The organism is Pedobacter sp. GW456-11-11-14-TSB4, assembly GCF_059424425.1.
In genome coordinates this window covers 57,672-173,014 of sequence record NZ_JBWKZK010000002.1, presented here as the reverse complement: position 1 = coordinate 173,014, position 115,343 = coordinate 57,672, and the positions used below count along the sequence as shown (strand labels likewise).

Below are 115,343 nucleotides of genomic sequence, written 5' to 3'. Positions count from 1 at the left end.
TCGTTTAAAATATGAGCTTGCCAACCTTGTAATGGCAAATGTATCAAATCTTTTAGAGAAGTTGAAGGCTGTTTTACCTTTACTTTGCTGTAGGCCTGAGCTGTAGATACATGAACAGGTGGTTTTACCAAAACTAAATAGTAGTTCGATAAATCAAGATGAAGATCTTCAAACTCATCGCCTTTGGCAAATGCGTAAGTCGGTTTATTTTTAATAAAAAACGCACAATCTGCACCTAATGGCCTAACATATGCTTCCATTTGTTCATCACTTAATCCCAAATTAAACTTCTGATTAACCAATTTAACCAAAAAAGCTGCGTCTGAGCTACCTCCGCCTAAACCTGCACCAACCGGAATATTTTTTAACAAAATGATATGTTGATGAGGTAAATTAAAATCAGCTTGTAATATTTTAAAAGCTTTTAAACAGATATTATCAATCGCATCGCCAGGAATATTTATCCCTTTTGTTACCATCGATGTTTCATTGGCATCAATTAACTCAACTACATCATGTATCTTGATCGGATAAAAAACCGTTTGCAAATTGTGGTAACCATCTGCTCGTTTTTCAGTAAGGAACAGACCTAAATTTATTTTAGCGTTTGCAAAAGTTAACATCTTTTGAGTTTAGATTATTTATTGACGATTTTAGATTGTCAAAGATACGAAGAAAGTAGAATCTTTAAAGACACTTCGAAATCGTAAATCTAAAATCGTAAATCGTAAATCAGGATAACCGATAAGTATAATGACCAATAATTTTCCAATCAAAAAGTACATCCTCTATTACTTGTCCTGCGCCAATGTTATGCACAACTAAATATCGTTTGCCATCGGGCGATTTTTTATTTACTACTAAACCAATGTGTGAAATACCACCACTTAAATTCCAGCAAACAATGTCACCTGGCTTGTAATCCGCTGCATTTTTCGTCATCTGTTTTACAGTACCTTTTCGTTTAAAGAAAACCATTAAATTATAAACTCTCCTGTGGTCAATATTTCTATCGGTTGTTTTTCTGCCCCAATTTTTTGGATATAACTTAAAATTTGGTTTCATATCTTCATGCACTTCTTTTTGCAAATCGATGTTAAAAGCATTTCGATAAGCTCTAATCACTACATCAGTACAAACACCTTTCCCGGCAGGCACATCGCCATTTGGATAAGGAATACTGAAGTAAGCAGGGTCATAAACCACTTTCAGTTTGGTTAATGCAATTGCAGCATCAGACAATTTTAAGGCTTTTGGTGATTGTCCAAAACTCAGAATAGTTAAGAATAACAATAAGCAGAGTACGACAAGCTTTTTATGCATATTTAGTTTTAATAATCAAGTGAATTTTACTTAAATGATATCCTTTTTTATATTAGAAAGATTTCATCGAACTTGAAGACTACTATTTTAATCAAATGCAATATATTAATTTATTAATGATCTTTTATTTTGCTTCACCATTCATAAACGTAACCTGAAAATATATGAAACGCAGAAACTTTATTCAATCAACTACAGTTCTTTTAGCAGGTTCTGGTTTATCTTCATTTGCTCCGCTTAACTTATTCGCCAATAACATAGTTGATAAAATTCGCTTTGGTGTGATTGGCGTAAACGGCATGGGCTGGTCTAATTTAAACGCTTTACTAAAAGATCCACGAGCAGAATGTTTAGCATTGTGTGATGTTGACCAAAATGTATTGAAGAAAAGAACTGAAGAATTGGCAAGGCGCAACGTTAATGTAATTGCAGTTACCAATTATCAAGAACTATTAACTAACAAAAATATAGATGCAATTGTAATTGGCACACCAGACCATTGGCATTGTAAAATTATGATTGATGCCCTAGCTGCAGGCAAAGATGTTTATGTAGAAAAACCTGCTGGAAATTCTATACATGAGTGTAACTTAATGGTCGCTGCTCAAAAAAAGTATAATAAAGTTGTACAGGTTGGCCAATGGCAAAGAAGTCAAAAACATTTTGCAGATGCGATGGACTATGTTCATTCTGGCAAATTAGGCAATGTACGTTTGGTAAAAGCTTGGGCATACCAAGGATGGATGAAAGCCACTCCAATTGTACCAGACAGTGCAGTACCTGAAGGTGTAGATTACAAAGCATGGCTTGGACCAGCAGTTAGCCGACCTTTTAATAGAAATCGTTTTCATTTTAATTTTAGATGGTATTGGGATTATGCTGGTGGTTTAATGACAGATTGGGGTGTACATATGATTGATTTTGCCATGCTTGGCATGAAAGCTGAAACGCCAATTAGTATTGTTGCATCTGGAGGAAAATTTGCAAACCCTGATGATGCATCTGAAACACCAGATACTTTGACAGCAATTTATCAGTTTAAAGATTTTAATTTGCAGTGGGAACATGCAACGGGAATTAATGGAGGGCCTTACAGTAGAGATCACGGCGTGGCTTTTATCGGAAACAATGGAACTTTGATTGTAAACAGACGAGGCTGGGAAGTTATACCCGAAAGAGAAAGTGGAAAAGATAAAATTGACCGCGTAGAATTTCAAAAATCTGTTGATAATGGTTTGGAAAAACACGCTGCTAACTTTTTAGATGTGGTACAATCAAGAAAACTTGAAAACCTAAATGCATCAATTGAAGTTGGATCACACATCGCAAAAATTTGCCAAATGGGAAACATTGCTTACAGGCTTGGTAAAAAAATATATTGGGATGCAGAAAAAAACAAATTTACTGATAGCGAGGCTAACAAACATCTTGCGGCTGAATATCATAATGGCTACAAAATACCAAGCATTTAATTCTTTTTAACAGAGTTGATATTTCTGGTTGGTTAGCAAAATCCAGATTGTGGAAAAACCAAATACCTAAAGACTGTTTAAATTTATAGTTTTGCATTAGAACATTTAAGCATCGCCATTGGCGGATTTGTGATATGAAACAATATTTAGATTTAATGCAACATGTGCTAGATCATGGCGCTCAAAAGCACGATAGAACTGGTACAGGAACAATTAGTGTATTTGGCTACCAGATGAGGTTTAATTTGGCTGAAGGTTTCCCTATGGTTACCACTAAAAAATTGCACCTAAAATCTATCATACACGAGCTCATTTGGTTTTTAAGTGGCGATACAAACATCAAATATTTAAAAGAAAATGGCGTACGTATTTGGGATGAATGGGCTGATGAAAATGGAGATTTAGGTCCCGTTTATGGCTCACAATGGCGTAGTTGGCCAAAACCAAATGGCGAATCTATTGATCAGATCACCCAAATCATCAATACCATTAAGAGCAATCCAGATTCGAGAAGAATCATTGTTTCTGCATGGAACGTTGCTGAGGTTGAAAATATGGCTTTGCCTCCATGTCACGCATTTTTTCAGTTTTACGTAGCCGATGGAAAATTAAGCTGTCAATTATACCAGCGTAGTGCGGATATATTTTTAGGTGTACCTTTTAATATTGCATCTTATGCGCTTTTAACAATGATGGTAGCTCAAGTATGCGGTTTAGAATATGGGGATTTTGTGCATACGCTTGGCGATGCGCATTTGTACAATAACCACATCGAACAAGCAAACTTACAATTGAGCAGAGATACCAGACCTCTACCCACTATGAAAATTAACCCTGAAGTAAAAGATATATTTGACTTTAAATTTGAAGATTTTACTTTAGAGAATTACGATCCGCATCCACATATTAAGGGGATAGTGGCGGTGTAGTGAGAGTCGTCATTGCGAGGTACGAAGCAATATCCTTCTATAAAAAGCTTTAAGATTACTCCGTAAATCGCAATGACGCAATGTGCCTTTTAGAACTAATGAACTAATGAACCAAATATCCATCGTAGTAGCCGTATCAGAAAACAATGCCATTGGTAAGAACAATCAATTACTTTGGCATTTACCGGCAGATTTAAAGCATTTTAAAGAAATCACCTCGGGCAATACCATCATTATGGGTCGCAAAACCTACGACTCGATCGGTAGACCATTACCCAACAGAAGAAACATTGTAATTACCAGATCTACTGAACTCCAAATACCAAACGTAGAAGTTGTAAATACATTAGAAGCAGCATTATCGCTTTGCCAAAATGAAAATGAAGTTTTTATAATTGGTGGTGCGGAGATCTATAAATACGCACTTCCTCTCGCCAATAAGATTTATTTAACTACCGTTCATCAAACCTACGAAGCGGATGTCTTTTTTCCTGAGTTAAATAGAGAAGAATGGAAAGAGATTAACAAAGAATATCATCCTGCAGATGAAAAAAATAGTGTAGCTTACACTTTTTCTACGTTGGAACGCATATAATTCAACTTCCTTAATAAAAGTAAAATAACAAGTCCTATTATTTAAAAAAATAATTAGATTTGCCGACTTGTTTAAAAACAGCAAATAAGAAATAATACATAACAAAAAATGCAAGGTAAAGGTTTTATTAAATTTATGGCAATACTTTTAGGTATTGTCTGTCTGTATTCGTTATCATTTAATTTGGTTACGTATAACGTAGAAAAAGACGCGAAAGCGTTTGCCAAAGGCGATGCCGTTAAAGAAAAAGCTTACTTAGATTCGATGGCTAATGAGCCTGTTTATCCACTATTAGGCTTAACATACCAACAAGTAAAAGGTAAAGAAATTAACCTTGGACTAGATTTAAAAGGTGGTATGAACGTTACTATGGAGATTTCTTTAGCTGAGCTAACTAAATCTTTAGCTAACAATACAGCCGATGCTACTTTTAACCAGGCATTGCAAAATGCTCAAGTGCAAATGAATGCTGGTGGTAAAGATTACATCTCATTATTTGTTAGTGAATACGAAAAACTTGCACCTAACGGAAAATTAGCTGATTTTTTCGCTAATCAAGACAACACTGCTTTGTTAAAAGCCAATGCAAGCAATGCAGAGGTAAAAAGCTATTTGTCTAAAGAAGCTACAAGTGCTATTGATCGTTCTTTTGTAATCTTACGTAGTCGTATCGATGGTTTCGGTATGGTTAGTCCGAACATGCAAAAACAAGAAGGTTCTAACAGAATTTTCATCGAAATGCCAGGTGTACAAGATAAAGAACGTGTTCGTAAATTATTACAAGGTTCTGCAGAATTACAATTTTGGCAAGTTTACCAAAACGAAGAAGTTGTTGGTATTTTAGAAAACATTAATAAAACCTTAGCCGTAACTGTAAAAGATACTGTTGCTACAACTGCAACTGTTGCCGCAGATACTACAAAGGCTGCTGGTGGCAAATTAGCTGATATTGTTAAAGGCAATAAAACAAAAGATACTTCATCTACTGCTTTAGCTGCAGAAGCTGCTAAGAAAAATCCTCTATATGCTGTTTTAAGTATCCCTACTTACCAAGCAGAAAATGGCCAACAAGCTTTACGCCCAGGACCAGTTGTTGGTTGGGTGTTACAAAAAGATACAGCTAAAGTAAATGCTTACTTCGCCAGACCAGATGTAAAATCATTAATTCCGGGTACGCTTAAATTTATGTGGAGTGTTAAACCGATGGATAAATCAAAGGTTTTTGAACTTTACGCAATCAAAGTAACTTCTTTAGATGGCAAACCAGATTTAGGTGGCGAATCAGTAGCTAATGCTCGTAACACATTTGATCAGAACAACAACCCAGAAGTTACCATGTACATGACTTCTGAAGGTGCTACCAAATGGAAAAAAGTAACTGCTGATGCATCTGCTGATCCAAACAATAAAAAAGCGATTGCAATTGTATTAGATAATTCAGTTTACTCAGCTCCTACAGTACAAAACGAAATTCCTAATGGTGTTTCTTCAATTTCAGGAAGCTTTACTCCAGAAGACACAAAAGATTTAGCAAATATTTTAAAAGCAGGTAAGTTACCAGCTCCAGCAAAAATCGTTTCAGATTATGTAGTCGGTCCTTCATTAGGTCAACAAGCAATTGATAGTGGTTTAGCATCATTTGTTATTGCATTTGCTGTTATTTTAGCGTTTATGGCGCTTTACTATAACAAAGCAGGTTGGGTTGCTAATATTGCATTGGTAATAAACTTATTCTTTATCATGGGTGTATTAGCAGCATTTGGTGCTGTATTAACATTACCTGGTATTGCTGGTATCGTGTTAACCATTGGTTTATCCGTTGATGCGAACATTCTGATATTTGAGCGTGTTCGAGAGGAGCTTGCCTTGGGTAAAAATACGGCAACTGCTATTAAAGAAGGTTTTAAACATGCAATGTCGTCTATCATCGACTCAAACGTAACGCTATTTATTTTAGGTGGTATTTTAGCAGTGTTTGGTACCGGACCAGTACGTGGTTTCGCTGTAACACTTTGTGTGGGTGTAATTACATCGTTCTTTGCAGCTGTATTAATTTCTAGAGTAATTTTCGAATCAATGTTAAGTAGAAAAGCTAACATCTCTTTCGATAATAGTGTAACTAGAAATGCATTTAAAAATATTGCTTTCAACTTTGTTGGTCGTAGAAAATTATATTACATGATTTCTGCAGCAATTATTGTTTTAGGTGTAATTTTTTATATCAAAAATGATGGTTTACACTTAGGTGTTGATTTTAAAGGCGGAAGAACTTACATGGTTACTTTCGATAAGCAAATGAATACTGCAGAAGTTGCAGAAAAATTATCTGCTAATTTTGAAGGTGAAGAGGCTTTAGTTAAAACTGCTGGAACAGACAATGCTTTAAAAATAACTACTCCTTGGCAAATTAACGATCCTAATGCAGATAAAACTGTTGAAACAGCTTTAAGAAAAGGCTTAGGTGAATTAGGTGCTAAATATGAGATTGAAAGTTCTCAAAAAGTAACGCCAACTATTGCAAATGATATTATTTACGGAGCATATGGAGCAATTTTGTTCTCTTGTTTGGTAATGTTTATCTATATTTTGGTTCGTTTCCGTAAATGGCAATATGGTTTAGGTGCGGTTATCGCATTATTCCATGATGTGGCGTTGGTGTTATCATTCTATACTATTTTAGATGGTGTTTTACCTTTCCCATTAGAAATTGGACAAGATTTTATTGCAGCTATTTTAACGGTAATGGGTTACACCATGACAGAAACAGTTGTTGTATTTGACCGTATCCGTGAGCGTTTGGCAGAAAAAGGAAAAGAAGATGTTTATGGTGCAGAACGCGATACTTTAATCAACTTCGCATTGAACAGTACTTTAAGTCGTACAATTTTAACTTCATTAACAGTATTCTTCGTACTAATTGTAATTTTCATTTTCGGTGGAGATAGCATTAGAGGATTTATTTTCGCCTTATTAATCGGACGTATCATTGGTACATATTCTTCATTGTGTATCTCTACTCCAATTGTAATCGATTTATCTAAAAACGAAGCAAATAAAAAAGCTTAGTTAATTTAAACGATATCAAAAATTTAAGGGTTTCGATTTTTCGGAACCCTTTTTTTTGTGGCCTCACCCCGTGAAAGGTTAGGGCTTGCATGCTGTCTGTCAAGCCCCTCTCCTCAAAGAGAGGGAAACGAAGGAACTAAGTTTAACTACTAACTTTAAAAGGGTGAGGTGTAAAATAATGTCAGCATTTCATCGGATACTCCTGCCCCGCTTTCCTTACTGCCATGAAAAATGGCATTCATCCAATCGGGTTTAAACAACAAAGCAAGCATTTCATATCAGCTTCTTGCCCCTCATGTTAAGCTAATCATACGTACAAAAATCTCTTGGTGTTCTTTGTGCCTTTGTGGTTAAATGCTCTTATTCTTATACCTTTTGCCAGAACTAAAGCCCCAAAAGAACTACTGCCTTTGTAATATAAACCCGATTAAAAAGCGGGGCTGAAAAAGCCAAAAGCACTGACATAGTTTTTCAAAAAAAAATTAAACTTCTGCTTTATCATTACATCAATTGGTTTTACATTTATTCAATTTATAACTTGCTATATTTGACAAACTATTTGATAGGCTGAATAGTTTATTTACTATGGAAAACAAAAGACAAAGAATTGTAATTGTTGGCGGTGGTTTTGGCGGGATAGAATTGGCAAAAAAATTAAGAAATAAAGAGGTTGATGTAACTATCCTCGACAAACATAATTATCATACGTTTCAACCATTATTGTATCAAGTTGCAACTGGGGGTTTAGAAGCAGACTCGATTGCTTTTCCCATCAGAAAAATTTTTAAAGGGCAAAAAAACCTGACTTTTAGGGTTACGGAGGTTAAAAAAGTTATTCCAGAGCAAAATAAACTAATTACAACCATCGGTGAAATTGAATACGATCATTTGGTAATTGCCACAGGATCTACAAGTAACTTTTTCGGGCAAGATGAAATTCAGCAAAATGCCATGCCAATGAAGTCTATACCCGAGGCTTTAAATTTAAGAAGTTTAATTCTGCAGAATTTAGAGCAATCGTTAATTACCACAGACCCAACCACCAAAGCAGAATTGTTAAATTTTGTAGTTGTAGGCGGTGGCCCAACAGGTGTAGAAACTGCCGGTGCTTTGGCCGAGTTGAAGCGCCATGTGTTAAAAAATGATTATTCGGAAATAGACATTGATCAAGTAAATATTTATCTAATTGAAGGCTCTCCAGAGTTATTAGGACCAATGTCGCCACAAGCGCAACAAAAATCTCAACAGTTTTTAGAAGAAATGGGCGTTTTGGTTTATACCAATGCAAGGGTTAAAAGTTACAATGGCAAAACGATTGAACTACTTGATGGCAGAAATATTTCTTCGGCAACTGTAATTTGGAGTGCGGGTGTTAAAGGGGTAGTATTAGATGGTTTAAATCCAGAATGTACGGTTAGAGGCAATCGTTTAAAAGTAGATCAAATTAATAAAGTAGAGTGCTATCAAAATATTTACGCAGTTGGAGATGTTGCGGCGATGATTACAGAAGAAACTCCAAACGGACATCCAGGTGTAGCACCAGCTGCCATACAACAAGGAACACTATTAGCTAAAAATCTGCTAAACATTATTGAGGGTAAACCAACAGAGAACTTTAAATACTTTGATAAAGGATCTATGGCCACAGTTGGAAGAAATAGAGCTGTGGTTGATATCGGCAAAATCCGTTTTCAGGGTATTTTTGCATGGTTTACCTGGATGTTTGTGCATTTAATGACTTTAGTAGGCTTTAGAAACAAGTTAATTGTATTTGTAAATTGGGTATGGAGTTATTTTAGTTATGATAGAGGCACCAGATTAATTATCAGACCATTTATTAAAGGCGAAAAATGGAAAGCGATTAATAATTTGCAGTCTGAAAGTGTAGCTAGCCCGGAAGTTGGAAAGACGGAAAGTTCTATAGTTCATTAGTCATTTGGTCTTTGGTTCATTAGTTCATTAGTTCATTGGTCGCTAGTTTAGGAACATAAACTAAGTCTCACATCTCATATCTAACTTCTCAAATCTTATATCTTAAAAATGAAACTCATAGAATGTCCACGTGATGCCATGCAAGGTTTGCATGATTTTATTTCAACGGATTTAAAAGCAGAATACATTAACTTGCTATTACAAGTTGGTTTTGACACGATTGATTTTGGCAGTTTTGTATCTCCAAAAGCTATTCCGCAACTGCGAGATACAAAAGAAGTTTTAGCGAAATTAGATATAAGTAATACAAGCACTAGACTACTAGCCATTGTAGCTAATTTAAGAGGCGTAGAAGAAGCTGTGAAGCATAAAGAGATCAATTACCTTGGTTTTCCGTTTTCAATCTCAGAAACATTTCAGCAACGCAATACAAATTCGAGTATCTCTCAATCTTTAACCACTGTTGAAGAAATGCTGAACTTATGCGATCAACATCAAAAAACAGCGGTGGTTTATTTATCAATGGGATTTGGTAACCCGTATGGAGATGAATGGAATATAGAGATCGTAGAAAAATGGGCTGATGAATTGGTAAACAGAGGCGTGAAAATTCTCTCGTTAGCCGATACAACAGGTGTATCAACTCCCGAGAAGATCAAAACCATTTTACCTGTGCTAATTGCAAAATTTAAGCAAACTGAAATTGGCATACATTTACATAGCACACCTTCTACTCGTTTAGAAAAAATTGAGGCTGCTTACGAGGCTGGTTGCAAACGCTTTGACAGCGCTTTAAAAGGTTTTGGCGGTTGCCCAATGGCCACTGACGATCTGACTGGAAATATGGCTACAGAAGATTTGATTGCATTTTTGCAGGCCAAAGGCGAAGATTTAAATTTGAATATGAATAAATGGAATGAGGCAATGGCATTGTCTGCTAAAGTTTTTGCTGGCAATTGATTTAACCACAGATTGACACTGATAAACACAGATTTTAGTTGATGCGGATGAGAGTTTTTAAAATTACGCTAGCAATTATTTTATTATTAATCGCGTTATTTTGTTTTGCATTTTATGGCGCAGGTAATCGTGGTCATTTTATGTTTAGACCACATATGCTAGAAGATTGGTTAATTTGGGGTACCTGTTTAGTATGCTTTGTTTTGGGAGTTTTAATACTATATAATCAGCTAAAATCTTAATTCCTAACTCTACTTTAGCTTCAATTAGTCCAACTAGAGATTGACACAGCTAAACACAGATTTCTATTCCCTCTTATCTGTGTTCATCCTTTTAATCTGTGGTTAAGTTTTAAGCCCCTTAAACCTTCTTCACCATTTTAAAATGCTGTATACCCGCCTCCTCAAATTGCTCCCCTTCGGCAACAAAACCGAATTTTGCATATAAGCCCATAGCATCTAGTTGTGCATTCAAATAAATATAATGCGCATCAGAAGGTAAATCAGCTAAAACGGTGGCAATCATTGCTCTGCCTACCCCACAACCCCTAAACTCTTTCAGTACCGCAAAACGTTCTAGCTTATATCCGGCATCGGTTTTGCGCCAGCGACATGCACCACATGGTTGATGGTCTGATAAAGCTAGAAAGTGATGCGAAACATCTTCATTCTCATACTCAAGCTCTGGCGGACAACCCTGTTCATCAACAAAAACAATTTTGCGTATAGCAAAAACCTTTTCTAATTCTTCTTTAGTGAGTGCCTTGTGTACCAATAGTGCGTCCATGATTTTTATGTTTTTTATAGGGTTTAGTAGATTTTGTTTTTTCTAAATTTAGTTCTTTTGCCGCATCTATAGAGTGCGAATAATGAATATCTGTTTCCTTTTTTGCCAAGCGAGACAAAGTAACATAAAATTTGTGTAGCTGGTCTAACTCCTCTTCGGTTAAATCTTCAATATCAACCATTCTATTACTTGCATGGTCATGTGCAGCAATCAATTCGTTTAACTTTAATTGAATGGCTTTGCCGTCTTTATTTTGTGCTTTTTGAATTAAAAATACCATCAAAAATGTAATTATCGTTGTACCTGTATTGATAACCAATTGCCAAGTTTCTGAGTAATTAAACAGTGGCCCTGTAACCGCCCATAAAAACACAATTGCGGCAGCGCCAATAAATGCTGGAGAGCTTCCGGTAAATTTAGTAGCAGCGTTGGCAAATCTTTCAAATAAACCCATATTTTTTTGCTTTGTTTCCATAAATCACAAAATTTTAACTAATAGCTAATTTCTGCAATTAAAACGTCAATAATCATATTATCAATTAAAATAAATAAAGATTTTTTGCAGCGCAAGGCAATTGCTATTCAATAAATCCGTTCCCGTGTTTCGCTCTTACACTTCGCTGCGTAGCAAAAGCTACTTGCTGCAGGGTAAACGCTTCACCCGGGGCTAAAAACTAAGCAAATGCTCTTCGGGCAGGTTGCTACCGGACTATCAAACCTTGGCGATATTCTTTATGCAAGCAACACCCCAAAATTTCGCAAACAGTTGCTACCTAATATTGCAAACCCTGAAATAAATCCGTGGTAACGAAACAAAAAAAGCGCCCTGAATTTCAGAGCGCTTTATAATTTATATTAATTGTTCGTTACAATTTATCGTTTGCGTTAATGCAATTCAAATCTTCAAAAGCACCTGTTAAACGCTTAACAAACTCTTCTTCGCCTTTACGTAACCAAACACGTGGATCATAATATTTCTTATTTGGTTTATCATCGCCATCTGGATTACCAATTTGACCTTGCAAGAAAGCTTCATTAGTTTTGTAATAATCCAAAATTCCTTGCCAAAATGCCCATTGCATATCGGTATCGATGTTCATTTTAATTGCACCGTAAGAAATAGCTTCTCTAATTTCTTCTTGCGATGAACCAGAACCACCATGGAAAACAAAATTAATTGGTTTCTCTGCAGTTAAGGCATATTTTTCTTTAATAAAATCTTGAGAATTTTTTAAGATGATTGGTTGCAATTTAACATTACCTGGTTTGTAAACACCATGTACATTACCAAAAGCTGCAGCAATAGTAAAACGGTCGCTAACTTTACTTAACTCATCATAAGCATAAGCAACTTCACTTGGCTGCGTGTATAATTTAGAACTATCTACATCAGTATTATCTACACCATCTTCCTCTCCACCAGTTACGCCCAATTCAATTTCAATAGTCATGCCCATTTTGTCCATGCGTTTAAAATATTCTACGCAAACTTCCATGTTCTCTTCTAAAGATTCTTCAGAAAGATCTAACATGTGCGATGAAAACAATGGTTTACCAGTTTCTGCGAAGAATTTTTCACCATGTGTTAACAATCCATCAATCCATGGCAATAACTTTTTTGCAGCATGGTCTGTGTGTAAAACCACAGCCACACCGTAATGCTCTGCTAATAAATGAACATGTTTAGCTGCAGAAACTGCACCTAAAACGCAAGCATTTAAATTATCGTTATTTAAAGTTTTACCTGCGTAAAACTGTGCTCCGCCGTTAGAAAGTTGAATCATAACAGGAGAATTTACTGCTCTTGCAGTTTCCATTACCGCATTTATGGTGTTGGTTCCTGTAACATTTACCGCTGGTAATGCAAATTGATGTTTTTTAGCCTGCTCAAATAATTCTTGAACGGCTGCTCCGTAAATTACGCCTTTATAGCCTTTTAAACTCATTTCTATTTAAATTTGATATTTCGAAGTTATAAAAAAAATCGACAAAAACATCATTTTTTACCTAAGTGTATTTTTTACAATAACCTATAGCTAAAGTTGTGCTTTTTGTTAAACACTTAGAGAAAAACACGTACTATAGTTTAAAAAAAATTCGTTTCTTTGTACTCGCAATTTTAAAACATAACATGAGTTGGTTTAAGAGAGAAAAAAAAGGTATTAGTACCACAACAGAAGAAAAGAAAGAAGCACCAGATGGTTTGTGGAACAAGTGTCCTAATTGTAAAAAGGCCTTGCACAGTGCAGATTTAACTGAAAACAAATATGTTTGTCAGTACTGCGATTACCATTTAAGAATAGGTTCTAAAGAATATTTTCAAGTTCTTTTCGACAATAACGAGTATACCGAATTGTTTGCCAACCTTACTTCTGGCGATCCATTACAATTTAACGATAACAAACCTTACACCGAGCGTATTGTAGAAAGTCAGGCTAAAACTGGCTTAAAAGATGCAATTAGAGCTGCTCACGGTAAAGTAGATGGACAGGAATTGATGGTTGCTTGTATGGATTTTGCTTTTATTGGAGGGTCTATGGGATCTGTTGTAGGAGAAAAAATTGCTCGCTCTATTGATTACAGCATTAAAAACAAAGTGCCATTTTTAATGATTTCTAAATCTGGTGGTGCTCGTATGATGGAAGCTGCATTTTCATTAATGCAAATGGCCAAAACATCGGCTAAATTGGCTTTATTGGCGCAGGCTAAAATCCCTTATATTTCTTTATTAACTGACCCTACTACTGGTGGTGTTACTGCATCATACGCTATGTTAGGCGATATTAATATTGCAGAACCAGGAGCTTTAATCGGCTTTGCTGGCCCACGTGTAATTAAAGAAACCATTAAAAAAGATTTACCAAAAGGTTTCCAAACTTCTGAGTTTGTGTTAGAACATGGCTTTTTAGATTTTATTGTTGATAGAAGACAGATGAAAGCTAAATTGGCGAGTTTCTTAAAGATGATGAAGAATTAGAATAGTCCGGAAGTCGGAAAAGTCTGAAAGACGGAAAATAAATGGTAAAAAAGCAGGATTTGATGTACTACGGAATGTTAATCTTGCTTTTTTTGTTAATAGAATTTTAGATACCTAAAAAGAAATTTAAGCTTGTTAGTGTTAACTTTCTAGTATCATAAACATCGAATTTTTTAAATTCAAAACTCTATCTTAGGGTATTAAAATCAATCCCTATGAAAAAAATATTCTTTTCACTTGCCTGCCTAACGCTCCTATCTAGTTTTACTTTAAAATTTTTAGAAAAGCCAAAAGTGGTGGGAGTATGGCAGCCATCGCACCAAACAGATACTGGCAAAGATTTTAGCGAAGCTGCAGTTTGCAATGGTATTGTAGAAGCTGCAATCGCTGCAAGCCCAAAACTAAAAGAATTTAAAGTTTGGAGCTTAAATGAGCCAAATCTGCATCATCCAAATGTTGGCAGTAATACGGTTGTAGAACATACATCGGCTATTATAGATGGTAAAATATCTGGCTATGCCTATGAATTAAAAAACGCCAATAAAAAGAAACCAGATGTTTTTATTTCTGTACACAATAATGGAGGCACAAAGCGACATGCCATTTGGGGTTTTATACATGATGGTGATGAATACGAAGCAGAGAATAGAGCTTTAGCGGCAAGGTTAGTTGCGGCAATAAGTGCAGTTACTGATTTAGAAAACCGAGGTGTACAATTAGATAGCTCAACCGGCAGAAACGATTATATATGCAAAGCTACTGGCAAAAGAGCTTTCTATAGTTTAGATGAGCATGTAAATACAGCTAAATATCGTGTACTTTTAGAAGTAGGTGATAATGGTGTGAGTAAAGAATTTTTAGAAAATCCAGCAAATCAGCAAAAAATGGGTAATGCTATTAAAGCAGAGTTAGCAAAATGGTTAGCGGAGAAAAACCTAATTTAAATTTGTGTATTACAATATTTTAAAGCTGAAGGTTTATCAAAAATTAAAAGCTTAACAGGGTGTAACCTAATTCTATTTGCTGAGGTCTAACTTATAAACCCAAACAAAAAATGAAAAATTTAATCCTATTTATCTTTTGCACAGCTTTATTTTTTACGGCAAAGGCCCAAAGTACAAATCCGAATTATGATGCTGAATTGGCTAAGACTTTAGGCGCTGATGATTATGGCATGAAACAATATATTTTGGTAATGCTTAAAACTGGCTCAAATACAACATCTACCAAAACAGAATATGATGATGCTTTTGCCGGACACATGGCGAATATGGGCAAATTGGTTAAAGAGAATAAGTTAATTGTGGCAGGGCCGATGGGTAAAAACGATAAAAACTATAGAGGAATTTTTATTTTAAATGTGAAAACCATTGATGAGGCAAAAGAAATTTTAGCAACCGACCCTGCAGTTAAAGCTAAATTATTAGATGCAGATTTATTCAATTGGTACGGATCTGCTGCCCTATCTGAATATTTAAAAGCTAGCGACAAAGTTCGCAAGCTAAAGTTTTAAGCTTAGCGTAATTTTTATAATTTAGCTTTTAATTGAAGTTAAATTATGGATATCAATACCCTAAAAATCATCCAAACACTTATACATTACGGTTTACACTTCGTTTTTCCGTTACTAATAGCGTATTTATTTTTTAAGGAAGATTGGAAAAAAACCTATTTGATTTTGCTCTGCACGATGCTGGTAGATTTAGATCATTTATTGGCAACCCCAATATTTGAAGCCGGGAGATGCAGCATCGGTTTTCATCCTTTGCACAGTTATTATGCTATAGCAGTTTACTTTTTATTATTACTGCAGAAGAATAAGGTGATTAGAATTATAGCCATTGGCTTGCTATTTCATATGTTTACTGACTACCAAGATTGCCGTTGGAATATATTTATCTCAGATTATGGCAGATAAATTATTTCGTTTTGTACAGTAAATTTGTTTCATAGCCCTGATTGGAATGATATCCTTTTTAGCGCTTATCCGGAGCCAAAGCGAAGGATAGCTAAAAAGATAGAATGGAAAGCAGGACTGACATTTATAGTTGTACTGCATTAGCGCTTCTAAAAAACTAATGAACCATTGAAATATAACTACTCTTCTTTCTGCTGAAATTTATAAAACAGATAACCCAGAAAAGGCAAGATTAAAAAACTCCCTAAAACTAAAGCCCATCCTAATGCTTGCACTGTTTTGAAAGGTGCAATGGTTTCATAAAGTGAAAGCGCAGATCCATTTTTTAATCGGATAAAATTTGGAAAGTGCGCATAACTAATGGCAACCAAAATCATGGTGACTTGAAAACCGGCTAAAATTCTTAAAATTTTTGTTTTGCCTTTTAGCAAGAGGTACCATAATAAAACAAGCGAAAGACTGGCTAAAATTACGGCTGTTAAACCAATTTCATTTTGAAATACCCACGTGTACAAGGGTACATCTTCAAGGTAGGCAGCTGTAAAAACCATGGCACCAAAAATTACCGCAGCCACATTCATGAACTCTGCTTTTTTGATGAAACGCTTTTGGTCCACGACTTCTTGGCTCTCTCCTATTAAGTAAATTGCCGCTAAAAAACCACAAAGTGCTACAGTAAACAGTCCTACAGCAATAGAAAACCAATTTAACCAGCCAAATACATAAGCATCTGCAAAATTATTGGCATCGCTATCTATTTTACCAGAAATTACACTACCTGCAATAATGCCCAAAAACAAGGGTGTAATAAAGCTCGAGTAGATAAAAATTTTGTTGTAAACATCTTGCATTTGGTCTTTAACGGCATCGTAATGCCTAAAAACAAAGGCTGTACCTCTTGCTATAATGCCAATTAGCATAATGGCCAACGGAATATGCAAATAAACCGACATGGTGGTGTATACTTTTGGAAAAGCAACGAACAAAATTACTACGGCAATAATGAGCCACATGTGGTTAGCTTCCCAAACCGGACCAATGGCTTGGCTCATTGTTTTACGGGTTTTACTTCGGTTTTTTCGAGAGGTAAACAATTCGATAATTCCGGCACCAAAATCTGCCCCGCCCAATAAAAAGTACAGCAAAATGGATGCACATAGGAAGATGATAATTACATAACCCATATTATTTAACTTTTAGTGAAGGTGAAACCTGAGGCTGACTGTATAATTGAGGTACCATTTTAATTTGTCGATAGAGCAAGAAAACAACAATGACATTGAGCGATGCATAAATTGCGGTAAACAAATAGAATGACCATGCGATACCTGGCATTGGTGTTACGGCATCTCTAGTTTTCATAATCCCGTAAATAATCCAAGGCTGCCTACCAACTTCTGTTACTACCCAGCCCGCTTCTAAAGCGATGTACCCAAGTGGAATAGAAATAACAAAAAGTTTGAGCAACCAACGTCTATCTAAAATTGATTTTTTGCGCAAAAGGAGTACAAAATAACCTAACGATATTAACATGAGCAACGTGCCAATACCAACCATAATTTGAAAAGCGTAATGAGTTATTGCCACCGGTGGTTGTTCATCTACAGGTATTTGATCTAACCCTTTAACCTCTGCTTTAAAATCTCCATGCGCTAAAAAGCTTAAAGCACCCGGAATTTCTATAACATGTGTTACCTTTTTATTTTTCTCATCTACAATTCCTCCAACCAATAATGGAGCAGGCTTTTGGGTTGTGTATAAAGCCTCCATTGCAGCTAATTTTGCAGGTTGCCTTTGTGCTACATCTTTTGCAGATAAATCTCCACTTAGGGGTTGCAATACCGCACAAATGGTAGCAAATATGGCTGCAATTTTGAAAGCTTTGTAATGAAAATCTGGATTTTGTTTGCGCAAAATCATTAAAGCGTGTACACCAGCAACAGCAAAACCCGTGGCAGTAAAAGCAGCCAAACACATATGCAAAGCTTGTGTAAACCATGCTTTGTTAAACATGGCCGCAATTGGGTCTATGTTTAAATATTTACCATCAACAAAATCAAACCCAGCTGGGCTGTTCATCCACGCATTTGCGGCTACAACTAAAATACCCGAAGCTAAACCACTTACACCAACTACTACGCCAGTAAACCAATGAAACCATTTGTTCAATTTATTCCACCCGTAAAGGAAGAACCCAAGTGCAATAGCCTCTATAAAGAAAGCTGTTCCCTCTAATGAAAACGGCATCCCAAATATGGGGCCAGCATGTTCCATAAATTTTGGCCAAAGTAAGCCCAACTCAAAAGATAACATTGTACCAGAAACCGCACCTGTAGCAAAAAATATGGCTACTCCTTTGCTCCAAGCCTTGGTAATGTTTTTATATACTTCATTATTGGTTTGCAACCATTTATAATGCGATACTGCCATAAAAAACGGCATTACCATACCAATACAAGCGTAAATAATGTGAAAGCCCAGAGAAAGGGCCATTTGCGAACGGGCGGCTAAAAAATCATCCATAGCAATAGCGATTTGAATTGAACAAATATACCCTATAGAATTTGGGAAATAATTAACCGTTAGTTAAATAGAAGAATTATTTTTAATATGGAACGTTTATAAATTGAAATAAAGTTTGGGAGAATAATTGAGCGTTTCATCTATCGTTTAGTGTCTCAACTACAAGAAAAACATATAAAGTAATAAATAAATATCGAGCCTACTTTCAATTCCATAGACAAGTCAGTCAACTTCTTTTGATTAGATCTCCTTAGCGCCTATCGGTTTGTCTCCCACCGACCGAAAAAATATATTTTAATTACATTTCCTTAGCGCCTATCGGTCGGTGTCTCACCGACCGAAAAAATATAAAGCGATAAGATTTTGATTATATATAACTACCTTGTGTTAGCATCCCTGCAAATTTCAACATTATGCACATTTTCCATAAAAGACAGGGACAGATGGATTTCTACAATTCATACTTCTATACAGATACCATCTGTAATTTCGCTCATCTCTTAGTTGATGACAAATTGAAAACGATAATTATTAACTCTTTACAATGTTTAGTAAAACAACAACTAGTAGAAATTAATGCGTATGTTATTATGACTAATCATATTCATTTAATATGGAATATTTTAAAACAAAATGGCAAGGAAAATCCTGCAACAAGCTTTACAAAATTCACAGCTCATCAATTCAGAAAATACCTTCTTGCAAATAATAATACACTATTAAAAGATTATTACTCTGAAAAAATGGATAGAACTTATCAATTTTGGAAAAGAGACCCTTTGGCAATACCTTTAAGTACAGAGGAAATTTTATTGCAAAAAATAGATTATATACACAATAATCCAACTTTAGAAAAGTGGGGATTATGTAAGTATCCAGAAGAGTATAGATGGAGTAGTGCAATCTTTTACAAGACTGGTATGGATGAATTTGGAATATTAAGAGATTATAGAGATTAGAACTCTTAGTTAATAAAAAATTATAGAAATAGTTTCGGTCGGTGAGACACCGACCGATAGGCAAGAGATTATAGAGATTAGAACTTTCTTAGTTGATAAAAATAATAGAAATAGTTTCGGTCGGTGAGACACCGACCGATAGGCGAAATTGAACGCTCGTCTCCAAACACTTACTAACCTACGGTTAACTCTGTATATGCTGCAGTTAAACTTCTAACGATACCATCACCTTTCCATTCGGGTGCACCAGGTATTGTTGTTGCTTTTAAAATATCTTCTTTTGTTTTACCTGCTTTAATTTCTGCACCAACAAAAGCGAGCAAACTTTCAAGATAATTTTTAAATGCTTTTACGTTTTCTTTGTCGCCAACTACTTTCTCAGGATCTAAACTGTGGCCAGTAACTACAATTGTATCTTTATCAAATTGATTGTAAATTTTATCCAAAGCGGTAATCCAGTTGCCTATATGCGCACCATTGGCCTGATCTATGTAAGGAAACCTACGGTTAAACACCAGATCGCCTACATGTACCACATTTGCGTTTTCGAAATGGTAAACCACATCGCCATTGGTATGACCAGAGCCATAGTAATAAGCGCTAATTTTCTCTTTACCAACTGGCGCTTTCCAACCCTTTCCAAAAGTTACATCCGGCAGCAATTGCTGAGCTAAATTATTTGCTTTTTCGGCTGCTAACTTTTGGTTTACAAGAGAGTTTTCATGCGCAACCACATGCTCCGCTAAGCCTTTAAAAGCAATGTTACCACCCGTATGATCGCCATGATGGTGAGTATTTAATAAATATTTAAAAGGTTTATCTCCTAATTTCTTCAATTCTTCAATTACATGCGTTGCCGACGCCGGAAATTGAGAATCAACCGCCACGTAACCATTAGTACTATTTAGCCAAGCAATCGTTCCTCCTTGTTCTAAAAATACACCAACACCATTCCTCAATTCTTTAAACTGATAAGCCCTTAATGGATTTGCAAAAGCATCTCCTTTGTAAAAAGCCAAAACCGCTGCAGCCAATGCAGAATTCTGAATAAATTTTCTTCTTTGCATATTTTTAAATAAAAAAACCACGATGAATGTCGTGGTTTAAATATAATTAATTTACAGTTAAAATCCTGTGCCTGGTGTGGTACCTGGTTCGTGGCTACCTCCTAATGCATTATTAGTACGAGCATGTTTTTTCTCGAAATTACTTGTCGGATTTGAAGATTTACTTTTTTCGATGTTTTTCTCCGTACGTGTAGTATCACTATCAGGATTTACAGCATCAATTAAATCAGCTTTAACTTCTCTATTATTCTCTTCTTGATTTTCTTTGTGATTTTCCATAACATTTAGTTTTGATGTACTTAAATAACAATACAATAACTATTTTGTTTTTTGATAGGAAAAGCAAATGTTGTGCAGCGAACAAACAGCAGCCCCGCCAATGCTGCAATTCTTTTTACCCCTAAATCCCCTAAAGGGGACTTAATAAAAAGAATTTTCGCGTATGTCGGGTTTATTTTACGCAGGTTTTTGCATCTATTTAGGTTTGCTCCTAGCCATTGCCAAGAACTACAAACTTTGTAATATAAACCTTATTGTAGCGTAAATACTTTTTGTTGTTGAGTGCGAAGCCGAAACAAAATACAAAAAGATTGAAGCGAAAAGAAGGGCTGCAGTTTAAAATGAAAAACTGCCCATGTTTTACCAATAAAAAAGTCTCAACAAAAATGCTGAGACTATTATATGACCAAACGAGATTAATAATTATTTGTAATAATAACTACGCAAGTGCATTTTGCTTTACTACCATTTTCACTTTCTCTAAAACATAGTCTAAATCTTCTTTTGTGGTGTATTTACTAAAAGAAAAACGCACCGATGGACGATTTGGATCTGCTTTAATGCCATTTAAAACATGTGAGCCAATGTTTGAGCCAGATGAACAAGCACTGCCACCAGAGGCGCAAATACCGTTAATATCTAAGTTAAACAACAACATATCTGCCATATCCATTTCTGGAAACGACACATTTAAAACAGTATATAAACTTTTGTTTTCTTCAGTTTCGCCGTTAAAAGCAATACCGGGTATTTCGGCTATTAACTGCTCTTTTAAATAATTTTTTAAGCCTTGAATATGATTTTGGTGCTCTTGCATTTCTGCATAAGCGATTTCTAATGCTTTGGCCAAGCCCACAATACCATATACATTTTCGGTACCGCCACGCATGTTACGTTCTTGCGCACCGCCGTAAATCATTGGTGGTATTTTAATATTACTGTTAACATATAAAAAGCCTACACCTTTTGGCCCATGAAGTTTATGCGCCGCACAAACAATAAAATGCGCTTTTAGCTTACGCACATCATGCGGATAATGACCCATGGTTTGAACTGTATCTGCGTGATAAATTGCATTGTATTTTTCACAAATATCGCCAACTTTTTCCATATCTGTTAGCGTACCCAACTCATTGTTGGCATGCATTAGTGAAACAAATGTACGATCGTTGTTTTGCAACAGTTCTTCTAAATGGTTGTAATCAATATTTCCTTTTTCATCAATATTAACAAAACTCAATTTATCTATCACGCCATCTTTTAACAACATTGCTAAAGTATGCTCAACCGCGTGGTGTTCTATTTTAGATGTAATTGCATGTTTAATTCCGTAAGCAGAAATACCACAACGTATGGCAGTATTATCAGCCTCAGTACCACCAGATGTGAAGAAAATTTCTGATGGAGATGCGTTTAACAAACCAGAAACAGTCTTTCTTGCTTTTTCTACCAAAGTTCTCACCTCTCTACCTAAAGCGTGTATTGCAGACGGATTGCCGTAAAAATTCTGCATTACGTTAGTCATTTCGGCAATCACATTTGGATCTAAAGGTGTTGTGGCTGCATTATCTAAATAAACTCTTTTCATATTTTTATGATTACACTGATGTAAAAGATTACACAGATTGCGAAAATCGTATTAATTAAGTTGAAGTATTTCTTTAATGTCTGAAATGATTTTTTTAGCTAAATTTTCAGCTATAGTTTCATTTTCAGCTTCGCTATAAATACGTATGATTGGCTCGGTATTCGATTTGCGTAAGTGAACCCACTCATTTGCAAAATCAATTTTTAAACCGTCGATGGTGCTAGTTTTCTCATTTTTATATTTCTCTTGAACTTTAATTAACAACGCATCAATATCCATTTCTGGGGTAAGCGTAATTTTGTTTTTGGAGATATGATAAGCAGGATAAGTACTTCTTAATCTAGAAATTGTAATACCTTCTTTTGCCAAATGAGTTAAAAACAAGGCAATGCCAACTAAAGCATCTCTTCCGTAATGTAACTCTGGGTAAATGATACCACCATTACCCTCGCCACCAATAATAGCATTGGTTGCTTTCATTTGGTTTACAACATTTACCTCTCCTACTGCTGCAGCATTATACTCGCCACCTGCTTTTTCGGTTACATCTCTTAATGCTCGTGTTGATGAAAGATTAGAAACTGCGTTGCCTGGATTATTTTTTAGAATATAATCAGCCACAGCTACTAAAGTATACTCTTCGCCAAACATAGTTCCATCTTCATTAACAAAACAAAGTCTATCAACATCTGGATCAACAACAATACCTAAATCTGCTCTTTTGGCTTGTACCACTTTAGCAATTTCAGTTAAGTTTTCTGGCAACGGTTCTGGATTGTGTGGAAACTCTCCATTTGGCTCACAATACAATTCATACACAGTATTCACACCCAATGCTTTTAATAAGGCAGGCACAAAAATACCGCCTGTAGAGTTTACGCAATCAATAGCAATTTTAAAATTTGCTTTTTTAATGGCTTCAACATCAACCAAAGGCAAGGCTAAAATTGCATCAATATGTTTTTGTAAATAAGTATCATTTGCAACAACTTTTCCTAAATCATTTACATCAGCAAAAGCGAACTCAGCATTTTCTGCAATTTCTAAAACTTCTTTACCATCAGCATCGCTAATAAACTCGCCTTTTTCATTTAAAAGTTTCAAAGCGTTCCATTGTTTAGGGTTATGACTAGCAGTTAAAATAATACCACCACCTGCATTTTCCATCGGCACAGCAATTTCAACAGTTGGTGTAGTAGATAAACCTAAATCTATCACTTCTATGCCTAAACCTTGTAAGGTGCCGATCACTAAATTATTCACCATTTCTCCCGAAATACGGGCATCACGACCAAGAACAATTTTTTTATTTTGTGTTTTATTTACAACCCAAGAGCCATATGCTGCTGTAAATTTTACAATATCAATTGGGGTTAAACCATCGCCAGCTTTTCCGCCAATGGTACCTCTAATTCCGGAAATAGATTTTATTAATGTCAAGTTTTATAAATTTTCTCAAAAATAAGAAATTTTTAAGAATGGAATGCATTAATTGCTACAGCGCTAGATAATTTTAATCATATTTTAAAACTCTAAAAATTAATTTTATAGCTCTTGAACTTCAATTTGCTATATTTGTTGCTCACAAAAAGTTAACATATTAGCAGTATGCAGCGAAAATGGTTTCAGTATTGGTTTAACTCTCCTTATTACCATATCCTTTACAGTCAGCGTAACGATGAAGAGGCAGAGTTGTTGATAGATAACCTATCTGCATATTTACACCCAAAAAGTGATAGTAAAATTTTAGATATTGCTTGTGGCAGAGGCAGACATTCAATTTATTTGAACAAAAAAGGCTACGATGTTACCGGTATAGATCTTTCTGAGCAAAACATTAAATATGCACAGCAGTTTGAGCAAAAGAACTTGCACTTTTATGTGCATGATATGCGAAAACTAGGCTATATCAATTATTACGATATTGCCTTAAACTTATTTACCAGTTTTGGTTATTTTGAAACTGAGAAAGATCATGTTAATGCCTTAAAATCTTTTAGGAAAAGTTTAAAAGCAGATGGAACCTTGGTAATTGATTATTTTAATACTCAAAAAATAATTAAAAATCTAACTAACCAAGAAACAAAAACTATTGATGGCATTGAGTTTCATTTGCACAAATTTGTTTCTGAAGGAAAAATCATCAAACACATTAATTTCGAGCATCGTTTAAAAGCTTATGCGTTTGAAGAACGTGTGCAAGCTTTCTTTTTAGCAGATTTTGAAAGAATGCTGACTAAAAGCGGATTAACAATTACCGAGACATTTGGCAACTATAACTTAGATGCTTTTGATGAAATCAAATCTGACCGTTTAATATTGGTTTGTAAAAAAGCGTAATGGCAGATATTCAGCAATTTGATGTAGAATTGTTTATTCGCATTCATCGCGGTTTAAGTAATGGATTTTTCGATTGGCTTATGCCTTTACTCAGAAACCGTTTCTTTTGGTCGCCGCTATATTTATTTATAGTAGTTTTTTGTATCAAAAACTACAAAAAGCAAGGCTACTATATGATTGCAATGATTTTAGCCACATTTGCCATTGGCGATTTTATTGCATCTCGTTTAATTAAACCATTTATTGGGCGAATAAGACCTTGTAATAATTTTAATTTAGCTGATGAAATTATCAGGCGTGTACCATGCGGAAGTGGTTTTAGTTTTCCATCATCACATGCTACCAATCATTTTGCTATTGCCGTGTTTTTAATTTGCCTTTTTTATAAACAGTGGAAACCAATTTTACCTTTGGCTTTATTTTGGGCATTTAGCATTAGCTTTGCGCAGATATATGTTGGTGTGCATTACCCAATAGATACAATGTTTGGCGCCTTATTAGGCACCTGCATTGGTTTTTTTACTTTTTTCCTTTACACCAAAATTAAACCTGCCATCTAATGGAAATTTGGAAGTTTCTTGTTTTATTCTTTTGCGCTTTTTTTGGAGGGTTATCTATCTTTTTGGTAAAAAACGATAAATCGCAACTGTTAAAACTTATTCTATCGTTTAGTGGTGCATATTTATTTGCCATAACAGTTTTACACCTTATACCAGATGCTTACAGCGGCACGGATAAAAAAGAAATTGGCATTTTTATTTTGATTGGCTTTTTGTTGCAAGTATTTTTAGAGCAGTTTTCTGAAGGTGTAGAACATGGTCACATCCACAAGCATCATCATAGCCATAGTTTTCCATGGGGTATTATGGCTAGTTTGTGCCTACACGCATTTTTAGAAGGAATGCCATTGGCTAAAGATCAAAACAATGAATTAATTTTTGGTATTTCACTCCACCATATTCCTGCGGCATTTGCATTGGCAAGCATTTTAGTTCAAAACCATATCAAAGCAAACAAGGTAATACTTTACATTATCATTTTTGCAATAATGGCACCTGCTGGATACTATTTTAGCTTAAGTTTAAGCAATGGAAGTATTACAGGTATGGAGCAATACTTTAATAAAGTTATGGGCATTGTAATTGGTATATTTCTACATATCTCTACCACTATCCTCTTCGAATCAAGTGCAGATCATAAAATTAACAAACGTAAAATGGTTGCTGTCCTTTTAGGTATTGGAGTTGCTTTAATTGGCTTTTATGCAGCTGGGCACAGCCATTAATTTAGCCCCTCATTTTATCTAATAAAATATTCAATTGTTCTGCTTCTTGCTGTGTTAAATTTGGTGCAATAAATGAAGAAAAATCAATTTCCTTATCCATTTTTTTCAGCAATGCCAATCCTTTATCAGCTATTATAATATCTACAGCACGTTTATCGTAATTATTTATAGATTTTTCTACATAACCTTTCTGTATCAAACGATCTACAATACGCGAAGTATCGCTCATTTTATCCAAAATTCTATTTTTAATTAAATTTACGGTTGCCGGACTAGGATACTGACCTCTTAAAATGCGTAAAACATTATATTGTTGCTGCGTAATATCAAAAGGAGATAATGCTTCCTTTACGTTTTGTGTACTCCAGTGATAAGTGAATATTACATTGACTAATGCTTGCTGAAAAATATTTTCAAATTTCGCTGCTCTTACTTCTTTCTGTAGTTGAACCATTCGTTTTTTCTTGCTTTATAGATGATTTTGGGTATTGTTGATTATCGGTTTTCCCAAAATTCCACGGACAGTGCAAACACTTGTTCTTACAGCAGCTACCTCTTTTTAAGTGGTATGCGGCTTTAAACACCATTAGACCCTGTTCATTGAAATAATAATCAACACCCTCTACCATTAGTTGAGCAATTTAACTACCAGTTTAAGTTTAAAATAAGATTGTAATTGTGTACCATTTCCATGTGTTGTCCAAACTTCTGTTGGCTTTACATTTTCTATAGTTTTTATGATTGCTTTCCAATCAACATGATCAGAAATATACAATTGAATTTGATTGTTTTGTTGTAACTTCTTCCACCCTGTGGCAAAAACCCTTACCACATTTACGGCTCTGTAATAACTGTTAAAAACCATTGGTGGCACGATATATATCATGTCGGTTTGGTTGTTTTTCATCACCTTTCTATCATAAACTTCGTATTTGCCTAAATTTACCCCAAGTTGTTCGTAAATTTTAACAAAAGGAACAATACTATGATGCAACAGTATACGTTTAGTTGGGCAATGTTGATTAATCATGCTAATTAAACGCTGACTTTTACCTAATGCGTATGCGCCAATCATGATATTGCTACTAACTTCATTGAGCTTTTCAATTTCTTTAACAGCATCAGGATGTTCTGTTTCTGGATCAGCAAAAGTAGTTTCAGTAATCAGCACATCAGCTTCGGTAAATTCAATGGGTTCACAGGTGCTATCTTGCTCTAACTTATAATCACCCGTGTAAAGATATTTTACTCCTTTATAATATAATAAAATCATGGCAGATCCCAACATATGTCCTGCCGGGATAAAAGAGATTTCTATCCCATTTAAAATGAAGATTTGATGATATGCTTTGATGAAAAATTCGCCTGCAGCAAACTTTTTATATCGATGTTTCATAAAAACAGAGGTTGCCTCTGTACAATAAACACGCTGATTATTTCCTATTGCATGATCACCATGTGCATGAGATATTACCGCATCGATAACTGGCTCTTTCGGATCGAGGTAAAAGTTACCAATTTCACAGAAAAGTCCAACTTTAGTTTGAACGATAAAATTTGGAATAATCTCTTTAGAATTTGTCATAAGCTTGGTTGAGCTTTCTAATCCGATTGTTATCGATTTAAAAATTGCTGATGTAAAGTTAAAACCTGCTCAATAACAGATTTTTGTTCGGTATTTTCTATAAAATAATCAGCCATAGCCATTTTTTGATCATCGCTAAATTGTTTATCCATTCTAGCTAAAACCTGAGATTCACTTACCTTATCGCGTTGCATAACCCTAGCTAATTTTACTTCTAAAGGCGATGTTACCAGAATATTGATATCACACATTTGATATGAACCACTTTCAAACAATAAAGCAGCTTCTTTTAAAGTATAAGGTACTGATGTTGCAATTTGATTTTCCCAAGTTTCGAAAGCTCTAAAAACCGCTGGATGAACTAATGTATTTAACTTTGCTAATTCGTCAGCATTATTAAAAACAATAGCTGCAATATGTTTATTATTTAAAGTACCATCATTAAAATAACTTTCAGATCCAAAAGTGTTTTTTACACCTTTAATTAAAACTGGGTCGGCAATCATGATTTCTTTTGCAACTGTGTCTGCATAAAAAACAGGAATTCCTAAAGTTTCAAAAACCTTACAAACGGTTGTTTTTCCACTCCCAATACCACCAGTTATTCCTATTTTCAGCATTATTTTTCGATGATAAAGTTAATTTTTTCAGGAAAAACCTTTACCAATTTGCAATAATTAGGAAAGCGATTAATTTGTACCGTAAGTTTATTGTGTTTTAATTTTTTCCACTCATTGATATCAACAACGGCTTCTATAAAATCTTCATTTACCTCTTGGTAGCTTGATAATGATACTAAAAATGTAACCTGAACTTTTTTAGGATAGAGTTTGATATCATAATAGTCGATGTTATTTATAATTTTTAGAGGCACCTCAACGGTTTTCTCGGTAAATTCATCAACTGGTATAACCACCCCCACACTACTTGGATAAATACTAATGTTATTGCTGTAATTTTCTCTAATTGCAATCCTGGTATTTGTAGTTTGTTGTAAATCAGAAAGTTTTAAGGTATCTGTAGCCCATTCATCTATTTTAGTTAGCTCTTCTTGCGGACCAGATATATTTACATAAGCAGGTTTTAGTATTACAGGATTAGAAATACCGTATTGATTTGCAAATGTTAGCTGCGAAGTAAGCTTTATCGGTACACGCTTATTGGTACGTTTGCTAAAATCAAAATATAAGGTATCTGGTTTTATGGATATAATTTTTTGAGAAGTTTCTAACTGTTTGTTTACTTGATCTATTTGCTCAGAAAATAACACAAAGTTTTTACGATTTAACTTCTCTAAACTTACCGTGATAGATTGTGGATTGATCCTCAGCTTCGAAAAAAGCAACTGCCAACCTGTACCTTCAACAGTTAAGTCTACAACATCTGGCTGCAAGGGTTTAAAAGCTTTATTTTGAGGCTCATCTTTATAAATCAACTCTGTTTTGGCAGTGTATTTATATTTGCCGTTAAGCGCCATAAATAACCAAGCTGCCAATGCACCAAAAAAGCAAAGGGTAAATACCAAGAAACGTTTACGTTCTACTTTTGTTAATTTTATAAAGGGCATAAGGTAAAATTACAAAAAAAAGCCACTCTCCCGAAATTACTGAAGAGTGGCCTATATTTTAGCTAATGAATTTAAGCTTTTGGAGTTGCAGGAGCTACTGCAGCTTTGGTAGCATCTAAAGATATAGCAGATTTATCAAAACGGATTTTAGTTCCACCTTCTACTTCAATTAAAAATGTAGTATCATTTGCACCTACAATTTTACCATGTATACCAGCAGTTGTAATTACTTTATCTCCAATACCTAATTCTGCAACAAGTTTTTTATGCTCTTTTGCCTTTTTAACTTGAGGTCTGATCATAAAGAAATAGAAAACGACCATAATCGCTCCCATCATAATTAATGTATTGTAATCAAAACCTTTTGCCTGTAATAATAATGTTGTAGTCATTTATGTTTTTTGTTAAAAATTAAACCCCCAACCTAAAGGGGTGTTGGAATGTTAAATTGATTAAATTTGTTATTTTCTTTCCTTTTGTGAAAGCTATAATGAGACTATTTTTTCTCTTTGATTTCTCCCACTAAGTGTAATTTTTCTGGCGTTGGGTTAGCGTTAGAAACCAAAGTAACTTGTTTATCTTGCATGCCCATCTTACCAGTACTATCAAAAACCACTTTAATTATACCACTTTCACCTGGTTTAACTGGCTTTTTTGGAAAATCTGGAACAGTACAACCACAAGTTGCTGTTGCATCTGTAATAATTAATGGAGATTTACCTGTATTGGTAAACTTAAATTCATAAGTTACTTTTTCACCCTGTTCAATTACTCCAAAATCATAAATTTCTTTATCAAATTTCACTACAGGAGCATTTTCTGACAATTCTGTAGGAGCAGCTTCTTCAGCTTTTTCCACCAATTTATCTGCTTTACTTTGGTTACAAGCTGTTAATACAGCTGCTGCAAATAATATAAAAATTAATTTCCTCATGTTATTCGTCTATTAATCCTCTACCTAATTTTTTAATACTGTTTGATCTTTTTAAATCGTTTAAAATTTTATCTAAGATACCATTTATAAATGTATTACTTTTCGGTGTACTGTAATCTTTTGATAGTTCTAAATACTCATTAATGGTTACCTTAACAGGAATTGATGGAAAATTCATCATTTCGCAAATTGCCATTTTCATCAAAATGGTATCCATTAAAGCAATACGCTCAGCTTCCCAATTTTTAGTTCTTTCGCCAATTAAATCCTGATAAGCACTATCATTTTTTAAAGTATAGGCAAACAAATCTTTCACAAAGCGACTATCTTCTGTCCAATCGGCGCTAATTGGTGTTAATTTGTTTTTAAAGGGATCATCAGAGGTAAAGTTCTTTAATGTTTTGGCAATCATGCCTTGCATCACTTCCCTATCAACTGGCCAATTGATAAATTTATCTTCAAATGCCTGAAGGATGTTTAAATTTTTAAGCAAAACCTTACGGAAGATAAACTTGATAATTTCTTTAGAACTTTCTAAATCCTCATTTTCTTCTGCTAAGTAAGCAGCGTATTCTTTCGTTTCTTTTAGTTTGATAAAAATCGATTTTACCAATTCTGGATCTGAATGCCAGTTTACCTGATATTTATTAACTAAAGCCGAGTACTCTGGATTAAGTTTTAATACCTCAATAAATTTATTGTGCAGTAATTTCTGATTTGGATTTAAATCTTCGGCAGTTGGCAAATGTTTGTTTGCTCTTTCAATGGCATCATTTGCCGTGTATTCCGTAACATCTACCAATAAGGCAAGCATCCGAATGTACATTTCGTAAACACTATCAATACTTTGCATTAAAGTTTTTTGACTGCTTACGCTATCTTTTTTTTCTGTCATGTGCCATGCATAAATATTTTGCAAAGCTTTAATTCTGAGGTGCCTTCTGTTTAACATGAATGTAAGAACGAGTGGTAAATTTTACCTTTATAGTTTATTAATATGATGATTTGATTTTCTTAATGTCGCTAATTCTTTTTTCTGCAATACGACTAGCTGCTAAATTTGTTGGTATATTTTCTGTTTTTGATAATTTTATTACTTCGCGAGTTGCCTCGTAAATATTTTCTGTTAATTGCATGGTACGTTTTTTACCAAAACCGGTTAATTCAGAGTAACAATTGATTAATCCACCTGCGTTGATTAAATAATCTGGTGCGTATAAAATGCCTTTATCTAACAACAACTGTCCATGTACTTGCTCATCTGCCAATTGGTTATTTGCAGAACCAGCAATAATAGAGAACTTCATGTTTTTGATGGTTTTATCATTTAATGTAGCTCCTAAAGCGCATGGCGCATAAATATCGGCACCAATGGTAAAAATTTTATCGGCACTTATTGGCTTTGCCTTGTATTTACGAGCAACCTCATGTAAACGTTCTTCGTTTATATCGCTTACATAAACCTCAACGTTTTCTTGTCTTAGCAACTCGACCAAGTTTTCACCAACATTACCAATTCCTTGCACAACTACTGATTTTCCAGCTAGCATATCTGTACCAAAAGCTTCTTTTACACAGGCTTTAATCCCTAAAAACACACCTTTTGCAGTTACAGGAGCAGGGTTGCCACCTCCACCAATAGATTCAGGAACACCAGTAACATATTGAGTTTCCATGCGGATGTACTCCATATCACGCGTGGTGGTACCCATGTCTTCTGCAGTTATAAACTCGCCATTAAGATTTTTAATGAAACGTCCATAACTACGCATTAAGGCTTCAGTTTTGATTTTTCTAGAGTCGCCAATGATTACAGCTTTACCACCACCTAAATTTAAGCCGGTTATGGCAGCTTTGTAAGTCATTGCTTTTGATAAACGCAACACATCTTCTAAAGCTTCGGTCTCAGAATTGTAGTTAAACATGCGTGTACCGCCCAAAGCCGGACCTAATGTGGTATCATGAATGGCAATAATCGCTTTTAATCCGGTATCGGGATCATTACAAAAAACCACTTTTTTGTGGCCATTTGCACTTAATTGGTCTAAAACAGAAGTTACTACAGAACTATTACCAGACATACCAAATTGTTGAATTGATAGCGCAAAATTAAGATAAAAAAACCATTATTTGAATTGTTTTTGTGCGATAAATAAAAAAAAGAAACTCTTTTGGCTAACTTTACCGAACATGAAGCATCTATTTTTTTTAAACAAATACTTCTATAAATATAAATGGCGAATTATACCTGGGCTAATTTTTGTAATTATCTCTATTATTTTCCAAATCTTACAAGCTCCAGTTGTTGGGCATGCCTTTAATTTGATCACTGAAAATATTACGATCTATCAACTTTTTGATGGTTTTGATAGGCAAGAAGTTATTTACAACATCTTTAGCACCAACCTTTTCTTTTTTGGCGCTTTAATTTTAGTCATTTACATGATTAGAGGTTTGTTTTTGTTTTTTATGAGGCAAACTATTATTCTTATGTCTCGCCATATTGAGTTCGATTTGAAGAATGAAATTTATGCCCATTACCAAAAATTAAGCCTAGGCTTTTTTCGTCGCAACAATACTGGGGATTTAATGAACAGGGCAACTGAAGATGTAAACAGAGTAAGAATGTATGTTGGTCCGGCAATTATGTACACCACCAATACCACCATTTTATTTTTTACTGCCATATTTTTTATGTTTTCGGTAAATGTAAAATTGGCTTTTTATGCTTTGCTACCATTACCCATTTTAGTAGTTATAGTTTATTATGTAAATACGTTAATCAATCAAAAAAGTGAGAAAATCCAAGAGCAATTATCTCGATTATCGAGTTTTGTACAAGAGCGGTTTTCGGGTATTAGGGTAATCAAATCTTATGTTAGAGAAGCTCAAACACAAGAAGTTTTTGAAGAAGAAAGTAATTCGTACAAAAAAAACTCGATGAGTTTAGTAAAAGTACAAGCGCTTTTTTATCCAGCTATGCTGTTATTGGTTGGCGTAAGTACCATATTAACCATCTACATTGGTGGCGAACAAGTTATTGCCGGTACAATTACAGCAGGTAATATTGCAGAATTCATCATTTACATCAATTTGCTCACTTTTCCGGTAACGATGCTAGGTTGGGTTACTACGTTAATACAAAGAGCTGCTGCTTCGCAAAAAAGGATCAATGAATTTTTAAAACTGCAACCAGATATTACATCTAACAATGTTGAAAAACCATCGATAAATGGCAATATTAGTTTTAAAAATGTGAGTTTCACTTATCCAGATACCGGGATTGAAGCCTTAAAAAACGTAAGCTTTGAAATTGAAAAAGGGCAATTTTTAGCTGTAATTGGCAGAACAGGCTCGGGTAAATCTACTTTGGCTAACTTAATTATGCGGATGTACGACACCGACTCTGGTAAAATTGAAATAGATGGTAAGGAGTTGCGCCATATTAACCTAAACAATTACCGTAATCAGATTGGTTTTGTACCGCAAGAAGTTTTCCTTTTTTCTGATACGATAAAAAATAACATCGCCTTTGGCTTAAGCGAAATTAGCGAAGGACAAGTAGAAGATGCAGCAAAAAATGCCGCCGTTTACCATAATATTATAGATTTTGACCAAAAGTTTGAAACTATGCTTGGTGAGAGAGGTATTACTTTATCTGGCGGACAAAAACAGCGTGTATCTATCGCAAGAGCCTTGATTAAAGAACCTAAAATTTTAATTTTCGACGATTGCCTATCGGCAGTTGATACCAAAACCGAGGAAGAAATTTTAGGAAATTTAGGTAAAATAATGAAAGGCAAAACGAGTATTTTAATTGCGCACCGAATATCAACCATTAAAAATGCCGATAAAATTCTGGTTTTAGACCGTGGCGAAATTATTGAGCAAGGCACACATTATGAATTACTTGAAAAAGGTGGCGCTTATACCGAAATGTACAACAACCAATTGTTAGAAGAAGAAAATCTAGAAAATTAGGCTTTGTTGGATAACGAAAATATTTAAACTAAAATGAAAAGATAGCAATATCTATTTTGAATTAATAATTATTGCTTTATATTTACCCCAACCTTAAACTTATACTACGACATAACAATGGGAGATTTTGACAACAAAGAGAGAGAAGAAGTTTTTAGTAAGAAAGTAAGAGCTGGTAAGCGTACTTATTTTTTTGATGTAAAAGCAACACGTTCAGGCGATTACTACTTAACCCTAACAGAAAGCAAGAAAAGATTAGAAGATGGCGTGTTTGTAAAACACAAAATCTTTTTATACAAAGAAGATTTCGAAAAGTTTACCGAAGGCTTAACTGAGACAGTAGAATATATTAAATCTCATCAAGAAGTGGTAGAAAAGCGTTATGAATATTCTGAAAACGCAGAATATACGCCAAAATCAAACAACGATGATTTTTCTTTTTAAGAATTAAACATAAAAAACTCCTGATGAAAATTAGGAGTTTTTTTAAGCCCAATATTTTAACCCGCGGCTTTGCCCATTAATGTCGCTATAATCATTAAAGCATATAAGCCCAAATAAATAATGGTAATAATTCCCCAGTATTTAAAGAGCGACTTTAATTTGCTCATTGCTTCATCTAAACTTGCCTGATCACCATATAAAACTCCAATTTTAGCTTTTGTAGCATATTTAAACATCAATAAACTTGGGTAAAATATCGCAAACGCCAAAATTAAAAACATAACTGTAAAAACTACACCGGCTGCTGCTCCCATTGTATTTGCCATAGCTAACAATTGCGGGTTACTATTCATAGCAGCACCAATGGTAAACGCACTCAAAATAGTGATGCCTGCAAATGCAAAACCTACAATAGCCAAAAAGCTGGCCCATTTTGCAATTTCATAAATGTAGCTCCTCATTTCTTCGGTAACTACCAATTTAACCTCAGGCTGTGCGATGTCAATCAATTCTTTTTCTTCCATATTAGGCTTTTGCTTGTCAACTCGGTAAATATAATCATAATTAATAGCACACATATATAATTTACTATGTAAAGGGCTTAAAAATTAATATCTTTGCGACCTTTGAAGAGTTGGGAGTTGTGAGTTGAAAAATAAATAAAAGATTAAATCGAAAGTAAAATCTTTTAAATCATTAATAAAATCGTAAATAAAAATATAAATGGCATTACAATGTGGTATAGTTGGCTTACCAAATGTTGGTAAATCAACCTTATTTAACTGTTTATCTAACGCAAAGGCACAAGCTGCAAACTTTCCTTTTTGTACTATAGAACCAAATATTGGTGTTATTACAGTACCAGATGATCGTTTAACAAAACTTGCTGAACTAGTTAAACCTAATAAAGTACAACCAAATACAATAGAAATTGTAGATATAGCCGGTTTAGTAAAAGGTGCATCTAAAGGCGAAGGTTTAGGCAACCAATTTTTAGGAAACATTAGAGCAACAAGCGCAATTATACACGTTTTACGTTGCTTTGATGACGGAAATGTAATCCATGTTGATGGTTCAGTTGATCCAATTCGCGACCGTGAAATAATTGATACTGAATTACAATTAAAAGATTTAGATACAGTAACCAAACGTATCCAGAAGGTTGAAAAAATGGCGAAAACAGATAAAGAAGCCAAAAGAACTTTTGATATTCTTTCTGTTTTTAAGGCACATTTAGAAACTGGTAAATCTATTCGCACAGCAAACGTAGAAAAAGATGATTTCGATTTTATCGAGGATTTAGGTTTACTTACTCAAAAACCTGTAATGTATGTTTGTAATGTTGATGAGGCTTCGGTAATTAATGGCAATAAATACGTTGATTTAGTTAAGGCAAGCGTGGCTGATGAAAATGCAGAGGTATTAGTAATTTCTGCTAAAATTGAATCGGAAATTGCCGAATTGGAAAGTTATGAAGAGCGCCAAGAGTTTTTGGCAGATTTAGGTTTAACCGAATCTGGTGTAAATAAATTAATTAGAGCTGCTTACCGTTTGTTAGATTTATATACTTACTTTACCGCTGGTGTACAAGAAGTTAGAGCTTGGACAATTACCAAAGGTTTTACCGCACCACAAGCTGCTGGTGTTATCCATACCGATTTTGAGAAAGGGTTTATACGTGCAGAAGTGATCAAATATAATGATTTTATAACCCTAGGTTCTGAAGCTGCTTGTAAAGAAGCTGGTAAACTTGGCGTAGAGGGTAAAACTTATGTGGTTGAAGATGGTGATATTATGCACTTTAGATTTAACGTTTAACCCCTCAATCCCATAAAGGGGACTTTAAGTCATTGCAAAAAATTAAAGCTGCTTCGTTTAGAGGTAGCTTTTTTTATGATTTGAAAAGCAGCGACAGAAGCTTTTTTTGAGGTTAGACGGGCTCTACGCTTCAATATTTTTTGTACACTTCGACTACGCTCAGTGTGACACAAAAAATGATTTGCGCTGCTATCCCGTTTATAAAACAGCTGTTTGTAATTCTATTAACAGTTGCAATACGTATACACCCAAATAGGAGCATAATTTTTTCATTCTTAAACCCGATGGTAACGAAAATACTTTTTTGCTTCTGCCATAGAAGTCATCCGATGAATATTTGCAGTCCGGTTATATTCATCTGATGACTAACATAAACCACAAAAAAGATTGGAGTATACAGCGGGACTGAATTAACCTAAGCATTACTGAAACTGCTTTTCTAAAAATTGACTAAGCATTAAGAGATTTCTCCTCACGAAAAGTTCGTTCGAAATGACGAAGCGCTTACTAAAGCAAAACGCCTTTTAAAAACAACATGGCAAATGAAAAATAAATTAGCAAACCAGTAACATCTACTAATGTTGCTACAAAAGGCGTAGATGAAGCTGCCGGATCGGCACCTAATTTTTTGAGCAAGAGCGGCAACATAGAGCCCATTAAAGTGCCCCAAAGTACCACTCCTACAAGCGAGCAGCCAACCACCAAACCAATTAAAATGTAATGTGTACTAAAAGATGGCATTACCAAATGCCAAACTAAAATAACGCTAAAACTTAGCAAGCAGAGTGTGGTGCCGAGAAAAATGCCTGAGAAAATTTCGCGTTTCAAAACATTCCACCAGTCTTTTATGGTTACTTCTCCTAAAGCCATCGCCTGTATAATTAGCGTTGCAGCTTGAGAGCCACTATTACCGCCACTCGAAATAATTAGCGGGATAAATGTAGCCAATATTACCACTTTTGCTATCTCATGCTCGAAATTAGACATGGCTGCAATGGTTAATAACTCACCAAAAAACAGTACAATTAACCAAACTACCCGTTTTTTGTACAGTTCAAAAACGGGCACATCTAGGTAAGGCTCATCTAAAGCCTGCGTACCACCCATTTTTTGTATATCCTCAGAATATTCTTCGTGAGCTATCCATAAAATATCATCAATGGTAACAATGCCGAGTAAAACATTTTGATCATCAATAACCGGCAAAGCAACCCGATTATTCATTTTAAACACATTAATTGCTTCTTCTTGTGGATCATTTACTTTTAAAGAGATTAACCTATTGTCTGTTAATTCGCCAATTTTAACATCTGGATCAGCCAATAAAATTTCTCTAATCCTTATATCATCCAACAAAACTCCTTCTTTATCAACCACATAAACAACGTCAATGGTTTCAGAATTTTTGCCATACCTACGTATGTGAGATAACACACGGCTCACCGTCCAATCTATTTTTACGGCTATAAAATCTGGTGTCATCATACGGCCAACACTATCTTCCTTATAACCTAAAAGGTGTAGAGCTTCTATCCTATCGTTGTCTGGCAGTAAAACCAATAGCTTTTTTACCGCATCGCCTTTAAGCTCACCCAACAATGCCGTTCTATCATCTGGTGGTAATTGCCTAACAATTTCGGTTAACTTGTTACTTTGCAGTTTTTTAATGATCCGCTCTTGGGTAGGGAAATCGAGAATACGAAAAACATTTACCGCTCTTTTAATAGAAAGCGTTTCGATAAATTTTACTGCATATTGTGGCAATTCATCAATTAAATGTTCTACATCAGAAATATTTAATTCATTTAAGTACGCTTTTAACTGCTTATCACTATCGTTTTCCAACAATTCCAAAACCTCATCTACAAGCAGTTCTTCCATAAGCTTAAATAATTAAATTTAGTATTTACATCGTTTTGCAAAAGTGGCTTTTTCTTTTTAAAAAGCCAATTAAAACATGCATTGTTTTAAAAAGAGAGAAATAAAGAAATAGTTATTCGATTATCAAATTTGATGAATTTATGTACTTTAGCTTGTATCAACTGCTATTTAGCTATATTTGCAAACTGCTCCCGTAGTTCAATGGATAGAATTATGGTTTCCGGTACCATCGATATGAGTTCGAATCTCGTCGGGAGCACTAAAATTTCATTAGTCTGCAACAATCTCTTAAATGCAGTTTTTTAAGTTAAGAAACTATTGTTGCAATAATTACGTTAATTTATTTTAGCATAAGCTGATAATTGATATTTAAACCAATCATGCCTGTTTCTTACATAGCTCCAATTCCTGAAAATGAAATGGATAGAATATTAAATCTATATGAATTTGATATTGACTATTCTAACCTTGAAAGTACATTTAAAGACCTTGCTCACTTAGCTGCCAAAATATCTGGTACCGATATCTCTTTGGTTAATTTGATTGATAGTTATACTCAATGGTCTATTACAAACTTTGGTTTACCTGTAGATCAAATGGCTAGAGAAGATAGCATTTGCCAATACACAATATTAGAAAATGAGCATTTTGAGGTTCAAGATTTATCTAAGGATATTCGCTTTAATTCAAAATCTTATGTAGATAATCCGCTTAATTTAAGATATTATTTTGGCGTTCCTTTGAAAACCAATTCTGGGCATAACATCGGTTCGCTTTGCGTTTTAGATAAAAATTTAAAAAGACTATCTCCAGAAAAGATAGAAATGTTGAAGATTATTGCGAATGAAATTATTACAAGATTAAGTACAATTAAGGTGGTTCAAGATCTAAAAAATAAGATTAGATCTGACAAAGAAACTAATAAAAAAGTAGCGCATGACATAAGAGGCCCAATTGCTGGTATTATTGGCTTAAGTGAAATATTAAAAGATCAGGCAGCAGAAAACAAGCTTAATGATATTTTAGATTTGGTAAACTTAATACACAGAAGTGGAAGATCTGTTTTAGATTTGGCAGACGAAATTTTATCAGAAAAAAGAATTAGCAAACCTAACAATGAAGATGATTTTAATTTATTGATCTTAAAAGAAAAACTGCTTAAACTTTATACTCCGCAAGCAAAGGTAAAAGATATCAACTTTGTTGTAAACATAAACGAACAGCAAAAATCTATTCCATGTGCTAAAAATAAGGTATTGCAAATAGTGGGCAATTTAATATCTAATGCATTGAAATTTACCAATCAAAATGGTGATGTTATTGTAAATTTAGATTTAACACAAATTGATGATAAATTAAATTTAAACATTCTAGTAACTGATACTGGAACTGGCATTAGCGATGAAACCATCGCCAATATCTTAACTGGCTCTACAAATTCTAGTGTGGGCACTGAGGGAGAAAAAGGCTACGGATTTGGTTTAAAAATGATTAAACATTTAATTAATGGATTAAACGGTAAAATGGAAATTACTTCAATAGAAGGCCAAGGGACAACCTTTGAAGTAAATATACCGCAAGCTTAGTTCATTAAAAAAGTAGATTAAGCTTTATTTAATTTTGGTAAAGGTTTATCACCTATCGATTTTTTAAGTTTTGCCCATTGCTCATCATAAAAATCACACGACATGTAGTTAACCCCTACACGTAATGCTTTTAAACCGCTAACGCCTTGTAGTTCTTCTAACTCTAGGGTTTCTAAATCATCTAATAAAAATCCTTGATCTTGAAGGTACTTGATGTACTCTCTATATTCGTTTGCCTCGTAATTGTTAAAATAAACCAGCGCAATTTTACCAGGTTGAGTTAAACGTTGGTCGGTACCGCTAACCAATACTTTATCAATTCGTTTTTTCACAACTTCATATCTAATATTATAAGCCCCTTCAACATCAAATCTACGTTCATCGTTTCTAAAGCTAATATCTATCGGATTAGAGTGGATAAAAATCAACTGTGTTGTAAGTAAAGGACGAGGCATTTGACTTACCAACCCATTGGTTAAACGAGCAACTTCTACCATAGCAGTTAGTTGCCATAAGCGAATATTTTTTAAATATAACAAGTCGAATGGCACATCTGGTGCGATGTCTTGTCCTATGTAAATATCATATTCTACACCATCGGTTCTAAACTTAGCAAAATAACAAGGATAAGTTTGTTGCAAGGTTTGTTGCGCATCTTCTAAATATTCACTTACCGAAGTATTTATAAATTGCATAGAAGTTTCAAGAGTTCTCCTATTTTCGTAAGCTATGCCAACTTCAGAGTTGATTTGATTAAAATATTTAGAAATTACATCACTAGTTAGCGGATTACCTTTTTCGATATGCCTAAGCATTGGATAAACTTCTAACTCTAAAAACTCATTCAATTGTGCCTCTTCGCTAGAATTGATAAAATCATCAACTCGCTTTACCCAATCTTTGCAGTTAAACAAAATTTTATCTAATAAATCTAACCTAATGATGGTTCTTAAGTTTTCTAACGTTTCGCAAAGCAAAGCCAGCAATACTTTTAGGTCTTCTTGCAAGGCATAATTTCGCTCTACGGTAGAACTTTTTATATCTATCGCTCCAAATAATGGGTACAATCCTTTAAATGTAACCGTATCAATTTCATGTGTTTTCTTTTTGTTTTTGCTTTTCTTCAGGTAATCCCAAACTACTTGGTTAAATTTCCATTGTACTGATGGCTGTAAAGCAGTAAACTTATCTTTTAAAACACTATCCATTTTAGCGTTAAAATCTTCAATTCTATATTGCAATAATTGCCCTAACAATGGCAAAGCCGAATGAAATCTCGATAATAATTTATCATCAACGATTAATTTTTGCTCAGAATAAATTTCCATTATCCCAGCTAACTGGTTGTTATAAAAGATAGGTAGAAATGAATAAGACTCTACTCCATTTTTTCTTAAAATATCTAAGAATGGAAAGTTATCGATCTTCTCATCTGTTAAATTGTTAAAAAATACAGGACGAGGATTTTCTATGTATTCATTTACTAGATTAAAGAATGTTTCTTCCTCAATATTGTATTTTTTAGCAGAGTCTATTAAGATACTTTGAGAATGATGATCATTATCAAAAACAAATTTATTGTTTACCATTAAAAAAGGTAGCAGACCAAATTCGATATGCCCGTTACCCGCTAAAGTTTTTAAAGCTTGAATAACATGTTGATAGGCTTCGGCTTCGTAGGTATGGTTAACTAATGCATCTCTAATACCATCTAAAGCATGTTGTAAGGTTACATCTGTAAGTGTAATTACACAAAAACCATCGAACTTAAATTTGTGCAAAGGCAAAAGTTCTTGCAAAAGCTCAATTTCTTTGCCTTCTTGCATTTGGGTTGCAACCAATTCAAAGTTTAATTCTGGCAGCTCTCCATCAAATTGTATATCAACAAATTGAGTATCAGGAATAATATTATAATAGCTCGTTAAATGCGTTTCGGGATTTGTGTAAGCATATAAAATTTCGTTATTCGAAATTGTAGTATAATTATAAAACCTACGCAAAATCATTTTATAAATAAACTGAATCTGCTTTTTCTCTTTAGAATCTTCTAATAAGGTATTTTTATTTTTTTCTTCTTTGTGTACGCCAAAAAACTCATGAAAACTATCGGTGCTAAAAAAGATAAATTCAGGAACTGGTGTGCTCATCGCCCAAAACAGCTCTTTTTCATTTGCCATTAAAGGCGTTAAAATGGTAAAGATGAGTTCTAATGTATCTTTATATTTGGCAAGATCATCAACATTGATGTCGTTTTTAAGGGCATCCTCTCGTTCTATTTTTTCTAATAAAAAACGGTAAAACTCTGCCTTTAAGGTTTGTTCAGTTTCTAACCTACCTTTTAAATAAGCAATTAATGGCCTAAAGGAAAGTGTATACTCTACCTGACAATTGAAACATTCTCCCTCGTTAATCTTTACAACACTTGCGTTCATTTTTTTACAATATCAATATCTAAAACTCATAGATACGTATGGATACCAACCTTCTACAGAGTGTCCCATAACAAACCTAAAAACAGTTAAGGAAGCTGGTGCAAAATATATACCACCTCCTACTCCATGGTGCCATTTATCAGATTTTTCGTTGCTATTCCAAACTCTACCAACATCATAAAAACCCATTAAACCCACCTGACCAGGAAGCACATAGCTCACAAAGTCTCCTAATTTTGCTCTAAGTTCTACATTATTATAGAAACTATGTTGCCCTGCAAAGCGAAATTGACGATAACCTAACAAATTTCCTTGTCCGCCTAGAAATTGATTTTGATAAAACGCAGGTTTACCTACCGTTATTCCACCACCAAAACGATCAGCTAATACAAAATTAGCTCTTCCATCTAAGTTTTTATATAACGATATACTTCCGGTAAATTGGCCAAATGAGTTTGCAAATTCGCTTAACCCTGCAGTTGCAGTCCATTTAAAATCTACGTAGGAGCCTAAAGTTGGCAACAAATCATTGTCTCTAGTGTTGTTGATGAAGTTTACCACCACACCGCCAAAAAGTTTACCTCTGGTAATTGTTAAACTGTCAAACGAATTTAATGCTGGCAAATTTGTAGTTATCCTACCTATGTTGTCATCATTGTCAAAATTGTAGAGTTGAAATTGTGTACCAACGCTAAATGTAGATTTTGATCTACGCCATCTTAATGATGATTCAAATTGATAAATATTAAACCTTGCTCTGTAATATCTAATTGGTTGATCATTTGGCGTTTCGTTACCAACCCCAAAAAAGTTTTGAGTGTTGTCTGGCGCATTAACATCTGCTTTTAAAATTAAATCTGCTTTACCAATTAATTTTAACCAATCGCCTTTGTAATTAAACCTAAAGGCTGATGATGAAAACGAATGTAGAAATGAAAAATATTGAGAATTACCGTACGGCGATTTTCTAAAACCGGGATTGGTAATTTTGTAATTTAATCCGGCTAAAAGACCATCATCTCGGTTTAAGCCAAAACTCAGATTTAAAGATGATCTGCCATACATATCTTTATTGTAAAAAGATACGTTAGAAGTGTCTGTCGACATCTTTTTGCGCAACATTCCTTCATCCTCACCTTCAAACTTAGAATTACCATTTTTTCTTCCATACAACTGTATTGGTCGAGAGACATTAGGCAAATCATAATATTTTTTTCCACTACCAGCTATAATTCTAAGCTTGATGTTTGATGTTTTGTTGTCAATGAAAACACTATCATTTCCATCTTTCGTATATAAACGAATTTCTTTGGTTATAGCCGGATCAAAATTTCTACTAAATGTTTCTTCTTTAATATTACCTTCTTTAGAAATCTTATTGATTTGAACTTTTAAATGCTGTCCAGCAGAATCCGTAATCAATACTCGCTCATGTTTGTCGCTTGCTTGAATATCAACAACTCTGTTAAAGAAATGATAAAAGTCGTTCATTAACTTAGGTAATGATGCTCTTCTTTCTTTTAATCGAGCCAAAAATTGATCATGTCTTAATGTATAATTAGGCTCTGGAAGATTTTTCAAAGCTTTTTCAAAAACCTCATCAGTCATTTTATCACAAAAAGCTTTTACATCTGCGTCCCATTCTTTTTCGGTATACTGAGATAGCAATCTGCTATTCATTGCTCTACCTTCCCATAAATACCAATCTATATTTTTAATTTCTCTTTCGTAGCCTTGCATCATTGGCAAAAGAGATGAACTTTGAGTAAAACGCTGAATTTTACCATCCGAGCTAAAAAATACCTGATCTCGATCTCTTGGAACTGCTAAATATTTTTTACCTTTTTCAGTTTTCTCTGGCATCCATCTCCATTGGTCTTCATGTCTATCCCAATCACCAATCATTACATCTAATGCTCTTGCACGCAAATACATACCAGCATCGTAAGTATTGTCGTTATCCTCATCTAACTTTTTAAGCATTTTAGTGGTGTTATCCGAATCGCCTATAGGTTCTCTTTCTTCTAACAAGCAAAGCGTATTGGCAAAAATACCACTATAATCACCTAAATTAACATCGGGCGATACCCAACCAATAATTGGAGTTGTATGAGGAACATTAGCAGCTTTGGCCAATGTTGGCACCACTAATGCGCCAAATGGGTGCTGTGCAGACATGTTATCTTTTAAAATATCTTTAGCAAAAGTTTCTCTTAAACCTTGCGGCAACAAAACTTCAGGATATTTCTCAACACTCCTTAAAACCCATTCCTTGCCATCTTTATCTTCGAGCCTTAAAGATTTAGACTGATTACCACCACCTAACTGAGTTGGCTTTAAACCTCCTTTTATTTTAGATAACCTAAGCACCGGAACTTTAGTGTCCATTGCATAATCTTTTCGGTAATTTTCGCCAAATAAGTAGCGGTGAAACTTACCTACGCTGTCATAAGATGGATGAATTTTAATCGTTATGCTGTCTGCCAAAATTGGCTTCATATCGTTTTTAACAATCGGAGCCAGCTCTCTGTACTTTTGCGTATAAGAGTAAACTTTAGTAATTCCAGTATCTGCAAAAACATAATAATCATATTTCATATCATTATTAAGCAATTGATCTGCAATAACATAACCTTGTCTCATATCATTGAAAAGCGACCCCTTCCCTTTTTTATTTGGATTCATTTTGGCACCAGAACCACTAACTATTTGAAGTTGTGCGCCTTTTATAAGTTGTAAGCCATGCTCGTGACCAGCTGCATAAATTACATTAGGTTTATCTCCAAAAACCTTGTTTACCTGCGTCATCATATCTTTATAAGCTGGATGATTTAAATCTTCTGGACTTAATAAAGTTGAACGCAAAAGCGGATAAACTGAACCTATAACTGGCAAAGGGATGTATAGATTTTTATTTAGTGATGCTAATGGAAAAAGGTGATTTCTCCAAGTGAAATATCCTCCATGTGAACCATAACTTTGAAAGGGATGGTGCGAAGCTAGGATGATAATCTTGTCTTTGTTTTGCTCCATCAAGTCTTCCATTCTCGAAATCACTTCATCTTTTGTTTGGCAATCACAATCTGCCTCGGGATTAGCCTTATTGTAAGGGAATAACCACCATTCGCTATCGTAAGCGATGAGTGTTAATTTATCTGAAAGCTTTATTGCCACAGGATCTGGGCAGCCATTGGAAGGGATTAATTTTAACAAGGGATCGTTAAAAGATGCTAAATAATCGCCTTGAGCTTTAATTTTAGCCAAACCATTTGGCCCAGATTTGTCCCAATCGTGGTTACCTGGTACAAAATATACCGCTGAGCCAGCATCCCTCATTGGCTTAAACTGCGATTGTAGAATTTTACTGGTTTCATCAAAGTTGCCATAACCAGGTATGGCCATACCTACCGGATAAATATTGTCGCCAAGATAAACAGTGGTTGTTTTGCCTTTTATTACATGCTTTGCGGCATTTTTTAAAGCAGAAAATTGTCCATCGTTCATTTCTCCGGCATCGCCGATTAAAATTACACGAGCTTTTACATCCTTGTCTTGTGCAAAAACAAAAAAGGTAGAAAACATTAAAATAAAAGCAAAAAGTAGCTTTTTTAACATAGGGATATTGATTAAAATTATTTAGTCTTTTGGTAATCGAACCTTAAAACATTGCCACTGGTGGTCTCACTTCCTTCATTAGAAATGTATAAATTACCAGCACTATCAAAAGCAATACCTTCTGGTTGGTTAAATTCGTTTGAACTTAAATGGTAAGCACCTTTTATTTTAAATTTCGCGTCAGCAATAATTAAAGATTTATTAACCGAAGACACGATAAACCATTCTTTTGTAATTGGATGAATGGCCAACGCAGAAGGGTTAAAAGCACCTTTCTTTTTTCCTGTAAGCTGATCTAATGAACTTGCATCCACAACAAAGTTACCCGCGGCTTTGAAAGATCCATTTGGCTGGAAATCAAAAATATAGCCCGAAGCATTTTTTGTGTCCTTATCAACTTTGCAAGCTTTACACAAAACATATAATTTATTGTTAGTTTCATCTGCAAACATCCCTTCATACTCACCTTTTGGCAATAATTTTTCAAATGCTTTTACATTAGTAGTTTCTGTATTTTTGGTTTCGGCCAGTGGAAACGAATACAAGGAACCATTACTTTTTAGTAAAATTGCCCAATCATTTACAATAGCTACATCTTCATAATCACCTTTTTTACCAAACTTAGTTGCTGTTTCATCTTTAGAGCCCAACGGTAATTTAAACAACTTACCATCTTCATCTTGTTGTGCATAAATAAAATCATTTTTACCTTTATTGAAGGCAATGCCTGAAACCTCTTGTAAAATATCTGGCATGTTGTATTTTATTGGTTTTGCCAAATCATATCCTGGCGGATTAGTTTCTCCTCTGTCTTTTTTCTCTACACATGAGATATTTAAAATACAAAGAGATAAAATAATTAACCCAAAAAATATTAATTTATGCGTATCAGTTTTTTTCATTTCTATTTTCATACTTCTCTCCTTTTAAAAATTGGTAAATTTCATACTGAGATTGTAGAGATTTACCTTTTGTTACTATCGATATATTTTGCATCTGATCGTTAACAAATACTGCTTTAGCATTATCTGCTAATTGAATTTGTAGCATTTCCTTAATCTGATACTTGATATTTGTAGCTAATACTGGGAAACAGACTTCTATTCTTCGGTAAATATTTCTATTCATCCAATCTGCAGAACCCATAAAAATTTCTTCGTTGCCAGCATTGTTAAACACAAAAATCCTACCATGCTCTAAATAACGGTCAACAATTCTTCTCACGGAAATGTTTTCGCTACTATTTTTAACCCCTGGCATCAACCTACAAATCCCTCTAATGATCAATTCTATTTTAACACCTGCGTTAGAGGCTTCGTAAAGCTTAGCGATTAATACTTTTTCTTCGAGATTATTTAATTTGATAATGATAGAAGCTGGCTTACCATTTTTTGCATGCTCCATTTCTCTATCAATTAAATCGATAAAGCGTTGTTGCAAATTAAATTGAGCAACCAAAAGATATTGAAAATTGATAAGGTTTGGATTGCTCGGTTTTACCCTTTTCGCCAAAAACATAAATAACAGTTCCATTTCGCGTAGCATTTCTTGGTGGGCTGTCATTAAAACATGGTCTGTATAAAAATTGGCGGTTGTTTCGTTGAAATTACCTGTAGAGAACAGGCCTGTATAAATTGTTCTCAAACCCGCTTTACGTTTTACAAGGGCTATTTTAGCATGAACCTTTAAAGCCGTAACACTGTAAATAATATCAACCCCAGCTTCCTTCATTTTATTGGCCCATCTAATGTTGTTAGCTTCATCAAAACGAGCTTTTAACTCTACCAAAACAAAAACTTTTTTGCCGTTTTTAGCAGCGCTGATGAGTGCATTTACAATTCTTGAATCACTGGCTACGCGATAAAGCGTGATGTAAATTTCTTGTACATCTTCATCAATTGCGGCTTCGTTAAAAAACCTTAAAACGCTATCGTAAGATTGGTATGGTGGATTAATTAGTATATCATTTTTAATGATTTGCTGATATAATGATTCGCCCTTGGTATATGGTGGGTAATTTATTTTAGGCCATTTATCATTTGACAGTTCTGGTATATCAATTGGAAAAGATGCCAAATCTTTTAAATTATGATAACCACCGCCAGCAACCAAATTAGCATTTTGCAGGTTTAATTTATCTTGCAATAATTGTAGTGTTTCTTCTGGTATACCTGGCTGGTATAAAAATCTGGTAGCTAAACCAAAATCTCGTTTGCTTAATTGTTTTTCTATCTGTTTGGCTAAATCGCCCGCATATTCATCTTTTAAATCAATTTCGGCAGTACGCGTAATTTTAAAACTGTAACATCCTTTAATTTCAGCATTTTTAAAGATGAGATTAAGATTGTTTTTGATAATATCATCCAAAAACAACACAAATTTTTCAGCACCATGTGTAAGCTGATAAAAACGAGGCAGATTATTTGTCGGAATATTTAAAATTATGGTTTCTAAAACATCATCCCTAACCAAGTTTACCACAAAATACAGCTCATTGTTTTTAGGAAAAAAAGATGATTTTGAAACAGATAAGTTAACTGGCTGCAAAAATGCCATTACTTGGTTTACAAAATAAATGCTTGTTTCCTGCTCAAGCGATTTTGGTATTTTAACTCCATAAACAAAGTTGATGTGGTTTTCTAGCAACTGAGGCTTTATGATCTCTGCCAAAATTCTACCATATTCACTTTGCTGCTCGTGGATTATTCCATTTGCATTGTCTAATAAATCCTCCTCAATTTTAATGTGATTTTTTTTCTTTCTGCTCAGTTTAGCCAAAGCCAATAAAACAGGCATCCGAACTCGGTAAAATTCATCGAGGTTTGAAGAGTAAATAGAAAGAAATTTAATCTTCTCCAATAAAGGAACATCAGCTTTGCTAGCCTCGTTTAATACGCGACCATTAAAAGATAGCCAACTTAAATCTCTATCAAAAAAAGTATTTTTTGCAACAGTTTCTTCCATTTTTACGACAGCTTACCGTAAGCAATATATGAGGTTACATAAGCCAAAACCGCAGCAATTAAGCCAAACATGAAGATGTTATACGCAATTCTGATAAGTTTATATTTTCTGCCTAAAACTACACCTTGAGAATAAACATCTGTAATTAAGGTGCCATACAAAAACTCTTGATCATTCATTACCCTAATCATTCCCTTGCTGTAATCACTCAATGCCATTTTATAAAAATTACCAAAAAACAGAAGGTTAACTTTTTTTCTTTCGATATCATTTTGTGTAAAAACACCATCTGGAATTGATGGTCTGGTTGCCAAAATAGAGAAGATGATACACGATAAACTAACCATCAACAAAATGAATGTAGGGATAATTAAAAATGCGTTATCTTCTAATCTTCTTAAAACCAAACTCACTATTAACGATAAAATAATTGAATTAACCGTAATTAAAAGCTGAGCTTTGTTATCTGCCATATCACTCAAACGCTGGTTATTGGTAGATGTAATCCTGAACATGGTTTCAATACCTTTATCTGGCCTTTGTTTGTCTTTTTTGTTTAAAAGTTTAGGCTCGGCGTTGTCTTGTTTTTTATCTACAACTAAAGCTTCTACCGATTCTTCCTCTGTATCTTTAGTTTTGCTTTTTAGCTTTTCTAAGTTTTTTAATTTTTGATCATTCAATAAAAGGTTGCAGTAATCAGTATGGTATTCATGATTTTCTAAAAACTCAATATCCTTTCTTCTCCATTCTTTTTTATTGATATTGATATCATAAAGCAATTCTACTTCTTTATGCATTAATTTTCCTTTTTTCCTGAAATCTTCAGTTCCTAGGTGAAATAAATCACCATCACATAAAATTCGTTCTAACTGATTGGTGGGCAATTGTGGCATTTTTGTAGAAATAATCACCTGCATAACCGCATCTCTAATATCAGCCTTTACATCAATAGTTTTCAGGAATTCTATCGCTAAATCAGCACTTTTTTGTTCATGGTTATTCGGATCTTCAAAATATCCTGTATCATGAAACCAAGCGCCTGCTACAACAATAAAAAAATCTTTATCATTTAACTGATAATGATTTGCAATTTGAATGGTTGCATTAACCACGTCTTCTGTATGCTCTAAATTATGGTAAACCAAATTTGCATTATGATGTGAGGCAAAATATGCCAGAACATGACTTTTTACTTCTTCTAATAATTGTTTATAATTCATTTTCGCTGTGCATTAGCCATTAAGAGCCATTTCTGAGTAATTTTATCGATTACGAAAGATAAGCAATTTTACTGATGGGCAAATCAAAAACGAAGTATTGTAGAAATTGTTTTAACCTTAACGAATTGAATTTAAAACAGGATTAAACTATCTTTGTTTTACTATTAAAAAACAGCTAAAAACCATGTCTATATCCAACCAAAAATTTCAATTTATCCCTTTTATTATTTGTTTAATTATCCCTCTTTCAATTGGTGCTTTAGGTGGTTTTTTTACTATGGAAGCTGTAAAAACTTGGTATACTACACTAAACAAGCCGAGCTTTAACCCGCCAAATTACTTATTCGGCCCAGTTTGGTCTACCTTATATGCAATTATGGGTATTGCCTCTTATTTGGTATGGAAAAGAAGAAAAACAGCCAATAACTATACCTTGGCTGCAAGCGTGTATTTTATACAATTGGTATTAAATTTAATGTGGTCGTTTATCTTTTTTTACCAACAACAAATTGGCTTGGCCTTAATTGAAATCATTATTTTACTCGTTGCAATTATTGCAAATAGCATCCTGTTTTACAAAATAAATAAAGTTGCGGGCTTGCTTTACATACCTTACATAATGTGGGTTAGCTTCGCTACAGTTTTAACTTATTCTATTTATATGTTAAACTAATTAAAAGAAAAACGATAAATTTATAGGGTGATGCATCCTATTAAATTACTTATCCTTTTCCTTTTTGCTTTTGTGCTAAATGTAAATGCTCAAAAAGTGGGCTTGGTTTTAAGTGGTGGTGGGGCAAAAGGATTAGCACACATTGGCACGCTTAAAGCTTTAGAAGAAAATAATATCCCTATAGATTATATTACCGGCACAAGCATGGGCGGCATTGTTGGTGCCATGTATGCCGCAGGTTATTCTCCTAAACAGATAGAACAAATTGCTTTAAGTTCAGATTTTCAGGATTGGGTTAGCGGAAAATATAAAAGTGATTATAGCTTCTATTTTCAAAAAAATGCTGCTAATGCCTCAATTTTAACAGCAAAACTTTCTATTGATACGAGTTTAAGGTTAAATGTTAGACAAAATCTAGTAAACGATATCCCGCTTAACTTTGCCTTGCTAGAACTTTTTTCGCAAGCATCAGCTATTTCTAAAGATAATTTTGATAACCTTTTTGTGCCTTACCGTTGCATGGTTTCTGATGTGCTTTCGCAGAAAAGCATGGTGATGAAGAATGGGAGTTTAGCAGAAGCCGTTAGAGGTACAATGACGGTTCCATTGGTTTATCGACCTATAAAATTAGAAAATAAGTACGTTTTTGATGGTGGTTTGTACAATAACTTTCCGGCAGATGTAATGAAAAATGAGTTTAAACCAGATTTTATTATCGGAGCAAACGTATCATCAAAAACATTTAATGAATACCCAAAAAACGATGATAAACTTATGAATAGATTTTTGGTTTACATGTTTTTATCTAAATCAGACTCTACATTAGTTGGCGAAAATGGAGTTTATATTCAACCAGATTTAACTAATTATAATGTAACCAACTTCGCTCCAGTTGCTGAGCTTATTAAAAAAGGTTACGATGCTACCATGGCCGATATGGAAAAGATTAAACAGTCTGTAAAAAGAAGAATTACGCCACAGCAGCTTTTAACCAAAAGAAATGATTTTAATAACAGAAAGCCAGATTTAGTTTTTAGCAATGTCACTGTTTCTGGTGTAAATTCTCAACAAAAGAAATATATTGAGCGTTTGTTTAAAAGTGACAAGTCTACTTTCGATTTAAATGACATTAAAACCGGCTATTACAAATTAGTAGCCGATGAAACTTTTGAAACAGTTTATCCAAAAATCGCTTATCAAGCGCAAACAGACAGCTATAATTTCGAAATTGTGGCTCAACCTAAAAAGAGTTTTAAGATAGATTTTGGCGGCAACATCTCATCAAGGCCAATTAGCAATGTTTATTTAGGTTTACAATACAATTACCTCAACAAAAAGGCCTATACTTTTGGGGCAAACTTTTACTCTGGTCGTTTTTACGAATCTGCTCAATTAAGCGGCAGAATAGATTATCCCTCTGGTTTACCCTTATTTTTAGCTGCAGAAATCACCTATAACCATTGGAATTACTATAATAACAGTCAAATTTTTATAGAAAATCCTAAACCAGTTTATATTGAGCAAGGTGACAGAAAAATCGACATTAAATTCGGAATGCCTTTAAACAGAAACGCCAGGCTAACATTAAGCACTGCATTTATCAACAATAACGATAGCTATAGTCCAACAAATACTTTTAGCGTAGGCGATGTACTAGACAGAACTGTATTTAATGGCTTAAGAACTAGCTTGTTTTTCGAGCAAAATTCATTAAACAGAAAACAGTATGCAAGTAGAGGTCACAGTTCGTTACTAAGTGTAAATTTTTCTACTGGCAAAGAAAACTATACAGCTGGCAATATTTTCAGATCGGTATCTACCGCAGATAACCAGTTAGCCATATTCAGAAAGTTTAGAGAATGGGCTCATTTAAAAATAAGCGATGAGAGATATTTTTATCATACTAAAAACTATACTTTGGGTTATTTAGCCGAAGTAGTAGTTTCAAACCAACCTCTATTTAATAATTATTATGCTACGCTTTTGGCAGCGCCAGCATTTTACCCTTTAAATGATAGCAAATCTTTATTTTTAGAAAACTTTAGGGCAAGCAGTTATGCAGCTGGTGGTATAAAAAATGTCTTTAACTTAAAACATAATTTCGATTTAAGGGTTGAAGCCTATGCGTTTATACCTTACAAAGGTTTTGAACAAAATGGATTACAAGGTGTAAATTATGCAAAAGCCTTTAGCAAATGGCATTATGCAGGTACAGCGGGCTTGGTTTATCACACTCCTGTAGGCCCAATAAGTTTTAGCTATAATTTATACGATGACCCAATAAAAAGGAACGGAGTTTTACTACATTTAGGATATTTAATTTACAACAAGCGTTCAATAGAATAATGAAAAACATCATCATCATATTTTTAATATTATTTTCGGTTAAGGCCAATGCCCAAAGCTCAGAAATTAATAACTTTTTGGTTAAAGAGAGTTTATTAAAGAACAGTAAATTGGCTGTTATTGCTGCAGATAGTTTAGAAAGTCCACTAGAGCATATCAACGGCACTTACACTTTTATAATTAGCGGATTTTCACAAGAGTTAACTTTTTCGCAAGGTGTAGCAATCTTACCTCAGCAGGTAGATAAATCAACATTTGTTTACATAAAACACCAAAATGACAAGGGTACACACAGCAAACTGATTTATGTTTACAAAAAAGAAGGCGATTTAAATCCGTTTACAATTAGCAGAATGTTTTTGATTATTGTGCCCTTACTTATTGTGGTGTTGGTATTTGCCTTTAAAAAGTTTATTTATTTCGCAGTCATCCTATTCGTAATTTTGTTGATTTTTAGCTACAGCAACGGCTTAAATATCTCTACCTTTTTCGAAACTACTTTTGATTATTTAAAGAACTTAATTTAAATATAGTTCATTGGTTCAATGGTTTATTGCTATCATTAGTACCACTAGTTATAAAGAGACTTAGCTATTTTCTTTCAGTAAAACAATGGCAGTTTTTCATGGCAATAGTGGTCCCGCCAAACGTTACAATCCCCGATGAAGAATCGGGGTATTTCCACTTTTGTCGGGTTTATATAACAAAGGCAGCTTTCCAAAAATTCGTAAATAACTAGAAATCAGTTTAAAAAGATTAGTAGCTCGTTACTACAAAAGATGTTCGACAGCAATATTATTTTGTAAAACTTTAAGTCAATAAGATAGTAAGCGAACTTAAAGAAACTACCACATTGGCACACCCGAAAAAGCTTAACTTTTAGATATGCGTATTAAAAAATCTAAAATCGTAAATCTAAAATCGTAAATTAAAAAGGCATTCCAATACCAAAATTGTACTGCATAAAGCGATATCTATCCGGACTATGGGTTGCTTCATAATTAGCTTTAAAAGCTTTTGTACCGCTAAAAAACTTACTAATAACCCATTGTTCTGAAGGTTCAAATTGTGGATCTTTTACCTTAAGCCCTAAATCGAACCTAAATACAAAAAACTGAACGTCAAATCTAAAGCCTAAACCTGTACCAATCGCAATTTGTTGCCCTAATCTTTTAAAATCAAAATAGGTCTCCGGACGCGGGTTATTTGGCGAAATGTTCCAAACATTACCCATATCTACAAAAGTTGCGCCTTTAAGTTTACCTCCAAAAAGTTTATTTACCAATGTAAAACGGTATTCCAAGTTGGTTTCAATTCGCATTTGCCCTAATTGATCAATACCGAAAGTTGCATTCCTTTCTTCTGGAGTTGGTATAATATCCCTATTGTAATTTCCAGGACCTAAAGTTCTGGCTTGCCAAGCTCTAACACCACTTGAACCACCTGCATAAAATAACTTCTCAAACGGAACTGCTGTAGAATTACCATAGGCATAACCCACGCCAGTATTTAATCTAGCTACCAATTGAGATTCAGTACCTAACTTTTTATACCATCTTAAATCAACTTCTGGTCTAATGTATTGGTTAAATGGCAAACCTAAAATTGTTCCAAATTCTCCCGCTGCCGGATTTTTTTTACCTGAAAACGTATTACTTGCTAATTGCAATAAGTTACCCGCCAAATCTATATTTCCTCTAAAGTAAACGAAACTTCTATTTTCATTCAGCTTATTAGCATTTAAAGTATAAGCGTATTTCATACCTAAGGTAAAATCCTTTCTTGCTAATAAAATAACGTTGTATAAATTGTTCAGTAGAATTTCTCCGTTAGCTGTATCATTGGTATCAATTAAAACGCTACCAAAACGGTACTCGATATTTAATGGCGTAAATGAATGAAGTTTAGATTTTGTTTCTACCCAATCATAACTTACATAGTTTATAAAAACTCTACGTATGGTAATATCTTTTTGCAAAGCATATAAAAAACTCGAAGAAAAAGTAGTACTTGGCATCCCGTTTTTGCCCATCAACGGGATATTAAATGGAACCATTAAACGTGGTATAGTTAAGCCAGCACTTACCGAAAAATCTTGCTGAAAAATATCTGAAAATATTCTACCATTTACATTACGGGCTTGAATACCTCCTTTTACTTGAAACTGAAAACGTTCTGCTCCACGTAAAAAATTATTATCTGTATAGGTATTACTTAAGTTGATGCCTACCGTACCTTCATTGAACGGAATTTCACCTTCTATCCTGTTGCTTCTTCTTTTCTGAGGAATTAAGGTAATAATAGGTAAAACTTTTTGACTGCTATCTGCTGCTTTAACATAATCAATTTTTACATTTTTAAAAACGTTAAGCTCATACAACCTATCGTAAGTTAATTTTTCCTTTCTAATGTCATACACTTCACCTTCCCTTAAAAAATCATACCTCACTATCGGATTTCTCCTAAAGCGAGTAGACATATCCATAAAAGTTACTCCTCTAAAACTTCTAAAATTACTTTTAAGACTATCTAAATTTAAGTTTTCCGGAAAACCATCAGAATTAGGAGCAATCACAATATTAGATTCACCTATGGTATAAACTTTATGCACTAAGCTGCTATCTAACGGATTATCAATAACCAACTTAACGCTCACCTTACTGTTGTTTTGGTTTGAATCTGGTTCATATCTAACGTAAGGGCGTTCGAAATCTTTATAACCATTTTCACGCATCACTTGATAAATCTGCTCACGCTCGTAAACCAACGAATCCTCATCGTATTGCATCCCAACATTTAGATGTGTAAAGACGGCCTTTTTGTTTAGATATAGTGCTTTAACAGTACTATCAGGTATTTGGTAGCTAATTTTATTGACCATGAAGGCTGGTCCTGGGTCAGCTATAAATTTAAGTTTAGCTTTTTTATCTGCAACTGTAATTTCAGATTTAACTTTCGCCTTAAAAAAACCTTTACTTTTTAAGTATTTCTCAATCTGATTTCGAGAAATTTCTACCAAAGTACTATCTAATATTGGCGGTGGCGAGCCTAAAGGTTTAATGTTGCTGGTTTTATATTTTCCATCTTTAGTGTTAAAAACATTGTAAATAGCAACGTTTATCCCTAAACCTTCTGATGGGCGAATATCTTTCTGAACGTAATTGTAAGCCTGCTCTTCAAAAGATTTATCAATACTATCAATTTCTACCTTTTTAACTATAGCTTGGTAATCTTCTATATATTTTGTTGAAGCGCATCCTGCTAAGAAAACAATAATAAATAGTAATATTGCAATAAATTGTACCTGTTGCCTATCGTAATACTTGTATGCTTTCAAAATCTCAAATCAGTTATATAAAATCTCTTCATTTAAAGAAGTTTCGCAAAGAAAGTGGAATATTTATTACTGAAGGTATAAAATCTATAACAGAATTCATAAACTCGAGCTATCAAATACACAGTATATATTACTCTGCTTCTCACCTTTCATTTTTGCCAAAAAACACTGCAAATATAAAGTTATTTGAAGTAAACAACGCTGAATTGGAGAAGATTAGTACATTACAAAATCCACAAGGCATTTTAGCGTTAATTCATATCCCAAGCCAACAAAAAATAGACCCTAAAAGTTTTCAAAATAGTTTTTCTCTTGTATTAGATAATGTGCAAGATCCAGGTAATTTGGGCACCATTATACGTACCGCTGATTGGTTTGGCATAAAAAATATCATTTGTAGCCAAAACACTGTTGAGGCTTACAATCCAAAAACTGTTCAATCTACCATGGGTTCATTAGCTCGAACAAATATTTTTTATACTGATCTCGAAGATTTTTTGAGCCAAACCACACTTCCAATTTTTGGCGCATTATTAAATGGCCAAAACATTTACAAAACAAATTGGGGTAATGAGGGGTTAATTTTATTAGGTAATGAGGGTCATGGCATTGCCGATGAACTTATTAAAAAGATTACCACGCCAGTAACTATACCCAATTTTGGCAACGCAGAGTCACTCAATGTAGCTGTATCTGCAGCCATATTTTGTAGTGAGTTAAAAAGAAATGACAAATAAATTGAAATAAAAAACATTCTCCTTTGCATACTAACATATAATTGTTATTTTTGCAACCTTGAATTTAAAAGGTCGAGTGGCCGAGAGGCTTAGGCTCAGCTCTGCAAAAGCTGCTACAGCGGTTCGAATCCGCTCTCGACCTCACATTTATTATTAAAAAAGAAATAAAGCTCATTATCATGGCAGTTACAAGATTAAAAAGAAAAGATAGATACAACAAGAACGTTTCACGTTTAGAGGTTAAAACTTTAAAATTAGCTACTAACCTTGAGTTGGGTAGCCGTTCTAAACAATCTAAAACAGATCAATTGGCTAAAAACAACGCAATTTTAACACAATTGTCGGCCGCTTTATAAGCTAGTTCTTTCTTAAAAACTTTTAAAAGCATCTCAAATTAATTTTTGGGATGCTTTTTTATGCGCCAAACTTTGCTAAAAGTAAAAAGCTATATTTACATCGTATACTAAAGTCATTCCTACGATGAAAAAAATCTTATCCTTTGCGTTTTTAATTTTAGCTTTTACTGCAACGTCTGCTCAAAAGTTCAATCCTGCTAAATTAGACAGTCTTTTCAATAACCTATCTGCCAATAACAAATACATGGGTAGTGTTGCTGTTATGCAAAATGGTAAAACAATTTATGCAAAGGCAATTGGCAAAGCCGATGTCGAAACTGGCAAAGATGCCAATACCGACTCGAAATACAGAATTGGTTCTATCTCTAAAACTTTTACAGCAACGCTGATTTTTAAAGCTATTGAAGAAAATAAACTAACACTTGATCAAAGCATCAGTAAATTCTTCCCTAATGTAAAAAACGCAAATAAAATTACTGTTGCCAACTTGTTGAACCACAGAAGTGGAATTTTCAATTTCACAAATGACCCAAATTATTTGAAATGGAATACCACTCCAAAAAGCAGAGCCGAATTAATTGATATGATTAGTGCGAGTGCGAGTGTTTTTGCACCAGATAGCAAAGCTGAATACAGTAATTCTAATTACATTTTACTCAGTATTATTTTAGAAAAAATTTATAAAAAAACTTATCCGGAGATATTAAAAGAAAAGATAATTAATCCGCTTAAATTTAAAAACACCTATTACGGAGCTAAAATTAATCTAGCAAATAACGAAGTTAACTCTTATGCTTTTACCGGCATTTGGCTTAAACAACCAGAAACTGATATGTCTATCCCTCTGGGCGCTGGAGCAATAGTTTCAAATCCATCAGATTTAAATACATTTATTGCTGTTTTATTAACTGGTAAAATTGTTTCGCTTCAAAGCCTCGAAAAAATGAAATCCATTAAAGACAATTACGGAATGGGCTTAACAAGTGTTCCATTCTATGACAAAACAGGGTTTGGCCACGGAGGCGCAATAGATGGTTTTACTTCCATGTTATATTATTTTCCAGCAGATCAACTTGCTATAGCCATCACCTCGAATGGAAATAATTACGATAATAACCAAATTCTCATCGCACTCCTAAGTACATATTATAGTAAACCTTTTGATATTCCATCTTTTAGTGAAATTACAGTTAATGCCGAAGATTTAGATCAATATTTAGGGACTTATGGAGCAGCTAATTTCCCAATGAAAATTGCTATTACCAAAAAAGAAAACGTACTTATTGCACAAGCAACTAGTCAAGGACCTTTAGTGTTAAAAGCCACCGCAAAAAACACTTTCGAATTTATAGCTGCCGGAATTGTTTTGGAGTTTAATCCAACAACTAAACAAATGATATTAAAACAAGGCGGAGGAAAGTATCTCTTTACCAGAGAATAAACTCCTTTTAAAGTTTAAATATAAACTCTTATCATTTCTAGGTGTTAAATAAATAACGGTTATGTTTTGTACAAAACATATATGATTAACCCATTATCTAATAAAACATGAAAACAGAAAAAGTAATAGTTGAAAGAACTTTTAACGCAACGGCTGATCAAGTTTGGGCTGCGATAACAGATGTAAACGAAATGAAAAACTGGTATTTTCAATTAGAGGAGTTTGAACCTAAAGTTGGTTTCAAATTTGATTTTATGGGCGGACCAGAAAACGGCAAACAGTATTTACACTTTTGTGAAGTTACAGAAGTTATTGACGGAAAGAAGTTGGCTTATACTTGGAGATATGATAATTACCCAGGCAATTCTCTAGTTTGCTGGGAATTGATAGATAAAGGCGAGGAAACCCTACTAAGAATAACCCACTCTGGCTTAGAAACTTTTGAAGGTGTTGGCGCAGAATTTGAAAAAGAAAGTTTTAATGAAGGTTGGAATTACTTTTTACACACTGCCTTAAAAGGTTATTTAGAAACTAACGATTAGTTAATACTACTCCATAAACCACGTTTTATAATGCAATGTGGCTTATGGAGTATTTTCTGACAGTTTAGGTTGATCTAGCCCTAAACTTGTCGCAAATAGCACTTATAAATTTAAATTTCATTTGTTAAATTTGAGTTTAGTCATTACATATGGTCAGCTCAAATAATATCGATGAATACATAGCTGGTTTCCCGATAGAAACACAGCATATTTTAACGCAAATTCGAAATGCCATCAGAAATGCTGCTCCACAAGCAGAAGAATGCATCAGCTATGCTATGCCGGCATTTAAATTAAATGGGAAACCATTAGTTTATTTTGCAGGTTACAAAAAACATATTGGCTTTTACGCCACACCAACCGGTCACGAAGCTTTTGAAAAAGAATTATCAGTTTACAAACAAGGAAAAGGTTCTGTTCAATTTCCTATTGGTAAACCTATGCCTTTGGATTTGATAAAAAGAATAACCGAATTTAGAGTTGAAGAGAATTTGAACAAGGTTAAAAAATAGATTGCTATTTCTTAACCAACTCCTTACAAATCCTTTTAATTAAACCTGGGCCTTCATAAATAAAACCAGTATACAATTGTACCAAACTTGCACCAGCTTCTATTTTATCTTTCGCATCTTGCGGAGAATGGATCCCTCCTACTCCAATAATTGGGAAGGATTGATTAGATTTTTGGGATAAATAACGAATAACTTCAGTTGAGCGTTGGGTTAAAGGTTTTCCACTTAAACCTCCCATTTGGGTTTTCAAGTTTTCTTCGCTATATAAACCATCCCTATCAATTGTAGTATTAGTGGCAATTACACCTGCAATTCCAGTTTCTTGTACAATTTCTACAATATCATCTAATTGCTCATTAGTTAAATCTGGAGCAATTTTTAACAGAATTGGTCGAGAAATATTGTGTTTTAAATTGCGTTGCTGTAAAGTATTTAGCAATTCCATTAAGGGTGCTTTTTCTTGCAAGGCACGTAAACCAGGAGTATTTGGCGAACTTACGTTTACCACGAAATAATCTACCACATCAAATAAACGATCGAAACATTTAATGTAATCACTCGTAGCATCTTCATTTGGCGTATTTTTATTTTTGCCAATATTACCGCCAACCACAATACTTGGATCTTTATCTTTCAGTAATCGCAAACGCTCTGCCATTACATCAACGCCTTTGTTATTAAAGCCCATGCGGTTAATAATCGCATTATCTTCTTGCAAACGAAACATTCTTGGTTTATCGTTACCTGGTTGTGGCAAAGGTGTAACCGTACCAACCTCAATAAAACCGAAGCCTAAATTACTAAGCGCTTCTACATATTCGCCATTTTTATCAAACCCAGCGGCCAAACCAACCGGATTTTTAAATTTAATACCAAAAACCTCTCTTTCTAGGCCTTTAATATTCACATCATAACTTCCTCTAATTATGATTTTACCCAAGGGAAAGTAATCGTTAAACCATTTTAAGCGTTTAACCACAAAGTGATGCACATTTTCTGGGTCGAATTTAAAGAAGATAGGTTTGATGATGCGGTACATGCAACGAAGATAAGTAAAAAATCAAAATGTAAATTCTGGTATTTTATTTTTTGAAAATCAACAACATCAATAATGGCAAAAGCAGCCCTTTGCTACGCTCAAATGGCTGGCGCTGCGCTTGCCATAACCGCTTCGCCAAGGTTTATTGTACAAAGGCTTGTGCACAAAAAAGCCTCAAAAACTATTAAAGTTATGAGGCTTTATGAAGTGCTAAAATTTTTAAGAAACAAATTTTTCAATAATTGTTGCAAATGGAGTAGTTGGGCGCCCAATTAACTTAGCTAGCGTTTTATCTTCACTATATAAAGCACCTTCCGAGGCTTTAACATCACTATTGGCCAACAAATTTGCAAAGCTTTCTGGTAAACCAGCACCAATTAAAATATGAGCAAAATCTGCTTCTGGCAAGTTGTTGTAAGGAATGTTTTTACCAGTTTGTTTAGAAATTTCGGCAGCAAAATCAGTTAAAGTATAAGCCTGATCACCTGCTAGTTCGTAAATTTTATTTTCATGACCAGTGGTAGTCAAAACTACTGCGGCAGCTTCTGCAAAATCTTCGCGTGTTGCAGATGAAATTTTACCATTTCCAGCACTGCCAATAAAACCACCCGCTTGAATTGCTCCTGCTATAGAAACAGCATAATTTTCTGTATACCAACCATTACGCAAAATTGTATAGTCAACTCCAGAGTCGATTAATGCAATTTCAGTAGCCAAATGCTCTGGTGCTAATATCAATGCTGATGTGTCTGCATGTAATAAACTGGTATAAACAATGCGTTTTACACCCGCTGCCTTCGCTGCATTAATCACATTCTTATGCTGCACCTCTCGTTGGCCAATTTCATTTCCCGAAATCAACAATAAGACATCAATACCTTGCAAAGAACTTGCTAAACTTTCTGGTTTGGCATAGTCAAATAGTCTAGCTTCAATTCCTAAATCTGTAGCTTTTTCTGGTTTTCTTACCAAAGCCACTAAATTTTCTGCAGCTGTTTTTTCTTTCAATTTTTGTACTACAACATTTCCTAACTGACCTGTTGCTCCTGTGATTGCTATTTTCATATTGTCTAAATTTTAATGAGTGAATTTTGAATGAGTGAATTGTAACTATTTTTATTACAGTTTTAGATAAAAAATTTTTATTTGAATTGATTACTAAAATCTGCTAAAGTTTGCTTGCTTAATTGGGCTATTAAAACCTTTTCTGTATCGTTATATAAATTATCTAAATGCATATTAATGTCCTTCCCTATGGGGCATTTTGGGTTTGGTGAATTTTTTTGGTGACCTAAAAGAGAAATTTGTTTAACGCTTTCGTAAATTGAAGCTAGGGTAATGTCCTTTGCAGAAATTGACAAAGTAGAACCACCATTTTTACCCTCCTTGCTACTTACAAAGCCATGGTTACGCAAATTACTTAATTCTTTACGCACTAAAACAGGGTTGATGTTTATACTGCCGGCCAAATATTCTGAAGATAACAATTCGCCTTTTGCTTGATCTAGCAAAACTAAAATGTGTAAGGCAATAGCAAATCTTCCGTTATTCATTCTGAAATTATTTTTATTACAGTACAAAGGTATGAGAATATTTAAACTTTCAAAAAGAAATTTTATTTAGTTTTTTCATTGCATTCCGTCATCCTTTCCATTAACTTCTCATTTTCGGTATTATAAGCGCTAAGGTGGTTAAACCCGCTCTGATATTTTTTGTATTCAATTATGTTTTGTTGAGTATTAGCACAATTTCCATCTAAATAATTCATGAGTGCTAACTGATAAAGATGTCCACTTATAGGAAGTCTTTTTTTATTTGCGTAAGCGCCTGCATAATTATCTTTCAATTTTTCTAATGCTTTAACTCCCCATGAATATTGTTTGTAAGTATAAGTAAAGTTTTTTATCCTTATAATTCTTACACTTACATCTTCCCAACTTTTATCTTCAGTAATCACATCAAGATATTCATCTAAATAATTTCTTGCTTGATTAATATCATTTTTAGCAATAGAAAATTCATAAAAAGCGAGCGCTCTAGCAGAAATTAAAGATTGTCCCGTACCTTTTTCACTCATAAAATCTACTAAGTTTTTAAATGAATTTTCATCATTATTCTTTGCAAAATAATGGGCCAACAATTTCGGAATTTGAATTATATTATTTTTTTTAATTGCTGTGGCATCTTTGTAAATCTTAATTGCTAAGGCACCATCCTGTTTATATTTCAATAGAAAATTTAAATAGACATATAAACTTTGGGCGTTTGGTTTTTCGTCATATATCTTTTTTAACTCATTTAATTTTTCATCAATTTGTTCTATTGTTAATCTCTTGCTCTTATCGATAGAATTAAAAAAAACCAGTAATTCTTTTTTTGAACAAGAACCCAAATGTTTGGCAAGTTGATTTCCCTCAAAATTTACAATCGTATAATCAGGAATACCATTTACGCTAAACTTTTCTCGATAATAATAGGTATCAGGCTCATCCAAATCTAACTTTAAAACCACAAACTTTTCATCAAGATATTTAGAAACTTCTGGATCATTTAACACTTCTTTTTCCATTGTATGGCATGGCCCACACCAAACAGCTGTAAAATCTAAAAACAGTAATTTTTTTTCTTCTTTACACTTCTGCAGCGCTTGGGCATAAGTTCCATTAAAAAACTCTACTGCAAAATTCTTTAGTGGCGTAAGCATCAATAGAAGAATAATTATCTTTTTCATTCGCTGCATTTATTATTTCCTTAAATATAAGTATTGCATAACATATTTTGCTACGGCTTTACATTATACACTTGAATAAGTACACTAACCTTTGTTAAATAAACCCGGTTGCAGCGGAAATACCCCGATTTTTCATCGGGGATTGGAGCGTAAAACGGGACTGGTTTTGCCAAAATATGCTGCCATTCGTTTTCAAAAAATGAAAAATTACTGTCAAAAAGAGTGTAATTAACTTTATCAATTTCATTGTTAGAAATGCATATTAATATTGACAAAGTTTAGGATGAACTTATCCGTGAAAACGGTAATAAAAATCGTATTTTTGCAGCCAAATGATTTCTATAAACGACTTAACCTTCTTAATTGGCTCTAGAGCCTTATACGACGAAGCAAACTGGCACATTAAACCAGGTGATAGAGTTGGCTTGATTGGCGCTAATGGCACAGGCAAGTCTACTTTGTTGAAAATAATTGTTGGCGAATATGCGCCATCATCGGGAAGTATTTCGATGGCGAAAGATTTAAAAATTGGTTATTTAAACCAAGATTTACTTTCGTACGAATCGCACCATACCATTTTGCATGTGGCAATGGAGGCTTTTGAACGCCAAAATCAACTGCATGACGAAATTGAAGAGCTACTAAAAAAGATTGAAACCGACTATAGCGAAGAAACTTTATACAAACTAAGCGATAAACAGCAAGAGTTTGAAGCTTTGGATGGCTATAATATTGAGTACCGAGCTAACGAAATTTTAGCTGGTTTAGGTTTTAGCACAGAAGACCAACATCGCCCGTTAAATACCTTTTCTGGAGGTTGGCGCATGCGTGTAATGTTGGCAAAAATTCTATTGCAAACTCCTGATATTTTATTGCTAGATGAGCCTACCAACCACATGGATTTACCGTCTATTAAATGGTTAGAGAATTATTTAGGCAGTTTTGAAGGTGCTATTGTAATTGTTTCTCACGATAGGTACTTTTTAGATAAAATTGTACGTAAAACAGTTGAATCTAGAAAAGGAAAACTAACTGTTTATGCGGGTAACTATTCATTTTATGTAGAGGAAAAGGCATTACGTGGCGAGATACAAAAAGGAGAGTTTAAAAATCAGCAGGCTAAAATTAAACAAGAAGAGCGTTTAATTGAGCGTTTTAAGGCTAAAGCAAGTAAGGCAAAAATGGCACAAAGTCGTATGAAAGCTTTAGATAAAATGGAACGTGTAGAAGATGTTGATGATGATAACCCAACGGTAAACTTTAGCTTCAAATTTTCGAAACCAAGTGGCAGACACGTAATTAAGGTTGAAAATTTATCAAAATCATACCCGAATATTGATATTTTAGAAAAAGCTGATGGCTTAATTGAAAAAGGCGATAAAATTGCCTTGATTGGCGCAAATGGTAAAGGTAAATCTACTTTATTAAGGATGATTGCCGGAACAGAATCATTTTTAGAAGGTAAAATTGAAACGGGGCATAATGTTACCACTACCTTTTTTGCACAGCACCAGTTAGAGTCGTTGCATTTAGATAATACCATTTTAGAAGAATTACAAGCCTTTGCTCCTAAACATACTGACACCGAATTGCGTAGCATTTTAGGTTGTTTTTTGTTTACTGGCGATGATGTTTTCAAAAAAATTAAGGTATTATCTGGAGGTGAAAAATCGAGGGTTGCTTTGGCAAAATCGTTAACTACGGATTCTAATTTCTTGATATTGGATGAGCCAACTAACCACTTAGACATACAATCGGTTAATATTTTGATACAAGCCCTACAACAATACGAAGGAACTTTTATTTCTGTATCTCACGATAGGTATTTCTTAGATAATGTTGCCAACAAAATCTGGTTTATTGAAGAAGAAAAGATAAAAGAATACCCTGGTACTTACGCAGAATATGAGGAATGGAATAGTAAAAGAGTAATACCTACGCCAAAACCAATACCAGTTAAACCAACTACCGAAGAAAAGAAGAAACCTGCTGAGCCAATGCCTGCAAATGCACAGCAGCAATTGAAAAAATTAAACGATAAGTTAAAAAGAACAGAAGAAGAAATTGCTGTTTTTGAGGCAAGTGTTAAAGCTGTTGAGGCAGATTTAGCAAAAGAGGAAGTTTACAGCAATCAGCATAAATTAGCCGAAGCCAATAAAAAGTATTTGGCAGAAAAAGCTTTGCTTGATCACGCCCAAAAAACTTGGGAAGAATTGGCGAGTGAAATTATGGAATTGGAGGGATAAGGTTAAGTCTATCCTTACCACAGATAAAGAGGATGCACACAGATAATATATTTTATCTCTGTGCATTTTTGTTAAATTACAACTTTGTTAATTTATATTCGTTAATGAGATTAAAAAATGCCTAAAAGCAAATATTGATATGATTAAAGTGGTTCGGCTGTTGCTATTAATTTTGATTGGATTTACAAGTGCTAATTGCTTTGCGCAAAACCCAGTTATTATTTTCGATAACAAAATCTATCAACCAAATATTAAAACTGTTGAGTGTTATAAATCTGACAAAGAACAATCGCTGCCAATTATTACCTTAAAATCTGCCGAAACAATTACTTTGGCTTTTGATGATTTAAAGGGTGGAAATAAGAACTACAATTATACGATTGAACATTGTACTTACGACTGGAAACCATCACGAATTAATAAGTTAGATTATTTAGAAACCTTTGAGGAGGATATTATTTTTAAGTACCGTTTCTCTTTTAATACCTTACAAAAATTTACACATTACGAGCTTAAATTACCTAATGAGCAAATAAAACCTAAAATTGCAGGTAATTATTTGCTTAAAGTTTACGAGGGTAACAACCAAAACAAACTGATTTTAACTCAGCGTTTTTATGTAACTAATAATGCGGTAAATGTTGGTGCAGAAATAGTCCCAAGCTCACAAGTTGAGTTTAGAACAACTAAGCAAAAAGTAAACTTCAGCATTTTTCATCCGATGAGTATTGTTAATCCGAATATGGAGGTTAAGGCAATTGTGATGCAGAACAACAACCCACAAACCGCTATTTTAAATACTATGGCAACTTTTGTTAAACCAAACACTTTGGTTTACAACGATATTAATTTGAATGAATTTTGGGGTGGAAATGAATTTAGAAAGTTTGATACCAGAAATTTTAGGTACAAAGGCGAACATGTACAAGATTTTTACAGAGACACAACCATAAATGTAATTTTAGTTACAGACCAGCCATTTGGCAATGCCAGATACAGCAACCAGATTGATGAAAATGGCAATTTTTTTATTCGTAACCAAGAAGGTAGAGATAATGTAACTGATAGCGATTATGCTGATGTATTATTTAGTTTAAATGCAAATCCGCCTTCTACAAAAGGAAATGCTTATGTAGTTGGCAGATTTAACAACTATATTCTAGATGAAAACAGCAAACTTGATTTTGAACCTACCAGAAGACGTTTTTACCAAAACATAAAGCTTAAACAAGGTTTATACGATTATAAATATGTTTGGATTGGCGATGACGGCAAATATAACGATACCGTATTCGAAGGTTCATTTTTTGAAACAGATAATACCTACCAAGTATTTGTTTATTACCGCAAACCTGGCGCTCGCTGGGATGAGTTAGTTGGATTTAGCAATATTAGTACTGCGAGGAATTAGTTCAATTGTTCATTAGTATCAATAGTTCATTGGTATCATTAGTTCATTGGTGTCATTTTCATTGGTATCATTAGTTCAATTGTTCATTAATTCATTAGTTTAAACTTCCAACCCAATGAACCAATAAACTAATGAACAACCTAATTCTTCAAGCCCCAAACAGAAACACTGCCTGCTGCACATAAAAATTCACCAACTCCGTTTTCATCTATTACCACTTCTTCACTACGTTTATCTAATAAATCTACAAATGTTTTGCCTGCAAACTGGCTGCCTATTTCCATTTGTTTAAAACCCTCTTCACCATTAGTCATTAATACTGCAATGCCAGAGTTTTCAAATTCATCGATACCAGTTCTAGTCCAGCCGATACAATTAGGATGATCTAAATAATCTTTTTGCTCGCCATAGGCTAAATTTTCTCTAATTTTGAGTAGCTGTGGCAATTCTTGCAATCCAATTAATTCTACTTGCTGACCATCATCTTCATATGTTGCAACATAAACATCAGTATAAAAAACACAAGGAATTCCTCCTTCTCGCAACAAGATCATGGCGTAAGCCAATGGTCTAAACCAAAATTCGGTGAACGATTCTAATGCCTGTAAAGGTTGCGAATCATGATTATCTACAAATGTTACTGCTAATAGTGGATTTCTTTGAACCAAGGTATCATTAAAAATGCTACTCAAATCATATTCTTGTCCAGCTTGAGATGCCAAGTAAAAGTTATGGTGTAATAATGAATCGAAAAGCTGAGTTTTGCCACCTGTTAACTCTATATAACTTTCAAGCTCATCAACACTTTCTACATTCCAATTTTCGGCAACAATAAATAAATCTTTATTGCATTCGTTTTTCATGTAATCAATCCATTCTGCAATAAATTCTGTAGGTATATGTTTTACTGCATCTAACCTAAAGCCATCAATTTTACAAGTTTCAAAATACCATTTACCCCAATATTTTAATTCTTCTACAACTGCCCTATTTCTAAAATCGATGTCATTAAACATCAAATAATCATAATTACCCATTTCATGAGAAGGCACTTCTTCCCAACCTTCGCCATATTCGTTTTGGATGGCGTAAATTGCTGTTTCTTGATTGTTTTCGGCGTAATCTACGCCACTAAAACATTTATAATCCCAAATAAATTCAGAATATTGCCCTGCCCTACCCGGAAAAGTAAATTTTGTCCAAGCATCAATCTCAATTACATCAGAAATAAATTCATTTCTATCGGCTTCATTTACCTTTTTTACCTTAATTTTTTCTAATTCATCGCCACCAGCTTTGTGGTTAAAAACAGTATCGGCAATAACACTTATGTTATTTTTATGCAGTTCATCAATCGCTTTTTGATATTCTTCTTTGCTACCGTACTTTGTACTTCTACTATTTTTTTGCTCAAATTCGCCTAAATCAAATAAATCATAGGTATCATAACCTATAGAAAAACCACCATTAGTACCTTTATATGCTGGCGGAAACCAGAGCCCGGTTATCCCCATTTCAGCTAAATTAGCCGCCTCTTTTGCAGCTTTAGTCCACAGATTATCTGGTTCGTTGTAATACCAATGGAAATATTGGATGAGCGTTGGATTTTTCATGTCAGAAAATTAAATATTGAAGTAGGTATAACCAAAATTTAAAAAATATGTTTCGGTTTTTATAAATAATAAAGCTTTTAAATAAAATTACGAATTCATTAACCTAGTTCATAAAATGCTAAAATTTGGCAACAAATAATCTTAATCTATCTGTTCGGCATATTAAACGAATGACTAGTTTAACATCTTTTTGAAAAACAAAAGCGGTGCAAATCGGTTAATTCATTCCTGCTCTGCGCTTTATTCTCCCGATAGATCGGGATCATGCTCGCTACGATCAGGTTTATTTAAGTTTTGTATTGCTACTATGAGGGGTTTGATAGCAATGTACAAAGTTAAATAGCCCTAATTGAAGTGAAAATACTTTTTTGAAGCACATCACCCCCATTTTTATGTCCATCTCAACACAAAAAAGATTGTAACGTAAAGTAGGACTTACACTAAAAATGAGCAGTATCATTGCGCTTCAAAAACATTATTTTGCATAAATAATACATAAAGCAGTTTCAATTTTCTGTATTTTAGCCAACTATGAGCATTAAAGCAAAATATCCTAAAAATTCTTTTACCATAATGAATGAGTTGGTATTACCTAATGATACCAATACGCTTAACAATTTAATGGGCGGCAGGTTGTTACATTGGATGGATATTGCAGCTGCTATTTCTGCTCAGAAACATTGCAATAGAATTGTTGTTACCGCATCTGTAGATAACGTTTCTTTTAAACAAGCCATTAAATTGGGAGATGTGATTACCATTGAAGCGAAGGTTACCAGAGCGTTTCATACATCGGTAGAGGTTAGATTAGATGTTTGGGCAGAAAATATACCATCAGGCACGAGAGCCAAAAGCAACGAGGCCTATTATACTTTTGTAGCGGTTGACCAAAGTGGCAGAACTATACCTGTACCTGAGTTAACGCCAGAAACAGATGATGAAAAAGAGTTATTTAGCGGTGCTTTACGCCGTAGGCAATTGCGTTTAATTTTGGCTGGCAAAATGGAGCCAAATGATGCCAATGAACTAAAAGCTTTATTTTTTAAGGAGTAATTCTTATTATTAAGTTTCTAATTATAAGCCAATGACAACTTACACAACCTTAATTATTTTAAGTGGATTGGTAATTTTCTCTTACCTTTTTGATCTGGTAGCTAGCAAAACTAAACTTCCATCGGTATTGCTTTTACTTTTTTCGGGTATTGGATTACGTTTATTGGTTGATAATTTTAATATACAAACCTTTAATTTTTTAACCATTTTACCAACGCTTGGTACAGTTGGTTTAATTTTAATTGTTTTTGAGGGAGCGCTTGAGTTAAAGTACGATAAAAATAAAAACAAGGTAATTAAAGGTGCTTTTTTGGCCGCATTGATCATGTTGCTATCCACTGTATCTGTTATTACTTTTATTATTCATCAAATTACCAATCAAGAGTTGTATGTCTGTTTTGTAAATGCGATACCATTTAGTGTAGTAAGCTCGGCAATTGCCATTCCATCTGTTGCTGGTTTGGCTAAAAAAACTCGAGAATTTATCATTTACGAGAGCTCTTTTTCTGATATTTTAGGGATTATTCTATTTAACTTTGCGGTTTCAAACCCTCATATTTCGATAAGTTCTTTTATGAGTTTAGGTTTTAGCACGGCACTTATTTTATTGGTATCTGTAATTGCCTGTGTAGTTTTACTTTATATAATGGGTAAAATTTCGCACCACATCAAATTCTTCTTAATTATATCGATACTTATTTTGGTTTATGCGATTGGGCAATCTTACCATTTATCATCGCTAATTTTAATTCTATCTTTTGGCTTGTTTTTAAATAATGCCGACACGATTAAGTATGCCTGGTTTAAAACAATATTTCTATATCAGAATTTATCAAAAGATTTGGTTCAACTACATCAATTATCAGCAGAGAGCGCTTTTATCATTCGTACATTTTTCTTTGTGATATTTGGTTTCACTATCAACATTTACGAACTCGATAACCAAGGTATCGTTATTAACGGCTTATTTATTTTATTGAGCATTTACATCATCAGATTTTCTTACTTACTAATTTTTAAGAAAGAACATGTATTACCAGAGGGATTTGTAACTCCAAGAGGCTTAATTAGTATACTTTTATTTTACAACTTACCAGCAAGCTTAAGGATACCTGAAATAAGCACTGCTTTTTTGTTTGTTGTAGTTTTGGGCTCTAGCTTGGTAATGAGTATAGGTTTATTAACCAGCAAAAAAGGTAAATCTACCGACGAGGTTATTGAAGTTTAAGATTTATTGAGTCGTTATAAAAAGGCAATTAGTATAACTAACTGCCCATTTCTAATATTTTATCGAATTCTGTAGCTTTTAAAGGCATTACAGATAATCGACCTTGCCTAACCAAAGAAATATCTTTTAAGCTTTCTTCTGCCTTAATTTGCTCTAAAGTAACTGGTTTATCTAATGATTGTACAGGAACTAAATCTACAACTACCCAATTTTTATCATCAGTTGTTGGATCTTGGTAAGCTTCTTTAACCACTTTTGCGATACCAACTACGTTTTTACCTTCGTTGCTATGGTACCACAAAACTAGGTCTCCTTCTTGCATGTCTCTTAAATTATTACGAGCCTGATAATTTCGTACTCCATCCCAAAAGGTTTTTCCTTCTTCGTTAAATTTTTCCCAACTGTATTTGAAAGGTTCACTTTTTACTAACCAATGTTTCATGCTATTGTATTTGTTTTCTAAATTACGATTTTAGATTAATTTTTGATTTACAATTTAAAGCTTTAAAAAATTATTGCTTGAAATAAAAAAAATCGCCTCAAAATTAATTGAGGCGATTACATGAATATTAAATAATTCCTATTTTTTATCTAAAGCATTTTCAATACGATCAGATAAATCTGCCAAGTGATATTTGCTTAGCGAATCTGATTGCGTATTCGAAGCAGACTTAATGCTTGTATTTAAATCACGAAGTTGACCTTTCACAACAGACATTACATCACTTTGTGAAGCACTTAACCCAGTTGGCATTGCACCACCGCCTCTACCAACTGTTATAATCTGGCTAGCTGCAGATGCTACAGGAGGATTAATGATTGTAATTAATCTATCTACATAAGATTTTTGCAAATTGCGACGATATACATCAATTGCACTGGTAGATTTTAATTCAGTAAAAATTGAATTATTTAGATCTGTAAACAAATCAGTTATTTTGTAGGCACTTGCACCATCAGTAGCTTCTGCAGCCACTAATTTACTCATGGTATTATTGCTTAACAAACGACTAAGCGTAGAACCTTGTAATCTAGAAACAACTTCAAGTGGGTTTTGATCGATGTTGTCTAAAATTGGCTGATTTACTAACCACTTAGGTGTTGTGAAAAGCTGTCTATTTAAAAAATCCATTGCTGCTTTCTGAGTAGCAGCTGGTGTGCGCTCGTAAATTAACCCAGCTTGATCAACAGTTTTTGGATTTTCGTAAATACCGCCAACGTTTTTAGCTACATGCCCCATGTAACGACCAAATTGCGTTGTCAATTGACCATACATTGTTGATAAATTCTCATACCCTTCGCCTGTTTCTTTAGTCCACTCTGGTAAGTTTGTTAAAATAACTTTAAGGTTTTTAATACCATAATCACTGGCAACCATTGCATTATCACTCAAATCTTCATTTTGAGAATGCGGATCATCAGAATTTGTTTCTGTACCAAACCATAAGCGTCTGTTTTTGGCAGATTCGGTTGTCATTTTATCTAATATTTTCATATCAGAAGCAACAGTTTTGCTATCTGGAAAATATCTGTAGCCCCATTCAATAGCCCATTTATCGTAATCGCCAATACGCGGGTATAATCCTGACTTGCCGATATTATCTTCTGGTTGAGCAACATAATTGAAACGAGCATAATCCATAATTGATGGAGTGTGACCATGTTCTTCAACCCATTTTTTGTTACGTAAATTTTCTACTGGCACAGTAGAACTTGAACCATAGTTGTGGCGTAAACCTAACGTGTGCCCAACTTCGTGTGAGGAAACAAAACGGATCAAATCGCCCATTAACTCATCACTAAATGTCATTTTACGTGCTCTAGGATCAACAGCAGCGGTTTGTATCATGTACCAATCATGCACTAGTTTTTGCACATTGTGAAACCAGTTGATGTGACTTTCCATAATTTCACCAGAGCGAGGATCTGAAATACTCGGACCACTAGCATTTGCAATTTCTGAAGGTTTGTAAACAATTGCCGAGTGGCGAGCATCATCTAAACTCCAAGTAGAATCTTGTTCTTTAGTTGGTGCAATTTTACCCATTACTGCATTTTTAAAACCAGCTTTTTCGAAAGCTTTTGCCCAATCATCAACACCCGCTTTTAAATATGGTACCCATTTTTTAGGTGTTGCCGGATCAATATAAAAAATAATAGGTTTTTTTGGTTCAACTAATTCACCTCTTTTATATTTAGCCATATCTTCTGGCTTAGGCTCTAAACGCCATCTTTTAACCAATTCAATTTCTTTAACACCTTGTGGGTTTAAATCAAAATCTGTGTAGCCAACAGCAAAATAACCAACTCTGCTGTCAAAGTATCTTGCTTTCATTGGTACTTTTGGTAAAATAACCAAAGATGAATTTAACTCGATAGTTGCTGCTCCACTAGCTGCACCACCGCCACCACCAGCTGGGGCACCACCACCAAAAGGAGAAGCTGCTGCAGTTTGACTGTAAGTTTTAACTACATTAATCTCAACATTTGTAGGGAAACTACGCACACCTAAAATATAGCTACGATCTGCTTGTTGAACGCCTAACCTAAATCTTGTTTTTGCTGCAGGAGAACTAAAATATAAAATTTCGTTATCACTGTTTAAATAAGCAGTCACATCAATAACACTTGCTTTTTTGTCTGGTGTATAAGCCGCAATGTTAAAAGAAGCCGCAATAGCTTGAATATTTGAGTTGTTTAGCGATTGGAACATGGCTGTTGTACTATCAGCGCCATAAGTTCTAAAACTCACTTTACGTAAAAAAATACGATCATTAGGTCCTTTTTCAAAACGGATTACAGAGCTACCAATTTGATCGCCTGCGTAACCTTGTGCAGCACGCACATCAGCTCCTGATTTTGATATTCTATTTACAACTAGAATATCTCTTCCTAATAAAGTATCCGCAATTTCGAAGAAATATTTATCCTCTAATTTATGGGTAGTAATCATTCCCATACGGGTAACCGCTTTATTGGTAATTACGGTCGCATAAGGTTTTGGCTGTGCGGTAACTCCAGATCCTAATGCGCTACCTGCTCTTCTGGTAGAATCAGAACCTGCTCCACCTGCTGTTGGTCTTACCTGAGCGTTTGCAACAGTTAAAACTCCAACCGCTAATAAAACAGTAAGTAAATTTTTTTTCATGTAATTTTCAGTTAGTTATTGTGAGGTAAATATAATACACAAAAGAGTGTTTAAACATTTAATTCACATAACTTTACAGTTACATAAGCACTATTTTTAGCACAAATATTACTAGGCTGAAAATTCTGGATTTTCGATTAAGCCAATTACATTTCCAAATGGATCGCGTATGCTGCCTACCCAAACGGCACCACCAACATTTTTGGGCAATTCTGAAATTTGTATGCCTTCAGCCTCAAATTTCTTAAAACGTGTATGGATGTCATCTACACCCCAATAAGTTATGGAAGAACTTCCCGGTGTGTAATCATTAGCATCAGGATCTAAACCTAACTCAAAACCTCCAATGTTGTAACCCACGTAAAAAGGCTCATCAAAATATGGTGTAACGCCAAATACATTTTTATACCATTCTTTCGCTCTGGTTAAATCATTTACATGATATACGATTGTTCTGAGGCCTTTTAGCATAATACTGTGGTTTAGATTGTTTAAAAATTTTAATGTTATGGATGTATAAATTACTGTCTTGCTACTTAATTTTCTTATCTTGATACTTGATACTCATATCTTGATACTCGATACTCATATCTCGATACTTTTAGTGTAGCATCTTAAAAACCATCTCTTTCATCAACTCACCGTCGGTGGTATTTCCAGTACTATCTAATCCTTTGCTCTTTAAATCATATGCTCTCAATAAACTTATGATATCAAAAGTTTTGGCATCGCTAAAGGTTCGTGCAGCTATTTCGTAATCTTTTATAAAATACCGACTAACACCTAGTTCTTTGGCTGCCTCATTTTTATTAAGCAGGTAATGATATTTTAAAATTTTGGTAAAATAGCCACTTAAATTTGCCATTACCATCACCATTGGGTTTGCCTTAGGGTTGTCGGCAAAATAATTTATAATTTGGTTACACTTTAAAATATTTCTAGTAGCTAAAGCTTTTTGTAATTCGAAAACGTTGTATTCTTTACTAATTCCAATATTTTTTTGAATATGCTCTGTAGTAATTGTTGTGTCTTTACTAATATTTAAACAAAGCTTTTCAACTTCATTGGCAATTTTAGAGAGGTCTGTCCCTAAATACTCAGCCATTAAAGCAGCTGCCTGTGGAGCAATTTTGTATCCTTTTTCTTTAATGTGCTCTTCAATCCAAGGCATTAATTTGTAATCGCGAACTGGGTCTGATTGAAAAATTACGCCATTTTTAGCGATTGCCTTATATATTTTTTTACGCTTATCGAAATTTGCGTACTTGTACGCCAATACCAAAATTGTGCTTGGCAAAGGTTTTTCGAAATAATTTAATACAAATTCAGCTTCTTTGCTGGTGCCTTCGGTTTCTTTTGCCCACTTTAAATCTTGTGCTTCTTTAACAATAATCACCTGATATTCAGACATCATTGGATAACGCTTTGCGGCATTTAAAATAGTTGCCATATCAGCATCCTTACCGTATAAAACAGTTTGGTTAAACCCACGTTCGCCGTCATTTAAAATATAATGTTCTATATAATCAACCACCTGATCAATATAATACGGCTCTTCTCCCTGCAATAAATACAGCGGTTTAAACTTTCTGGCTTTTAAATCTTTAATAATATCTACAGCGCTCATTAAGCGTAAAATTACAATTTTATTTAGATATGAGCATTGAGTTGTGTGATATGGTTTTTTAGAAAAACAATGTTATTGCTTTTGGCAATTGCAGTCCCGACATCGCCTATAGCCACTCCGCCGTGGCGGATGTGGGCTATTTGGTTCTGTCGGGTTTAAAATTAAAGTTTGTGCAAATAAAGCCCACCCAAAAGCTACAGCAGCAATTTAATAGCCCCGACATAAGCGAAAATACTTTTAACCAAGTCCCGCCTGCGGCTGGGATTTAGGGGTTAAAAGATTGCAGCATTGGCGGGACTGAACTTTACCAAAGAACTACTGGTTTTGTGCTCCAAAAATTAGTGATAAAAACTATCTTTGAGAACTCAATCGCAAACCGCTACACTCAATACGCAATACGTAACCATGTTTAATCCCACTCCTCTTAATTTACCAAACCACCCTTTTAAAATTACCCAAAAGGATAGTTTGTATTTTATTTTTGATGAAATCAGGAAAAAACATTTGGTTTTAACGCCCGAAGAATGGGTTAGACAACATTTTATTAGATTTTTGCTCAAAGAAAAAAACTTCCCATCTGCATTGCTACAAATTGAAGGTGGGTTAAGTTTAAACCAAACCAGAAAACGCAGCGATATTTTGGTTTACAATAATGCTGGAGAAAAAATTATGGTAATTGAGTGCAAAGCACCATCTGTTGCAATTACCCAAGCTACATTTGACCAAGCTGCGAGATATAATTCTGTTTATAAAGCCCGCTGGTTAGCAGTTACCAATGGCTTAAACCATTATTACGCAAAAATAAACCATAACAATGGCCAATTTTTATTTGTAGAAGAGTTACCTAATTATAAAGAATTGTAAATAAGTCCGAAAGTTTTTAGTCCGAAAGTCCGTAAGCTACAGCTAAAGTCTGTCATGTTTAGGTTGTCGAAACGCCTTTTTTATTTTTTAGAAGTCATGCGCCGACGCCAACTCTCCAAATCCAACCTAAAAATATTCCTGCTTCCACAACTGTTTATTACCAGAATATATTGCTTCATTACACATGGCTACGCAAATAGAAGCTTGTGTGCCTGTTTTAATATTAGACGCTGTTGGTTTGCCTTCAGTTATAGCTTTATAAAAATCTTCGAGCGCATAAAAGGTACCGTCTTTTGTAGGTTCATCTAAAATAGGGATGCCTCCATCTTTATCAATTACCAATTTTGTTGCTCCAGTTACACCATCAACTATACCTAATTCTTTTGCTCTTTCTTTTTCTGGATAAAAAACACCCGTATCTGGTAAAAGATTTACCGAACCCTTTGTTCCTTTTATTTTAAACAAATAACCATCGTGAGCGTTGCCACAAGTGGCGCCAAAATTACCAATCATGTCAGCTTTTTTGTAGCGCAAAATCGCTTGCACGTTGTCGTAAGTTTCTCTTCCGTCTTTATAAACGTCTATACCACCAGTTCCAATAATTTCGTCTGGTTGCGTTTCAAATGCCCAGTTGATAAAATCTATTTGATGTGAAAGAAGTTCAGCGGGCAAACCTCCCGAGTATTCTTTATACATCCGCCAGTTAATTTGTCGCTCTAATTTTGGATCTGAAACTGGTCTGCGCCAATTCCAATTTCTATCCCAACGACAATCAATCTGAGAGACTTTACCAATGTATCCACTTTGTATCATCTCTTTAACCTTAAAATATAAAGGAGAATAGCGGTACTGATAACCAACCTGAAAAACCTGCTTCGGATATTGTTGAACTAATTTTCTTAATGCCAATGCTTCTTCTACATTGTAAGTCATCGTTTTTTCAACATAAACTGCTTTACCAGCTAAAACTGCATCTTTTGCAATTTTAAAATGCTCGCTTAATGGCGTTGCAATAAAAACGGCTTCAATCTTTTTATCATCAAGAATTTGCTTATAATCTTTTAAAGCTATAGCATCTGAAGGCACATATTTTTTGGTTTCAGTTAACCTAAAATCTAAAACATCGCAATAAGCAACGGTTTTAAACTGAGCAGGCATCTTTTGTATTACAGATAAAACACCTTTTCCACGATCGCCACAGCCAATCATAGCAATATGAATTGGGGATAAAGCTACTTTTGCAAAAAGTTCATCAGCCAATAAAACTCCCGAACCTAATAAAGCTGATTTTTTAACAAACGAACGACGGTGCATTATAAGTTTTTGATTTTGATACTTCTAAAGCTAACCTTATTTCCGTGGTCTTGCAACAAAATATGACCTTTTGGTGCTTCGCCAAAGTTTTTCCAATCCTTGTACTTGCTTATAGCTACTAGCTTTTTAAACTCATCTGAGCCTCTAGTATACTCTAAAACTTTTACGCCATTTAAGTAATGTTCAACTCTATTATCAGGATAAACTACAACTCTACCTCTATTCCATGTTCCAATTGGACGAGGGCTTCCCAAAACCTTTTTCGCTGTCATTAAATCATATAATGAAGCCAGCGTTCTGTTCCCATCTCTTCCCAATTTAGCATCTGGATGTTTTTCATCATCTAATACTTGATATTCTAATCCGATAGCCGAACCTGTATTTTTTTCTGATAAGGTCACAAAATATTTAACACCACTGTTTGCACCTTCGCTTAACTTAAACTCAAATGACAAATCGAAAGCAGCAAATTGTTCTTTAGTTACAATATCTCCGCCATTTGTAGACTCACCTCCATCAGATGGCATTACATTTAACTGCCCGTTTTTTATATCCCAACCTTTTGCTGGAAAGGTATTTTTATAAGCACCAAGCCAACCATTGTTTGTTTTACCATCAAATAGTAATTTGTAACCATTTGCTTTTTCTTGAGCTGATAAACTATTTGGGGTTAAATTAACTACGTAAACTGATTTTGGAAATGCAGAAGGCTTTAAATTTTCTGTTTGAATGTTGATGTTTTTAAAGTAAACCTTTTTTCCTTCTAAGTAATTTTTATTACCTAAACCATGTACCTGTAAACCAATAAAACCAGTTTGATCTAAAGTATCAATTACGTAGGAAGCAGGTACTCCATTAACCCAAGTTTTCATTTCATTGCCAATACATTCAATTTTGTAATGGTTAAACTCTTCGGTTTTATAAGCCGACTTTGCTGCTGGATTTGTTTCTAAAGGATACAACCATAATCTTCTTGCTTCGTCATAAATACCGCCTGTCCATGATCTTGGTGTTGGGTCAATCTCCATCTGTCTGCCGAAAACCTTTCCCTTACCACTATTTCCTGTAGCATCATAATGACTTCTAGTTTGCACGCCTGAGTTGGTTTCTGTACCTTCTAGCTTTACATCCAATTCTAAGATAAAATCACCATATTCTTTTTCGGTAATTAAAAATGAATTTGGCGAACCCGCTTTCATTGTGCCTACAATCATACCGTTTTCTACAGCATATGGCGCTTGTCCGGCAACAATTTTCCAACCGTTTAAAGTTTTACCATCAAATAATGGCTTCGATTTTTGCGCATTAGCAAAGCTGATAAAACTGATAACCGAAAGAGTTAAAAAGCAAGTTTTTTTTAAGGAACTGAACATAATTTTATAAGGTTGATTTTATTTTTTAGTCATTGCGAGCAAAACGAAGAAATATTTCTTGCTTGATAGATTGCCTCGTCATTCTTCCTCGCAATGACGGCTCGTTATTTAATATTTAAAGATTTTTCCGCCGGCCATTACTTCTTGTTTTTGCTCATCAAAAGTGGCTTTAGCTCCAGTTCGAACCGCAGCATTTGTCATGATGTTGGCTATAGAGTGATAATAACCCGCTTCTACTGGTGCATTTGGCGTTTTTCTGCTTCTTACACATTCCATCCAATTGCGCATATGACCAGAGGTTAGCGCATCGCCACCCATGTTAGCATCGCTAGCTGTTTTAATAACCTTTGTAGATAGGTCAAAAGGCTCCAACAGATTAGGCTTCATGCCCATTGCTGTAGCTTCTCTTTCTTTCAATCCGCCTTTTGGCGAAACTTTATTGGTAATTAAATTTAGTTCACCGCCGTTTGAGTAGTAAACCTCGCCAACATCGCCTACGCTATTTTGCATTCTCGATGTAAAAGTTACTTGAAAACCATCACTAAAATCTGGTTTACCATAGTCGAAAACAGCAACCATAGTATCCCAATTTTGCCTGCCATCTTTCCAAGTATAAATTCCGCCATTGGCAGTTACGCTTCGCGGATGAGTTAATTTAGTAAACCAGTGTACGGTGTCAATTTGATGGCTCATCCACTGTCCGGGCATGCCCGATGAGTATGGCCAAAACAACCTGTATTCTAAATATTTTCTAGGGTCATAATTATCCGCCGGGCGATTAACTAAAAACCTTTTCCAATCTATGTCTTCTTCTTTTAGTTTGGCAACCAAATCTGGGCGGCGCCATCTGCCTGGCTGGTTTACATTCCAAACCAAATCAACTGCGGTGATAGCACCAAATTTACCATCTTGAATGTATTTGGCGGCTGTAGCATAATTTTCACCACTTCTACGTTGCGAGCCAATTTGAACAATCTTTTTACTTTCATTTACCGCTTTTAATGCAGCTTTTGCATCAGCCATTGTTTCGGCAAAAGGTTTTTCTATGTAGGCATCACAACCTGCTTTTACAGCTTCAATAGTATGCATGGCATGCTGAAAGTCTGCTGTACTCACAATTACAGCATCCAAATCTTTCATAGCGTAAAGCTCATCGTTGTTTCTACAAGATTTAATATCACTACCCATCTTTTCTTTAAGGTGAGCAACGCCTAAATCTCTACGGCAACTCCAGATATCAGAAAGGCCGACAATATCAAAATTAAGTTCTTTGTTATGATTTAGGAAACAAGGAAAAAGGGTGTCTTTAAAACGATCTGAAAAGCCAACAACACCTACTCTAACCCTATCATTAGCACCAATAATTCTGTTGTAGCTTTTGGCACTGCTTGTAAATGTACCTGCATAAGTTGCTGCAGCAAGCAAAGCAGATTGTTTGATAAATTTTCTTCTGGTATTATCCATTACAGAAACAATAAGTGATTTGAAAGATTTATAATTTGGTTAGGTTAAATCGATTAACCTCAATCCAATATTATGATTTTTAAATCAAAACTGCATATTCTGTATATATTATTTTTACGCAAACGTTTCTTTAGGCGATTAAAGCGCTTTAGTCTCTAAATTCCAAAATGTAAATCTCCCAAGCATATAAAAAGGACTTTTATTAGCTACATCAACTTTCACATCAGCTCTTTTACCCTGTTTAAATAACATTCCTTTTAACGTATATTTTTTATCGATTTCTAAACCTTTAATTTGGTCCGCCGAAAAAATACCGTTAATTTCTAGCCCAATGTTATTTAATAAAGAATGCTCTGGTCTTGAGGCATCTTTAAAACTCTTAAAAGTAACCAACTTTACAGCTTGCTCGCTAACTAGAGTATCTTTAATCTCCTTTAGTTGTAAAGGCATTTCTTTTAAAAAATCAGTTTCATTGCTCCATTTTATAGCCTGGCGCTTAAATTTATCGGTTGCTTCAGATTCACTTTCTTCAACTACCCAATCTGCATTTTCTGATAAATATTCGCTCAGCTTCTGTTCAATAAAAACTGCTGATTTTATTGGCTGATTAACTTTTTTCTCTCCAGAACAGGCTGCAAAAGCAACTACAACAAATAATAAAAATATTTTTCTCATAAATATCTAATTTAAACTAGCGGTTTCAATTTTAGAGGGAATAGGTTTTAACTCTTTTACCGCCATTGGATAAACACCTAAATTATAAATTGGGCCACCTTCTTTTTTGTAAAGGTTAACATCTTTGCGTTTACCTTGTCTATAAATCATGGCTTTTAAATAGTATTTGCCGCCTAGTGCTAAACCATAGGCTTGGTCTGGAAATTGAAATATTCCATTAACTCTAAGTTGTATATTATTTAGCAAACCATTTTTATCACGTAGTGGATCTGTATAAGTTTCGAAAGTTGCCATTTTAAAACTTTGATTACCCATAACCGTATCACGAATATTGGTAGCCTGCAAAGGAAAATCGACCAAAAAATCGGGGTTATTACTTACGCCTTTTATGTCTCTTTGAAATTTATCTAAGGCATTGGCAAATGTTAAACTATCATCACTATTTAAATCCTGATTTTCGTTTACATAATCAATTAAAAATTGCTCCGTAAATATTTTTGATTGGTAAGTGATTTTTGTTTCAGCTTTTTTTTCACCAGCACAAGCAACAAATAATGAAACCAATAAAATCATCAACAAAGTTGATTTTAAATCATTCTTTCTGATTGTTGTGCTGGTTACATTTGTCATATGCTATCCTAAAATTGTTAAGCTTTCTTTTATAATACTAATTTTCGATTCTGCATCAGCCTTTTTATTACGCTCATTTTCAATAATTTCTGGCTTTGCATTTTGTACAAAACGCTCGTTACTTAATTTAGCATCAACAGATTTCAAGAAACCTAACAAATAATCCAATTCCTTGGTTAAACGTTCTTTTTCTGCATCTAAGTCTATGTTCTCGTTTAAAACGATAAAAAATTCATCGTTACCAACCATAAAACTAGCTGCTCCGGCAATTTTATCATTAACCAATTCTACCTCGCTAACATTTGCCAGTTTAAATATTACATCAGTCCAATTTTCGTAATTTAAGCCAGAGTTTACCTTTATGCTTAAAGGAAGGGCTTCTTTAGGAGAAATCTGACGCGTGTTTCTTACATTTCTAATTTCAGAAATTAAACCTTTAATCAGCTCTGCCTCTTTTAACAATTGTTCATCGGCTTTGCCTACAACAGGGTAATTTGCAACTATACAACAATCCATCTCCGTTCTTTCGCCAAACAATTCATCATGATATAATTCTTCGGTTAAGAATGGCATAAAAGGATGCAACAATTTCAATATTTCTTCAAAATATTTAATAGTAACAGCCTTTGTTTCTGCATCAATTGGTTGTTGGTAAGCTGGCTTTACCATTTCTAAATACCATGCACAGAAATCATCCCACACTAATTTATAAGTTGCCATTAAAGCTTCAGATAAACGATATTGCTTAAAATCTGCTTCAATATCTGCCAATGCTTCGCTAAATCTATTTTCGAACCAGTTAATAGCTTGTGTATTCGGATTTTCTAAATTGTCATCAACTTCCCAGCCTTTTACCAAACGGAAAGCATTCCATATTTTATTGGCAAAATTTCTTCCTTGCTCACAATAACTTTCATCAAACATTAAATCGTTACCCGCTGGTGATGACATTAACATCCCAACTCTTACGCCATCTGCTCCATACTTTTCTATTAACCCAATCGGGTCTGGCGAATTGCCTAAAGATTTAGACATTTTACGCCCAAGTTTATCTCTTACAATTCCCGTTAGGTAAACATTGGTAAATGGTTTTTTGCCCATAAACTCACGACCGGCCATAATCATACGAGCTACCCAGAAAAATAAAATTTCTGGTGCCGTTACCAAATCATTTGTTGGGTAATAGTAGTTAATATCTTTATTATTAGGGTTTTTAAAACCATCGAAAACAGAAATTGGCCACAACCACGATGAAAACCAGGTATCCATTACATCTTCATCCTGTTTAACAAATGGAGCTAATTGATTTTTAAACCCAGCTTTATCAGCTTCTGCTACATCTAAACCTTTTTTCTTCCAAAACTCTTCTAAAGCTTCATCTTTGGTTTTTGCTACAACCCACTCTCCTTTATCATCGTACCAAGCAGGTATTTGTTGCCCCCACCACAACTGACGAGAAATATTCCAATCGCGAACATTTTCCATCCAATGTCTGTAGGTATTTTCAAATTTATTCGGAATTAAATTTACTTCTCCATTTAACACGTCATCTAAAGCAGGCTGTGCCAATTCTTTCATTTTCACAAACCATTGCATTGATAATTTTGGTTCAATAGCGGCATCAGTACGTTCGGAGAAACCTACTTGAGACTTGTAGTCTTCCACTTTTTCTAAATGACCAGCCTCATCTAACATTTTGGCTATTTTTTTTCGGGCTACAAATCTATCTTCACCTACCAAAATAACCGCTAGTTCGTTTAACGTACCATCATCATTCAAAATATCTGTAACTGGTAATTTATGTTTAACGCCTAGTTCATAATCATTCAAATCATGTGCTGGCGTAACTTTTAAACAACCTGTACCAAATTCAATATCTACATATTCATCTTCAATAACCGGAATTTCGTGATTTACCAATGGCACAAAAACCTTTTTGCCTTTTAAATGTACAAAACGTGGATCATTCGGATTGATACAAATTGCGGCATCAGCCATAATCGTTTCCGGACGAGTAGTAGCAACAACAAGATAGTCCGATGTCTGATGTCCGATGTCCGAAGATTCGGCGACTAAATCATCCGACTTTCCGACTTCCGGACTAACAATTCTATATTTAATATAATACAACTTCTGGTTAACTTCTTTACGAATAACTTCTTCATCAGAAACTGCAGTTTTACCAGCAGGATCCCAATTTACCATTCTTATACCACGGTAAATCCATCCTTTTTTATATAAATGAATAAAACTATCAATTACCGCTTCAGAAAGATCTTCTTCCATGGTAAAACGCGTTCTATCCCAATCGCAGCTAGCACCTAATTTTTTAAGCTGTTCTAAAATAATACCGCCATATTTCTCTTTCCACTCCCAAGCGTATTTTAAAAACTCTTCACGAGAAAGGTCTTTTTTATCAATCCCTTGTTCTTTTAACATGGCAACAACCTTTGCTTCAGTAGCTATTGAGGCATGGTCGGTTCCAGGCACCCAACAGGCATTTTTACCCTGCATACGAGCTTTTCTTATCAAAACATCTTGTATGGTATTGTTTAACATGTGCCCCATGTGCAACACACCGGTAACATTTGGTGGTGGTATTACAATGGTGTAAGGCTCACGCTCATCTGGCTCAGAGTGAAAAAACTTTTTCTCTAACCAATAGCTATACCATTTATTTTCTGTTTCGGCAGGATTATATTTTGTAGAAATGCTCATTTATATTGTTTGTGGAATTAGCAGGTAAAAATACGTTTTTAAGCGGAAAGAGCAAACAGAAAGGATAAAGACTAAAGCTAAAAGACTAAAGTATATTTAACCCAAATCAAGAATTTGAAAAGCAGCGACAGTGAATTCGATCAATGTTAGCCCCGCTATCCGTTTTACTTCTGGGCAACCACAAGGGTTACCCATACGTGTTCACTCCTATCGGGTTTAAAAAACAAAATGAGGTGCAGAAAACATCAGTTGCAAAGCCCCAAAAATCTTAATCTTGCTTAAGTCCTTAATGTTTAAACTTTATTTGCTAAAATTTACAAACCTTCAAAAACATCATCAAGTTTAAGTACAAAACCTGACAATACTGAAGAAGTAATTTCTTCGCTCAAAGTAAATATTTTAGATGGACGGAATTTCCCCTCACTATCTAAAGTGTAAATTAAAATACTTTGATCACTTTGGCTTACTACCCAATATTCTTTAACACCAAACTCTTGGTAAATTTGGTATTTATGCAATAACTCTTTCTTGTTATTGCCTGGCGATAAAATTTCTACAACCAAATCTGGAGCACCAATACAACCTTTATCATCTAGCTTCGTTAAATCGCAAACCACACAAATATCGGGTTGTAAAACGGTGTAAACATCAGCATCAGCTTTGCTCTTTTTAGGAAAACGAACATCAAATGGCGCACCGTAAGCTTTACAAGGCTTATTTTTCAGAAAACTATAAATTGGATTAAAAATCGCTCCAAAAATCTCTTGATGAACTCTTGATGGAGCAGGGCTCATTTTAAAAATTTTCCCTTTAATTAATTCAACCCGTTCATCAAAAAGCCAATTTAAATAATGAGCATAGCTGTAAGTCATCGACTCATCTACATCATTAAAACTGTAAACTTTCGTTTCAGTTAATTCTGGATATGATTTTTCTGTTGACATGCAAATCAAATATACTCATTATGAGATAAATGAATAAATAATTATCAAGAAACAAACATCAATTATTTTAAAATAATTAGTAGCTCACACAATAAAAGATGTTAAAATATGTTAAATAACTATAAAACTGAAAAACATGAAATCGTTTAGAATTACCCTATTTAACGCAGAGATTTTTCGCAAAATTGGTTTAACCAAACTTTATTATTGGTTTAATAAGTAATATTTCTATTAACTTCTCATCTTTACAATCTCTATTGCTTAATTTTCGACTTTAATATTTAAAGTATGAAAATTCAACTCAAAAACTATTTTGCAGTTTTGGGCATTGCCGCATGCACATTTACTGCAAGCGCTCAAAAAATCCAAAAATACATCGATCCAGCTAACATGGATATGTCTGTTAAGCCAGGTGATGATTTTTATCAATATGCTAGTGGAGCATGGGTAAAGAAAAATCCAGTTCCTGCTAAAGAAACTCGTTGGGGCACTTTTAATGAGCTAAGAGAGTTTAACGCACAAGCTGTAAAAGGCTTGGTTGAAGAAGCTGCGGCAGATAAAAGTGCAAAAGCTGGATCTGTAACTAAACGTGTCGGCGATTTTTATGCCGCAGCAATGGATAGCATTACCATTGAAAAATTAGGCTACGCTCCTATTAAAGCTGAGTTAGAAAAAGTAAAAAAACTTAATTCATTACAAGGCATTTTAGACCATACTACTTACATGCGTACTAACGGAATTGGTGGTTCTTTTTATGGCTTTGGTGTCGGCCAAGATCGTAAAAACGTTAACAAATACATGGTTAACATTTCGCAAGGTGGTACAACTTTAGGCGATAGAGATTATTATTTAAATAATGATAGCAGAAGTGTAAAGATTAGAGAGGCATACAACACTTACATGGTTACGCTATTTAAATTAATTGGTTACACAGATGCTGTTGCGCAACAAAAGGCTAAAACTATTTTCACAATAGAAAAAGAATTGGCACAAGCTCAAATGACCAGATTAGAGATGCGTGATCCTTATAAAACCTACAACAAACTAACTGTTGCTGAGCTAAATAAACTTACACCAAACATTAATTGGCCAAATACTTTAACACAACTTAAAGTTAGCGGACAAGACACTGTCCTTGTAAATTCTACTAGCTTCTTTAAAACTCTAGATGGTTTATTAACATCAACTCCTGTTGCTGATTGGAAAACTTATTTAGAATGGAATATCTTAAAATCAGCTGCTGGTAACTTAAGTTCTCCTTTTGTAAAAGCTAATTTCGAATTTACACAAGTACAAACCGGACAAAAAGTGCAAACTCCTCGTTGGCAAACCATGTCTGCTTTAACTGATAGAACAATTGGTGAGTTATTGGGACAATTATACGTTGCTAAATACTTTAAACCTGAAGCGAAGGCTCGTATGGATGTAATGATTGAGAACCTACGAAAAGCTTTTGAAATTAGAATTAAAGGTTTGGAATGGATGAGTGATGAAACTAAACAAAAAGCTTTAGAAAAATTATATGCATTTACTCCAAAAGTTGGCTACACAACCAAATGGAGAAATTACGATGGTTTAGAAATTAATAGAGGTACATATTTACAAAACTTAATTAATGCTAGCAAATGGTCTTATAACGAAAACATTGGCCAATTAGGCAAACCTGTTGATAGAGAACGCTTTGGCATGACCCCTCCTACAGTTAATGCTTCTTACAGCCCAACTATGAATTCAATTACATTCCCAGCTGGTATTTTGCAATTCCCATTCTTTCACCCAGATGCTGATGATGCTATTAATTATGGTGGTATTGGTGCAGTTATCGGTCACGAAATGAGCCATGGTTTTGATGATTCGGGTAGCCAATATGATAAAGATGGTAACTTAAAAAACTGGTGGACTGCAGAAGATAGAACCAAATTTGAAGCTAGAACGAAACAATTAGGCGATCAATTTGATAGCTATACTGTTTTAGATACCCTGCATGTTAATGGTAAATTTACAATGGGAGAAAACATTGGCGATTTAGGTGGTTTAAATGCAGCTTATACTGCTTTTAAAATGACTAAACAAGGTCAGAGCAACGAAAAAATTGATGGTTTTACACCAGATCAACGTTTCTTTTTATCTTGGGCACAGGTTTGGAGAGGTAATATTTTACCAGAATCTGCAGCACAGCTGATTAAAACTGATCCACATTCTCCAGGTCCATACAGAACAATTGGTGCACCAGTTAATATGGATGCTTGGTACAATGCTTTTGATGTAAAAGCAGGCGATAAATTATATAAAAAACCAGAAGATAGAATAAGATTGTGGTAAAATAAAAAGCTAATATAAATTTAAAGGCATCAAGCAATTGGTGCCTTTTTTATTGAAAAGCAAATTGGTGTAAATATTATTGTTAGTCGGGCTCATACGCTACAAACTTTATTCAACTTTTTGGGGCTGCATGACGCCAAACCCCACAAACTTTGTTAAATAAACCCGATTATAATGTAAACCAAATTCTTCATTTGGTTGAAATGAAAAGCGGGACTAAGTTACCGAAGAATGACTACCATTGTTTTTCTAAAAAACCTTATTTGTACTTTTCTTGCACTTTCTTAGGCAACTTCGCCAAAACTAAAGCTCTCGAAGTCTCTATCCTTTGCTTGAGCTCTGTGTCATTTAATACTTCTAAATCTGCCACTTGCACCCACTGCCTTTTTGCCATATGAAAAGCTTGCTTAATGCCATCACGAGCAGTAAGCTCATCAAATTCTTCTGGCGAACATTTAGTAGAAAATCGGTTTCCCTCATCAATTGCGATGATAACAAAGATTTTTTCTTCAATCATAAAACAGAGATGATCCCATTTCATCCCTTCGGTAGTTCCGGGCAAACTCAAACAATATTCTCTGAAGGTTTCGATATCCATACTGGGTTTTGGGTTTAGGATTTAGCAAAAACAAAAGCTAAAATCTTAGGTTTGTAGCAAATCAAATCATTTAAAATTTTGCCGCACTAAAATAGTAATTTTGAGCTATAATCTTAATCATCCTCAAATCTTGTAAATACAAACAATGAATATCCTTACCCAAACTGCTGATGGTTCTAATACCCTTTTTAACGAAACTATAGGCGAACATTATCATTCGGCTCATGGCGCTTTACAAGAAAGCAAGCATGTTTTTGTGAATGCTGGCTTAGTGCTAGCCATTGAGAAAAATCCAGCTCAAGAAATTAAAATTTTAGAAGTTGGTTTTGGAACGGGATTAAATTTCATCCTCAGCTTTGCACAATGTGAAGCACAAAATATAAAACTGAACTACACTGGCATAGAGGCATTTCCGCTAACGCGATATGTGATTGAGCAAACTGGATACAACCAATATGTTAAAAATGAACAATGGAATAAATTTATTGAGCATTACGAGGAAGCTTTAATACATTCGCAAAAAATTACATTGCATTGCGATTTAACAATTGCCCACCAAACTTTACAAGCTTTTAATACCAATGGGTTGTTTGATGTGTTGTATTACGATGCATTTTCTGTAAGGCACCAACCCGAATTGTGGACAGATGAAATGATTACTCATGCTTGTAGCTTTATAAAACCGGGTGGCATATTTGTTACTTATGCCATTACAGGCAATTTAAAAAGAGCTGTAAAAGCTTGCGGATTTACCATTGAAAAATTACCAGGTGCACCAGGCAAAAGAGAGATGTTAAGAGCCATAAAAAGTTTGGAGTAATTAGTTTGGAGCTTGGAGTATTGTTGGAACTTATTATAAAAACAATTGAACCATACTACAGTTTTAAAGCAAACTTTTATATTTATTCAAAATTTGACCTATGAAACAAATCTCGCTACCTTTTGTAGCAAAATTAGCGCTTGTGCTTTTATCAATTATTATGCTAGGCTACTTAGCAATTTTAGGTAAAACGCTGTTATCTCCCTTGCTATTTTCTTTATTGATGGCATTTTTACTTTTACCATTTGCAAATGCTTTAGAGCAAAAAGCAAAATTTGGCAGAAGCGTAGCCGCAATTACCGCAGTTATATTAATGATTGCTGTTTTATATGGCATCCTTTATTTTTTTGGCAATCAACTGGCAGAGCTTTGGGCAGATTGGCCTTTGTTGGTAAAACAGGTTATTGCTGCATTTAATGATATACAAATGTGGGTTGCAAAAACATTTAACATTAATGTATACAAACAAAAATCTTATTTAACAGATGGCATTGAAAAATCTATAGCAACTAGTGCCGTAGTAATTGGATCTACTATTTTAACACTTTCATCTAGCTTGCTATTTTTAGCATTTACACTCCTTTTTACATTTTTCATTTTAAATTATAGAAGATTACTATTTACTTTTTTAACAACCGTTTTTGATGAAGAACACAAAGAAAAAGTACAAGAAATAGTAACCGAAATACAACGCATTATTAGAAAATATGTTACCGGCTTGTTTCTTCAAATGCTGATTGTATCGTTAATGATGATTATCACCTTATCATTGTTAGGCGTAAAATATGCTATCCTTTTAGGTTTAATTGCAGGTATTTTTAACATTATACCTTACTTGGGCATTTCTACTGCATTGCTAATTAGTGCATTAATAACTTTCGCAACTGCGGGTGCAACACAGGCTTTGTTTGTGATTTTTGCTTTTATAGGTGTACATACCATTGACGGAAATATTTTAATGCCTTTGGTTGTAGGCTCAAAAGTTAAAATAAATGCTCTTTTTGCTTTTATTGGTATTATTATCGGTGAAATGATTTGGGGCATATCTGGTATGTTTTTGGTTATACCGTACTTGGCGATGCTAAAAATTATTTTTGAAAGAGTTGATGGTTTACAACCTTGGGGAAATTTATTAGGCGAAGGACATGTTAAGCCAAGAAAAAGAAGAACTTATCGGATAACCAAGAAAATTAAGTTAGAAGATGCCGAGTAATTAATGATTGAATTAGTGAATGATTGAATTTTGAATTTTGAATAAGTGAATTATTAAATGAGAGAGAATAGATCGCCACATATTTTAAACACTTCGGCCAACTTATTAGGTTTTTGTTTTATCGTATTAACCTCTGTTAAAGTTGCCAAATTACATGAATCTACTTTTATAGATGAAGGTGCAGCTTTAGCTATTGTAATTTTTATGAGCAGCTGTTTATTGTCATTTTTGGCAATGAGAAATAATAATATCAACTCAAATAAATTAGAACGCACAGCGGATATTTTATTCCTTTGCGGATTAATTGTTCTCTTTATAACCACAATGCTTATTGCTTTTAACATTATCAAATAAATATGCCTGCAAACATTCCGCCTCCAGCTACCTCAACTCCTGATACCGCTTTTTTAAGATTGTTAAACGTTTTAGATACTTTGCGTACCCAATGCCCATGGGATAAAAAACAAACAATGGAAACTTTAAGGCATCTCACCATTGAAGAAACCTACGAACTTTCTGACGCTATTTTAGAAGGTGATATGCAGGAAATTAAGAAAGAATTAGGTGATTTAATGATGCATTTGGTTTTTTATGCTCGTATTGGTAGCGAAACCAATGATTTTAACATTACTGATGTATTAAACGGAGTTTGCGATAAACTGATTAATAGACACCCGCACATTTATGGCGATGTTGAAGTAAACAATGAAGACGATGTGAAAAGAAATTGGGAACAGATTAAACTTAAGGAAGGAAATAAATCTGTTTTGGGCGGTGTACCTAGCGGATTACCTGCTTTGGTAAAGGCAAGTCGTATACAAGAAAAAGCTCGCGGTGTGGGTTTCGATTGGGATAAAAAAGAGCAAGTTTGGGCTAAGGTTGAAGAAGAATTACAAGAATTTAAAGACGAATTTAACATAGCCGAGAATGAAAATATTGATATAGAAAAAGCGGAAGATGAATTTGGTGATTTGTTATTCTCATTGGTGAACTATGCTCGCTTTATCGATATTAATCCAGAAAATGCATTAGAAAAAACCAATAAAAAATTCATCAAACGTTTTCAATTTTTAGAAAGCAAAGCGAAAGAAAATGGCAAAGCATTACAAGACATGACGTTGGCAGAAATGGATGTATATTGGAATGAGGCAAAGAAGTTATAACGTTAATTTTTAAGCAATTACACCAGCGCCAAAGTAAAGGCTTTGTAATACCCATTACTCTTTTGAAAACTTTTCTCTATTCCTAAAAATACAGGTTAACTATCTAATTATATTCCAAAAACACAACTTCTTTTTAAATATCTTTATTAGCACGAAGGATTTTAAATATCCAATCGTCTAATACCAAATTGATATTGGAAGAAAACGATTTAATTAAAAAATTACAACAACGAAGTGAAACTGCATATCAATATTTGGTAGACGCATATCGCACCCGTGTGTTTAATACAGTTTTAAATATTTTACAAGATATCGATGATGCTGATGATACAGCTCAAGATGTTTTTATACAAGTATATCATTCAATTAATTCATTTAAAAGCGATAGTTCACTAACAACTTGGATTTATAGAATTGCTGTAAGAAAGGCATTAGATAAACTTAGACAGAGAAAAAATAGAGTTTTATTACAAAAATTATTGCCTTGGTGGATGCCGAATGATGAAAATAAGGAACAAATTTTTCATCACCCAGGTATTGCTTTAGAGCACAAAGAAAGAGCTGCTGAATTATTTAATGCAATAAATAAATTACCAGAAAACCAGAAAATTGCTTTTACGTTAATAAAAGTACAAGGAATGAAATATAACGAAGCGTGTGAGATTATGCAGCTTGGTGTTAAAGCCATCGAATCTTTAATTAGCAGAGCGAAACAAAATTTACAAAAACAATTACAACACTATAAAAATTCTTAATGTTATGGACCAACATAAAACCCCAATAACTGACGAATATTTAAAAAGCTTAGACGGAATTAGATCTGCTGAGCCTAAAGATTTTTTTTATACACGCTTAAAATCGAGGTTAGCAAATGAGCAAAGGCAAGAAGATTGGATTTTTCCTTTAAAACCGGTTTGGATGATTTGCACCTTAACTGTTCTTTTTTTAATAAATACGATTATGTTAACGCAAAAGAGTAAATCTCAACAATTGAGCGATAATTCTATTGAAAGTTTTGCAGCTGCATACGATCAAAGTATTTCATCTTATTAAACCGACATGAGCTTGAACAAGAAATTTTATACGGTTTTGATTATCATTTTGCTCTTAGCAAATATGGTTACCATCGGTATATTTTGGATAAAAAGAGGCCAAAATTCTCTACAATTCAAAGGTAGACCAGCACAGTTTATTATCAAAGAACTTAACCTTAATCCAAATCAACAAGAAAAATATTTGGATATGGTACGCGAACACCAAAATGGATCTAAACCTATTAAAGATGAAATAAGAGCTGCCAAAGAGCATTTTTTTGATTTACTAAAAAAACCTAATGCTAGCGATGCCGAAAAGCAAACTGCTGCGAAAAAAGTAAGCGTTTTAACAGAAAAATTAGATTTATTTACATTTGATCATTTCTCAAGCTTGAGGGCAATATGCACACCAGCTCAACAACAAAAATTCGATGATATTATAACGGCAGTAATTGAAAAAATGGGCAGGCAAAACAATGGAAAAAACAATCGCCCAGTTGGCCCACCACCCCATCCAGATTTTGGGGATGGACCACCACATGACAGGCCACAAAGAGAAAATCCACCACCTTTTTAAAAAATTAATTTATATAGAAGGATTTTAATGCGGCATTCGTCTAACTCTAAAAAAGGATTAAAATTTACCTCCAATCGTTATGAAAATCATCAAAACATCAACCTGCATTAGCGCAGTATTAACGTTAATAATTTTTCTGTCGTGCAAAAAATCTAGCACAAATACAGAGCCAACGGTAACTAATCCGGTAGTAACTACAACAGTTGGAGCTAATGTTCCAGATATTTACAAGAAAATATTTGGTGCAAGCAGTATTACGAGTGATGGAACTTATATTACCGTTAAAACGAATGGCTTGCCAGATCATAAAAGTATTTATTACAGCACTAGTAATACACTTTACGAAAATTTTAGTGGAACAACTTTTGGTAATACAAATTTTTCAAAAAACCCGAACAGCATAGCTACACAGAGTTATACTTTTAAAATTCCTTTAAATCCTGCTGTAAATGCAAATCATGCTGCAACGCCAATGGGGCCAATTGGTGTAGCTATTAACGGCGTACCTTTATATAATCAATATGCTGCAGGTGGTTCTCCTTTAAGTAATGAAATGGCTAGTTTCGATCAAGGTTATGGACATCCAGACCAAGGCTCAAGATATCATTACCATGTGGAACCAATAAAATTAACTTTAGCAAAAGGTACAGATGCATTGATGGGATTTTTATTAGATGGTTTTCCAGTTTATGGTCCAAAAGAAAATGGTGCTATTGTAGCCACTTCTAGCTTAGATGCTTATCATGGTCACACAAGCGCAACTGCAGATTATCCTAATGGCATTTATCACTATCATTTTTCTACTGATGCACCTTATTTAAATGGTAGTGGATTTTATGGCGCAGCTGGTACAGTAAGTTTTTAATGAAACGTTCTTTTGCTGTTAACTCCATTTTCTTATTGCTGTTGTTGATACAATCATCATGTACAAAAACAACTAAAGATGCAGCGCATCTACATGAAATTGCAGCTGTAAATATTAATGTTGCAGATACAAATTTTGTTTACGTACAAGACACAGTTTACTACAAGCAAAAACATTTTACAGGCCATCAATTTGAGCTTAACTTAAATGGTGATACAGCTTTAGTAAAATCATTTTATGATGGATTAGAAGAAGGATTTACTAAAAAGTGGCATGCTAACAAACAATTAGCCGAGCAGCGTTTTTACATTGCCGGCAAAAAAGAAGGTTTGCACCGAGCTTGGTGGCAAAATGGGAAATTAAAATTTGAGTACCATTTTTTAAATGATGAGTTTAACGGAACAGCCAGAGAATGGTATGAAAATGGCAACATTTATAAAGTATTTAACTATAAAAACGGCCATGAAGATGGCAGCATAAAAATGTGGTGGATTAACGGAAAAATTAAGACAAATTACATTATTAAAAATGGTAGAAGATATGGCTTATTGGGAACAAAAAACTGCATCAATGTTGCAGATAGCGTTAGTTTTAATTAGTTGTACATTTTTATTTTGTTGTAAGCAAAAATCTGATAATGAGGTAATCCCTTATTACAATAGCCCAAATTTCAATCCAATTTTTATTAGTAATGCCAAGCAGGTGGAACAAAAAATTACCCATCAGATTGCTAACTTCTCTTTTAAAAATCAAAACAATAAAACCATAACACAAAATGATATAGAGGGTAAAATACACGTTGCCAATTTCTTTTTTACAAGTTGTGGTAGTATATGCCCCATCATGACAAACAATCTAAAAAAAATAGATTCTACATTTCATGATGATAACAATATTGCTTTATTATCATTTAGCGTAACACCTTGGATTGATTCTGTAACCGTTCTAAAAGCTTATGCAGAGCGTAATGCCATCACCAATAAAAACTGGCACTTATTAACTGGTAGCAAGGCTGAGATTTACAAATTAGCTAGGCAATCTTACTATGCAGAAGAGGATTTAGGTTTTACCAAAGACAGTACTAATTTTTTACATACTGAACACTTTTTGCTTATCGACAAGCATAAAAGAATTAGGGGCATTTACAACGGAACATTGGCTTTAGAAACGGAACAGCTAATTAAGGATATTTTAATTCTTAAAAAAGAACAGTAACCTATCCCTGTATCTTTTATATTTGCTTTATCTAATAAGCAAGGGATGAAAAAAATATATGTACTAGCGCTTTTAACTCTAATTGCGTTTGTAGCTAACGCTCAATCTGATACAACTAGCAAAATTTTAAATAAAGCAGAAACGAATGCTTTTTTTAACGATGATTTTAAGAAGAAAAACCTCATTACCTTTCCTATTTTTAGAGCATATACCTACAAAGATAAAAGTGGCACTTACTATGTAGCTTTAACTGAGAGTGCAGATAGCGTTAACAAATTAAAGGATACGGTAAATAATAAAATAAAGGCGCTAACTTTTAAAAGCGATAAAGGTATTAATCAAAAAAAATGGGAAGTTAATGATTTTAAAATTCCCGATTTAAAAGGTGTAGAAAAAGAAACATCGATTTGGTTTTGGACAAAATATTGCCAATTTAACGATATTGATGGCGATGGTTTAGTTGAGCCAATTTTAGTTTATGGCACTTTTGGCCCAAATGGTTATGATGATGGCAGAGCAAAAATCATTCTATTTTACAAAGGACAAAAAGTGGCAATTAGACACCAAAATGGAGTTTTAGACAATGAGCGTAAAACTCAAGTTGATTTGACTTTTTATGCATTGCCTGCAAAAATCCAGGATCATGTAAAGCAAATTATGGCAACCATGGTTGAGAAAAATCATGCCATTTTCCCATCAGCTTATCAGGAGAAAATGAGTAAAAAAGTTACTCAGATTGGGAATTAATGTAAGTTTTGAATATAACCTTATACTAACTTCGTCATTCCGAACTAGTTTTCACGAGGAGAAATCTCTATGTTTTCGGCTCAAATCTATGCTAATTCTGTGATAATAGGTAACAGATATCTCCTTGCTGCGCTAGGTTCGACATGACGAAATATGATCGGAAGAATGGCAGACAAAACTACCCGTGCTTTTTCTTTTTATTCATGATCGCTTTTTGACCGATACCGAAATTGGTTGTTTTAGAATTGCTTTCTTTACGTTTATGGTAGGCTGCATCTCTAAAGTTTTCTTCATCCTCCTGCTCAGCTAGCATTTTATTTTTTTGTGCTTTAGCTTTCGTTACTTCTTCTACCAATAAATCTTCTGGCAAATCGGCAACCTCAATTTTTTGACCAATTGCTTGTTCAATCTTACGAACCTGAGGCAGCTCTAAATCAGTGGTAAAAGTGATCGCAACCACTTCTTCCTCGTCTTGTTTAATTACTCTATTTAAGTATGTTTCCTTTTGTACTGGCAATTCAAAATGGAAAATAAACGGAATTCCAGTTAAATCCATTTCTTTTAAACCTTCATTGGCTACTATTAAAACTCTGGCTTCTGCAACTGCTTTAAAATCTTCTATGTCATCGAAACCTGCTTCATCAAAAAACAAAGGTTTATACACAAAAATATCATCGGCCTTGCCATCAAATAAATCTTTTGATAAAGTTTGTGCCGTTAAACGCGTATTTACAAAAACTACAACCTTATCAAAAACCTCAGCATCTTTTAACAACAGATTTAGTAAATTTAGCTTTGTCCTAAAATTTGGTACGTGATATAAAAGCTGTGTATGTGTTTCGGTATCATTTTCTTCTAACTCATCAACCTCAATTGTGGTTGGTAATTTCATAAAAGGCTCAATCATTAAATCAAGTCGATCATGCATTACCTCCGTAAAAATTAAATGCTGGCATTTTTGTATACTATTTGCCAATTCGTTGATAGGCAATTGCATACCCAGTTTCACCATATCTGCAGCATCATCTACCACAAACATTTGAATTTTATTGGTATTTAAACCTAATTTTAAATAAACTGCTCTAGCTCTAGAGGGTACTGCTACCACAATATCAACCCCGTCTGTCAATTCATTAATTTGGGCTTCCATGCTGCCATCGGCATGTATACCTACAATACGGATGGTTTCATTGCGATTTAACAATTTAAACTGTTCAATAACTTCTTCTACCCTTTCTCTAGTTGGCACTAAAATTAAAGCTCTTGGCGCTTCTTCAAAGCCGTATTTTAAGCGCATTAAAACTCCTAAAATGTAAGTTGTTGTTTTACCACATCCTTCTGGACCGATGGCAATAATGTCTTGTCCGCCTAAAATGCGAGACATGGTTCTTGCTTGTATTTCTTTCGGGCTTAAATATCCAGCCGCTGTCATGGCAGATACCAATGGTTTACTTAATTTTAATTGTTCTAAAGACACTTTGCTTTTGCTTAATTGTTAATGTTGCAAATTTACAGAAAATTAAAAGGAGTATAGAATATCAGTTGAATTGATTTTTCAAAGCAAGTGTGGAGCATGGATTGATGGTAGTCTGGCTTTTATTTCAATTCGCTAAAAAATCGTATTGCGTGGAAACAATTATTAAGATATTTTTTTCGCTATATGCTGCGAGGGGTCAAATTTTTGAAGCATCAAAAGTATGCAAACCCGAAGCGCAGCGTAGCTCATTCATGCCAATTAAAATATTAACAGATGAATAAATGCTTGTCAATCCCACTATGTGCCTTTTCACAGCCCTTCGCTCCTCAAAAAAACAGCGGCACTTCGTTTAATCAGTTTTGTAGTAATTTTTATTTGTCTGATTGAGCCCTTCGGGGTTTGTTCGAATGTGACAGATGGAAGCATCTGCAAACCGAGCACAAAACCACTGCGTTTAAGGTTTGGTAGTGCTATTTGTTCTATGGTACTCCTGTTTTTTTTATCAGTCTGGCACTGGAGATTGACGGTCGTTCTTGGCATAGACCTGTGAATTATTAACGGAATATAGCAAATTAACAACAATACAATGAGCAAAAAAATTTTGCGTACGATGGGGAAAATCGTGATATTTCGACTAAATCCCGTTTACAACACGCAGGTTTTTGCAAAATTTTAGGCTACTTGCAACCTAGCCAAAAGCCACTGCCTGTGTTATTTAAACCTGATGGAAGTGAACACGCAAGGGTAACCTCTTTTGGTTACCCTGAAGTAAAACGAACAGCAGGACCACATTTGCCATAACTTCGCAACTTTCATTTTCAAAAGAAATTTAATTTACTTGTAGCGTTTAGCTAAAAATCATCGTATTAAGTTCATCAAACAATCTCGAAGATGAAAAAAACAAAACTCATCCTGTCATCAATTGCATTTGTATTAACTATTTTAGTATTTGTACAAGCTTGTAAAAAAGATAACCAAACCGATATTAGCGGAACTTATAAAATAGAATTACAAGAAACCATTAGTATTTTGAAAAATGGGACAGCAATTACCGCAAAATTGGTAAGTGTAGAAGATAGCCGATGCCCAATTAATGCGAATTGCGTAACTGCTGGCTACATTTTAATTAAATTAAATTTTATAGATAATCAAGGCGAGCAAAGTTTTGAAGTTTGTTCTGAAAATTGCTTGGATAAAGTAGCCAGGCCAAAATCAATTAGGTTAAATGGGGTATCGTACAGCATAAAAATTGAAGATCTTACTCCTTTTCCAGAATTTTCTAAACCAACAATAGTAAAGCAAAAGGTAACTATCGTAATTGCTAAAATATAGCTACTAACATCAAATTTTTGATACAAATCGAAAAATCATTTAATGATGCGTAAGTTTATACCTAGGAAAACTTAAATCATTGAAATGAAAAAAATTATATTAAACCTTTTTCTACTTGCATTGGGTGGCAGCGCTTTTGCTCAAGATGCAGTTAGCTATCAAATGCCGCCAAAAGCTATTGCCGATTTACTTTTGGCAAAGCCTACACCAGCGGTAAGTATTGATAGCAAAGCAGAATGGATGTTGTTTAGTGAGCGTAACTCTTATCCATCTATAGAAGAATTGGCAATGCCAGAATATCGCATAGCTGGCATGAGAATTAATCCAAATAATTATTCGCCTAGTCGCCAGACTTACATCAACAACTTCAGTCTTAAAAACATTAAAACCGATAAAACGGTTACGGTAACTGGTTTACCTTCTCCATTGTATGCCAGTAGCGTAAGCTGGAGCCCGAGTGAAACTAAAATTGCTTTTACCAACACCACACAAAACAGAGTTGATTTATATGTAATTGATGTAGCAACAGGAAAAGCTACTAAAATGAACAAACAGCCTCTAAATGTAATTATGGGCGGTGGCGCAACATGGGTTGATGATAATACGATGCTGTATCGCGTTGCTACAAAAGCTGCTAATTTACAACCAACCCGTCCGTTGGCTCCAAAAGGCCCAACTGTACAGCAAAATTTAGGTAAAGCAGCTCCTAGCCCAACTTTGCAAGATTTAATTAAATCGCCATTTGATGAGCAATTGTTTGAGTTTTTTGCTACATCGCAATTGGTACAAAATAAAGCTGGTGTAGAAACATTGATTGGCAAACCCGCCATTTACAGCACAGTTTCTTTATCACCAGATAAAAATTACATGATGGTGCGCACCATTAAAAAGCCTTTTTCTTATCTGGTTTCTGCTTATGGTTTTCCATCAGTAGTAAATATTACAGACAGAACCGGTAAGGTTGTTAAAATGCTTGCTGATTTGCCAAGTACCGAAGTTAGACCATCGGGTAATGACAATGTGCAAAACGTACCTCGTGGGTTCGATTGGCGTGATGATGAAGCCGCAACTGTAGTTTGGTCTAAACCATTGGACGAAGGCTTAATTAAAAACGATGTAGAATTTCATGATGCAGTTTTACAATTAGCTTCACCGTTTAGCGGCGAGCCAAAAGAAATTTTTAAAACTAAAATGCGCTTTGGTGGCGTAAGTTGGGGCAATAGTACATTAGCTTTGGTAAGAGAAAACTCTAGAGCTAAACAAATGTCGCGTTTAAGTAGATACAACCCAACAACTGGCGCTTTAGAAACGTTATATGAACTGAGCACAACTGACGCTTACAACAACCCTGGTTCGCCTGTTACCGAAAAAAATAAATTTGGTCGCCAAGTAATTTTAACTACAGATGGTGGCACTAAATTATTGCTAAATAATACAACTGGTGCTTCTGCCAAAGGCGATTTACCTTTCTTGGCTAAATTTGATTTAGCTACAAAAAAATCTGAGATTTTGTGGCGTAGTCAACCGGGTAGTTTCGAAATGGTAACTGATGTTTTAGATCCTCAAAAATTGGTTTTACTAACTCGTAAAGAAAGCCAAAAAGATGTGCCAAACTATTTCATCAAAAACTTGGTGTTGCGTATGGCGGATAGACAAATTACCAATTTCACCAATCCGTACACACAATTAGATGGCGTTAAAAAAGAAAAAATTTCTTATAAACGTGCCGATGGAATTGATTTAACTGGCGATTTATATTTACCTGCAGGTTACAACAAAGAAAAAGACGGACCATTGCCTGTTTTAATTTGGGCTTACCCTCGCGAGTTTAACTCGGCAGCCGATGCGGCCCAAATTAGAGGTTCACAAGATAAATTTACCACCATTAGTTCTGGCGGACCATTATTTTTTGTAACCCAAGGTTATGCAGTTTTAGACAATGCTGAAATGCCAATTGTAGCTAAAGATGGCAAAAAACCTAATGATACTTTTGTTGAGCAATTGAAGTTAAATGCAGAAGCTGCAATTAATAAACTAAGCGATTTAGGCATTGGCGATAGAAATAGAATTGCAGTTGGTGGTCACAGTTATGGTGCATTTATGACAGCTAATTTATTGGCTCACACCAATTTATTTAAAGCTGGTATTGCTCGTAGTGGTGCTTACAACAGAACATTAACACCATTTGGTTTCCAAAACGAAGACCGTACGTATTGGCAAGCGCCAGAATTGTATTATCAAATGAGCCCTTTCAGCTATGCTGATAAAATTAAAACACCAATTTTATTAATTCATGGCGAAATGGACGATAATCAAGGTACTTTCCCTATTAATAGTGAGCGTTTATATGCTGCAATTAAAGGTCATGGTGGTACTACTCGTTTTGTGTATTTACCTTACGAAGCACATGGTTATAGAGCCAAAGAAAATATCTTGCACCAATTATGGGAAATCAATACTTGGTTAGATACTTACGTTAAAAACGCAAAGCCTACGGCGGCTAAGTAACCTCACCCCAACCCTCTCCTTGAAGAGAGGGAGCTATAGATGCCTAATTTGCAAATATAAAACCACTGAACTTTAAATCCCTCTCTTCAAGGAGAGGGAACAAAGTGGATTTGCTAATCGAAAAAACTTTGATAGGGTGAGGTTTTTGAAATATACATCTTGCCTTATCCCAACCTTCTCCTTGAAGGAAGGCAGCTAATCATAAAAACATCCGATGGATTTAATTATTCATCGGATGTTTTTTTTTTATGAAAATTTGAAAATCTGTGACAGTAATTCTTGGGCTAAAGCAGTCTTGCTTTCCGTTTTATCTTTTTTGTGGGGCTCTTGTGCTAAAAAGGATAGTTCTTACTACAAAAAAGGATATCACTTCAATCAAGTTTAAAAGTCAAAAACAGTAGTTCTTTTGTCAAGTTGCAAATAAGCTAAAAACCCATAATATTAATTTTAGATATTATTATCGTAAATGTAAAGTTATAGAATTAAAATATGATCTAACAGCAATAAACCTTAAATTAAAATTATGGTTAAGTCGGTTTAAGATATGAAATTTGCGATACGGCCTCAGCGAATTAGCGTGAAAAATCAATTTGTAGGATTGATAGAAATAAAAGCTGTTTGAGTGCAGCGAGTTCTTTTATTTCCAATCCGAAGATTTGATTTTTAGCTAATTCGGTGCAGCCTAGATTTTTGTTTCTTTTCATCAATGGAAAAGAAAAAAGCCCTTCAGCGGCTAGCTGAGAAGAGATCAGGTGATGGATTTAGTACGGGTCCTGCAAGGATATGACGTTAATGGTAAAAATTCATACCGCAGATTGAAACTTCATTTAGTGATTTTCTTAAAAACATCTTTCGTTAAAATCTGGGAAATACTACCTTTATCAAAGATATTAATCACTTTAATCTGTGAAATCACCTTAATCGGTGTAATCAAAACAAGAAATGGAAAAAATAATAGAACTCATCAAAGCATCAAGAAACAAATTATTAAGTTTAGTAGAAGAATTATCTACCGAAGAAATGAATTACATCCCAACAGGATTTAAAAATAACTTAGCTTGGCAAATTGGGCATTTAGTGGTTAGCCAGCAGATTTTATGCTACAAATTGGCAGGACAACCTTTTGTTATTGAAAATGAATTAATTGACCTTTACAAAAACGGCTCGAAACCAGAAAGAGATTTTAGCGCAGCAGAAATTGCACAAATGAAAGGTTATCTATTAAGCACCATTGATCAATTAGAAGTTGATTTACAAAACGGAACATTTGATAATTACACACCATATACGGTGAGTACCTACGTTGGCTTTACATTAAATAATGTGCAAGATGCAGTTACATTTGTAGCCAATCATGATGGCTTACACTATGGCTGTAGCATTGGGCTAAAGAAATTGGTCTTACTTAAAGGATAAATAAAACATTTTTAATTACCGATAGCTTTTCTGAGCTTCTACTCAGAAAAGCTATCTTTGCCTAATGAGATACTTCTTCCATATTGGTTACAACGGCCATACTTACAGCGGCTGGCAAAGGCAACCAAAAGTTAATAGTATACAAGAAGTAATTGAAAGCAAACTTTCTCAAATTTTTAAAACACCTTTAACCATAAATGGTTGTGGCCGTACCGATTCTGGAGTTCATGCTAGTCAGTTCTTTTTTCACGCAGATATTGAGCAAGAATGGGATTTTGACTTAAAATTTAGGCTCAATAAAGTACTACCACACAACATCGCTATTTTCGATATTATTTCTTTAGAAGGAAAACCACACGCCAGATTTGATGCCGTACAAAGAAAGTACGATTATTATATCCATACTTACAAAAATCCATTTCTAAATCAGCTAAGTTCTTATTACGAGTTCACTAACTTGAACTTAAACGAAATGAAACGAGCTGTAGAGTTGCTGCCGAAATATAAAGATTACCGAGCATTTTGTACCGCTCCAGATAAAAATGAACATACCATTTGCAATGTGCATGATGCCAAATTATTTAGCACAGCCAATGGCGACCATATTCGATTTCACATCGCTTCAAACCGTTTTTTGGGTAAAATGATCAGAATAATAACAGGTAAACTTTTAAAAATTGGTACCGGAAACATGAGTGTTGATGAATTTGAAAATCTGCTCATTACTTTAGAAACACCCGGAATGTTAGAGATTGCGCATCCTACTGGTTTATATTTATCTAAAGTAACTTATCCTTATTTAAATTTACCATTAAGAACAGAATTTTCTGGCCTGCAACAGCTAGATTGGATTGAGATATAAGAAGTATTGTTTACAGAGCTAATTTTTTACTAAATATCATTCAGACTTTCCGACTTCCTGACTTAGCTATTTAAACCTAATCGCCTTTAACGGACTAATTCTACCTACCAATAGCGAAGGAACAATAAGCACCAAAGCACAGATTGCAACGGTAGCCACATTTAACATCAATACATCTAAAAAATGTACTTCTACAGGTACGTAAGAGAGGTAATAGTTAGTTTGTTCTAATTTAAATACATGGGTAGTATACTGTAAAAAAGCCAATCCTAAACCTAAAATATTCCCTAAAACTAAACCTATACCAACTAAATAAATTGCATTATAAAGGAAAATTTTCATCACGCTCCAATTACCAATTCCCATTGCTTTAAGCAAACCAATCATGGTGGTGCGTTCCAAAATCATAATAAGTAAGGCAGTAATCATGTTAATTACCCCTACAATCATCATTAAAATGAGTAAAACTTTGGTATTTACATCTAATAACGATAACCAAGTGAAAATCTCTGGTGTGCTTTCTTTAACAGATCTCGATCTTAGTTTCAGTTCCAAATTGGCATAAACATCATTGGCATCTTGATCTATAGTAGCAAAATCTTTAGTGCGTACTTCAATACCACCCATTTGGTTTGGCTGCCAATTATTTACGCTTCTAATGATATTTATATCGCCTAAAACAAAGCTTTTATCAATATTATCAATTCCAATACTGTAAATACCCACTATGGTAAACTTTCTACGCTTTGGCGGATTTTGAACAAAATGCATGATAAAACTATCACCGACTTTGAGTTTTAATCGCTTTGCAGTATAACTAGATACCATGATCTGATTAACATCCTTCTGCTTAAAATCGATTATTTTCCCTTCCAACAAATGCTTTTGTACATATTGCCAATCATAGGTATCATCAATTCCTTTAAAATTAATGCCTTCTACTTCGCCATTTGCAGATATTATTGCAGGTTTTGTAGCAAATGGATAAAAGGAAGCTAAAGTTTTATTGTTTTTGAGGTAAGCAATTGTGGTATCATTAGGTACAAATGGCGATTTTTCGAAAGATCCATTTAAATCGTATCGGTATATCTGTATGTCGCCAATAAAACCTCTTACCTTATCTTGTATTTCGGTTTTGAAGCCTTTAATAATAGCTATAGACAAAATCATTACCGCCAAACTTAACATAACACCAGCAATTGCTATACGCACAATTAGCTTACTAAACGTACGTTCACTCTTAATGGCTATCCGCTTTGCGATGAAATATGATATATTCAAATGATTATAATTGTAACTTAGCAAAAGTGCTAATTCAATTCCGAAATAGCATACAATTCTTTAAAAAACCTTAAGAAATGAAGAAATTCAATTTTTTATTTACTGCCTTTTTATTGCTATTTGCTTTAAGTGCATGCGGACAACAGTCTAAAGTTAAAGCTGAAAAAGTAGCTAAAACCAAATCTGCAGAAGAGAAATTTAGAACTGGTGCAGAACAAACTGAAGTCTATTTGCCATTGCTAAAAGGAAAACGAATCGGCATGGTGGTAAATCCTACATCAATTATTGGCAAAGTAACTGTTGTAGATAGTCTATTAGAAAGAGGAGTAAATATCGTAAAAATTTTTGGCCCGGAGCATGGTTTTAGAGGCGATGCAAGTGCAGGCATACACGTAGATGATGCTGTAGATGCTAAAACTGGAATTAAAGCAATTTCATTATATGGCAAACACAGCACACCAACAAAAGAAGATTTGGCAGATGTAGACATTATGATTTTTGATATACAGGATGTTGGTGTGCGTTTTTATACGTACATGAATACTTTGCAACATGTAATGGAAGCTTGTGCTCGTGATGGCAAAGAAGTAATGATTTTCGACAGACCAAATCCAAATGGTTATTTTATAGATGGCCCAATTTTAGATCCGAAATTTAAATCAGGCATCGGTTTACAACCAATTCCGATTGTGCATGGTTTAACATTAGGCGAATATGCACAAATGCTAAACGGCGAAGGCTGGTTAAAAGACAAGCTAAAATGCAAAATAACTGTAATAAAAAATGCTGGGTATACGCATGATATGCCTTACACTTTACCTGTTAAGCCATCTCCAAACCTAAACACACAGCAATCGATTTTGCTTTACCCAACTACGTGTTTGTTCGAAGGCATTTATTTAAACCATGGTCGTGGTACGCAGTTCCCTTTTACTGTTATTGGCGCACCTTATTTAAAAGGCAAATACAAGTTTTCTTATAAACCTACCGGGATAAAAGGAATGGCCGAAACTCCGCTTTTTAAAGATCAAATATGTTATGGTTTAGATTTAAGAAATTACGACACATCGATTTTAAGAAAAACAAAACAAATCAACCTAGCTTGGATTATCGAATTGTATAAAGCATCGCCTAAAAAAGCAGATTTTTTTAATTCAAAATTAAGCAACCAACTGATGCCTGTGGAAAGATTAATTGGCGTTGGAGATTTTAGACAGCAAATTATTGATGGCAAATCTGAAAAAGAAATTCGTGCTACTTGGCAAGCAGGCTTAAATAAGTATAAAGAAATGCGTAAAAAGTATTTGCTTTATAATTAATGATTGAATGAGAGAATGATGCAATGAGAGAATGATTGAGTGAGAGAATGATTCATTGAAAGCAAGGTCAATTATAATATTCCGAAAATGAAACAATAACGATTTAGACTTTGTTATTCTATTGGTTTTTATGAAATACTTTCATTTAAAATTCGACCATTTAGTTTTAAAAGCCATGAACAAAGAAGTTAAAAAGAAAAGCGAAAAAGCTTCGAGTAATTTCGAAGAACCGCAGCCGAAAGGCAAAGTAGACCAAGGCGAAAAAGCAGTTAAAAAACCAGAAGATAAGGTTTACAAAGAAGAACCAGCTACGGCTAAAACTGCAAATCCGGCTAAAGAAAAAGAAAATAGTGAACAACCTGTTCACTCAGTAAAAAAATAATTAACTCCAACAAAACAAACACCTTGAGCCAACCTCGAGGTGTTTGTTGTTTCTAAAGCTTTTAAAAATAGATAATGATGATGAATAAAATAAAGATTGTTGTTGCAGGTATTGGTGGGGTTGGCGGCTATTTCGGCGGACTTTTAGCCAGAGCTTATGCTGGAAATGACAATATTGAAGTTTATTTTTTAGCTAGAGGAAAACATCTAGCAGCCATACAGCAAAACGGACTCACCGTTATTAAAGGCGATATCAATTTTACTGCGAAACCATTTTTAGCTACAGCTGATGTAAATGAAATTGGTGTGGCAGATTTTATTATCATGAGCACAAAAAACTATGATTTAGCCGATATTTTAGATCAGATATCACCTTGTGTTAATTCAAAAACGGTTATTTTGCCTTTGTTAAATGGAGTTGAAGCCGTAGAAAAAATTAGAGCAAAATTTCCAAACAATCTTGTGCCAGCTGGTTGTGCCTACATTGTTTCGGCTATAAAAAACCCCGGGATAATTGAAAATATGGGTAACAGGCAAGAAATCTATTTTGGTTTAGATAAGGATACCGATGATAGATTGATTATGCTAGAAGATTTGCTAAAATCAGCAGGTGTTGAAGCTTGTTTATCTGATGAAATTTCTAAACCCATTTGGGAAAAATTCATCTTCCTCTCTTGCATAGCAACAGCTACCTCACACCTTAATAAAACAGTTGGTGAGCTATTGCAAGATCACAAAACATATTTGATAAACTTAATTAAGGAAGCAACAGCAATTGCGAAAGCTAAAAAAATTGAGGTTGATGAAAATACCGAAGAAAAAGCTATGGCACATTACGCTGCATTACCCTTTACCGCTACATCATCTATGCAAAGAGATTTTGATGACCAAAAACCACAAACTGAACTCAACTCAATTACAGGTTATATGGTAAAATTGGGAAAAGAATTAAATATTGCCACACCAAATTTTGAAGAGGCTTATCGCAACTTAAAAGACCGGTAAGTTATTTTTTAGCTTTTGTGGCTACTTTTGTATGCTTTAAAAATTCCAGTAAAACCTTTTCGTCATTCTGCATGGCAGTTACACTATCTGGTCTAAGCGTATTTATTTTCTTTAAATATTTTTGTAAACCCTCATTTTCAAAGGTTTCTAATAACAAAGGGTAAACGTAAGAACTTTTACAAACCGCTCTTGTGTTACCCAATTTGCTCGCAACACAATCTAAAACTTCAACAACTAGTTTCTTTTTGCTCATATCCGGACTTCTTTCCGTACAACAAGCTAGTTGCCTTAAAGCCTCAAGCGTACCGCCCCAAGTTCTAAAATCTTTGGCTGTAAAATCACCACCAGTAATTTCTCTAATGTAATTGTTTATCATTCCAGAATCTACAGCCTTATGCTCTTTTCCTTTTGTGTAAAACTGAAATAAATCTTGCCCAGGTATGTCCTTACTTTTTTTGATCAGTTTTGCTAAACTTTTATCGGTTAACTTCACATCATGCTTTACCCCTTTTTTACCAACAAAACTTAAAATGGCATCATTGCCCTTTTGTTTAAAATGTTTGTCTTTTAGAGTGCTTAAACCATAACTACCATAAGTTTTAGCATAGTTTTCGTTGCCAATTCTTATTAAAGTTTTTTGCATTACCTGCAAGCAAATAGCTAATACTTTTCTTTCGTCAAAATCCTTGCGGCGTAAGTCTTTGGCGATTTGTTTTCTGGCTTGCGGCAAAACCTTACCAAATTCTAGTAATCTAAAATACTTGTGATCCGATCTTCTCGCAGTCCAATCGGCATGGTAGCGATATTGTTTTCTGCCAGCAACGTCTTTACCAATGGCTTGTAAATAGCCATTTTTCTTTGGCGAAATCCAAACTTCAGTCCAAGCTGGTGGCAAAACCATTTTTTTAATTCGCTCTAAATCAGCTTCGTCTTTTAAGCGATTACCTTTCCCGTCTTCATAGTAAAATTTACCAGGTTTCCCTTTTCTGTAAATGCCAGGTTTTGCCGGATCTACAAATACTAAATTGCTCGAATTAATTACATCTAAAGTTGGTACCATAAAGTTTAAGAAGAAAATTTTAAGCGATTTTTTAGTTATTTTGTAACCATCAAATCATCCATTGAACAACCATAGTATGAAAATAGTTTTTATGGGCACGCCCGATTTCGCTGTAGCTTCTTTAAGTGCTTTACAGCAAGCAGGTTTAAGTATTGTTGGCGTTGTTACAGCTGCAGATAAACCAGCCGGAAGAGGCCAAAAATTAAACGAAAGTGCAGTTAAAAAATTTGCTGTTGCAAACGGATTACGTGTTTTACAACCCTTAAAACTTAAAGACCCAGTTTTTATTGAGGAACTAAAATCACTTGAGGCCGATTTATTTGTAGTAGTTGCTTTTAGAATGTTACCCGAAATTGTTTGGCAAATGCCAAGCAAAGGAACTATTAATTTACATGGATCATTGTTACCTCAATATCGTGGTGCTGCACCTATAAACCATGTAATTATTAATGGCGAGCAAGAAACTGGCGTTACTACATTCTTCTTAAAACAAGAAATTGATACAGGAGATATTATTTTTACCGATAGCGTTGAAATTACCGAAACGGAAACTGCAGGAACTTTGCACGATAAATTAATGGTTGTTGGCGCTAATTTATTGGTAAAAACGGTTAAAGCTATAGCGGCTGATGATTACAATGAGGTGCCCCAACCTGAAAGTGATGAACTGAAATCTGCCCCTAAAATTTTTAAGGAGTACTGTAAAATAAATTGGAACCAGACAAACCAAACGGTTTATAACCACATTCGTGGCCTAAGCCCTTACCCTACCGCTTTTACAACGCTTAACGATAAAAATTTTAAAATTTTTAATGCCGAACTAGAAGATAAAGAACCTGGAATTTCTACTGGTGCTTTTTTAACAGATGGCAAAACCTACTTGAAATTTGCAACTAAAGATGGTTTTATAAAAGTTACCGATGTACAGTTTGAAGGTAAAAAAAGAATGCTAATTGATGAGTTTTTAAGGGGAATGAGACTTTAAGATTGTCGAAATGGTTAGATGTAAAGCAAGTATCTACAGCTATTAAAGTTAGTCGGGCTATGCGCTGCAATCTTTTGGTTTTATCGTCATTTCGAACGCAGGGAGAAATCTGTAAAATAGGAGGATTAAAGGGACAGATACCTCAATCGTTCCTCATTTCGGTATTATGGAGACAAAACCAAAAGGATTTACGCTACTATCCCGTTTATGAAACGCAGGCTTTTGCAATTATGCATGGCTGCAGAATGCCAAGAACCACCAACTTTGTACTATAAACCTTATTGAAGTGTATCCCGATTTTTCATCGGGAGAAACGTAAAGAAGGACTGCAGTTGCCAAGAGTTGCTAACATTGTTTTTCAAAAAAATCATCAACATTAAGCTCGCAATCTATAGAAACTGCCTACTTTCTGTCTTTCCGAATTGGTTAATAAACCAAAAGGTTCAGTTTTGCATTTAATTCTTTTGCTATTTCGTTAAAATAACGTTTTCTACCATAACCCATTACCCAACGGATACCGCTACTGGCATTGGTTACAAAAACCTCTTCTGCCTCTTTTAAAATCTCTGGACTAATTTGGGCTTCAACGAGATTAAAATTATGTGTTTTTGCCAGCTGTAACACCACTGTTCGCATAACGCCTGCAATACAACCTTCTGTTAATGCTGGTGTGTAAATTTGATTTTGATAAACAACAAAAACATTAGAACTTGTACTTTCGCACAAAAAACCCTCCTGATTTAAAATTATGGCTTCATCTAATCTGTTTTGTTTTTGAAACAAGCCAGCCATCACATATACCATTGCATTGCTTGTTTTAAAATTAGACAATTTGTTTAAAGGCTTGGTAATTTCATCATATACATCAACAATTAATCCTTTTGGGTTTAATTCGTAGGTTGATGTTTCTAGAGGTTTTGCCTCCAATAAATAGCCAGTTTTATTAACTTGAGGCGTGTATAAACCCTCGCCGTCTCTGTAAATGCTTAGTCTAAACCTTGCGTTTGCACCCAGTTTATTCTTTTTCTGTAGCTCAGCTGTTTTTTGTCTTAAAAAATATTCGTCTAAAAGTGCATAACCTTCCATTTTTAACGCTTTCATTCCTGCCCTCAATCTATCCGCATGTTGCTCTGCAAACATTAATTTGCCGTTACACATCCGCATCGATTCAAATAAGCCATCGCCAAATTTAAAACCCCTGTTGCTGGCTTTTAAAACAGCTTCATCAGCGTTGTAAAACTCGTCGTTAAATAAAATATAATTAGACATTTACTTTTGTTGTATTAATTATTGAGGCAAAGCAGCATAATTTCGCCATTTAGTTAAAACAGCATCAAAATCTGCTGGTAAAGGTGCCTCAAATTCCATGTATTTTTGTGTGGTTGGATGTATAAACCCTAATGTTTGCGCATGCAATGCTTGGCGTGGCATAAGCTCGAAACAGTTGCTTACAAATTGTTTGTATTTAGTAAACGTAGTACCTTTTAAAATCTTATCTCCGCCATAATTGGCATCGCTAAATAGCGGATGGCCAATGTGTTTCATGTGCGCTCTAATTTGATGCGTTCTACCTGTTTCTAATTGGCAACTAATTAAGGTTACATAACCTAATCGTTCTAAAGGGGCAAAGTTGGTTACAGACCATTTTCCTTTTTCCTCATCATCATACATATCCATAATGATGCGATTTTTTAAACTTCTACCAATATAACCCTCAACCCTGCCTTCTTTTTCAATATCTCCCCAAGCAAGGGCAATATATTTTCTGGTAATGCTATGATCAAAAAACTGTTTAGCAAGCTTGGTCATGGTAATTTCGTTTTTACTAATCAATAGTAAACCAGATGTATCTTTATCAATTCTATGTACTAAACCTGGTCTGCCATCATTACCTGGTAAAGTTGGTAATTGCTCAAAGTGAAAAGCCAATGCATTAACTAAGGTACCCGTGTAGTTATTAAAACCAGGATGAACAACCATACCTGCAGGCTTGTTAACCACCAACAAATCAGCATCTTCATAAACTATATTTAACGGAATGTCTTCTGGATAAACTTCTGTATCACGTGGTGGATGAGCAAAAACTATAGAAATCTCATCATGAGGCTTAACCTTATAACTTGATTTTACAGTGCCTTTATTAACTAACACATTACCTGCGTCTATTGCATTCTGTATTCTATTACGTGAAGCATTTTCTAGACGGTGCATCAAAAACTTATCAATACGAAGTAATGACTGTCCTTTATCTACAACAATGTTAAAATGTTCAAATAAGTCTTGCTCTTCTTCTTGATCTACAAAATTGTTGTTTTCCATGCTACAAAAGTAAGATTAACAATTTGATAATTTGGAAAAATAAGTTTTGGCGTATTATTTGCTAAGTGTTAACAATAACTTAATACACTGCCTATCAATGAAAAACTTTACTTACAACGCAAGAATTATTTTAAACTTTTTCCCTTATCTGATTAGAAAGATTTACTTTCGTGACTAATAATCAAACAGATAAGTAAAAAATGAAAACAAAACAATCCTTATTCAAAACTATTTTAGTTTTGGGGGCTTTCTCTTTGCCCTTAAATTTGCTAGCACAAAATGATGTTGGCGATTTATTTAAATCCTCACCACAGGATGCGACAAAGTTAGTTAATGCTTACATGCAACCTCTCTTTAAAGGGATGGGTTTAGGCTTAGCAACAGGTTGGCACAACACTGCAAAAACCAAAAACTTTTTAAAATTTGATTTACGCGTAACAGGAACAGGTGCTTTTGTGCCAGATAAGGACAAAAGTTATGATGTAAAATCTTTAGCGCTACAAACAATCAGCCCGGTTAATCCTGCTGTTTCAACGGGGCCAACAGTTTTTGGCGATGATAAAGCTGGAGCAAGAATGCAAATAAATGGTGCTCCAACAAGTGCGCAGTTTAATTTGCCACAAGGATCGGGGATAAATTTTGCTCCTGCTGCTCAAGTACAGTTAACAGTTGGTTTACCTAAAAACATTGATGTTTCTTTAAGATTAATACCTAATGTGAGTTTAGGGAGCGATTTTGGCAAACTTAACCAATTAGGCTTAGGCGTTAAAGCCGAAATTTTGCCTTTAATAATGGGAAATAAAGACAAATTGGTTCCTTTTGATTTAGCTGTTGCTTTAGGTTTTACCAATACCAAACACACTTTAGATCTTGATGTAAACAATGGTAAATATGACAATCAACAAGTTGAAACTAAATTTAAAGGTTTTAATGCTGAGGCAATAATCTCTAAAAAAATATTATTCTTTACACCTTTTGCAAGTGTTGGCTACGTTTCATCTAATTCAGATTTGATAGCAACTGGCACTTATGATTTTGATACGGCAGCAGGCTCTGCAACATTTACTAATCCAGTTACCTTAAATAACAAAGATATTAGTAGTATGACAGCTTCTCTAGGCTTTCAACTTAACTTAGGATTTTTAAGAGTCTATACATCTTACACACAAGCAGACTATGGCTATGTGAATGCTGGTTTAGGCATTGGCATTGGAAAATAATTTTTAAAACTCAGGTAAAAAGCTTCTCTTTGGAGGAGCTTTTTCTTTTTATGACTATCTACAGCCCTATACATAACCTTAATCTTAAATCGATCGTTAATCTATCTGTAAAAAGAGACGACTTAATAGATCCTTATATTTCTGGTAATAAATGGCGAAAATTGAAATATATTCTGGCTGATGTACGTTTGAAAAGGAAAAATCACCTCGTAACTTTTGGTGGTGCATATTCTAATCATTTAGTGGCAACCGCAGCGGCAGCAGCTAGAAATAAGCTTAATGCAACAGCATTTGTAAGAGGAGAAAAGGTAGAAAATGAAATGCTTTTACTTTGTAAGCTTTTTGGGATGAATTTAATTTTTGTTGATAGAGAAAGTTATAAAAACAAAGTTGAATTATTTTCCTCCCATTTTGGAAATGATGATAGCGCTTATTTTATTAATGAAGGTGGTGCTAGTAATGAAGCGGTAGTAGGTTGTGCAGAAATTATTGATGAACTACCAGAAAGTTATGATCATATTTTTTGCGCAGCAGGAACAGGAACCACAGCAGCTGGCTTATTAAAAGGTATAAATAAACATCAGATAAACACCAAATTACATGTAATACCCGTGTTAAAAGGGGGCAAGTTTATTGAAAATGAAATAGCTAACTATGAGCCTAACTTAAACAACCTAATTCTCCATAACGATTATCATTTTGGCGGTTATGCCAAAACAACGGCAGAACTCATCAACTTTATTAAAGATTTTACCGCACAAACAGGCATGCTCATTGATCCCGTTTATACGGCAAAAATGTTTTATGCCATAATTGATTTAGCAAAGCAAGATTATTTTAAACCAAATGCAAAAATATTAGCTATACACACTGGTGGCTTATTTGGTATTTTAGGGATGAAAGATAAACTAAGCTAATTTCACATTTATTGCTTTGTTTTTGTTCTTCTCAAAAACAACATCAAACTTAACTTCATCAAGCATTTCTACTGCATGTGGGCAATCAGCTTTTAAAAATGCATATTCAATATTTGTGGTATTGTCTTTAATGTTTCCAATTTGCTTAATGGTATTAAAACTAATCACTACTCCGTATTTCATAATATTTTAAATATTGGATAAGGTAGTCATTATAAATTCAGTAAACTGATTTAAATTTTTGTCTCAAAAAGAAGATTTTAAGCAAAAATATCTGATTTTATTTTTCCACATTTCACAATACTAAATGTAAATTTTATCGAAATCATACTTTAAACAGTTTAAACCTATTTTTTAGCCTAAAAGTACGAATACTGCTTAAATTTGATAATTTGGCACATTTAGCTACATTTGAAAATACCAAAATATGAAATTATGTATCAACTTAGTGTAGCTCCAGATCAGGTAAACCAAACTTTACAACAGCATATTTTAGCTGATGGTTTTGACTTAACCTACGATATGGAAAAAAGTAATGGCGCTTATATTTACGACTCTAAATATAACCGCAAGCTTTTAGATTTTTTTACTTGTTTTGCCTCAGTACCTTTAGGATATAATCATCCTAAAATGATAAATGATGAAGCTTTTAAGCATAA

General features: G+C 34.3%; 105 protein-coding genes and 2 tRNA genes (2 of these 107 cut by a window edge). 56 read left to right on the top strand and 51 right to left on the bottom strand.

What is annotated here, in order from left to right; genetic code table 11:
* Together ispE and AC07XU_RS08175 are read right to left on the bottom strand one after the other, a co-directional pair.
* Window positions 1–623 carry the 5' portion of a 4-(cytidine 5'-diphospho)-2-C-methyl-D-erythritol kinase gene (gene ispE / locus AC07XU_RS08180; protein ID WP_494943151.1) on the bottom strand. Its footprint begins 181 nt before the window's first position, so only the first 623 of its 804 coding nucleotides appear in the window; the start codon lies at window positions 621–623; the stop codon falls past the left edge of the window.
* A gap of 109 nt (window positions 624–732) precedes the next feature.
* Window positions 733–1,323: a DUF1287 domain-containing protein gene (locus tag AC07XU_RS08175; RefSeq protein ID WP_494943150.1), complete on the bottom strand. Its 591-nt coding sequence runs from the start codon at window positions 1,321–1,323 to the stop codon at window positions 733–735.
* A gap of 164 nt (window positions 1,324–1,487) precedes the next feature.
* Between AC07XU_RS08175 and AC07XU_RS08170 the strand changes: the two genes are divergently transcribed.
* The 6 genes from AC07XU_RS08170 to AC07XU_RS08145 all read left to right on the top strand — a co-directional run bounded on the left by AC07XU_RS08170 (window position 1,488) and on the right by AC07XU_RS08145 (window position 10,277).
* Window positions 1,488–2,795 (top strand): Gfo/Idh/MocA family protein, encoded by a 1,308-nt coding sequence (locus AC07XU_RS08170; protein WP_494943149.1) that lies wholly within the window; start codon window positions 1,488–1,490, stop codon window positions 2,793–2,795.
* A gap of 134 nt (window positions 2,796–2,929) precedes the next feature.
* Window positions 2,930–3,724, top strand: a complete 795-nt coding sequence (locus AC07XU_RS08165) for a thymidylate synthase (protein WP_494943148.1) — start codon at window positions 2,930–2,932, stop codon at window positions 3,722–3,724.
* 106 nt (window positions 3,725–3,830) lie between these two features.
* On the top strand, window positions 3,831–4,319 hold the full coding sequence (locus tag AC07XU_RS08160) for a dihydrofolate reductase (RefSeq protein ID WP_494943147.1): 489 nt from the start codon (window positions 3,831–3,833) through the stop codon (window positions 4,317–4,319).
* A gap of 108 nt (window positions 4,320–4,427) precedes the next feature.
* Window positions 4,428–7,385 (top strand): protein translocase subunit SecDF, encoded by a 2,958-nt coding sequence (gene secDF / locus AC07XU_RS08155; protein WP_494943146.1) that lies wholly within the window; start codon window positions 4,428–4,430, stop codon window positions 7,383–7,385.
* Window positions 7,386–7,970: 585 nt separating this feature from the next.
* Complete coding sequence (locus AC07XU_RS08150) at window positions 7,971–9,317, top strand: NAD(P)/FAD-dependent oxidoreductase (RefSeq protein WP_494943145.1); 1,347 nt, start codon at window positions 7,971–7,973, stop codon at window positions 9,315–9,317.
* A gap of 108 nt (window positions 9,318–9,425) precedes the next feature.
* Window positions 9,426–10,277, top strand: coding sequence for a hydroxymethylglutaryl-CoA lyase (locus AC07XU_RS08145; protein WP_494943144.1), 852 nt, complete (start codon window positions 9,426–9,428; stop codon window positions 10,275–10,277).
* Window positions 10,278–10,637: 360 nt separating this feature from the next.
* Here the strand turns inward: AC07XU_RS08145 and AC07XU_RS08140 are convergent, their stop codons facing one another.
* From AC07XU_RS08140 to fbaA, 3 genes are all read right to left on the bottom strand, one after another.
* Window positions 10,638–11,063 (bottom strand): GNAT family N-acetyltransferase, encoded by a 426-nt coding sequence (locus tag AC07XU_RS08140; protein ID WP_494943143.1) that lies wholly within the window; start codon window positions 11,061–11,063, stop codon window positions 10,638–10,640.
* Window positions 11,029–11,538 carry a low affinity iron permease family protein gene (locus AC07XU_RS08135; protein ID WP_494943142.1) on the bottom strand — a complete coding sequence of 170 codons (510 nt, stop codon included), beginning with the start codon at window positions 11,536–11,538 and terminating at the stop codon, window positions 11,029–11,031. Before AC07XU_RS08135 ends, AC07XU_RS08140 begins: the two co-directional genes overlap by 35 nt.
* A gap of 391 nt (window positions 11,539–11,929) precedes the next feature.
* Entirely contained in the window at window positions 11,930–13,009 is a 1,080-nt protein-coding gene (gene fbaA, locus AC07XU_RS08130; RefSeq protein WP_494943141.1) for a class II fructose-bisphosphate aldolase, read from the bottom strand.
* A gap of 185 nt (window positions 13,010–13,194) precedes the next feature.
* Here fbaA and accD point away from each other — a divergent pair, with 185 nt between their 5' ends.
* The 4 genes from accD to AC07XU_RS08110 all read left to right on the top strand — a co-directional run bounded on the left by accD (window position 13,195) and on the right by AC07XU_RS08110 (window position 15,958).
* Window positions 13,195–14,040: an acetyl-CoA carboxylase, carboxyltransferase subunit beta gene (gene accD, locus AC07XU_RS08125; RefSeq protein WP_494943140.1), complete on the top strand. Its 846-nt coding sequence runs from the start codon at window positions 13,195–13,197 to the stop codon at window positions 14,038–14,040.
* Between the two features lie 215 nt (window positions 14,041–14,255).
* The gene (locus AC07XU_RS08120; RefSeq protein ID WP_494943139.1) at window positions 14,256–14,984 is read left to right on the top strand and encodes an N-acetylmuramoyl-L-alanine amidase; all 729 of its coding nucleotides are present in this window, start codon (window positions 14,256–14,258) and stop codon (window positions 14,982–14,984) included.
* A gap of 110 nt (window positions 14,985–15,094) precedes the next feature.
* Window positions 15,095–15,553 (top strand): YciI family protein, encoded by a 459-nt coding sequence (locus AC07XU_RS08115; protein ID WP_494943138.1) that lies wholly within the window; start codon window positions 15,095–15,097, stop codon window positions 15,551–15,553.
* 45 nt (window positions 15,554–15,598) lie between these two features.
* Window positions 15,599–15,958, top strand: a complete 360-nt coding sequence (locus AC07XU_RS08110) for a DUF6122 family protein (protein WP_494943137.1) — start codon at window positions 15,599–15,601, stop codon at window positions 15,956–15,958.
* 179 nt (window positions 15,959–16,137) lie between these two features.
* Here the strand turns inward: AC07XU_RS08110 and AC07XU_RS08105 are convergent, their stop codons facing one another.
* Together AC07XU_RS08105 and AC07XU_RS08100 are read right to left on the bottom strand one after the other, a co-directional pair.
* The gene (locus AC07XU_RS08105; protein ID WP_494943136.1) at window positions 16,138–17,142 is read right to left on the bottom strand and encodes a cytochrome d ubiquinol oxidase subunit II; all 1,005 of its coding nucleotides are present in this window, start codon (window positions 17,140–17,142) and stop codon (window positions 16,138–16,140) included.
* A 1-nt stretch (window position 17,143) separates the two neighbouring features.
* Complete coding sequence (locus AC07XU_RS08100) at window positions 17,144–18,481, bottom strand: cytochrome ubiquinol oxidase subunit I (RefSeq protein WP_494943135.1); 1,338 nt, start codon at window positions 18,479–18,481, stop codon at window positions 17,144–17,146.
* Window positions 18,482–19,071: 590 nt separating this feature from the next.
* On the opposite strand from AC07XU_RS08100, the gene AC07XU_RS08095 reads away from it, so the two are divergent.
* Window positions 19,072–19,440, top strand: coding sequence for a transposase (locus tag AC07XU_RS08095; protein ID WP_494943134.1), 369 nt, complete (start codon window positions 19,072–19,074; stop codon window positions 19,438–19,440).
* Window positions 19,441–19,613: 173 nt separating this feature from the next.
* Here the strand turns inward: AC07XU_RS08095 and AC07XU_RS08090 are convergent, their stop codons facing one another.
* The 4 genes from AC07XU_RS08090 to glmM form a co-directional block, all read right to left on the bottom strand.
* The gene (locus AC07XU_RS08090; protein ID WP_494943133.1) at window positions 19,614–20,507 is read right to left on the bottom strand and encodes an MBL fold metallo-hydrolase; all 894 of its coding nucleotides are present in this window, start codon (window positions 20,505–20,507) and stop codon (window positions 19,614–19,616) included.
* Between the two features lie 57 nt (window positions 20,508–20,564).
* Complete coding sequence (locus AC07XU_RS08085) at window positions 20,565–20,786, bottom strand: hypothetical protein (protein WP_494943132.1); 222 nt, start codon at window positions 20,784–20,786, stop codon at window positions 20,565–20,567.
* Window positions 20,787–21,225: 439 nt separating this feature from the next.
* The gene (locus AC07XU_RS08080; RefSeq protein ID WP_494943131.1) at window positions 21,226–22,374 is read right to left on the bottom strand and encodes a cysteine desulfurase family protein; all 1,149 of its coding nucleotides are present in this window, start codon (window positions 22,372–22,374) and stop codon (window positions 21,226–21,228) included.
* Window positions 22,375–22,425: 51 nt separating this feature from the next.
* Window positions 22,426–23,814: a phosphoglucosamine mutase gene (gene glmM / locus AC07XU_RS08075; protein WP_494943130.1), complete on the bottom strand. Its 1,389-nt coding sequence runs from the start codon at window positions 23,812–23,814 to the stop codon at window positions 22,426–22,428.
* 168 nt (window positions 23,815–23,982) lie between these two features.
* Here glmM and AC07XU_RS08070 point away from each other — a divergent pair, with 168 nt between their 5' ends.
* The 3 genes from AC07XU_RS08070 to AC07XU_RS08060 are packed head-to-tail and all read left to right on the top strand — an operon-like array spanning window position 23,983 to window position 25,999.
* A complete protein-coding gene (locus tag AC07XU_RS08070; protein WP_494943129.1) occupies window positions 23,983–24,714 on the top strand; it encodes a class I SAM-dependent methyltransferase in 732 nt (243 codons plus the stop codon).
* Window positions 24,714–25,274 carry a phosphatase PAP2 family protein gene (locus AC07XU_RS08065; protein WP_494943128.1) on the top strand — a complete coding sequence of 187 codons (561 nt, stop codon included), beginning with the start codon at window positions 24,714–24,716 and terminating at the stop codon, window positions 25,272–25,274. Before AC07XU_RS08070 ends, AC07XU_RS08065 begins: the two co-directional genes overlap by 1 nt.
* Entirely contained in the window at window positions 25,274–25,999 is a 726-nt protein-coding gene (locus tag AC07XU_RS08060) for a ZIP family metal transporter (RefSeq protein WP_494943127.1), read from the top strand. Before AC07XU_RS08065 ends, AC07XU_RS08060 begins: the two co-directional genes overlap by 1 nt.
* 1 nt (window position 26,000) lies before the next feature.
* Here the strand turns inward: AC07XU_RS08060 and AC07XU_RS08055 are convergent, their stop codons facing one another.
* The 9 genes from AC07XU_RS08055 to AC07XU_RS08015 form a co-directional block, all read right to left on the bottom strand.
* Window positions 26,001–26,453 (bottom strand): MarR family winged helix-turn-helix transcriptional regulator, encoded by a 453-nt coding sequence (locus AC07XU_RS08055; protein ID WP_494943126.1) that lies wholly within the window; start codon window positions 26,451–26,453, stop codon window positions 26,001–26,003.
* A complete protein-coding gene (locus tag AC07XU_RS08050) occupies window positions 26,413–26,586 on the bottom strand; it encodes a DUF5522 domain-containing protein (RefSeq protein WP_494943799.1) in 174 nt (57 codons plus the stop codon). Before AC07XU_RS08050 ends, AC07XU_RS08055 begins: the two co-directional genes overlap by 41 nt.
* A 41-nt stretch (window positions 26,587–26,627) precedes the next feature.
* Window positions 26,628–27,584, bottom strand: coding sequence for an exonuclease (locus AC07XU_RS08045; RefSeq protein ID WP_494943125.1), 957 nt, complete (start codon window positions 27,582–27,584; stop codon window positions 26,628–26,630).
* 29 nt (window positions 27,585–27,613) lie between these two features.
* Window positions 27,614–28,204 carry a dephospho-CoA kinase gene (gene coaE / locus AC07XU_RS08040; protein ID WP_494943124.1) on the bottom strand — a complete coding sequence of 197 codons (591 nt, stop codon included), beginning with the start codon at window positions 28,202–28,204 and terminating at the stop codon, window positions 27,614–27,616.
* Window positions 28,204–29,151 carry a CdaR family protein gene (locus AC07XU_RS08035; RefSeq protein ID WP_494943123.1) on the bottom strand — a complete coding sequence of 316 codons (948 nt, stop codon included), beginning with the start codon at window positions 29,149–29,151 and terminating at the stop codon, window positions 28,204–28,206. Before AC07XU_RS08035 ends, coaE begins: the two co-directional genes overlap by 1 nt.
* A gap of 71 nt (window positions 29,152–29,222) precedes the next feature.
* Window positions 29,223–29,543: a preprotein translocase subunit YajC gene (gene yajC, locus AC07XU_RS08030; RefSeq protein ID WP_494943122.1), complete on the bottom strand. Its 321-nt coding sequence runs from the start codon at window positions 29,541–29,543 to the stop codon at window positions 29,223–29,225.
* A 104-nt stretch (window positions 29,544–29,647) separates the two neighbouring features.
* A complete protein-coding gene (locus AC07XU_RS08025; protein ID WP_494943121.1) occupies window positions 29,648–30,085 on the bottom strand; it encodes a DUF1573 domain-containing protein in 438 nt (145 codons plus the stop codon).
* Window position 30,086: 1 nt separating this feature from the next.
* Complete coding sequence (nusB, locus tag AC07XU_RS08020) at window positions 30,087–31,037, bottom strand: transcription antitermination factor NusB (protein ID WP_494943120.1); 951 nt, start codon at window positions 31,035–31,037, stop codon at window positions 30,087–30,089.
* Between the two features lie 40 nt (window positions 31,038–31,077).
* Complete coding sequence (locus AC07XU_RS08015; RefSeq protein ID WP_494943119.1) at window positions 31,078–32,166, bottom strand: Glu/Leu/Phe/Val family dehydrogenase; 1,089 nt, start codon at window positions 32,164–32,166, stop codon at window positions 31,078–31,080.
* Window positions 32,167–32,275: 109 nt separating this feature from the next.
* Between AC07XU_RS08015 and AC07XU_RS08010 the strand changes: the two genes are divergently transcribed.
* Window positions 32,276–34,066, top strand: coding sequence for an ABC transporter ATP-binding protein (locus AC07XU_RS08010; protein ID WP_494943118.1), 1,791 nt, complete (start codon window positions 32,276–32,278; stop codon window positions 34,064–34,066).
* 117 nt (window positions 34,067–34,183) lie between these two features.
* Window positions 34,184–34,510, top strand: coding sequence for a DUF3276 family protein (locus tag AC07XU_RS08005; protein WP_494943117.1), 327 nt, complete (start codon window positions 34,184–34,186; stop codon window positions 34,508–34,510).
* A 56-nt stretch (window positions 34,511–34,566) separates the two neighbouring features.
* On the opposite strand, the gene AC07XU_RS08000 is transcribed toward AC07XU_RS08005, so the two are convergent.
* The gene (locus AC07XU_RS08000; protein ID WP_494943116.1) at window positions 34,567–35,034 is read right to left on the bottom strand and encodes a hypothetical protein; all 468 of its coding nucleotides are present in this window, start codon (window positions 35,032–35,034) and stop codon (window positions 34,567–34,569) included.
* Window positions 35,035–35,233: 199 nt separating this feature from the next.
* Between AC07XU_RS08000 and ychF the strand changes: the two genes are divergently transcribed.
* Entirely contained in the window at window positions 35,234–36,328 is a 1,095-nt protein-coding gene (ychF, locus tag AC07XU_RS07995; protein WP_494943115.1) for a redox-regulated ATPase YchF, read from the top strand.
* A gap of 507 nt (window positions 36,329–36,835) precedes the next feature.
* Here the strand turns inward: ychF and mgtE are convergent.
* The gene (gene mgtE / locus AC07XU_RS07990) at window positions 36,836–38,209 is read right to left on the bottom strand and encodes a magnesium transporter (protein ID WP_494943114.1); all 1,374 of its coding nucleotides are present in this window, start codon (window positions 38,207–38,209) and stop codon (window positions 36,836–36,838) included.
* Between the two features lie 187 nt (window positions 38,210–38,396).
* On the opposite strand from mgtE, the gene AC07XU_RS07985 reads away from it, so the two are divergent.
* Window positions 38,397–38,468, top strand: a tRNA-Arg gene (locus AC07XU_RS07985).
* Between the two features lie 121 nt (window positions 38,469–38,589).
* The gene (locus AC07XU_RS07980; protein WP_494943113.1) at window positions 38,590–39,795 is read left to right on the top strand and encodes a GAF domain-containing sensor histidine kinase; all 1,206 of its coding nucleotides are present in this window, start codon (window positions 38,590–38,592) and stop codon (window positions 39,793–39,795) included.
* Between the two features lie 17 nt (window positions 39,796–39,812).
* Here AC07XU_RS07980 and AC07XU_RS07975 read toward each other — a convergent pair whose 3' ends face one another.
* The 5 genes from AC07XU_RS07975 to AC07XU_RS07955 are packed head-to-tail and all read right to left on the bottom strand — an operon-like array spanning window position 39,813 to window position 50,026.
* A complete protein-coding gene (locus tag AC07XU_RS07975) occupies window positions 39,813–42,227 on the bottom strand; it encodes a hypothetical protein (RefSeq protein ID WP_494943112.1) in 2,415 nt (804 codons plus the stop codon).
* Window positions 42,228–42,239: 12 nt separating this feature from the next.
* Entirely contained in the window at window positions 42,240–45,842 is a 3,603-nt protein-coding gene (locus AC07XU_RS07970) for a BamA/TamA family outer membrane protein (protein WP_494943111.1), read from the bottom strand.
* A gap of 17 nt (window positions 45,843–45,859) precedes the next feature.
* The gene (locus AC07XU_RS07965) at window positions 45,860–46,756 is read right to left on the bottom strand and encodes an SdiA-regulated domain-containing protein (RefSeq protein ID WP_494943110.1); all 897 of its coding nucleotides are present in this window, start codon (window positions 46,754–46,756) and stop codon (window positions 45,860–45,862) included.
* Window positions 46,731–48,806: a polyphosphate kinase 1 gene (ppk1, locus tag AC07XU_RS07960; RefSeq protein WP_494943109.1), complete on the bottom strand. Its 2,076-nt coding sequence runs from the start codon at window positions 48,804–48,806 to the stop codon at window positions 46,731–46,733. The genes AC07XU_RS07965 and ppk1 overlap by 26 nt, the downstream gene beginning before the upstream one ends.
* Before the next feature lie 2 nt (window positions 48,807–48,808).
* Entirely contained in the window at window positions 48,809–50,026 is a 1,218-nt protein-coding gene (locus AC07XU_RS07955) for a Pycsar system effector family protein (protein ID WP_494943108.1), read from the bottom strand.
* Between the two features lie 184 nt (window positions 50,027–50,210).
* On the opposite strand from AC07XU_RS07955, the gene AC07XU_RS07950 reads away from it, so the two are divergent.
* From AC07XU_RS07950 to AC07XU_RS07940, 3 genes are read left to right on the top strand one after another with little or no spacing between them, the layout of a single operon-like run.
* Window positions 50,211–50,699: a TspO/MBR family protein gene (locus AC07XU_RS07950; protein ID WP_494943107.1), complete on the top strand. Its 489-nt coding sequence runs from the start codon at window positions 50,211–50,213 to the stop codon at window positions 50,697–50,699.
* Between the two features lie 30 nt (window positions 50,700–50,729).
* Window positions 50,730–53,045 carry a patatin-like phospholipase family protein gene (locus AC07XU_RS07945; RefSeq protein ID WP_494943106.1) on the top strand — a complete coding sequence of 772 codons (2,316 nt, stop codon included), beginning with the start codon at window positions 50,730–50,732 and terminating at the stop codon, window positions 53,043–53,045.
* On the top strand, window positions 53,045–53,572 hold the full coding sequence (locus AC07XU_RS07940) for a hypothetical protein (RefSeq protein ID WP_494943105.1): 528 nt from the start codon (window positions 53,045–53,047) through the stop codon (window positions 53,570–53,572). Before AC07XU_RS07945 ends, AC07XU_RS07940 begins: the two co-directional genes overlap by 1 nt.
* 401 nt (window positions 53,573–53,973) lie before the next feature.
* Here AC07XU_RS07940 and tamL read toward each other — a convergent pair whose 3' ends face one another.
* Complete coding sequence (gene tamL / locus AC07XU_RS07935; protein ID WP_494943104.1) at window positions 53,974–56,382, bottom strand: translocation and assembly module lipoprotein TamL; 2,409 nt, start codon at window positions 56,380–56,382, stop codon at window positions 53,974–53,976.
* On the opposite strand from tamL, the gene AC07XU_RS07930 reads away from it, so the two are divergent.
* From AC07XU_RS07930 to AC07XU_RS07905, 6 genes are all read left to right on the top strand, one after another.
* A complete protein-coding gene (locus tag AC07XU_RS07930) occupies window positions 56,373–57,119 on the top strand; it encodes a TrmH family RNA methyltransferase (RefSeq protein WP_494943103.1) in 747 nt (248 codons plus the stop codon). The two genes, tamL and AC07XU_RS07930, sit on opposite strands and share 10 nt — an antisense overlap.
* Window positions 57,120–57,189: 70 nt before the next feature.
* Window positions 57,190–57,261 (top strand) — tRNA-Cys (locus tag AC07XU_RS07925).
* A 37-nt stretch (window positions 57,262–57,298) separates the two neighbouring features.
* Window positions 57,299–57,475 carry a spore protein gene (locus AC07XU_RS07920; RefSeq protein WP_136877045.1) on the top strand — a complete coding sequence of 59 codons (177 nt, stop codon included), beginning with the start codon at window positions 57,299–57,301 and terminating at the stop codon, window positions 57,473–57,475.
* A 124-nt stretch (window positions 57,476–57,599) separates the two neighbouring features.
* Entirely contained in the window at window positions 57,600–58,916 is a 1,317-nt protein-coding gene (locus AC07XU_RS07915) for a serine hydrolase domain-containing protein (RefSeq protein WP_494943102.1), read from the top strand.
* Window positions 58,917–59,023: 107 nt separating this feature from the next.
* Entirely contained in the window at window positions 59,024–59,458 is a 435-nt protein-coding gene (locus tag AC07XU_RS07910) for an SRPBCC family protein (protein WP_494943101.1), read from the top strand.
* A 149-nt stretch (window positions 59,459–59,607) separates the two neighbouring features.
* A complete protein-coding gene (locus AC07XU_RS07905; protein WP_494943100.1) occupies window positions 59,608–59,970 on the top strand; it encodes an iron chaperone in 363 nt (120 codons plus the stop codon).
* Window positions 59,971–59,974: 4 nt separating this feature from the next.
* On the opposite strand, the gene AC07XU_RS07900 is transcribed toward AC07XU_RS07905, so the two are convergent.
* The 4 genes from AC07XU_RS07900 to AC07XU_RS07885 all read right to left on the bottom strand — a co-directional run bounded on the left by AC07XU_RS07900 (window position 59,975) and on the right by AC07XU_RS07885 (window position 63,740).
* The gene (locus AC07XU_RS07900) at window positions 59,975–61,009 is read right to left on the bottom strand and encodes a quinone-dependent dihydroorotate dehydrogenase (RefSeq protein ID WP_494943099.1); all 1,035 of its coding nucleotides are present in this window, start codon (window positions 61,007–61,009) and stop codon (window positions 59,975–59,977) included.
* 219 nt (window positions 61,010–61,228) lie between these two features.
* Window positions 61,229–62,074, bottom strand: coding sequence for an SDR family oxidoreductase (locus AC07XU_RS07895; RefSeq protein ID WP_494943098.1), 846 nt, complete (start codon window positions 62,072–62,074; stop codon window positions 61,229–61,231).
* A gap of 77 nt (window positions 62,075–62,151) precedes the next feature.
* Complete coding sequence (locus tag AC07XU_RS07890; RefSeq protein ID WP_494943097.1) at window positions 62,152–62,562, bottom strand: RrF2 family transcriptional regulator; 411 nt, start codon at window positions 62,560–62,562, stop codon at window positions 62,152–62,154.
* Between the two features lie 62 nt (window positions 62,563–62,624).
* Window positions 62,625–63,740, bottom strand: a complete 1,116-nt coding sequence (locus AC07XU_RS07885) for a thioredoxin family protein (protein ID WP_494943096.1) — start codon at window positions 63,738–63,740, stop codon at window positions 62,625–62,627.
* 332 nt (window positions 63,741–64,072) lie between these two features.
* Here AC07XU_RS07885 and AC07XU_RS07880 point away from each other — a divergent pair, with 332 nt between their 5' ends.
* Window positions 64,073–65,986, top strand: coding sequence for an ABC-F family ATP-binding cassette domain-containing protein (locus tag AC07XU_RS07880; protein WP_494943095.1), 1,914 nt, complete (start codon window positions 64,073–64,075; stop codon window positions 65,984–65,986).
* A gap of 139 nt (window positions 65,987–66,125) precedes the next feature.
* A complete protein-coding gene (locus tag AC07XU_RS07875; protein ID WP_494943094.1) occupies window positions 66,126–67,397 on the top strand; it encodes a type IX secretion system plug protein in 1,272 nt (423 codons plus the stop codon).
* 140 nt (window positions 67,398–67,537) lie between these two features.
* Here AC07XU_RS07875 and amyA read toward each other — a convergent pair whose 3' ends face one another.
* Window positions 67,538–69,010, bottom strand: coding sequence for an alpha-amylase (gene amyA, locus AC07XU_RS07870; RefSeq protein WP_494943093.1), 1,473 nt, complete (start codon window positions 69,008–69,010; stop codon window positions 67,538–67,540).
* A 531-nt stretch (window positions 69,011–69,541) separates the two neighbouring features.
* Here amyA and AC07XU_RS07865 point away from each other — a divergent pair.
* Complete coding sequence (locus AC07XU_RS07865; RefSeq protein WP_494943092.1) at window positions 69,542–70,063, top strand: acyl-CoA thioesterase; 522 nt, start codon at window positions 69,542–69,544, stop codon at window positions 70,061–70,063.
* Window positions 70,064–70,094: 31 nt separating this feature from the next.
* The gene (locus AC07XU_RS07860) at window positions 70,095–71,291 is read left to right on the top strand and encodes a cation:proton antiporter (protein WP_494943091.1); all 1,197 of its coding nucleotides are present in this window, start codon (window positions 70,095–70,097) and stop codon (window positions 71,289–71,291) included.
* Between the two features lie 37 nt (window positions 71,292–71,328).
* Here the strand turns inward: AC07XU_RS07860 and AC07XU_RS07855 are convergent, their stop codons facing one another.
* The 4 genes from AC07XU_RS07855 to holA form a co-directional block, all read right to left on the bottom strand.
* A complete protein-coding gene (locus AC07XU_RS07855; RefSeq protein ID WP_494943090.1) occupies window positions 71,329–71,733 on the bottom strand; it encodes an EVE domain-containing protein in 405 nt (134 codons plus the stop codon).
* Window positions 71,734–71,871: 138 nt separating this feature from the next.
* On the bottom strand, window positions 71,872–74,439 hold the full coding sequence (locus AC07XU_RS07850; RefSeq protein WP_494943089.1) for a zinc-dependent metalloprotease: 2,568 nt from the start codon (window positions 74,437–74,439) through the stop codon (window positions 71,872–71,874).
* 111 nt (window positions 74,440–74,550) lie between these two features.
* The gene (locus tag AC07XU_RS07845; protein WP_494943088.1) at window positions 74,551–74,910 is read right to left on the bottom strand and encodes a VOC family protein; all 360 of its coding nucleotides are present in this window, start codon (window positions 74,908–74,910) and stop codon (window positions 74,551–74,553) included.
* 130 nt (window positions 74,911–75,040) lie between these two features.
* Window positions 75,041–76,066, bottom strand: a complete 1,026-nt coding sequence (gene holA / locus AC07XU_RS07840) for a DNA polymerase III subunit delta (RefSeq protein WP_494943087.1) — start codon at window positions 76,064–76,066, stop codon at window positions 75,041–75,043.
* Window positions 76,067–76,423: 357 nt separating this feature from the next.
* Here holA and AC07XU_RS07835 point away from each other — a divergent pair, with 357 nt between their 5' ends.
* The gene (locus tag AC07XU_RS07835; protein ID WP_494943086.1) at window positions 76,424–76,930 is read left to right on the top strand and encodes a type I restriction enzyme HsdR N-terminal domain-containing protein; all 507 of its coding nucleotides are present in this window, start codon (window positions 76,424–76,426) and stop codon (window positions 76,928–76,930) included.
* Window positions 76,931–77,056: 126 nt separating this feature from the next.
* Here AC07XU_RS07835 and AC07XU_RS07830 read toward each other — a convergent pair whose 3' ends face one another.
* From AC07XU_RS07830 to AC07XU_RS07800, 7 genes are all read right to left on the bottom strand, one after another.
* Window positions 77,057–78,244 (bottom strand): Gfo/Idh/MocA family protein, encoded by a 1,188-nt coding sequence (locus AC07XU_RS07830; protein WP_494943085.1) that lies wholly within the window; start codon window positions 78,242–78,244, stop codon window positions 77,057–77,059.
* Window positions 78,244–79,617, bottom strand: a complete 1,374-nt coding sequence (locus AC07XU_RS07825; RefSeq protein WP_494943084.1) for a 3-keto-disaccharide hydrolase — start codon at window positions 79,615–79,617, stop codon at window positions 78,244–78,246. Before AC07XU_RS07825 ends, AC07XU_RS07830 begins: the two co-directional genes overlap by 1 nt.
* Before the next feature lie 108 nt (window positions 79,618–79,725).
* The gene (locus tag AC07XU_RS07820; RefSeq protein ID WP_494943083.1) at window positions 79,726–81,081 is read right to left on the bottom strand and encodes a Gfo/Idh/MocA family protein; all 1,356 of its coding nucleotides are present in this window, start codon (window positions 81,079–81,081) and stop codon (window positions 79,726–79,728) included.
* 138 nt (window positions 81,082–81,219) lie between these two features.
* A complete protein-coding gene (locus AC07XU_RS07815; protein ID WP_494943082.1) occupies window positions 81,220–81,756 on the bottom strand; it encodes a hypothetical protein in 537 nt (178 codons plus the stop codon).
* Between the two features lie 6 nt (window positions 81,757–81,762).
* Window positions 81,763–82,386, bottom strand: a complete 624-nt coding sequence (locus AC07XU_RS07810) for a hypothetical protein (protein ID WP_494943081.1) — start codon at window positions 82,384–82,386, stop codon at window positions 81,763–81,765.
* Between the two features lie 3 nt (window positions 82,387–82,389).
* A complete protein-coding gene (locus AC07XU_RS07805) occupies window positions 82,390–85,104 on the bottom strand; it encodes a valine--tRNA ligase (RefSeq protein ID WP_494943080.1) in 2,715 nt (904 codons plus the stop codon).
* Window positions 85,105–85,418: 314 nt separating this feature from the next.
* Entirely contained in the window at window positions 85,419–86,048 is a 630-nt protein-coding gene (locus AC07XU_RS07800) for a Uma2 family endonuclease (protein WP_494943079.1), read from the bottom strand.
* Between the two features lie 288 nt (window positions 86,049–86,336).
* On the opposite strand from AC07XU_RS07800, the gene AC07XU_RS07795 reads away from it, so the two are divergent.
* Window positions 86,337–88,370 carry a M13 family metallopeptidase gene (locus tag AC07XU_RS07795; RefSeq protein WP_494943078.1) on the top strand — a complete coding sequence of 678 codons (2,034 nt, stop codon included), beginning with the start codon at window positions 86,337–86,339 and terminating at the stop codon, window positions 88,368–88,370.
* Between the two features lie 259 nt (window positions 88,371–88,629).
* Here the strand turns inward: AC07XU_RS07795 and AC07XU_RS07790 are convergent, their stop codons facing one another.
* Window positions 88,630–88,968 carry an MmcQ/YjbR family DNA-binding protein gene (locus AC07XU_RS07790; protein ID WP_494943077.1) on the bottom strand — a complete coding sequence of 113 codons (339 nt, stop codon included), beginning with the start codon at window positions 88,966–88,968 and terminating at the stop codon, window positions 88,630–88,632.
* A gap of 145 nt (window positions 88,969–89,113) precedes the next feature.
* Here AC07XU_RS07790 and mnmC2 point away from each other — a divergent pair, with 145 nt between their 5' ends.
* The 11 genes from mnmC2 (at window position 89,114) to AC07XU_RS07735 (ending at window position 96,602) form a co-directional block, all read left to right on the top strand.
* Entirely contained in the window at window positions 89,114–89,788 is a 675-nt protein-coding gene (gene mnmC2 / locus AC07XU_RS07785; RefSeq protein ID WP_494943076.1) for a tRNA (5-methylaminomethyl-2-thiouridine)(34)-methyltransferase MnmC2, read from the top strand.
* A 100-nt stretch (window positions 89,789–89,888) separates the two neighbouring features.
* Window positions 89,889–91,001 (top strand): AI-2E family transporter, encoded by a 1,113-nt coding sequence (locus AC07XU_RS07780; RefSeq protein ID WP_494943075.1) that lies wholly within the window; start codon window positions 89,889–89,891, stop codon window positions 90,999–91,001.
* Between the two features lie 57 nt (window positions 91,002–91,058).
* Complete coding sequence (locus AC07XU_RS07775) at window positions 91,059–91,355, top strand: hypothetical protein (protein WP_494943074.1); 297 nt, start codon at window positions 91,059–91,061, stop codon at window positions 91,353–91,355.
* Window positions 91,356–91,357: 2 nt separating this feature from the next.
* The gene (gene mazG, locus AC07XU_RS07770) at window positions 91,358–92,164 is read left to right on the top strand and encodes a nucleoside triphosphate pyrophosphohydrolase (protein ID WP_494943073.1); all 807 of its coding nucleotides are present in this window, start codon (window positions 91,358–91,360) and stop codon (window positions 92,162–92,164) included.
* Between the two features lie 194 nt (window positions 92,165–92,358).
* The gene (locus AC07XU_RS07765; protein ID WP_494943072.1) at window positions 92,359–92,919 is read left to right on the top strand and encodes an RNA polymerase sigma factor; all 561 of its coding nucleotides are present in this window, start codon (window positions 92,359–92,361) and stop codon (window positions 92,917–92,919) included.
* Between the two features lie 4 nt (window positions 92,920–92,923).
* Complete coding sequence (locus tag AC07XU_RS07760) at window positions 92,924–93,217, top strand: hypothetical protein (protein ID WP_494943071.1); 294 nt, start codon at window positions 92,924–92,926, stop codon at window positions 93,215–93,217.
* A gap of 12 nt (window positions 93,218–93,229) precedes the next feature.
* Entirely contained in the window at window positions 93,230–93,775 is a 546-nt protein-coding gene (locus AC07XU_RS07755; RefSeq protein ID WP_494943070.1) for a Spy/CpxP family protein refolding chaperone, read from the top strand.
* Window positions 93,776–93,854: 79 nt separating this feature from the next.
* Window positions 93,855–94,640 (top strand): YHYH protein, encoded by a 786-nt coding sequence (locus AC07XU_RS07750; RefSeq protein ID WP_494943069.1) that lies wholly within the window; start codon window positions 93,855–93,857, stop codon window positions 94,638–94,640.
* Window positions 94,640–95,239: a toxin-antitoxin system YwqK family antitoxin gene (locus AC07XU_RS07745; RefSeq protein ID WP_494943068.1), complete on the top strand. Its 600-nt coding sequence runs from the start codon at window positions 94,640–94,642 to the stop codon at window positions 95,237–95,239. Before AC07XU_RS07750 ends, AC07XU_RS07745 begins: the two co-directional genes overlap by 1 nt.
* Window positions 95,211–95,855 carry an SCO family protein gene (locus AC07XU_RS07740; RefSeq protein WP_494943067.1) on the top strand — a complete coding sequence of 215 codons (645 nt, stop codon included), beginning with the start codon at window positions 95,211–95,213 and terminating at the stop codon, window positions 95,853–95,855. The genes AC07XU_RS07745 and AC07XU_RS07740 overlap by 29 nt, the downstream gene beginning before the upstream one ends.
* 45 nt (window positions 95,856–95,900) lie before the next feature.
* The gene (locus AC07XU_RS07735; RefSeq protein WP_494943066.1) at window positions 95,901–96,602 is read left to right on the top strand and encodes a M949_RS01915 family surface polysaccharide biosynthesis protein; all 702 of its coding nucleotides are present in this window, start codon (window positions 95,901–95,903) and stop codon (window positions 96,600–96,602) included.
* Window positions 96,603–96,780: 178 nt separating this feature from the next.
* Here AC07XU_RS07735 and AC07XU_RS07730 read toward each other — a convergent pair whose 3' ends face one another.
* Complete coding sequence (locus AC07XU_RS07730) at window positions 96,781–98,079, bottom strand: DEAD/DEAH box helicase (protein ID WP_494943065.1); 1,299 nt, start codon at window positions 98,077–98,079, stop codon at window positions 96,781–96,783.
* A gap of 891 nt (window positions 98,080–98,970) precedes the next feature.
* Between AC07XU_RS07730 and AC07XU_RS07725 the strand changes: the two genes are divergently transcribed.
* The 4 genes from AC07XU_RS07725 to truA all read left to right on the top strand — a co-directional run bounded on the left by AC07XU_RS07725 (window position 98,971) and on the right by truA (window position 104,197).
* Window positions 98,971–99,411: a hypothetical protein gene (locus AC07XU_RS07725; protein WP_494943064.1), complete on the top strand. Its 441-nt coding sequence runs from the start codon at window positions 98,971–98,973 to the stop codon at window positions 99,409–99,411.
* Between the two features lie 84 nt (window positions 99,412–99,495).
* Entirely contained in the window at window positions 99,496–101,919 is a 2,424-nt protein-coding gene (locus AC07XU_RS07720; RefSeq protein ID WP_494943063.1) for a S9 family peptidase, read from the top strand.
* Between the two features lie 942 nt (window positions 101,920–102,861).
* Entirely contained in the window at window positions 102,862–103,335 is a 474-nt protein-coding gene (locus AC07XU_RS07715) for a DinB family protein (RefSeq protein ID WP_494943062.1), read from the top strand.
* Between the two features lie 64 nt (window positions 103,336–103,399).
* Entirely contained in the window at window positions 103,400–104,197 is a 798-nt protein-coding gene (gene truA, locus AC07XU_RS07710; RefSeq protein ID WP_494943061.1) for a tRNA pseudouridine(38-40) synthase TruA, read from the top strand.
* A gap of 66 nt (window positions 104,198–104,263) precedes the next feature.
* Here truA and AC07XU_RS07705 read toward each other — a convergent pair whose 3' ends face one another.
* Window positions 104,264–105,478: an ABC transporter permease gene (locus AC07XU_RS07705; protein WP_494943060.1), complete on the bottom strand. Its 1,215-nt coding sequence runs from the start codon at window positions 105,476–105,478 to the stop codon at window positions 104,264–104,266.
* 77 nt (window positions 105,479–105,555) lie between these two features.
* On the opposite strand from AC07XU_RS07705, the gene AC07XU_RS07700 reads away from it, so the two are divergent.
* The 3 genes from AC07XU_RS07700 (at window position 105,556) to AC07XU_RS07690 (ending at window position 108,183) form a co-directional block, all read left to right on the top strand.
* On the top strand, window positions 105,556–106,797 hold the full coding sequence (locus tag AC07XU_RS07700; RefSeq protein WP_494943059.1) for an exo-beta-N-acetylmuramidase NamZ family protein: 1,242 nt from the start codon (window positions 105,556–105,558) through the stop codon (window positions 106,795–106,797).
* 130 nt (window positions 106,798–106,927) lie between these two features.
* A complete protein-coding gene (locus AC07XU_RS07695; RefSeq protein WP_494943058.1) occupies window positions 106,928–107,179 on the top strand; it encodes a hypothetical protein in 252 nt (83 codons plus the stop codon).
* Between the two features lie 77 nt (window positions 107,180–107,256).
* Window positions 107,257–108,183 (top strand): ketopantoate reductase family protein, encoded by a 927-nt coding sequence (locus AC07XU_RS07690; protein ID WP_494943057.1) that lies wholly within the window; start codon window positions 107,257–107,259, stop codon window positions 108,181–108,183.
* A gap of 1 nt (window position 108,184) precedes the next feature.
* Here AC07XU_RS07690 and AC07XU_RS07685 read toward each other — a convergent pair whose 3' ends face one another.
* Complete coding sequence (locus tag AC07XU_RS07685) at window positions 108,185–109,243, bottom strand: DNA topoisomerase IB (RefSeq protein WP_494943056.1); 1,059 nt, start codon at window positions 109,241–109,243, stop codon at window positions 108,185–108,187.
* A 76-nt stretch (window positions 109,244–109,319) separates the two neighbouring features.
* Between AC07XU_RS07685 and fmt the strand changes: the two genes are divergently transcribed.
* Window positions 109,320–110,228 (top strand): methionyl-tRNA formyltransferase, encoded by a 909-nt coding sequence (gene fmt, locus AC07XU_RS07680; protein ID WP_494943055.1) that lies wholly within the window; start codon window positions 109,320–109,322, stop codon window positions 110,226–110,228.
* Window positions 110,229–110,654: 426 nt separating this feature from the next.
* Here the strand turns inward: fmt and AC07XU_RS07675 are convergent, their stop codons facing one another.
* A complete protein-coding gene (locus AC07XU_RS07675) occupies window positions 110,655–111,497 on the bottom strand; it encodes an aminotransferase class IV (protein WP_494943054.1) in 843 nt (280 codons plus the stop codon).
* An 18-nt stretch (window positions 111,498–111,515) separates the two neighbouring features.
* Entirely contained in the window at window positions 111,516–112,547 is a 1,032-nt protein-coding gene (locus tag AC07XU_RS07670; protein WP_494943053.1) for an RluA family pseudouridine synthase, read from the bottom strand.
* Between the two features lie 200 nt (window positions 112,548–112,747).
* Between AC07XU_RS07670 and AC07XU_RS07665 the strand changes: the two genes are divergently transcribed.
* Window positions 112,748–113,767: a DUF6588 family protein gene (locus AC07XU_RS07665; protein WP_494943052.1), complete on the top strand. Its 1,020-nt coding sequence runs from the start codon at window positions 112,748–112,750 to the stop codon at window positions 113,765–113,767.
* Between the two features lie 50 nt (window positions 113,768–113,817).
* Window positions 113,818–114,684: a 1-aminocyclopropane-1-carboxylate deaminase/D-cysteine desulfhydrase gene (locus tag AC07XU_RS07660; protein ID WP_494943051.1), complete on the top strand. Its 867-nt coding sequence runs from the start codon at window positions 113,818–113,820 to the stop codon at window positions 114,682–114,684.
* Here AC07XU_RS07660 and AC07XU_RS07655 read toward each other — a convergent pair.
* Window positions 114,676–114,867 carry a hypothetical protein gene (locus AC07XU_RS07655; protein WP_494943050.1) on the bottom strand — a complete coding sequence of 64 codons (192 nt, stop codon included), beginning with the start codon at window positions 114,865–114,867 and terminating at the stop codon, window positions 114,676–114,678. The genes AC07XU_RS07660 and AC07XU_RS07655 overlap by 9 nt on opposite strands.
* Before the next feature lie 252 nt (window positions 114,868–115,119).
* Here AC07XU_RS07655 and lat point away from each other — a divergent pair, with 252 nt between their 5' ends.
* Window positions 115,120–115,343: the 5' portion of an L-lysine 6-transaminase gene (gene lat / locus AC07XU_RS07650; protein WP_494943049.1), read on the top strand. 1,108 nt of this gene lie beyond the right edge of the window; 224 of the gene's 1,332 nt are visible here — the first part of the coding sequence; the start codon lies at window positions 115,120–115,122; the stop codon falls past the right edge of the window.

Coding starts and splice junctions, on each gene's coding strand:
- AC07XU_RS08175 (WP_494943150.1), bottom strand. CDS start 1,323: ATGCATAAAAAGCTTGTCGTACTCTGCTTATTGTTATTCTTAACTATT.
- AC07XU_RS08170 (WP_494943149.1), top strand. CDS start 1,488: ATGAAACGCAGAAACTTTATTCAATCAACTACAGTTCTTTTAGCAGGT.
- AC07XU_RS08165 (WP_494943148.1), top strand. CDS start 2,930: ATGAAACAATATTTAGATTTAATGCAACATGTGCTAGATCATGGCGCT.
- AC07XU_RS08160 (WP_494943147.1), top strand. CDS start 3,831: ATGAACCAAATATCCATCGTAGTAGCCGTATCAGAAAACAATGCCATT.
- secDF (WP_494943146.1), top strand. CDS start 4,428: ATGCAAGGTAAAGGTTTTATTAAATTTATGGCAATACTTTTAGGTATT.
- AC07XU_RS08150 (WP_494943145.1), top strand. CDS start 7,971: ATGGAAAACAAAAGACAAAGAATTGTAATTGTTGGCGGTGGTTTTGGC.
- AC07XU_RS08145 (WP_494943144.1), top strand. CDS start 9,426: ATGAAACTCATAGAATGTCCACGTGATGCCATGCAAGGTTTGCATGAT.
- AC07XU_RS08140 (WP_494943143.1), bottom strand. CDS start 11,063: ATGGACGCACTATTGGTACACAAGGCACTCACTAAAGAAGAATTAGAA.
- AC07XU_RS08135 (WP_494943142.1), bottom strand. CDS start 11,538: ATGGAAACAAAGCAAAAAAATATGGGTTTATTTGAAAGATTTGCCAAC.
- fbaA (WP_494943141.1), bottom strand. CDS start 13,009: ATGAGTTTAAAAGGCTATAAAGGCGTAATTTACGGAGCAGCCGTTCAA.
- accD (WP_494943140.1), top strand. CDS start 13,195: ATGAGTTGGTTTAAGAGAGAAAAAAAAGGTATTAGTACCACAACAGAA.
- AC07XU_RS08120 (WP_494943139.1), top strand. CDS start 14,256: ATGAAAAAAATATTCTTTTCACTTGCCTGCCTAACGCTCCTATCTAGT.
- AC07XU_RS08115 (WP_494943138.1), top strand. CDS start 15,095: ATGAAAAATTTAATCCTATTTATCTTTTGCACAGCTTTATTTTTTACG.
- AC07XU_RS08110 (WP_494943137.1), top strand. CDS start 15,599: ATGGATATCAATACCCTAAAAATCATCCAAACACTTATACATTACGGT.
- AC07XU_RS08105 (WP_494943136.1), bottom strand. CDS start 17,142: ATGGGTTATGTAATTATCATCTTCCTATGTGCATCCATTTTGCTGTAC.
- AC07XU_RS08100 (WP_494943135.1), bottom strand. CDS start 18,481: ATGGATGATTTTTTAGCCGCCCGTTCGCAAATGGCCCTTTCTCTGGGC.
- AC07XU_RS08095 (WP_494943134.1), top strand. CDS start 19,072: ATGACTAATCATATTCATTTAATATGGAATATTTTAAAACAAAATGGC.
- AC07XU_RS08090 (WP_494943133.1), bottom strand. CDS start 20,507: ATGCAAAGAAGAAAATTTATTCAGAATTCTGCATTGGCTGCAGCGGTT.
- AC07XU_RS08085 (WP_494943132.1), bottom strand. CDS start 20,786: ATGGAAAATCACAAAGAAAATCAAGAAGAGAATAATAGAGAAGTTAAA.
- AC07XU_RS08080 (WP_494943131.1), bottom strand. CDS start 22,374: ATGAAAAGAGTTTATTTAGATAATGCAGCCACAACACCTTTAGATCCA.
- AC07XU_RS08070 (WP_494943129.1), top strand. CDS start 23,983: ATGCAGCGAAAATGGTTTCAGTATTGGTTTAACTCTCCTTATTACCAT.
- AC07XU_RS08065 (WP_494943128.1), top strand. CDS start 24,714: ATGGCAGATATTCAGCAATTTGATGTAGAATTGTTTATTCGCATTCAT.
- AC07XU_RS08060 (WP_494943127.1), top strand. CDS start 25,274: ATGGAAATTTGGAAGTTTCTTGTTTTATTCTTTTGCGCTTTTTTTGGA.
- AC07XU_RS08055 (WP_494943126.1), bottom strand. CDS start 26,453: ATGGTTCAACTACAGAAAGAAGTAAGAGCAGCGAAATTTGAAAATATT.
- AC07XU_RS08050 (WP_494943799.1), bottom strand. CDS start 26,586: ATGGTGTTTAAAGCCGCATACCACTTAAAAAGAGGTAGCTGCTGTAAG.
- AC07XU_RS08045 (WP_494943125.1), bottom strand. CDS start 27,584: ATGACAAATTCTAAAGAGATTATTCCAAATTTTATCGTTCAAACTAAA.
- coaE (WP_494943124.1), bottom strand. CDS start 28,204: ATGCTGAAAATAGGAATAACTGGTGGTATTGGGAGTGGAAAAACAACC.
- AC07XU_RS08035 (WP_494943123.1), bottom strand. CDS start 29,151: ATGCCCTTTATAAAATTAACAAAAGTAGAACGTAAACGTTTCTTGGTA.
- yajC (WP_494943122.1), bottom strand. CDS start 29,543: ATGACTACAACATTATTATTACAGGCAAAAGGTTTTGATTACAATACA.
- AC07XU_RS08025 (WP_494943121.1), bottom strand. CDS start 30,085: ATGAGGAAATTAATTTTTATATTATTTGCAGCAGCTGTATTAACAGCT.
- nusB (WP_494943120.1), bottom strand. CDS start 31,037: ATGTTAAACAGAAGGCACCTCAGAATTAAAGCTTTGCAAAATATTTAT.
- AC07XU_RS08015 (WP_494943119.1), bottom strand. CDS start 32,166: ATGTCTGGTAATAGTTCTGTAGTAACTTCTGTTTTAGACCAATTAAGT.
- AC07XU_RS08010 (WP_494943118.1), top strand. CDS start 32,276: ATGAAGCATCTATTTTTTTTAAACAAATACTTCTATAAATATAAATGG.
- AC07XU_RS08005 (WP_494943117.1), top strand. CDS start 34,184: ATGGGAGATTTTGACAACAAAGAGAGAGAAGAAGTTTTTAGTAAGAAA.
- AC07XU_RS08000 (WP_494943116.1), bottom strand. CDS start 35,034: ATGGAAGAAAAAGAATTGATTGACATCGCACAGCCTGAGGTTAAATTG.
- ychF (WP_494943115.1), top strand. CDS start 35,234: ATGGCATTACAATGTGGTATAGTTGGCTTACCAAATGTTGGTAAATCA.
- mgtE (WP_494943114.1), bottom strand. CDS start 38,209: ATGGAAGAACTGCTTGTAGATGAGGTTTTGGAATTGTTGGAAAACGAT.
- AC07XU_RS07980 (WP_494943113.1), top strand. CDS start 38,590: ATGCCTGTTTCTTACATAGCTCCAATTCCTGAAAATGAAATGGATAGA.
- AC07XU_RS07975 (WP_494943112.1), bottom strand. CDS start 42,227: ATGAACGCAAGTGTTGTAAAGATTAACGAGGGAGAATGTTTCAATTGT.
- AC07XU_RS07970 (WP_494943111.1), bottom strand. CDS start 45,842: ATGTTAAAAAAGCTACTTTTTGCTTTTATTTTAATGTTTTCTACCTTT.
- AC07XU_RS07965 (WP_494943110.1), bottom strand. CDS start 46,756: ATGAAAATAGAAATGAAAAAAACTGATACGCATAAATTAATATTTTTT.
- ppk1 (WP_494943109.1), bottom strand. CDS start 48,806: ATGGAAGAAACTGTTGCAAAAAATACTTTTTTTGATAGAGATTTAAGT.
- AC07XU_RS07955 (WP_494943108.1), bottom strand. CDS start 50,026: ATGAATTATAAACAATTATTAGAAGAAGTAAAAAGTCATGTTCTGGCA.
- AC07XU_RS07950 (WP_494943107.1), top strand. CDS start 50,211: ATGTCTATATCCAACCAAAAATTTCAATTTATCCCTTTTATTATTTGT.
- AC07XU_RS07945 (WP_494943106.1), top strand. CDS start 50,730: ATGCATCCTATTAAATTACTTATCCTTTTCCTTTTTGCTTTTGTGCTA.
- AC07XU_RS07940 (WP_494943105.1), top strand. CDS start 53,045: ATGAAAAACATCATCATCATATTTTTAATATTATTTTCGGTTAAGGCC.
- AC07XU_RS07930 (WP_494943103.1), top strand. CDS start 56,373: ATGCTTTCAAAATCTCAAATCAGTTATATAAAATCTCTTCATTTAAAG.
- AC07XU_RS07920 (WP_136877045.1), top strand. CDS start 57,299: ATGGCAGTTACAAGATTAAAAAGAAAAGATAGATACAACAAGAACGTT.
- AC07XU_RS07915 (WP_494943102.1), top strand. CDS start 57,600: ATGAAAAAAATCTTATCCTTTGCGTTTTTAATTTTAGCTTTTACTGCA.
- AC07XU_RS07910 (WP_494943101.1), top strand. CDS start 59,024: ATGAAAACAGAAAAAGTAATAGTTGAAAGAACTTTTAACGCAACGGCT.
- AC07XU_RS07905 (WP_494943100.1), top strand. CDS start 59,608: ATGGTCAGCTCAAATAATATCGATGAATACATAGCTGGTTTCCCGATA.
- AC07XU_RS07900 (WP_494943099.1), bottom strand. CDS start 61,009: ATGTACCGCATCATCAAACCTATCTTCTTTAAATTCGACCCAGAAAAT.
- AC07XU_RS07895 (WP_494943098.1), bottom strand. CDS start 62,074: ATGAAAATAGCAATCACAGGAGCAACAGGTCAGTTAGGAAATGTTGTA.
- AC07XU_RS07890 (WP_494943097.1), bottom strand. CDS start 62,562: ATGAATAACGGAAGATTTGCTATTGCCTTACACATTTTAGTTTTGCTA.
- AC07XU_RS07885 (WP_494943096.1), bottom strand. CDS start 63,740: ATGAAAAAGATAATTATTCTTCTATTGATGCTTACGCCACTAAAGAAT.
- AC07XU_RS07880 (WP_494943095.1), top strand. CDS start 64,073: ATGATTTCTATAAACGACTTAACCTTCTTAATTGGCTCTAGAGCCTTA.
- AC07XU_RS07875 (WP_494943094.1), top strand. CDS start 66,126: ATGATTAAAGTGGTTCGGCTGTTGCTATTAATTTTGATTGGATTTACA.
- amyA (WP_494943093.1), bottom strand. CDS start 69,010: ATGAAAAATCCAACGCTCATCCAATATTTCCATTGGTATTACAACGAA.
- AC07XU_RS07865 (WP_494943092.1), top strand. CDS start 69,542: ATGAGCATTAAAGCAAAATATCCTAAAAATTCTTTTACCATAATGAAT.
- AC07XU_RS07860 (WP_494943091.1), top strand. CDS start 70,095: ATGACAACTTACACAACCTTAATTATTTTAAGTGGATTGGTAATTTTC.
- AC07XU_RS07855 (WP_494943090.1), bottom strand. CDS start 71,733: ATGAAACATTGGTTAGTAAAAAGTGAACCTTTCAAATACAGTTGGGAA.
- AC07XU_RS07850 (WP_494943089.1), bottom strand. CDS start 74,439: ATGAAAAAAAATTTACTTACTGTTTTATTAGCGGTTGGAGTTTTAACT.
- AC07XU_RS07845 (WP_494943088.1), bottom strand. CDS start 74,910: ATGCTAAAAGGCCTCAGAACAATCGTATATCATGTAAATGATTTAACC.
- holA (WP_494943087.1), bottom strand. CDS start 76,066: ATGAGCGCTGTAGATATTATTAAAGATTTAAAAGCCAGAAAGTTTAAA.
- AC07XU_RS07830 (WP_494943085.1), bottom strand. CDS start 78,244: ATGCACCGTCGTTCGTTTGTTAAAAAATCAGCTTTATTAGGTTCGGGA.
- AC07XU_RS07825 (WP_494943084.1), bottom strand. CDS start 79,617: ATGTTCAGTTCCTTAAAAAAAACTTGCTTTTTAACTCTTTCGGTTATC.
- AC07XU_RS07820 (WP_494943083.1), bottom strand. CDS start 81,081: ATGGATAATACCAGAAGAAAATTTATCAAACAATCTGCTTTGCTTGCT.
- AC07XU_RS07815 (WP_494943082.1), bottom strand. CDS start 81,756: ATGAGAAAAATATTTTTATTATTTGTTGTAGTTGCTTTTGCAGCCTGT.
- AC07XU_RS07810 (WP_494943081.1), bottom strand. CDS start 82,386: ATGACAAATGTAACCAGCACAACAATCAGAAAGAATGATTTAAAATCA.
- AC07XU_RS07805 (WP_494943080.1), bottom strand. CDS start 85,104: ATGAGCATTTCTACAAAATATAATCCTGCCGAAACAGAAAATAAATGG.
- AC07XU_RS07800 (WP_494943079.1), bottom strand. CDS start 86,048: ATGTCAACAGAAAAATCATATCCAGAATTAACTGAAACGAAAGTTTAC.
- AC07XU_RS07795 (WP_494943078.1), top strand. CDS start 86,337: ATGAAAATTCAACTCAAAAACTATTTTGCAGTTTTGGGCATTGCCGCA.
- AC07XU_RS07790 (WP_494943077.1), bottom strand. CDS start 88,968: ATGGATATCGAAACCTTCAGAGAATATTGTTTGAGTTTGCCCGGAACT.
- mnmC2 (WP_494943076.1), top strand. CDS start 89,114: ATGAATATCCTTACCCAAACTGCTGATGGTTCTAATACCCTTTTTAAC.
- AC07XU_RS07780 (WP_494943075.1), top strand. CDS start 89,889: ATGAAACAAATCTCGCTACCTTTTGTAGCAAAATTAGCGCTTGTGCTT.
- AC07XU_RS07775 (WP_494943074.1), top strand. CDS start 91,059: ATGAGAGAGAATAGATCGCCACATATTTTAAACACTTCGGCCAACTTA.
- mazG (WP_494943073.1), top strand. CDS start 91,358: ATGCCTGCAAACATTCCGCCTCCAGCTACCTCAACTCCTGATACCGCT.
- AC07XU_RS07760 (WP_494943071.1), top strand. CDS start 92,924: ATGGACCAACATAAAACCCCAATAACTGACGAATATTTAAAAAGCTTA.
- AC07XU_RS07750 (WP_494943069.1), top strand. CDS start 93,855: ATGAAAATCATCAAAACATCAACCTGCATTAGCGCAGTATTAACGTTA.
- AC07XU_RS07745 (WP_494943068.1), top strand. CDS start 94,640: ATGAAACGTTCTTTTGCTGTTAACTCCATTTTCTTATTGCTGTTGTTG.
- AC07XU_RS07740 (WP_494943067.1), top strand. CDS start 95,211: ATGTTGCAGATAGCGTTAGTTTTAATTAGTTGTACATTTTTATTTTGT.
- AC07XU_RS07735 (WP_494943066.1), top strand. CDS start 95,901: ATGAAAAAAATATATGTACTAGCGCTTTTAACTCTAATTGCGTTTGTA.
- AC07XU_RS07725 (WP_494943064.1), top strand. CDS start 98,971: ATGAAAAAAACAAAACTCATCCTGTCATCAATTGCATTTGTATTAACT.
- AC07XU_RS07720 (WP_494943063.1), top strand. CDS start 99,496: ATGAAAAAAATTATATTAAACCTTTTTCTACTTGCATTGGGTGGCAGC.
- AC07XU_RS07715 (WP_494943062.1), top strand. CDS start 102,862: ATGGAAAAAATAATAGAACTCATCAAAGCATCAAGAAACAAATTATTA.
- truA (WP_494943061.1), top strand. CDS start 103,400: ATGAGATACTTCTTCCATATTGGTTACAACGGCCATACTTACAGCGGC.
- AC07XU_RS07700 (WP_494943059.1), top strand. CDS start 105,556: ATGAAGAAATTCAATTTTTTATTTACTGCCTTTTTATTGCTATTTGCT.
- AC07XU_RS07695 (WP_494943058.1), top strand. CDS start 106,928: ATGAAATACTTTCATTTAAAATTCGACCATTTAGTTTTAAAAGCCATG.
- AC07XU_RS07690 (WP_494943057.1), top strand. CDS start 107,257: ATGATGAATAAAATAAAGATTGTTGTTGCAGGTATTGGTGGGGTTGGC.
- AC07XU_RS07685 (WP_494943056.1), bottom strand. CDS start 109,243: ATGGTACCAACTTTAGATGTAATTAATTCGAGCAATTTAGTATTTGTA.
- fmt (WP_494943055.1), top strand. CDS start 109,320: ATGAAAATAGTTTTTATGGGCACGCCCGATTTCGCTGTAGCTTCTTTA.
- AC07XU_RS07675 (WP_494943054.1), bottom strand. CDS start 111,497: ATGTCTAATTATATTTTATTTAACGACGAGTTTTACAACGCTGATGAA.
- AC07XU_RS07670 (WP_494943053.1), bottom strand. CDS start 112,547: ATGGAAAACAACAATTTTGTAGATCAAGAAGAAGAGCAAGACTTATTT.
- AC07XU_RS07665 (WP_494943052.1), top strand. CDS start 112,748: ATGAAAACAAAACAATCCTTATTCAAAACTATTTTAGTTTTGGGGGCT.
- AC07XU_RS07660 (WP_494943051.1), top strand. CDS start 113,818: ATGACTATCTACAGCCCTATACATAACCTTAATCTTAAATCGATCGTT.
- AC07XU_RS07655 (WP_494943050.1), bottom strand. CDS start 114,867: ATGAAATACGGAGTAGTGATTAGTTTTAATACCATTAAGCAAATTGGA.